Source organism: Alteromonas sp. MmMcT2-2, from assembly GCF_022348305.1.
In the GTDB taxonomy this organism is placed as follows: Bacteria; Pseudomonadota; Gammaproteobacteria; order Enterobacterales; family Alteromonadaceae; genus Alteromonas; species Alteromonas macleodii.
On record NZ_JAKRFA010000008.1, the window covers coordinates 1 to 115343 of the forward strand.

The window sequence follows — 115343 nt, forward strand, 5'->3', positions numbered from 1 at the left end:
AAGTACGAAGACGTCGATAGCTAATCGATTCGTGTACCACTAAAAAAAAAAACACCTGCTCATCACAGACTGACTATGTACTTCCGCCCTTCGCCATCCCTATCAGCTTTTGGCTGATAACGATGCCACCAAACACTGCTGATGGTCAGCTCGGTTTTACCCTCCACACCATTACTGGCTTTCACAGGCCGAACTTTACTCACTACTACGGCATCATCTGCCACCTCGCACCAACACCTACCTTGAGTCGCCTCTCGCATAGATGCTTCTGGCTCACAACCAGAAACGGTGTCAGGCTTCCCCAGTTACTGCACTAGCGCCCTGTTAGAAATGCCACCCTCAAGCACAAAACAGGACTGACTGAGTATCGGGCTTTGCGCTATTTTGCACGCTTACCCTCCTGTCTTGCCGAATCAGGTTCACTTGCGTTGTGTACCTCTAACTTCCTATGGCTTCCTTCGGACCCTGTCGTTGGCCAACAACGCCCTTGCCATTCGGATTATCTTCCCCTCAGTCAGGGTGATTCAGGTTTCTTTCAACCTGACGGGTTTGCCAGCTTCGCTGGGCAACGAAGGTCTTCTTATCGAGACCGGTTCGCATGAGTCTAATAAAGGCTTAGTTCACATAGCCTTCATTAGCTTTCACTGTAAGTGGGTGATAGCCCGGTTTCGCTTCTTCAAATGCGCGTTTAGCAAACGCCTTGCCTTCAGGTGTTTTTGATAGCTCACGATAAAGGGGCTTAACAAGCTTATTGCGCCCTATCGACACCAAGTAGCTATACAAACGATCATAGGCAGGCTGATAGTTATTCTCTACTGCGATCATCAACCAGCTATGAGCAATTTCGTTGTTTTTAGTCGAGGTGAGTGAAAACGCTGAATCTAGCTCAGCCAGCTTTGCGCTGCTTAGCGATTCGGGCATGTTGTTTAGAAAATATAGCCACTCGTGTACAGTCCACTGCGCGGTTTCAATATCCGCCGCTTTCACGTCGCCAGAAAGCCAAGCGCTTCGTGTGTCATCGATTTTAGTGAACGCATCAGATTCTGGCTGTGGCGCTCCCTCGGGAATGCCTGGTTCAAAAATCCACGTTTGGATGCGCTCCGCGTCTAGCTTATCTGGATACTGCTTTAACAAGGTATCATCTAGATAAGCAATAAACGTGTCGGTAGTAATGCTCTTAAAAGCAAAGTCTTTAAAGTACTGCATTAAGAAAGCATCAAAGTTTTCTCGGCCAATCTTTTGTTCAATTTCACGTAAAAACAGTGCGCCTTTTTCATAGGGAATATTTGAGAAAACATCGTCCGGATTGCGACCACGAAGGTCGATCGCCAGGATTTCATCATTCTCTTCTAGGGCTGCAACATCGTTCTCCAGGTCTTGATAACCTAGTACTGCTTCTTTTTTGAAACGATCATGACCGTAGATCATTTCCATAATTCGGTAGGTTAAATAGGTCGTAAAACCTTCGTTTAACCACAGATCGCGCCATGTAGCGTTTGTTACTGTGTTACCAGACCAGCTGTGTGCAAGTTCATGAGCAATCAGAGACACCAAGCTTTTATCACCGGCGATAACTGTAGGTGTAATAAACGACAAGCGAGGGTTTTCCATGCCGCCAAAAGGGAATGAGGGCGGTAGAATTAGCAGGTCGTAACGATCCCATTGGTAAGGTCCATAGGTTTCTTCCGTTACCTCTAACATTGCCTCGGTATCTTCGAATTCCTTCGCCGCACTTTCAAGTAGCGCAGGCTCAGCATACACACCAGTACGCTCACCCATAGCTTTAAACTCCAAATCACCTATGGCTAACGCAATAAGGTAAGAAGGAATAGGCTGCGGCATATTGAACTCATATTCGCCATCGCGCTCGGTGGTTGGGTCGTTAGACGCACTCATTACCGCTAATAACGATTCAGGTGTTTTTATGGTTGCGTCATAGGTTACGCGCACTTGTGGCGAGTCTTGAAGCGGAATAAAGCTTCGTGCGTGAACTGCTTGCGCCTGTGTAAACAGGAATGGGTGCTTCTTACCTGCCGTTTGCGCTGGCGTTAACCATTGTACGCCAGAGGCTTCGGGTGAAGTTGAATACGCTACCGTTACTGAGTTTGCCGCACTTGGTAGAGTAATCGTAAGAGGCGTGCCTAAATCAGGGTCAGTCTCTCCCATTTCAAAGGGAACACTTTCTCCCTCTACGCTAACACGCTCAATCTCTAACGCTCGCGTGTCCAATACTAGCGTATTGTTTTCAGGCTTCGTACGCTCAACATCGAGGGTCACTTCACCAACGAGCTGCTTCGACTCAAAGTTTGCGGTTAAATCTAAGCTTAGGTGCGTAACCCGAATTTCATTAGGGTTAGCAAATGAGTGGTAATCTACACCAGAAGCAATACCTGCATCGGTGTGCTTAGCCGCATCTGCACTAGACTCCGAAGTAGACGCAACGGCTTGCTCGTTTTCTGTATTTGGTGAACTTGAACTGGTGTTATCACTGCACGCGAGCAACACGGGCGCGCATACGAATGTAGCCAGTAATCCGTATTTTTTCATATAACTTCCTAAAGGATGATTGATACGATCTCAGTGTATCAATCTGTTATATGACTGGCGACTCTAATTCGAAGAGCTGCGTTGTAACTGCGCTATATTTCGAAAAGCAGTAAGGGTTGACGTGAATAAGTGCAGGATAGCTACGCCATCTGACGAAGGCGCAGCTATCCGACAAGGGCATTAACTATTTGCGTTAACCGCTGACTCGTTTGCCGTTTAATTAAGCAAGGCTAATATCTACTTCAATGTTACCGCGGGTCGCATTTGAGTATGGGCATACTTGATGCGCAGTTTCCACCAAGCCTTGCGCTTGTGCTTTGTCCATATCGCCCAAATCTACCGTCAGTTTTACTGCAATAGCAAAGCCTTGTTCAATAGGTCCAATTGCAACGTTGCCAGTTACACTAATGTCATCGGCCAGCTTAATTTTTTGCGATGCAGCCACATGCTTAAGTGCACCGATAAAGCACGCCGAATAGCCCGCTGCGAACATTTGTTCAGGGTTCGTCCCTTCTCCACCTGCACCGCCCAATTCTTTAGGTGTAGAGAGTTTAAGGTCTAGCTTACCATCACTTGATTTCGCTGTTCCTTCACGACCACCCGTTGCTGTTGCACTTCCGGTATAAACGACTTGTTGAAGTTTATGCATGTTACTCTCCTCATAGGTTTATTTAAACAACTACTTTGCATGCAAAATAAATTATCACCAAACCAACTTGCAGATCAAGTGTTTTGTATGCAAAATATTATTGTTAAGAAAAAGCCTTACCGATAAGGGTTAAGCATCATGTCAGAATTATTGAAGTTGGAAAATCAGCTTTGCCACCGTTTTTATACGCTGTCGAATGCATTCACTCGTGCTTACCGCCCCCTTCTTAAAGCGCTGGATATCACCTATCCTCAATATGTGACTTTAATGGCGCTATGGGAAAACGATGGCATTACTATTGCCGAGCTTCTGGAGAGAACGGCCATAGACGGTGGTGCTATGTCGCTGATTCTCAAAAAGCTACAAGACAAAGGCTTTTTAGTTGTCACTAAAGATAAAGCCGACAAACGCGTTAAGCGCGTTCAACTCACTGAAACGGGCAAGAAGGAGAAAGCCATAGCAGAAGACGTGCCTGTGCAAATGCTCTGCAAGCTTAATGGCATGACTGCAGATGAAAGCCGTACGTTAAAAGTCCTACTGGACAAATTAGGCGGCTGTTTTGAGAATGCAGATTTAAACTAGTCCGGATAGATAATCACCACTCAGCCCTACATTCCCAAGCATTGCTAGGAAACTTGCCAGCGCCTTGTGAGTGGGCAATTATCTATGCGTATTGGTATTTTAACCTCTTTTTGTAATCTGATTGTCATCAGATTATTGACGTTTTCTGTTATTATTTTCGCATTGAGCGAACAAGTGTGCGCTATAATTGTCCTAATGGGCGTAGTAGGGAAAATGCTGAGCTGCACGTTTCAATTGAAAGCGTTAGTCGCTGAAATGATCGCATGTCTTATCGAGAAAGTGCGACAAGAGGCTTTAAGGGCATTTACTACCCATTATTCTTAGAAAGAAAAAAAAACAGGAGCTGTGATGATCCAAGAACAGATTCAGACACAGGCTGTGCCGCAATCAAAAAGCATTCCTGCAAAAGCCTACTCTGTACTGGAAGAGTGGCTGAACAGTATTAGTCATGGGGTTGGCTTTATTGCTGCTATCGTGGGTTTAGTATTTATGTTGTATCGAGCGGAGGATACGCTCGCGTTAACCACTGCAGCTATTTATGGCTCTACACTCATTCTGGTGTTTTTAAGCTCAACCCTTTATCACGCTATTTCCCATCAAAAGGCAAAGGGATGGCTTAAGCTATTTGACCACAGCGCAATATACTTATTGATAGCAGGTACTTACACACCATTGTTACTGGTTTCGATTGGTGGCGTGTTGGGTATTACTATGACCGCGATTATCTGGAGCTTGGCAATTGGCGGCGTGGCGTTTAAGCTCGTCGCGCAGCACCGTTTCCCAAAGGTATCCGTGATGACTTATTTGCTGATGGGATGGATTGCACTGGGTCTTATCTACCCTCTTTATGTCGCCCTTCCCGGTGCTGGCCTATGGTTATTGGTAGCAGGCGGGCTGTGTTTCAGTGTAGGCGTGTGCTTTTACGTGGCAAAAAAGGTAAAGTACACCCATGCAATTTGGCACATGTTCGTGATTGGCGGATGTAGCTGCCACTACTTTTCAATTTATTTTTTTGTCGTTTAACAAAAGGCCCAAATTAAGCTGCTATGCCAAAACCATGTAAAAACTTATGCTAACAAACAAGCAAGACGCCGAGAAAAAGGAAAACAGCACTACGTTGACACCAGGTATTGCGTGGTTTTCACTACACGCAGGACAAATATGCTTGGGTAAAAAGCCCGTTGAAAGTGACTTTGAACGCCTTAAGTCACTGGGTGTTACCCATATTGCAACGGTTCAGACCAGTGAAGAACATGCACCAGTTATACGCGACAGTTCGCTCGCCGTGGGCTTGGAGTGGCTATGGGTTCCCTTTATGCATCCGTCATCGGCGTCGCCAACCGAAGATGTTCACCTTCATCAGTATCTTCACGAGCTCTCTCAAATGCTCAGTGAGGGAGCGAAGATATATTTACACTGCGACGGTTCACAGCACCGCTGTAGTTTATTGTTTTACGCCCTTTGCCACTATTGCCGCGTTCCATCCAATAGTGCATATAACGCTCTGCATAGCTTTGGCGCTAGTGCGGCAAATAACCTTAAGAGATCCGAGCTCACATGGGCAGCAGAATTAGGGCATATTGCACCTAAAATGTAGGCCAATAAAAAGCGCGCCTTCGTTATCAACGTTCATCAACGAAGGCGCGCGTGCTGTTTTAACAAAGCAAAGCGTTCATAAGTGCGCCGAGCTTATTTATTTAAAACTGATAAATATTAGCGTTGGTGAGAAGTTTATTCGCGTCTATTTTTTCTTGAACACAGCGCACTATATCAGCACGAGTAAATACATAAATTCGGTCTTTGCGCTCGCGGCTCTCGTCCATCTCAAAATCTTTCAGCACCATGCTGATATGTTCATTTTCCGGCAGACCGCGTAAGCCTGACCCAAATCTGCATAAGGTCTCGCTCATGCCCGACTCAAAACCGGCCAGAAACGTTTTGTAAGCTTGCTGCTGCTGCGCTTTACGCGCCTCCATTTGTTTAGTCTGCTCTTTTTCAATTGCTTTAAGCTCATCCTTCATGCTTTTTTCTTTCGCTTCTAATTGCTTAAGCTGCTCTCCAGACTGCTCTTTTTGCACGAGTAATTCTTTTTTTCGCGCCTCGTCAGCGTGACGCAATTCGAAGGTAATATCTCGCAGTTCACGCTCTACTTCTCTTGCTTCCCAGGCAAGTTCACGCTGCATGTTGCGCAAGTCGCGTAAGCGACTATTGTTGTCAGCAAACGCCTGAGAAAAACGATGGCTGGTTTCTTCTGCGTAAGCTTCCCACTCTCTGGCTGCTTCAAACACAATGTCATCTACATCACTAAACGAATTTGCAGACGGAACTGGTGGTGCAGGCGGTGCAGGTGGCACGGTGGCAACTAATCCTTCTACCAGCGTTTCTATCTCTCGTACCCAGTTACCGCTTTGGCCTCTTACTGAAAAAGTAAATACCGCCCCCTGCCCAGCAAGATAGCTGGTTTCAATTTGACTCACTCTCCAAGAATCAGTCGCGGCATTTTGTCGTAAGGACGTTTTGAGTACCCCAGACATTATTTCTAATTCATTTGATAGCGTGTCATATTTTTGCGCACTTTGTGCGTTCGCAAGACCACCAGCAGCAGAGCAAAGTAGTAAAGCAGTTAATAAACGTTTCATAATTTCACCTAATTACATTAATCATCTAGCGACGACTGTGGATTGTTTGTTTCATACGGCATGGTTAATGGCACTTCAGAACGGCTGTTAGATAAACTTACCGCGCTGTACCCTATTTCAATGTCATCAATTTCATCCTGTAGACGCGTAAATTGGCGTGCATAGAATCTTTGATCGTCAATACGCTGCTCGTTGATAAATTTAATAAGCTCGGCAAAGTCGTGTTTGCGTTCTTCTCTACTCGACGCTAACAAGTACTTAGTAAGCTCTGCACTGCTTTGTTGCTGCTGTGTAGATAGCGCCTGAGCGTATTCTTTGAATAGTGTTTGGTTTGCTTGTTGATAGAAATCACGTTGCTCACCTAAAGCTTTAGCAACTTCCTGCGTAACGCGCTGCTCAACCATTTCATCCACTCTGTTGGCGCTTTTGTTTGAAAACGTAAGCGCTATACCGTTATCGCTATACGACAGCTTTGCGCCTGTGAGTACGGCTAACAGCGCACACGCCGACATGGCCATGGCACACGCTGGCAAGCTAAACCAAGACGACAGCGAACGTGGTTCATCTTTCTTAAAAAAGGTCTGTTCTTTGTCCCACTGGGGAAGTGCCGGAGCAACGAAGCTTGAGCTTGCGCTGTTCAAACGGGCGCTATTTTCTACCGCCTGCGCGAACTCAGCATCTGAATCACACAACGCGTTAAACTGCTTTTCTTGCTCGCTATCAAGCGAGTTGTCCAGATAAGCTGAGAATAAGGCTTCTTTGTCATATAAGGTCATTATTCCAACTCCAACTTCAACTTTGCTAAGGCTGCGTAAAGTCGCGACTTAGCGGTATTTACTGAGATATCCATTTGCTGTGCAATTTCTTCGAACGTGAAGTGGCCGAAGAACTTCAATTCCACCACCGCCTTTTGGCACAAAGGTAGGGTCTGCATAGCCTGCGTTAATGCTCTACTCTCTCTGTCGCTATAAAGCTGCATTTCAGGGCATGGCGCACCGCAAAGTGGCGCCTGTATATCGTCAATGTCAGAATGCGGCTTTCGCTTGCGATACAGTTCAACGCAGCGACAGTGGGCAATGCGATAGAGCCAACTTTTAAAACTGCCCTCACCTTTAAAACAAGCAAGACTGCGAAACACAGAGATAAAAATCTCCTGCATTAAATCTGCTGCATCATGGCTATTCCCTGTCATTCGAATACCGTATTGATACATAGCGGTTTCGTAGCGAGATATAAGCGTAAACCACGCTTTTTTATTACCCCTTAATGCCTGTTCCACGAGTTTTTCATCTCGTTTATTAAACACGCCGTTCCCCGTTTTTACGCTCTGTTTTTTTACTTAACCATTAAGTCGATAAGCTTTGCAAAAAAGTTTGTTTAATTGATAAATAAATTGTCATTTAGGGAATAACGCCAATGAAACTGTGCTTTAAGCGAAGGCTGAAGAACTTCTTTGGGGTTGGTGCACAAGACAATACTTGATGTCAGCAATAAAAAAGCGGCTGAACCTATAGGCTTAACCGCTTTAGATAAATATGAAAGGTAGCGCGCTCAGCGCCAAGGTTATTTTAGTGTAGGAATAGGCAACAGTGGCGAGATAATTTCACCGATACGACGAAACAGCTGCATACGCGTAGTGCCTGAACGCCATACTAAGCCAATCTCGCGAAACCCCTGCTCTTCAGCGGGGAAGCTCTTAAGACCTGTGTGCTCAAGAATAGACTGGTTTATCGCAAGTTCAGGTAAAAAGGTGTAGCCCATTTTGCTATTCGCTAATTGCACCAAGGTATACAAGCTGCTAGCCGCTACGCTGCTAATTTGGTCGCTGTGCTGAAGATTGCACGCACTTACCGCATGCCCGGTCATACAGTGCTCTTGCTGTAGTAAGAAAATACTCTTTTTCGGCAAGGTTGAAATGTCGACAGGATTAGGTAGTTGCTCAGCCATATCTTTGTGCGCAATAAGATGGAACGGGTCATGCCCTAAGACCATCTGTTTACACCCTGGTGTTTCCATTGGCAACGCTAGAATAAGTAAGTCTAATCTGCCGTCGGTCAATTGCTGTAGCAACTTCTCTGTAGTGTCTTCCTGCATTTCCAAGTTGATCTCGGGTAAAAATGCAGAAAACGCCCCCATCATGCCTTCAAAAAGAAACGGCGCAATGGTTGGAATAACACCTAATTTTAAGGTGCCTCGCTGCCAATTGCCTGCGTTTTGCGCATACTCAACCAGCTCTCCCGCTTCCTGAAGTAGCACTTTACTGCGTTCAACGATATCTAGTCCCAACGATGTAAACACAAAGGTTTTATGTTCACGCTCAAGAAGTTGGCTTCCGAAGTGCTCTTCAAGGTTCTGAATGGCCGTACTCAATGTTGACTGACTTACGTTACAGCGCTGTGCAGCACGGTGAAAATGTTGCTCTTGATGTAGCGTCACCAAATAGTGCAGGTGCTTAAGATTAGGCCATTTCATGGGCATCTCACAATTATTTAAAAAGGGATTAAAAAATATTGGATTAATCTAACATAAAGATTAAATAGCGCCTAGGGTTGATACCCATGGTTAACGAGAGCGATCTTCTATTATTCGCAGCTGCACGTATTCAACACCCTAAAAAAGAGGTAGATAATTCTGTTTATTGTGCAATCTATAAGAAGCTTTTGAGAATTTGACATTTCCCGCTGGAAAGCCCCCATAAGTAGCGTTAGGATTAAATTAAAGCGTTATACGCAACATATTTTTACAGCGAAGTAAGACCCGCTCTTGTATCATTCAGTCAATAGAGCGATTAACTATTGAGGGCAGTATGAAAGGACATTATAAGAACATTTTATGTGTATTGAGCGACTCTCATCGTCAAGATGATACGGTAGCCCAAGCACTGCATATCGCCAAAGCGCATCAAGCCTCGCTTACCATTATGCTTTCGTTAGAATCTTTGCCGCCCAACGCCAGTATGGTCATGGAGTCTTTCTCTTATGTTGATTCTCAGCAAACCATGGAAACCCAAGCCCAGCATTGGTTAAAAGAACAAGCGGAAAGCTGGGGAAAACACTATCCTGTGTCTACTGCGGTAACGGTAGGTCAGCCGCTTATTGACGTTGTGCGTTATGTAAAAAAGAACAATATCGATCTAGTAATTAAACGGGCAGAAGAGAGCTTTCTAGATAAGCTATTCGGAAGCTTAGATATGCGTTTATTCCGCAAATGCCCTTGTCCGGTTTGGATCATTAACCACAAGCCTCGCAGTCAGTACAAAAACGTAGTTGCAGCACTGGATTTGAACTATCACTATCCACAGCATGAAGTGTCTATTAGGCGCGATCTTAATCGCGACATTTTGCGTCACGCAAGCCAAATAGCCTTGTTAGAGTTTGCACAGCTACACATTGTTCACGTTTTTGATGCGGTTCCTGAGAACATAGCAAGAGACGGTTTCATATCGGTTGATAACGATAGAATGGAAACCGATCTTGCAAAAATCCATGCCGAGCGTGAATCGGAACTAGACAAATTGCTTGAAGAACTAGGCAATGAATTGGATGACAATGTATTAGAGTATTTGAAACCTCAGAAGCACATTGTTCACGGTTACCCTCGAAGAGAAATTGCAGCCACAACCACATCCCTTGATACCGACATTATTGTTATGGGCACAGTGGCACGTTTAGGTGTGCCTGGCTACATCATGGGCGACACCGCAGAAGAAACTATCCATCAGCTTAAGTGTGCCGTTGTGGGTGTTAAACCCCGTGGCTTTGAAACGCCTATCTCCATTGATTAAAGAAAACATTCCACAAACAAAAAGGCCGTGCTTCACTTCAAGCACGGCCTTTTTTAATTCTTTTCGCTTAATACGAACGTTTGTAAGCGCTGTGTTTTACGCTACGCCAAACGACGCTTTAAGAATGTAGAAGAAAATAATCGAGAGGATTGCGCCTGCAGGCAACGTAACAATCCACGATACGACGATATTTCTCACAATGCCTAGGTTAAGCGCTGATACACCACGCGCCAGACCTACACCTAGTACCGCTCCTACAAGCGTTTGGGTAGTCGAAATAGGTAAACCCGTACCTGATGCGATAACTACCGTACACGCTGCAGCGAGTTCTGCTGCAAAACCGCGGCTTGGTGTTAAGTGTGTAATACCTTGACCAATGGTCTTGATAACGCGATGTCCAAATAGCGCAAGACCCGCAACAATACCTAAACCACCAAGAGGAAGGATCCAAGGTGCAAGCGTAGTGCTAGAGTTAATTTCGCCGCCACTACTTACTACGCTAACTACCGCAGCCAATGGTCCAATAGCGTTAGCTACATCATTTGAACCGTGGGCAAACGCCATACAACAGGCTGTTACTACCATTAGAAGTGCGAATACTTTCTCAACGTTAGCCGCCTGTAGGTCTGCATCTTCAGAACCGCTGAACTTCATACGGCCGATAAACCATTTACCCAAGAAGCCCAACGCTACGGCAATAGCAATCGCCAGCACATATCCGTTAACAGCGCTTAGCTCTAAACCAACGTGCTTAAGGCCTTTCTTGATAGTAACAAGCGACATCACAAAGCCCGCTAATGCCATATAGAACGGCACATAACGCTTAGCATTTGCAAACGGAGAGGCAGTTTGGAAGATGAGCTTGTGCGCGCTCATGAAAATAAGATAAGCAATGATGCCTGAAATAGCTGGGGTTACTACCCAACTACCAACAATACCACCCACTTTGTCCCATGCTACTGCGTCCATGCTGACGCCAGTGGCAGTAAAACCGATGATTGCACCGATAATTGAGTGAGTGGTAGATACAGGCCACCCCAACCATGACGCTACCGCAAGCCAGATTCCAGCTGCAAGTAGTGATGAGATCATGCCTAATACAAGGTATTCAGGTATGTCTATAAAATAGGTTGAGTCGATAATCCCTTTTCGAATGGTAGACGTTACTTCGCCACCTGCTAGGTAGGCGCCAGCAAACTCAAATATCATAGCAATGATAATGGCTTGTTTTATGGTTAAAGCTTTAGAACCTACTGACGTACCCATTGCGTTGGCAACGTCATTCGCTCCAATACCCCATGCCATGACGAAACCAACGCCGGCGGCAAGGATTATAAGAATTAGGCCATAACTTTCAAAAAATTCCACGGATAATCGCTCCCGATCTAAACGCGATTTAGGCTGGACGCTACTTGAGTAAGTAGCATGATCTCTTCACCACAAAGGCTAGAGAATGAAGTTAAAGACAAATTGTGTTTTATCATAAGGTTCGATTAAATTTTGCACGATCTGTTCTTGGCTGCGGCGCATGATAACGTAATCATGTTAGAAGCCATAGCGAAAATCACTGAAAAACGATAAAAGTATGCGGAATTATTTGAATGCGATGATAAAACCACCAAATATTTCAGTTTTATGACAAATAAATTTCACGAACTTTCATATTTGAATATTACTACGCAAAATAACACTGACCATTTGGACAGGTTTACGTCAAATCTTCCAGCTTTTGCTGCATATTTTCCAGCGGTGTATGTCTAACATCAGTACCGCGAGTGAGATAAACCACATATTCACACACGTTTTTACATCTATCACCAATTCGCTCTAACGAGCGCATTGCCCACAACACATCCAGCCAATCCTGCATGTCGTCAGTGCTTTTCTGCATTTCGGAGGTGGTATACGACAGCAGCCGTTTGTACTCACTGTCAATGCGGTTGTCTTGGTCATACACTTCTAACGCCGCAGCCTCATCCTGACGAGCAAAAGCGTCGAATGTGCCGCGCATCATGGCGGCCACGCGCTCGCCAATAAGTAACATGCTGCTCTTAATGGTATCTGAGCTCGGCAACTTATTGCGCGTTACTAGTTTGGCAATACGCTCGATTTCATCGCCCATTCGCTCTATATCGGTAATGGCTTTGGAAATGGTCATAATTAAACGCAGATCGCTGGCGGTAGGATGACGTTTTGCAATAATGCGCAAGCACTCTTCGTCAATTTGAATTTCCATGGAGTTAATTTTTAAGTCGTTCAACACCACTTTTTCAGCCAGAGCGGCATGATTGTGCTTTACCGCTTTTAACGTATCCACCAGCTGCTGTTCAACTTCGCCCCCCATGGTTAATACCGAGTTACGCAAGTTTTCCAACTCGATATTAAACGTACCCGAAATATGCGTGTTTAAGGCTACCTGTCGCATGGTGTTTTCTCCTCGCGGCGTAAGCATAACGAATAACGACAATCAATCGTGCCGCTACCTGTGGCAGAACTATCGTGACAAACCGCTACATCTTGCCAAATTGAAGCATTACGGCGCAAACCCATGTTAGAACACACACCTACTGCTACGTTATCCATATCGCCCCGTTATGTAGTCTTCGGTTTGCTTCTTCTCTGGCATAGTAAACAGCGTATCGCTGTCTGCATATTCTATCAGCCTGCCCTGATGGAAAAAGGCGGTGTAGTCGCTTACCCTAGCCGCTTGCTGCATGTTGTGCGTCACGATAATAATGGTGCATTGTTTCTTTAATGCATCCATCAGTTCTTCGATAAAAAGCGTGGTCAGAGGGTCAAGGGCCGAGGTGGGTTCATCAAGAAGTAGAATGTCAGGCTTCAACGCTAGTGCTCTTGCAATCACCAAACGCTGCTGCTGACCGCCAGATAAAACATGAGCGGATTCAAATAAACGATCTTTAACCTCGTCCCACAGCGCCGCCTGTTTCAGTGCGCTTTCCACCGCGTCGTCTAAGTGTCGACGAATTTTAACGCCTTGAAGCTTAAGCCCGTAGCACACGTTCTCATAAATGCTCATAGGAAAGGGGTTGGGTCGCTGAAAAACCATGCCCACGTTCGTTCTTAGGCGTGACACATTTACTTTGCGGCTATTGATGTTTTGCCCATCAATAATAATTTCACCATCGTATTTGCAACCGTCATACAAATCGTTAAGGCGATTGAAACAGCTAATGAGTGTAGATTTACCGCAACCACTTTGACCAATTAACGCTGTGATTTTGTTTTTTGGGATCCGCATACTGATGTCGTTTAACACATGCTTGTTGCCAAACCACAGGTTGAGGTTTTTAACCTCTACCGCAGTTTGTTCTTCATCAATGTCGTTAACGTTCAGCGTATTGTGTTCAAACAACTTCAACATGTTACAAAACCTGTATTATCCTTTGAGATAGCGTTTGCGCAGGCGCGCTCTAAGTACAACTGCCAGAATATTTAATACAAACACCACCACGAGTAAAAGCAAGCAAGCGGCAAACATCATGCTTGCGCTCTTTCCATCAGTTTGGCTGTGAAACGCTCCGTCATAAATAAGCACGCCCAAATGCATAAACTGCCTATCAAGGTGGAGATAAGGAAACTCTCCATCTATAGGCAAGGTTGGCGCAAACTTGACCGCCCCCACTAACATAAGTGGCGCTACTTCACCTGCCGCCCTCGCAATCGCCAAAATTACGCCAGTCATAATACCCGGAGACGCAATAGGCAATACGGTACGCACTATAGTCTCAATTTTGGTAGCTCCTAATGCGTAACTGCCCGCTTTCAACCCTTCCGGCACCCTGCGCAAGCCTTCTTCAGTCGCCACAATCACTACAGGTAAGGTCAAAATTGCCATGGTTAAGGCAGCCCAGAAAACGCCAGGGCTTCCCATTGTGGGTGCTGGCAGTGTGTCACTAAACAATAGCTCATCAATACTGCCGCCCAAGGTATAAACAAAGAAACCAAGGCCGAATACGCCGTAAACAATAGAAGGTACACCTGCCATGTTGCTTACACTGACACGAATAATAGTGGTAAGCGCCGTGTTAGGTGCATACTCGCTCAAGTAAATAGCGGCTAATACACCAAAGGGCGTTACGATGATGGTCATTAAAAATACCATGAGTACAGTACCAAACAACGCAGGGAAGACGCCACCTGAGGTATTCGCTTGTTTAGGGGAATCGGTGAGAAAAACACCGATTTCCGAAAACGCCACCTGCCACTTTTCCCATGTACTTAGACGACTGACAAAATCCACATCTTGAATACTAGATATGGGAATAACAAACGGCGTTTCGTCAGCAAAACTTACCAATAAGGTATACTCGGCTCGTGTTGCTTCTAACGCTTCCACACGCTTTTGGTATTCGTCAAACGATGCCACTAAACGCTCTCTTGCTGGCGCGTCGGCAACAACATTACGTTTATCAAATTGAGATAGCGCTTCGTGAATAGGTGCAAGGTGTTGCGTATTTAAATCTTCAATTTGAGCGCTTATTTGGGCCACTTCCTCTAGCACAATGTCAATGTTACCAAGAGGTTGAGGCGGTTTAGATGGCACGACGATGTATTCAGGAATTGCCAACACACGCCTGCCGTCTAACAGTTTTATTTCTGCGCTTTGGTTTGCAAGTAGAGAAGTCTCTATTTCCTCTCGAGATAACTGGACTTGAAAGCCATAAGGATGCTGAGCATCTGAGAACTTAAGTGTCACATCCTCATTTGTCGATTCATCAAATAGGTTCGCAAGCACCGAAAACCTTGTGCCGTCTTGATGCGTACCGGTAACCGTATAGATGGGCTCTGGCCAAAAATATGCCGTACCTCGAAAACTAATAAGTATAAGAATGCTAACTAGCGCAATAAGCAGCAGGCTGGTGAAAAAAGCCGTTAAGCTAATGACTAACGATTGACGCTGTACCGCACTTAACCCAAACGTTGTTCGATTAACCATAGTACGCCCTACTTCTTATACGCTGTCGCAATAGCTCTGCCATGGTGTTTACCAAGAAGGTAAACAGGAACAAAATACACGCGGTGAAAAATAGAATTTGATAGTGCGCCGATGATACATCTGCTTCTGGAAGTTCAATTGCCAAGTTAGCAGTAAGTGCTCGCAAACCTTCTATCAAGCCCCAGCTGGAGATTGGCGTATTCCCCGTCACCATAAGGACTATCATGGTTTCACCAAACGCGCGGCCGAAACCTAGCATAATCGCGGCAACAATACCCGGTAGTGCAACGTGAAGAACAACATGAAGTAAGGTCTGTAATCGTGTGGCGCCTAAAGCAAAAGAGGCGTGTTTTAAATCATTTGGAACGCCGTTTATGGCATCTTCAGCAAGGGAATAGATACTAGGTGATATGGCCACACCTAACGCTAACGCTACCACTATAGTCGTTTTCCCGATGGGACTATCGGACTCGGCCGCAAGCATTGTAAACCCGTCTCCCCCCATTATCGAGAAAATAAGCGAAGGCGCATACTCCACGCTAATAAAACCTAAAAGGAACACTCCGCTTATAGCAAATAGTAGCTCTGCTCCGTGTCTTAGCTTCTTTGGTAAGTATTCCGCAACAGGACGCTGCACCAGGGCAACGACAATAAGCACAAAAGGGATAACGATTAGGAAAAAGGCAAAGGAAAATAAAAACTGCTCAGCTTTTGGCGACAACCAAATAGCCGCGATGAAGCCGATGAGTACACTGGGAATCGCTTCGAGCAATTCGATAGCCGGCTTAATAACGTTGCGAAGGCGGCTTTTAGCAAAAAACGCGGTGTAAATTGCGGCACCGATAGCAACCGGAATAGCAATAAGCAGCGCTAAAAGAGAGGCTTTAATACTGCCTATTAATAGCGGTGTTAAGCTAAACTTTGCCTCTTGAAAATCAGAGGCACTGGTGGTTTGCCATACGGTTTCTTCCGTTTCATACCCTTCGTAGTGCTGCGGTTCAAACAGAGAGGCCCATGTAGTAACGCCGCTTAAGTGCCTGCCTTCCCATACTGATAAGGTGCTATCTGAATAGCCATAAAGCTTATTGCCGTACCAAATGATATTCTCAGCAGAACGCTCTATCTGTTGTGATGCCACTACATCGCCTGATACACGGTTTACCAACAACACTCTTGCTTTATCGGTCAGCACAGCCACCAAGTTCATACTGGCATGTTCTGCCACATCCTTAACGTTCTCTCCTGGTAGCGCTACTTGGTAGGTTTGTTCAAAGGTAAGGCCTTTATCGCTTTTGCTCAGCACCCAGCGAGTAAGTGCCTGTGTATTGCTGTTCATTAGGAAAAAGGTGCGGTCTTTAGCAAGTGGGAATACAATCTTCTCATCTAATGACGCTGTGATGTTTCCTGCTATTGGCAGTAGTGACGCCCCTTCATCCGTGAGCCTATTTAGGTAAAGCGCATCATCCACTTGGAGTAACACGCTCTGACTGCCGGGTAACAATACGAGTCTGTCTATATTATGAAACCGTTTATCCACAACCTGTGTAGGACGAAGCCGATTTACCCAACGGATAAACACTTTATTGTCTTGAACGATAGAAACCACTGCCCATTTTGAGGACAGTGCAATGCTCCAGTCACTGCGTATCTCCCACTCACCTTTGGGAAGCGCGAACGTAATGCTGTTCGACAACGCTGCTTGCGGTGTACTTGTGGCAATATCCTCTGCGCTACCGTCGGTCATATTGAACGATCTGACCGGTAAAACTCTCACTTGGGCGTTGGGAGAAACGTCTACGATATAGTTCTCTCCCATCACACTGTGGGAAGACAGCCTATGCTCGCAAGGACGGATATAATCGTGATTACTTACCAGAGCATCGCCTTTAAGCAACTTTAATCCCAATCGACAGTCAGACTTCCTAACCAGCATTGGCTGACTGTTAATGATGTCGCCTGCGCTGATAATTTTTTCATTATCTGACGTTTTCAAGCTCAACAGATGATTTAAGCTAGGGGTATATGCCAACGGCAGAGCTTGGCTGATTAGATGAGTAATAAGAATAACTAACGTCAACAAAACAAGGCCGCCGAAGCCGGTCACTACATAGCGTGACCACCTGTCGCTTCGCTGGCGTTTTTTGTTTGTGCTGTTGCTGTCGAAAGTCATGCGGCTGTTTAGTAATTCTTATTTTCGAAATTCTTCATTTTTAAGAAGAATAACTCTAAATTGCACTGGTGAGCAGTGTAAGTTTTGTTATGCTAATAGCAAGTGAAAGTTTAAAGCATTACCTTCGCGCAACCTACTCTGCGCCTATGGTATTACCCAACAGGAAGACGATCAAAGTTTTTCTCTACACGCCCAATAAGGAGCATCGTATGCAATCATTGGTTATAAGCATTATGGGTAAAGACAAGCCGGGTTTAGTAGACGCACTGGCTAAGTGTGTATACAAACATGAGGGCAACTGGCAAGGGTCGAGCTTTGCGCATATGGCAGGAATGTTCACCGGTTTTGTAGAAGTACATGTTGCCGATGAGAACAAACAGGGCTTAATCGATGCGCTAGACGCCATTAAAGATTTGTCGGTGCAATCTGTAGCGGTAGCGAGCAGTGAAAATAACAACACCACCAAATTGACGGTTGATGTAATGGGCAATGACAAAACCGGTATTGTCCAAGAGCTTACCTCTGTTTTAAACCAGTTCAATTTGAATATTCTCACCTTTGCTTCACACTGTGAAAGCGCGCCTAACTGGGGCAGCCTAATTTTCAAAGCAAAAGCAGAAATTGCGGTGCCAGAAGATTTTGACGACGGCGCATTGCAAGACTCACTGGAGTCGTTGGCTAACGATTTGGTGGTGGATATTACCGCGAAGCGATAAAAACAAGGGCGTATTTGTGGTGCCATACACTATCCGCGCATCACAATTACGAACTTATCATATTGAAAGTTAATGGAATAACCACAACGCAATGCGTGCGCACTTGCACCAGAATACGTGTTGTCACAGTAGTGTCACTGACTGATGGCAGTCTTTGACCATTTTTATGAACGTGAATTGAGACATTATGGATAACGACGTTTTATATTATCCCAAAGAATTAAGCTGGCTTGCGTTTAACGAACGCGTATTGCAAGAAGCCGCAGATAAAAACAATCCCGCCGTGGAGCGAATTCGTTTTCTTGGTATTTACTCAAATAACCTAGATGAGTTTTATCGCGTGCGCGCCGCTGACGTGAAACGACAAATTACCATTGCGCAAAATGACGGCAATGAAGAGGAAGCTGAACGCCAAACCGCTCTTATGGCGCTTATTCAGAAAAAGGTCGTCCAGCTTTCTGAAAAGTTCGACCAAATTCATAAGGATGTGGTTAAGTCCCTAGCTCGCTACAACATACATATTCTTCGAAAAGACGATTTAGACGATTATCAAAAGCAGTGGGTACGCAACTTCTTCGTTAACAAAGCACTGCGTCACATTGCACCTATTTTAATAGATAAGAAGACCGACCTACTTAGCCGTTTGAACGGTACGTCGGTGTATTTATATGTGGCGCTTAGAAGAAAGGACCGCAATCCTAAATTTGCGGTTATTCAGGTTCCTACCTCTGAAATGTCGCGCTTTATGCTGATCCCACCGCAAAAAAGCCGCAAGAAGAAGAGCATTATTATGCTCGATGACATGATTCAGCTGTGTATCGAAGACATTTTCCGCGGTTTCGTGAAGTTCGACGAAATTGAAGCATTCTCGTTTAAAATGACGCGTGATGCGGAATATTCTATCAACGAAGAAATTGACGAAAGCTTCGTTGAAAAGATGTCTGAAAGTATGAAGCAGCGCCTTATCGCTGAGCCTGTGCGTGTTATCTACGACACGAACATGCCAGAGGACATGAAATCTGACTTGCGCAAGCGACTTAAGATAACCAAGCTAGATACCATGCACGCTGCTGGGCACTATCGTAACTTTAAAGACTTTATTGGCTTCCCTAATGTGGGTCGAGAATATTTAGAGCATACGCCGCTGCCTGCTATCGACAGCAAGGCATTCTCTAAGTACAACACCGTTTTCGATGCCATTACTGCGCGAGACATACTACTGTACTACCCGTACCACCGCTTCCTACACTTCACCGAGTTTTTGCGTCAGGCGGCTTTCGACCCGAATGTTAAAACCATACGTATTAATATTTATCGTGTTGCCAGTAATTCACGCATTGTAAACTCGTTGATTGACGCAGTAGACAACGGCAAAAAAGTAACCGTTGTGGTAGAACTTCGCGCCCGTTTTGACGAAGAGGCAAATATCGAATGGTCTAAGCGCATGACTGATGCAGGTATACGCGTTGTACTTGGCGTGCCTACTCTTAAAATTCACTCTAAACTTTGTATTGTGACCCGTGAAGAACGGGGCAGTTTGGTGAACTATGCGCATTTCGGTACGGGTAACTTCAACGAGAAAACAGCAAAGATTTATACCGACTACAGCTTATTCACCCGTAATCAAGAACTCGCCGATGAAGGCGTGGCGGTATTCGATCTTATTCAATACCCTTACCGACGCTACAAGTTCCAGCATCTTCAAATATCGCCATTAAACGCCAGAACCAAAATTCAGTCGTTAATTCGTCAAGAAATTCAGCATTTGAACCAAGGTCAAAAGGCACAAATCACTTTCAAAATTAACAACCTTGTTGATAAAGAACTCATTGATGATTTGTACCGGGCTAGCCAGGCGGGGGTTAAGATCCGCGGTATAGTGCGCGGTATGTGCTCACTTAATCCAGGGATAAAAGGAATAAGCGAAAACATCGAAATTATTTCTATTGTTGATAGATTTCTCGAACACCCACGCGTGATGATTTTTGAAGGAGGCGGCGATAGAAAAGTGTATATCTCTTCTGCCGACTGGATGACCCGTAACATGGACAACCGCATTGAAGTAGGTTGTCCAGTGTATGATAAAGGTCTTCAGCAGCGCATTGTTGATATAATGGAGCTACAATTTAAAGATACCCTGAAGGCTCGAGTGATTGACAAGGATCAGAGCAACAAGTACGTTCGCAGGGGAAATCGTAAAAAACTTCGTTCTCAGATAGAAATTTATGACTATTTGAAGAAGCTAGAAGACACTTTGTAGGATAGAAAATTAGTACATGACCCAGCACGAATCAGTTTTTAATGACGTGGAAACCCGCGAAGTCAATAAAGTCGCAGCACTAGACATTGGCTCAAATAGTTTTCACTTAGTAGTAGCACGCATTGTTGCTGGGTCTGTGCAGATTCTGCATAGAGTTAAACAAAAAGTACGCTTGGCCGAAGGTCTCAACGACGACGATATCTTGTCTAATGAAGCGATGGAGCGTGGGCTTGCTATGCTAAAAGTAGTAGCAGAGAGCCTGAAAGGTTTTGAGCCCGACTCCGTGAGAATTGTCGCCACCCACACGTTGCGCAGGGCGCGTAACGCCCGCGATTTTATCAGCGCAGCAAAAGATATCCTTCCCTACCCTATCGAAGTCATTTCTGGTGTAGAAGAAGCGCGACTTATTTATTCAGGCGTTGCACATACTAACCACTCCGACGGCCAACAGCTGGTTATTGATATAGGCGGTGGCTCTACTGAGTTCGTTATTGGCGAAGGTTTTACGCCTTTACTTTGCCGCAGCCTTCAAATGGGCTGCGTAAGCTATACCAAACGGTTTTTCCCTGACGGTGAGCTAAAGCCAAAAGCCTTTGATCGCGCTATCACGGCTGCACAGCAAGAGCTTGAGTTAATAGACAATAAATATCGCAGACTGGGCTGGGTCCAGTGTATCGGTACGTCTGGTACCATTCGTTCGCTGTTTACACTTTGTCAGCAAGACAGACCCAATGGCCACGATATTCCGGTGACACTTAAAAGTTTGCGCAATTTAATGAAGCAATTCATAAGCGCAGGGCATATAGACAAATTAAGCTACCCAGATTTAAGTGAAGATCGTCGTGTGGTTATTGCTGGCGGCCTCGCTATTCTTATCGCCGTTTTCAAAGCGCTAGAGATTGAAGGCTTGGTGTACTCGCCTGCCGCTTTGCGTGAAGGCGTGCTTTATCAGATGGAAGATGAGCTTCATCACGCTGATATTCGCGGCAGAACCGCGAGTAGTTTGGCAACCCGCTATGATGTAGATACGTCCCAAGCCACTATGGTGCTTAATACAACCCTTTCACTTTTCAACGATGTTGAAAAAGCATGGAAACTTAAAGGGCGTGACTTTAAAAGCATGCTCGGCTGGGCAGCTTTACTTCACGAAGTCGGCATGCAAATTAACTCTCGAGGCATACAAAAACACAGCGCCTATATTCTTGGTAATGTGGACATGCCTGGGTTTACGCAGGAACAACAATTACTGCTTGCTACGCTCGTGCGATTCCATAGAAAGAAAATTCGAACCAATGAATTGCCCGCATTTAATCTTTTCGATGAGCAGTCGGTTAAGCATTTAATCGCGTTACTGCGTTTGGGTGTACTGCTTAATATTAAACGCCAAGAGGGTTTTGTACCTGACCTCGTTGTTAATGTAGAAAAGAACGAACTGACCATTACCTTCCCCGATGGCTGGTTAGATGAAAAACCTATTATCTCAGCTGACCTGCTACGAGAAAGCCACTACTGGAAAGCGCTTGATTTAAAACTCACAGTTGTTCCTGATATCGAGCAATTACATCCCGCGGTAGAATAGACAAACAGCGCCACTCACAATCGCGCTTTCGATTTTAAAAGCGAATGGCGAATATACTCGAATACTAAAAAAATGGGGCCTTGAACCGATTGAGTCGGCGCATTAGCCCCACTTAGTCTCAGCACACTAATTATTGAGCTTCAACTTGCGTACTTTGTGACTGCACGCTGTCGTATTTTTTAAACCACGCCAAGATATTTTCAACTTTACCAATCATTCTAGATGGCTTAGAAGCAATCCCGTGGGGCGATCCAGGTACTTTTACCAGCACGCTATCAACCTTTTGAATCTTTAACGCTTGATAGAACTGCTCGGTCTCAGACATTGGCGTGCGCTTGTCCTCCACTCCCGTGATCAGCATGGTGGGGGTCGTTACATTGCCTACTAGCGATAGCGGTGAGCGCTTCCAGTAGTGCTCTACATTATCCCAAGGCATACCCGGAAATTGGAAAGGGATTTGATATAGACCTGAATCGGCAGTCAGCACTTTCGATAACCAGTTGATAACGGGTTTAGCGACTACGGCTGCTTTAAATCGGTTAGTAAGGCCAATAGCATAGGCTGATGCAATGCCGCCTGCTGAACCACCAGTAATAAACAGTCGCTCTGGATCAGCGATGCCTTTTTCAATAAGTGCATCTACGCCCGACATATGGTCTGAGAAGTCATATTCCGAACTGTATTTCCCTTGAAGTAGCAATGCAAAGCGTTCTCCATAACCTGTACTACCTCTGTGATTATCATAAAACACCACGTAGCCCTCTGCAGCCATGCGCTGCAGCTCAGCCGTGAAGACAGGGCCATAAGCGAGATTAGGTCCGCCGTGAATTTCCAAGATAAGCGGATACGTTTTCGAGCTGTCATAGTTTGGCGGCAGAATGTACCACCCCTGGATTTCTTCGCCATCAATAGAAGACGGATAGACAATTTCTTTTACTTCGCCAAGTTGCTTATGACCTAGAACGTCTTCGTTTAGTGCAGTAAGCTGTCGCTCGTTTCGCGTAGTGACATATAAATCAGCGGGCCGATCGGTACGTCCTTTGGTATACGCCACTACATCATCAACAGCGTGATAAGTGCCAAACACATAAGGTCGTCCTAACGTAGTACCGCCCAGCCCCTTAGCTACGGCTTTTACGCTGCCCGATAGCGATACCACATCCACCTGCGCTAAACCGCGAACCGACTGCTGAAAATAAACGTGCTTATTATCTTTCCAGTGAAAGTTAGACACTGAATTATCAACGTCTTTTGTTAAGTTTTTGGCATCTGTACCGTCACTTTTCATCACGTACAAATAGCTATTTTTGTACATCACTTTTTCGTCATCGCGGCGTGCGTAAGCAATGTGCTTTCCGTCAGGCGATACGACAGGCGATGATTCAAGGCCTTTGTCGTTGGTAAGCTGTGCGATATTACCCATCATATCCACAGAAAAGATGTCCCCCTCAACAGGCTCATACTCCCAATTGTCACTGCGGTTGGCAGAGAAATAGATTTTGTCGCTATCAGGAGAGAAACTTAAGCGCCCATTGTGGTGATAGTTCCCTGAAGTAAGCTGTCGTGCTGTGCCTCCGTCAGCAGGAACAATAAAAATATGGGTGTAAGCAGGTTCAAGAATGCCTCGGCCGTCGGCTTGATAGCGCGCTTTGGTAATATATTGAAAGCTAGGAGACCACTTTGCACCGTCAGGCTTTTTAGGCATTTTAATGTCTAGCGGCTTTTCCTTGGCATCAACGCTCATAGTGAAAGCAATGTGCTTACCATCTGGCGACCAAGTGATGTTACTTGGGTTTGAGGTGACATTTGTTACGAGTGCCGTTTGCCCTGTATCCATCCAGCGCACATACAATTGCGGTTTACCTTCTTCATTAGAAAGGTAAGCCAATCGGCTACCGTCTGGTGACCAGCGAATAGAATAGTAACTCTTTTTCGACGACAGTAAGGGGCGGTGTGACTTTCCATCAACCGACGCTAGCCAGACGTTCGCTCGACTGCTATCCGACATAATGTCGTTTGAACGGCGCACATACGCAACATATTTACCGTTTGGCGACACCTGAACTTCGCTCACGTATTCCAAATTAAAAATATCTTCCGATTTAAAATAGCGTTCAGAGTCGGTAGTAAGAGATTCTCTCTCATTGCTTGCAAGCGCTGTGGATGGCATAGCTAGCGTGCCTACGCTAAATAGTGCAGCCCATATAGCAAACCGTTTTTTGACTGACGGGTACCTGTGATTTCTCGTAAAAGACATATCTCACCTTAATCTATTTGTTCTTATCCGTTCTTTTTTATGGGGTGATCACGTTGTAGTGATGCATTTATCGTCTCCATATTACTGAATATATTCAGCCAATAAAGATTAAACGTTGAGCGACATCGCTAGGCGATTAAGCGCAGTACACAGGGGCGCTGGCTTTAGCCGAATGGTTAGTTGCGTGATAGCGGTAAAGTGCTAACTTCTATATAAGGCTTAAAGGTAATGCCCATGAATAATCCACACGGCGAGTTTGAATGTAGCGTAAGCGGTCAGTTGCTGCTCTTCTCAGCGCGCGGACCGTGGAATGACGAAACCATGAGAAATGGCGTAGTTAAGATGTCTTCTGACATTTCAAAATTCGAAAAGGGCACTAAATGGGCACAAGTAAGCTGTCTTTACGGTGAAAGCCTGATGCCCCCTTCCACCTTTGATATTTTTGTAAAACAAACTCGGGTAAGAAAAACCCGCGGCCTGTCGTTTCTTGCCGTGGTGATATTAGATACCGACATTATGCTGACAACTAAGCATCAGATTTCTCAGTGCTACGACGCTGCCGAAGTTGCTTATGGCTTTTACGAAACGGTAGAAGATGCTTTGGAAGCGATGACGAATAATGGCTATGATTTTGATAGTGACGAAGCTGAGCGCTTTTTTGCCCGCTTTAACTTTACGCGTTAACATTTAACACCGCATGCGTTCTGCTTTTGTCACACGTTGAGTCTGAAATTCGCAGCCAGCTTTTGATAAAGGCGAAAAAAGGAGAGCGAGCGCTCTCCTTTTTATTTTAAGACTGCCATCCGCCTCCGAGTGCCTGATACAAATCGACCAGTGCGGCCATTTGCTGCTGACGAGTTTCTATAAACTCGCTACGCGCTTCCAGTGCTTCTCGTTGCGCAAGCAGCACCTCTAAATATTCACCATGAGCTGACGAAAAAAGCCTATTGGCAATATCAATCGACTGTTCGAGTGAAGCAATTTGATGACGCCGTGCTTCAGCACTTTTCTCCAAATTATCAAGCTTCGATAAACTGTTTGTTACTTCAGCTACCGCCGTTAAAACGGTCAGTTCATATTCGTAAGCCGCTTCAATTTGTTCGGCGCTGGCATTTTGATAAACCGCCTCAATCGCCCTGCGGTTTATTAATGGCGCAAAAACATCACCAGATAAAGAATATGCCAATGACTCAGGCACATTAAACAAGTAGCGACTATCAAACGCCGATAAACCTACCCCTGCTTTTAGCTCAAAAGAAGGGTAGAAGTTGGCTTTAGCCACATCGATATTTAACTCTGCTGCTTGGAGCGTGAGTGCAGCTTGTTTTATATCAGGGCGATTGTCTAATAGCGCAGAGGGTACACCCACCTGCGGGCTTTTTAGCTCGGCGCTGAGCAACACGTTACTGTCCCTTTGAATGGGCTGTGGAGTGCGTCCTAATAACAGATTGAGCGTGTTCTCTTTCTCTAGGATTTCCTGCTCAATCAAGTAACGCTCGCTCTCGTTTTTCTTCACTTCCGCGTTAAAGCGCGCAACAGGTAGCGATGACGCCCGCCCGTATTCTTTCAACGCATTAATAGTGTGAATAACATTACGCTGTAGCGAAATGGTTGAGTCAAGATTCTCTAGCTTGTTATCTAGCGCCAGCAGTTCATAGTAAGTACGCGCAACTTCAGATACTAACTGGGTAACGAAAAAGTTCTTACTTTCAACCGATGCCAAGTATTCAAGCGAGGCCACTTTAGACGCATCTCTCAGCTTATGCCAAACGTCAATTTCCCACGACGCATTAAGGCCTAGCTTTAAGTTTGCCAGCGGGTCGGGAAATTCTTTATCCTCCTTGATATTTAACTGTTCTTCTACTGCGCCTTCCCGGGTATATTCGCCTACCTTTTCGGTTTCAGCGGCTACCCCCGCAGAGAGTCGAGGCAAATATTCCCCTTCCCGTGCATACACTTCATTCGACGCCATATTAATGCGTTGAATTAATATAGACACCTCTTGGTTGTTCTTAACCGCCGTATCCACCAGCGCAGAAAGCGTAGGGTCGTTAAACCACTCACTCCATTGAATATTTGCTTGTGTACTCTGGTTAATCCCTTGACCAGCCTGAGTATCCACTTGCGAAACTTTCGCGTTAAACTGCTCTGGCAAATCTAGATTAGGGTTTCGCGTTTCAATGGTAGGGATGGCACATGCCTGTACTAACAACGCACTACTAAGCGCTAACCACAGCGGCTTATAAGTAAATCGCTTTTTATTTATCATCGCTTAGCACCTCATCGTTATAGTGGTAAGTTTCAGTAAGAGGGACATGATCTTCGTTTTTGATTAATGACTTACCTTCTTCAAGTTTGGCGAACAAGTAGTAAAGCCCAGGAATAACCAGCACACCAAAAACAGTGCCGAACAAAGTACCGCCTAAGGCAGAAGCACCAATAGTTCTATTTCCCACTGCGCCTGCCCCCGTTGCAATAACAAGCGGAATTAGCCCTGCTACAAACGAGAACGATGTCATTAGGATTGGACGGAAGCGCTGTTTGGCCGCTTCAACAGCTGCGTCAGCAATCGATAAGCCCTGCTGATTTTTTTGCACTGCGTATTCCACAATAAGCACGGCATTTTTGCCGAGTAACCCAACCAGCATAACTAAGCCAAGCTGCGCATAAACGTCGTTGGCCAGCCCCATTCCTTTTAGAAACAGGAATGAGCCGAGAATACCGGTAGGTAGTGAAAGAATAACCGCAAAAGGTAGAAGCAGACTCTCGTACTGTGATGCCAGCACGATATATACAAACAACAATACTACGGCAAAGATAACGATGGCTTCATTGCCTCGTTTAGCCTCGTCAAATGACAGGCCTTCCCAACCTATGTCATATCCTTTTGGCAGGGTTGCAGCCGCTACTTCCTCAACTGCTTTTATCGCTTGCGCCGAGGTATACCCTGCTGCAGGCTCTGCACGAATTGCTGCCGAGGTATAAAGGTTGTAGCGTGTAATTTCATTAGGGCCTTGGGTTTTAATCAGCTTCAAAAAGGCCGAGTAAGGCACCATTTCACCCTCTTCGTTTTTCACGTAGTAATCCAATAGGTCACTGGGATAACGACGATATTCCGGTGCACTTTGTGTGTACACTTTGAAGAAGTTATTAAAGCGCGTGAAGCCTTGCTCATAAGTACTACCAATAAGAATATTCAAATTCTCCATGGCCGCGCCAATAGATACCCCTTTCTGCATTGCAGCTTGGTTATCTATCTCAATTTTGTATTGAGGATAATCGGCTGCGTAAAACGTGAATAAACCTTTTAGCTCATCACGTTTACCGAGTTCTTCCATGAAGGCTTTGTTGATTTGATCGAACTCTTGATAGTCGGTAGTGTTGGTTTTATCGAGTAAACGAAATGATAACCCCGACGACGCGCCATAACCCGGCACAACAGGCGGTTCGAAATACTCAATCACTGCACCTAAGTGGTGTGTCTTGGCTTCCAGTTCTTCAATGATGTCACGTACCGACTGTTCGCGATTAGCCCAATCTTCAAGGTTAATCAAGCAGGTGCCTGCATTTGAACCTCGACCTTCCGTAAGGATTTCATAGCCAGCAAGCGAGGACACCGAGGAGACGCCTTCAACGTCCAGCGCCAAGCTTTGCAGCTCTCGCGCTACTGTATTCGTCGCTTCAAGGGTACTGCCTGGCGGTGTTTGAATAATGGCATAGATTTGCCCTTGGTCTTCACCGGGAATAAAGCCTGTAGGTAATGCCTGATTAACGCCAAAGGTACTTACCACAAAGCCCGCAAGCAGCACTAAAGTAACACTGCGGCGTGTAACGATAGCTTTGATAATGCCTGTATAACGACCGGTTAACTTATTGAAATAATGGTTAAACCCATCAATAAACTTGCTTAATGGCGTTGCTTTTCTTGTGTGTGAATGAGGGTTTTTAAGCAACATTGCACACAGCACTGGCGTTAATGAAAGCGCCACAATACACGAGATGATAATTGACGATGACATGGTAATAGAGAACTGGCGATAGAAGACACCTACCGGGCCCGTCATAAAAATAAGGGGCACAAAAACCGCCGTCATCACCAGTGTAATCGCGATAATAGCTCCCCCCATTTCGCCCAGTACTTGTTGGGTCGCCATATAAGGGGTTAGGCTGCTGCTCTCTTCCATTTTCGCGTGAACGGCCTCCACGATAACAATAGCGTTATCTACCACAATCCCTATCGCTAATACGAGAGCGAACAGAGTAATAAGATTTATGTTCACCCCTGTGGCCTGCATGCAGAAAAATGTTCCCACCAGTGAAACTGGCACAGCAAGAAGCGGGATAAGTGTGGAGCGCCAGTCACCCAGAAAGATGAACACCACCAAGGAAACCAAAATAAAGGCTTCAAACAAGGTATGCAGCACTTGTTCAATAGAGGCATCTAGAAACTTGGAAACATCGTAGTTGATTTCGTACTTCATGCCTTCTGGAAACGTTTTTTCTAGTTCAGCCATAGTGGCTTTCACCTGAGAAATAACCTCGTTGGCACTGCTTCCGTAGTTCTGCTTAAGTACTATGGCAGCGGAAGGATATCCGTCTTTGTTTGAATAAATATCGAAAAATTCACTACTTAACTCAACATCGGCAATATCACCTAATTTGAGCAAGCGACCGTCGGAATCGGCGCGAATAATGATATTTTTATATTCTTCAGGCTCGTCGTAACGTCCTTCGTAAATCAGCACGTATTCTTTGGACTGAGCAGTAATGCCTGAGCTTCTGCCAAGTCGTCCAGGGCGTCCAATCAAGCTTTGCTCGTCTATCGATTCCATGATCTCATCTACAGAAACATTGTAAGCACGCATGCGATCAGGCTTTAACCAAATTCGCATGGCGTACTGGCGACTTCCCAATATTTTTGCACTGGCAATACCGTTTACCCGCTGTATCTCTGGGATAAGGTTGATATTGGAATAGTTGTACAGAAACTTTTCATCAGCCGTTTCGTCCGTGCTATAAACGTTTATGTACATCAACATGCTAGGCTGAACCCGCTCTAGTACCACCCCTTCTAACTGCACGAGCTGGGGCAGCCGGTTCATGATCTGGTCAAGCCGCGTTTTCACATTAATGAGCGCCTGATTCGGATCTACATCTAAATCGAAGATAACTTGAATGGTGGCTTCACCCGCGCTGGTCGCATCAGACACGATGTACTTCATGCCCGGCACACCGTTGATTGAACGCTCAATGGTAACCAGCGATGACTTCACCAATACATCAGCGCTCGAACCGGGATATGCCAGAGAAATAAGCACTCGCGGCGGAGCAATATCTGGAAACTGTGACGTGGGTAGGCTAAACACCGACAACACGCCCAAAAATATAATCATCAGCGATAGCATGATGGCCATCACTGGACGTTTAATAAAAACTCCAAACATAGCGCCCCCTTATTCTGCGTGCAGTGACAGTTCAGCTAATGTGTCGCTGGCTGAAATAAGTTCAGGCTCTATCTCATCGCCGTTCGAAACTCTTCGCAGTCCTTCAATCAAAATAGTGTCGTCCGGCGCTAGTCCGTCTGAAACCAGATAGATGTTAGGGAGTTCTGCAGCGATGTTAATGTGGCGGGTTGCTAACTTGTTCTCGCTATCCAGCACATACACAAAGCTTTGATCGAGAATTTCGAATGTGGCTTTCTGAGGAATAACTAAAGCATCCGGATAGGCAATATCCACCATGACATTACCGGTTTGCCCATGTCTTAGCAGTTGGTCTGGGTTAGGGAAAGACGCACGCATTTCAATGGTACCGGTATGATTATCAAAATCAGCTTCAATGGCATCTATCACGCCTTGATGCGCGTAAATACTGCCATCGGCAAGCTTTAATCGCACTGACGTTTGATCATTTGATGCGCTGTTCTGCGCGTACTTTAAATACTCTGATTCAGGCACATTGAAATACACCCACATTGTGCTGATATCAGACAATGTGGTGAGCAGTTCGCCCTCATCAAGCAAACTTCCCGTTCGAGCTTCCAGTCGGTCCATTTTGCCTGTGAACGGCGCTTTGATATCTGTGAATGCTAAGTGAGTCTTTGCCAGTTCAACTTCAGCCTGAGCTTTTTGAAGCTGTGCTTCTATGACGGCAAGTTCGTTAGGAGAAACAATGTTTTGTTCAACAAGCGACTTTGTATTTTTGTACTCCATCTCTACCGCTTTAGCCTCGGCTTCAGCGCGGTGTAGTTCAGCTTCATATACGTTCGGCATTATTTTGAACATGGGCTGACCACGTTCTACCGTTTGCCCCTCATCAACAAAGGTCGATTGAAGATAGCCTTTTTCCATAGCTCTAACTTCAATATGTTGAATGGCACGTATCTGACTGACGTACTCTTTTACCAGCGTTGTGTCTTGTAAGATAGGATGAGTAACGTTGAATTGAAGTTTTTCGTGATGCGCAGCATGTTCTTCATGTCCACAGCCACCTAAAAGTGCGGAAACAATGCTTACTGCAAGAAGTGCTTTTTTGCTCATAATGTAAATTCGTAATAAAAAGGCTAATCGTGACATGCCTTATAAAAAGACAGCATGCCACTAGCGCGCTTTCAGCAAATAGGTTCACCGCTGATAATTAAGCACGCAAAAACATCCAGCAAAGCGCTGGCGCGTTGTTAGGAATATCGAATTAACGTGTTTTTTAGGTAGCCAATAACCGCTAAACCTAAAAAACTAAGCAATAGGCGGCGCTCGGGTTAACGGCGTTGCGTAGTTAAGGGATGTTTTGAAAAGCCCACGCGGACGTGGTTTTGCGGTATCCGTGAAGGAGTCCGTAATGTAATCCAGCACAACATTTTGTGGCGGGACGGGCTCTTCCGGCGCACTTTCCTCAGTATCAAATTCAAAGGAATATTCTGAGATAGAAGCATCAAAATGATGCTTGAACGTGATCGGCTTGTAATCCTGTTTAAGTCCAGATAAGCAAGTAAACAACAACGCAATTAATGCGTATATGGTGTACTGCTTCATGTACTGATGATTATTCACCGATGATTATTCCAGAAATTCAATTATATAAGGAAAATTGCGGCGTTATGCTACACAGGCGATTACGCTTTTACAAGAAACATTCTTACTAGTAAACGCAGGCAATAAGCGATTGCACGTTTTCAGAATTGACAAAAGCGGAATGGAATAAGAAGTGACAAAACCGCACAACGAAAAAGAGCGCCATTAGGCGCTCTTTACAATCAATTTAAAAGGAGAGAATTAAGCTTTAGACGCTTGGTAGATACCTTCAATTGCAGTATCAAGCGTTGCTTCAAACTCTTCTTGAGTTTGCTGTGCAGATACGCCTTCTGTCAGTGCGCGAGAGAAACTCGCGATAATACCTTGGTTTTCTGCCAGCTTCGCGTTTGCTTCCTCGCGGCTATAGCCACCAGATAGCGCCACTACTTTAAGTACACGAGGGTGATCAACAAGCTCTTTATAGAAGTTTGCCTCTGTCGGAAGCGTAAGCTTAAGCATGACTTCCTGACCTTCGTTTAGCAGATTAAGCTGGGTCAAAATCTCTAGCTTAAGTAATGCTTCTGCTTCCGCTTTTTGTGGACTGTGAATATCCACTTCTGGCTCAATGATTGGAACAAGGCCCGCGGCTAAAATTTGCTTACCCACTTCAAATTGCTGAGCAACAACGTCTTTAATACCTTGGTGATTCGCAAGCTTAACAACACTGCGCATTTTAGTGCCAAATACATCTTGCTCCACCGCTTTAGCTAGCAGTGCATCAAGACCTGGCATTGGCTTCATTACCTGCACGCCGTTGCTTTCTTCAGCTAATCCTTTATCTACCTTTAGGAACGGAATTACGCGCTTCTTCTGCCATAAGAAATGTGCAGAAGACATGCCTTCAATTTCTCTATCAAGGGTGTTTTCAAACAAGATTGCGCCAAGAACGCGCTCGCCGCTAAAAGGGGTGCTGGTGATAATGCGTGTACGCATTTCGTGAACAAGATTAAACATCTCTTCGTCTGAGCTATACTCTGACTCTTCGATGCCGTATAAGCGCAACGCTTTAGGGGTACTACCGCCGCTTTGATCTAACGCTGCAATAAAACCGGTTTGCGTCTTCAGTTTATCCAGCATTGCCTGCTGAGCTTGTGATGCCATTGCAACACTCCTTTTGTATATTACTGCCTTAATAGACAGGTGTAGGGTTTATTGTTATACCAATTCTATTAAAGATCTGTTTGTCTCAGACGCAGCATGCCAGCACCTTAAGTAAACACATCTGTAATAAAGTTGGTATTTATGCCTGCGTACTTCACTGTTTCGCAGGTGTAATCGTTTCCGATTAAAAGGTCACGCTCAAAAATGCTGTTACTGAGCGTGACACTTATGGGGTAACGTTTGTACTAGGCCTTAGCTATCTAGAGCTTTAAAACGCTGCGTTTTCATGCAACGCCCAGGCTTATTTATTTTTTTCTTCTAGTACTGCTACCGCTGGTAGTGTTTTGCCTTCCAAGAACTCTAGGAACGCGCCACCACCTGTTGAAATATAAGAGACCTTATCGGCAATCCCGTATTTATCAACTGCTGCTAGTGTATCACCACCACCTGCGATTGAGAATGCGTCGCTTGCCGCAATCGCTTCAGACAGCGCTTTTGTTCCAGCACTGAACTGTTCAAATTCAAATACGCCTACAGGGCCATTCCATACAATGGTTCCCGCGTTCTTGATAATGTCCTCTAACGCCTTTGAAGAGTCTGGACCAATATCAAAAATCATATCGTCGTCGGCAACGTCACTGACTACTTTTAGCGTCGCTTCGGTATTCTCATCAAACGCTTTGCCCACGACCACATCTGTAGGTACTGGAATATTACCGCCATTCGCCTGTGCTTCATTCATAAGCTGCGTGGCTTGCTCGGTAAGGTCCATCTCTACTAGTGACTTACCTACATTATGGCCTTGAGCAGCAATGAAAGTATTGGCAATACCGCCACCAACAATCAGCTGGTCAACTTTTTCAGCAAGTGTTTTGAGTACCGTTAACTTGGTAGATACTTTAGAGCCACCCACAATAGCAACCATTGGACGCTTAGGGTTGTCTAGCGCTTTGCCAAGTGCGTCTAATTCTGCAGCAAGTAATGGGCCAGCACAGGCTTTTGGTGCAAATTTAGCAACGCCATGAGTAGACGCTTGTGCGCGGTGAGCAGTACCGAACGCATCCATAACAAAGATATCGCAAAGTGCTGCGTACTGTTTTGCTAACGTTTCGTCGTCCTTCTTTTCGCCGTTATTAAAACGTACGTTTTCAAGGATAACTAATTCGCCGTCTGCAAGCTCCACGCCATCTAGGTAATCTTTTACAAGCTTAACCGGTACGTCTAGGGCGTCATTAAGATAATCAACAACAGGTTGAAGAGAGAATTCGTCTGCAGGCTCGCCTTCAGTAGGACGACCAAGGTGAGACATCACCATAACTGCCGCACCTGCGTCTAGGGCTGCTTTAATCGTAGGGATTGATGCTTTGATACGCGCATCAGAAGTTACTTTGCCGTCTTTTACCGGCACGTTTAAATCTTGTCTAATTAATACGCGCTGACCTCTTAGGGCCATATCGCTCATGCTTGGAATTGCCATCGTCTTTCCTATGTTAATTTAAATTCAGTAGAGCGTGTTTTGAAGGTAAGACACGCTCAAATTAACTGTGAAAGCTGCGCGGGCTGGTGCTACCAACCCTTGGCAGCATCAATGCTTTATTTTGCGTCGAACATCACTTTTGCGGTATCGAGCATACGGTTTGCAAAACCCCATTCGTTGTCACACCATACTAGTGTTTTAACCAGTTGTTTGTGACTGACTCTTGTTTGTGTGCCATCTACAATACACGAGTGAGGGTCGTGATTGAAATCTACCGACACCAAAGGCTCTTCGGTGTAGTCCAAAATACCCTGTAAACGCCCCGCTTTTGCATTGCGAAGGGCTTGGTTCACTTGCTCAATCGTTACCTTAGATTGAAGCGTTACACTTAAATCCATGGCAGTAACATTGATAGTTGGCACTCGAACCGCAATGGCTTCGAATTTTCCCGCAAACTTAGGCAGAATGCGCTCTATACCGGCAGCAAGTCGGGTATCAACGGGAATAATCGACTGACTTGCAGCACGGGTTCTGCGCAAATCTTCGTGATAGGCGTCGATAACTTGCTGGTCGTGCATAGACGCGTGAATGGTTGTGATCGTACCACTTTCAACACCGAACGCAGCGTCTAGCGCTTGGATAACAGGAACAATGCAGTTTGTGGTGCAAGAGCCATTGGAGACTAATTTTTGTTCACTGGTCAACGTGTCTTCATTGGTTCCGAAAATGACCGTATTGTCTAAATCTGGTGACCCGGGTGACGAGAAAAGCACTTTGCCAGCGCCTGCATCTAAATGTGCTTGCCCCGACGCTCTGTCATCAAACTTGCCCGTACACTCAAGCACAATATCAACGCTCAAGTCTTTCCAGGGTAGGTCTTTAATATCGCTTATCGCGAGCAGTGTAATATCGTCGCCTGCGACATTTAGCGTGTTATTTTTTAAGGCCACATCAAAACGGAACCGCCCGTGGGCGGTATCGTATTTAAGTAAATGTGCTATGCCTTCGGGTTTAGCAATGTCGTTAATGGCCACCACGTTAAATTCGTTGTTGCGCCCACTTTCATACAGCGCGCGCAACACGTTACGACCAATACGACCAAACCCATTTATGGCAATATTTACCATAGGCTTATCTATTACCTCTTATAGAGACAGTGCAGCCTCTACTACAGCGTCAGTGGTAATGTTGAAGTGCTTAAACAGGTCGCCAGCAGGTGCAGATTCACCAAAGGTGTCCATTCCCACGATAGCGCCATTAAAGCCAACGTACTTGTACCAGCTATCTTTAGACAGCGCTTCAACCGCTACGCGTTTAACAACGCTAGAAGGCAGTACGCTTTCACGGTAATCAGCAGACTGACGGTCGAATACGTCAGTTGATGGCATAGACACTACGCGAACGGCCTTACCTTGCTCGGTTAGTTTCGCTGCGGCTTCAACGGCTAGCTGAACCTCAGAACCGGTAGCAATAAGAATAAGCTCTGGCGTACCTTCGCAGTCTTTAAGTACGTAACCACCTTTCGCGATATCAGCCACTTGTTGAGCCGTTCTTTCTTGCTGCGCTAAGCCTTGACGCGTGAAGATCAGCGTTGTTGGGCCGTCAGTGCGCTCAATAGCAGACTTCCACGACACAGCAGACTCAACCTGATCACAAGGGCGCCAGTTATCAAGGTTAGGCGTTGCTCGTAGCGCAACCACCTGCTCCACCGGCTGGTGAGTTGGGCCGTCTTCACCTAGACCAATTGAATCGTGGGTGTAAACGAAAATTGCAGGCTGCTTCATTAGCGCTGCCATACGTACCGCGTTGCGTGCATATTCCATAAACATTAGGAAGGTTGCACCGTATGCCTTGAAGCCACCGTGAAGGGCAATACCATTCATCATGGCCGACATACCAAACTCACGTACACCGTAATAAATGTAGTTACCTGAGGCATCGTTTGCTTCAACGCCTTTGCTACCTTCCCAGATGGTAAGGTTAGAACCAGCAAGGTCGGCAGAGCCGCCTAAAAGCTCAGGAAGTAACGGACCAAACGCATTCAGTGCATTTTGCGACGCTTTACGTGACGCGATATTTTGTGGGTTAGCTTGAAGTTCAGCGATGATAGCGTCTGCTTTGTCGCTGAAATCTGCTGGCAACTCGCCATTTACACGGCGTTTGAATTCTGCTGCAAGCTCTGGGTAGGCGGCTTCGTATGCAGCGAAAGCGTCATTCCACGCGCTTTCCGCGTTTGAACCTTTCTCTTTAGCATCCCAACCAGCGTAAATATCGTCTGGAATTTCGAACGCGCCATGGCTCCAGCCAAGCTTCTCGCGAGTAGCGACAATTTCGTCCTCACCTAGTGGTGCACCGTGACAAGACTCGGTACCTTCTTTATTAGGCGAGCCGAAACCAATGGTGGTTTTACAACAAATAAGCGTAGGTTGCGCAGTATTCGCCTGTGCCTTTTCAATAGCGGCTTTTACTTGCTCTGCATCGTGCCCGTCAACGCCATCGATCACTTCCCAACCATAGCTCTTGAAGCGTGCTGGTGTATCGTCGGTGAACCAACCTTCCACTTCGCCATCAATTGAAATGCCGTTGTCATCCCAAAACGCGATAAGCTTACCAAGGCCTAGCGTACCGGCTAGTGAACAGGTCTCGTGTGAGATACCTTCCATTAAGCAGCCGTCGCCTAAGAATGCGTATGTGTGGTGGTCAACAATAGTGTGACCATCTTTGTTAAATTGTGCCGCTAGTACTTTTTCGGCAAGCGCCATGCCCACAGCATTACTGATACCTTGGCCTAGTGGGCCAGTGGTCGTTTCAACACCTGGCGCATAACCGTACTCTGGGTGACCTGGCGTTTTTGAATGCAATTGGCGGAAGTTCTTTAACTCTTCAATTGGCAGTTCGTAGCCTGAAAGGTGAAGAAGAGAGTACAACAGCATCGAGCCGTGACCATTTGAAAGCACAAAGCGATCGCGGTTAGCCCAAGATGGGTTTGCAGGGTTGTGTGATAAGAAATCACCCCATAGTACCTGTGCGATATCAGCCATCCCCATTGGGGCACCTGGGTGACCAGATTTAGCTTGTTGAACGGCATCCATGCTTAATGCACGGATTGCATTGGCGAGTTCACGACGAGAGGGCATGTTGTCTCCTGATTTATTTTGTATCTTTTGTTTCGTATCTTAGCGGGCTAGGCAAGCTAGACGAGCGTAGAGGTAAGGCGTTCGCTCTACTTCTTTATACGAATGAATGTGGCGTTATTCTTACCTATGCCACCTTTCAGTTCAATGGGTTTTCATTGCCAATAGCGAAAGTCATAGTAAAAAATGGTCTATACCTTAACCATCACGTATTCCCATTACAGCAAAAACAGTTATATCTGACGCCTAGTTTTACAAATACATCATTAACTTCGACAATTACGACCTGAATAACCCTATAAGTGATCGGGTTGTGTCAACTATTCGTAACGAAGAGACTTTTAGACGTCTAGAAGTAAAGACTGGTATTTATAACTTGTTTTAGTACAATATACGACTATTTTGATAATTTAACGCTTACGGAGCATTTATGGCCACGCATTTATTCACATCCGAGTCAGTGTCTGAAGGACATCCGGACAAAATTGCTGATCAGATCTCAGATGCGGTTCTTGACGCTATTTTAGAACAAGATCCTCGCGCTCGGGTGGCCTGCGAAACGTATGTAAAAACCGGTATGGTTTTAGTGGGTGGTGAAGTAACTACCTCTGCATGGGTAGATATTGAAGAGCTTACCCGAAAAACAGTTAAAGAAATTGGCTACACGCACTCAGATATGGGCTTCGACGCTGATTCATGTGCGGTATTAAATGCTATTGGCAAACAGTCACCTGACATCAATCAAGGTGTTGATCGCGCAAGCCTTGAAGAACAAGGTGCTGGTGACCAAGGTCTAATGTTTGGCTACGCTAGCGACGAAACTGACGTACTAATGCCTGCGCCAATCACGTACTCTCACCGCCTTGTTCAAAAACAAGCCGAAGTGCGTAAATCTGGTAAGCTAGACTGGTTACGCCCAGATGCTAAAAGCCAAATTACTTTCAAATATGAAAACGACAAGCCTGTAGGCATCGACGCGGTTGTGCTTTCAACTCAGCACTGCGATTCAGTAAGCACGGAAACTGTTCGCGAAGCGGTAATGGAAGAAATAATCAAGCCAGTGCTTCCAAGCGAGTGGATTGATGCAAATACACGCTTTCACATTAACCCAACGGGACGATTCGTTATCGGTGGTCCAATGGGCGACTGTGGCTTAACAGGTCGTAAAATCATTGTTGATACTTACGGTGGTATGGCCCGTCACGGTGGTGGCGCGTTCTCTGGTAAAGATCCATCAAAAGTAGACCGCAGTGCAGCATACGCGGGTCGTTACGTTGCTAAGAACATTGTTGCAGCAGGTCTTGCCAAGCGTTGCGAAATCCAAGTGTCTTATGCAATTGGTGTGGCAGAGCCAACGTCTATCAGCATCGATACCTTCGGTACAGGTGTGGTAGATGAGAAAACGTTAGTAGCACTGGTCCGTGAACACTTCGACCTACGCCCGTATGGACTTATTCAAATGCTAGACCTTGAGCGCCCTATTTACCGCCCAACGGCTGCTTACGGTCACTTTGGTCGTGACGAATTCCCTTGGGAAGCAACAGATAAAGCAGAAGCGTTAAAAGCATCGATTTAATTCGACAACCAAATAACGCTTTTAAATACGCCGCTCAGTTTTTATGACGCTTTGCAAAAAAGTGTTTGTATAAACTAGCGGCGTTTTTTATTTGGCTAGCAAAATCAACGAAACAAATAAAAAACAGTAAAGAATATTTTCATCATTTATTTTTTGCAGCTATGCTTAAATAACGAACACACTATCGCTTGTAGTTTCTGGTTGTTTACAAGCCATGATAACAACAACTTGGGCTCTTCCATGAATGTGGTTACTGGAATTCTTCTGGCACTTACTTTGGCTGCGTCTATGGCGGCTTCCCCCGTGCTCGCGGAAATAAATGCTCCCCACTACAGTCCTATCCAATTCAAAAGCAAAAAAATAGCGCGGTGGCAGCTAAATAGTATGTACCGCATTCAATCTACAACCGAAACTTATCTATACGACAACAGTTATACCTACCCAGCGGGCTCACAAGGTATGTTTAGCGCCAGCAGGCGGTTTAACACTTGGGTTCCGCAAAAGGTCTATGCAACGTACAAAACCAACAATACCGCCTTTCAGCATTACGCAGAGTGGCTTTATTTACCACATGATGTAGGTACTTTTACTCGGTTGGGCTGGCTGCTTGGCAAAAGCGAGGGTTTAAACATGGCGGTAGAGCTTGAACATAGGCAAGTTGGGGAAGAAGAGAATATGGCTCTCTCATTGGGCGTCAATTACTTGTTTTAGGTCACCGCTACATTGCACTCACAGTGCGCTTTTAGTATTACACCCCATCATAAAGACGAAACGTAGTTGCCGTTATGCCAATGATAAGGTTTTTGCGTAAGTCTGTTGAATTACCATCGCGTCGGAACTCGCTCTATGACGCTTAACATCAAGTTGGCTCGCAAGGCGGCTTTTCACCTCATGCCATTGATTCATTTGTGCTTCAGACAAAATATATTCCAATGCTCTACACGTGAAAGACATTTCTACCTGCGCTGCGGCGTAGAGCTTAATTAGCCACGGGTTATCAACGACCCAACCGTCACTGTAAACAACCGTATTGCCAAGGAAGTTATTTAACTCAACACAGACTTTTCGAGGCTCTTCTCCTCGAGTTTGCAGCATCTGCTGCGTTATGCCGTGCAGTGACTCCGCTTTTCGATCCCAGTGAACCCACGAGTCAAAGGGCCGAAGTAGCTTACACCACTTTGCACCATCATAGCGCACGATACCTATTTCAATAGGGTAACTCGCTGCGCCAAATCCACTTGCTTCAATGTCTATTATTGTTGGCAGGGTATTCTTTCGCACTCACGCTCCAAACCGCTGTTTATCCTTGCTTGCAACATACGCAAACCATTTTTATCAGGCGGTTTTACTGCTACCTCGTCACCAGAGGAACAACTAAACAACGTCGAACACTGTTTAGCAAATGTACAACCACTCTTCTCGAGATATAAGCTAATAGTAGAATCGTGCCACAATTAATGCGCACTCGTTTAGTACACCACCCCGTCGCCAGCGCTCAAAAATCTCGTAAAAGCTCTCAAAAAAGCATCAAACTTATACTAAAGGATAAGATGTTTACGCTAAAAGACTGAGCACATTGCTATACACTTTTAAGGTTAACATTTAGGTAGCCTATTCATGCGTGCACTTTCTATCTTTCTCTCGCTGGCTTGCGTCTTTTCAATTTTTACTGCAAGTAAAGCATTAAGTTCAACGGAGCCTCTGGTGATTGGTATTGATGCCGATCTTTCAGCGGTAGCTGTTGAAGGTGGCATCGCGATTACAAGAGGGGTCGAGCTTGCCGTCGACGAAATAAATGCCGCTGGTGGGATTCTAGGTCGTCAAATAAAAGTTATTGCGAAAGACCATCGCGGCAACCCAGCTCGAGGTGTATATAACATTGAGCAATTTTCCCAAACTCCCAATTTACTTGCGGTAGTAGGCGGCGTTCATACACCTGTAGTTCTCGCTGAAGTCGACCCAATACACGAAAAAAACATTTTGATGTTGGTTCCTTGGGCAGCGGGGACGCCTATTATCGACAACGGGCACTCACCGAATAACATATTTCGCGTGTCGGTACGCGACGCTGAAGCAGCGTCAGTCCTAATTAATCACGTCAAATATATGGGGCTATCAAATATCGCGTTGGTACTGGAAAGAACAGGATGGGGACGCTCAAACCTTGAATCATTAACTCAAGCTGCAAGTAATAATGATATTGATATAACAGCAACCCATTGGATAAATTGGCAGCAGAAAGACTTTTCTGAGGATATCGCGGCAATAAAAAGCGCGAAAGCGGAAGCGATTATTCTTGTCACTAACGTTCCTGAAGGTGTTGTGGTACTCGATGAGATGGCAAAACAAGGCATCGCCTCTCTCCCTGTTGTGTCGCATTGGGGAGTCGCGTCGGGTCAGTTCGCCTCTTTACTTGCAAAGCCCATCGCTAACTACAATGTGTCAGTACTTCAAACCTTCCACTTCAACCACCAGAAAAATACCAAAGCAAAAAGCTTGTTAGAAGCCTATTATAGTAAGTATGGCTTGGTGGATGCGACTGCGATAGGTGGTGTGACAGGTTTGGCTCATGCTTATGATTTAACTCATTTAATCGCGGCAGCTGCTGCGAAAGCTGGTAGTATAGAAGTAGACGCATTACGCGGTGCGCTAGAGTCTCTTCAAAATGTCCAAGGTGCAGTGAAGCACTACACAGCTCCATTTTCAGAGGACAGACACGATGCACTCTGGGCAAAGGATTATTTTATGACTACGTTTAACGAAAAAGGTCACTTGGTAACAACGGGCGTGCAATGATGCAGCAGCCCCCAAGGTTACGCTCTCTTCTGCTTTCAAGCATGCTTCCGCGACTGGTTTTACTCGTCGCGGTTTTGTCTATCATTCTGTTTGCTCTCTCTTTTCACTTCATTGTTAAACAAACCGACCAGCTTCAACAACAATCTGTTGATGGTTTAGAACAAGATATCAATTACATTGTTAGCGACACCACTAGACAGCTAGCAGACTTGGCAGCTAACGATATCATCATCAATTCTTTGGTTGATTTCGAGCAAAGGGATAATTACCTTCCCATGTTTTTCCGCTCGTTAAATTTAACTCAGGCGAAAAGTGTCGAGTTTGCACTATTTGATTTTGCCGGGAACCGGGTGATTGATAAAAACTGGAATGCTGTTATCCCCGAGTCGCTCAGTAGTGCATGGCGCCAGCAAACCCTTGGTTCATCGAATGCATACTCCTCGGTATCAAAGTACGGCGTATTAATAAGCGTTCCAGTGTTACTTAGAGGCGTAGCGGAAGGCGCACTTGTCATGTATGTGGATAGCTTGCAGTCTTTGCTCGCGCCCTATCCCAGACTGACTAACCAGCTTGTTACCGACTCTAGTGGGCATGTCCTGTTTAGCAGTGAGCCATCACTCATTGCTCCCAACTCAAGCTTTTCCGATTTTGATGACAGCGGCTACGCTATAAAAAAGGCTGATTGGCAAAATCTAACCTTATACAGCGTGAAACCCACCATCACCGCATACAGAGAAGCCGCATGGACTGGGATTGTATTGCTGGCAATGATTGTAGGCTTCGTATTTATCATTTTGCATATGGTGAGTATGACGGGAACGCTTGCCGAGCGAACACTTTCGACTTTGTACAATGACATTAAGAATCGACTAAACAGTGATGATAAGACCTCACTACGCCTTGATAGTGAAGTTGAGGCCCAAGAACTTGCGGATATTCGCGAAGCGTTTGACAAACTGATTTGGGATTTGACAGAGGTTTCACTGTCTAACGAACAGTTTTCTAACGTGTTGGAGTCAATGGGCGATATGCTTGTTGTGGTTGATCAAGACAAGAAAATTTTACTTTCTAATAAGCGCTTCGACGACTTTTGTCATGACCAGTACGGTGAAAAGAACGGTATTTTGAAGTTCATTATGCAAAAGCTTGCTTCTTCACAGAGCAATGAACTTACACACTTTTCGGTATCAACCGGCCAAGAGCGGTTTGTTCATTGGACTAAAACATCACTGGCCGATGCTAATGGTAATATTCGTGGTGATATCTATGTTGGTAGCGACGAAACTGAACAACGCTCTCTTGAAAGTCACGTTAAAGTGCTCACTCACGCTATGGATGAAGCAACCGTGTCGATCATCATTTCGGACATTAAGCGCGTCGGCCAACCAATAATATACGTAAACAGTGCCTTTGAAGAGCTTACAGGCTACAGTCGTGAAGAAATAATCGGTCATAATTGCAGGTCGATGCAGGGCGATGAAACCAGCAAGCAGACAGTTGACCAAATCCGCGAGGCTATTGCAGTGCGCGAGCCTATTGAAACGACGCTGCTCAACTATAAAAAAGACGGCAGCGCCTTTTATAATCGTTTGAATTTAACGCCGGTAAAAATAAATGGTGAAGTCACTCACTATATCGGGTTTCAACAGGACGTTACTCAACAACGACAAACCGAACAGTATCTTCAGGATGCGCGAGAAAAAGCGGAAGAGTCTGCCCGTCTTAAATCGAGTTTCCTCGCTAGTATGAGCCATGAAATACGCACGCCAATACACGGTATTTCTGGTGTTTTGCAGTTAATGGCTAGCTCTGAACTCACTGAGGAGCAAAAGCACTACCTGTCTCTTGCTAAGTTTAGTATCCAAGGCCTTTTACATATCGTAAATGATATTTTGGACTTCTCTAAAATTGAGGCAGGCCAACTGCAAATTGAAGAAAACCCATTCGACATTTTAGAGTCGCTTGAAAACCTTCAAAGTCAGTACGCGATTATGTGCCAAGAAAAAGGGTTAGCGCTACATTTTCACTTTGATTTACAAGGCTTTCACGTTGTACAAGGCGATGATGTTCGCTTTAGACAAATACTCTCGAACTTGTTAGGTAATGCCGTGAAGTTCACCGACAGTGGATGTATTGAAGTCACCACCAGCATTCAGCAAAATGCAGATAACAGCCTTAGGCTTTTATGTAGCGTAAAAGACACCGGCATTGGCATCGCACAAGACAAGCAAAGTACAATCTTTGATGTCTTTACCCAAGAAGACCTTTCTACAACTCGCAAATTCGGCGGAACAGGCCTTGGTCTTTCTATTAGCAAACAATTATGCGAACTCATGGGCGGCGATATAAAACTTGAGAGCGTTAAAGGTCACGGAAGCACGTTCTCTTTCACTATTATGCTTGAACAAGCCGACGAAGCCCTGCTTAAGCCAGTTCACCACTCCTCAGGAGTGAAACGGGAAAAAGGGAAAAAACGCAAAGTATTAATTGTCGAAGACAACGACATTAATCAGGTTATTGTTAAACAGCACCTAAATAACCACACTACATTGAGTGCCAAATCAGGCCTAGAGGCACTTGAAGCGTTGAACAAAATGAAAGTGACCTTTGATGTTGTCTTGATGGACTGTCAAATGCCAGAAATGGACGGCTTTGAAGCAACTAAACGCATAAGAAATGGTGAGGCCGGAGAACGCTATTTGAATGTGCCGATCATCGCACTAACCGCCAATGCCATGAAAGGTGACAAAGAGCGCTGCGTTAACGCCGGAATGGACGATTATCTAAGTAAACCTTTTGATGCTATTGACCTCATCGACAAAGTTGAGCATTGGGCAAGCATTGAAAGAAATAGTGAAGAAAGCGTCGTTCATTAATCTATTGAAGTGGAACATCTTGAGTGAACGCCTTAGCGAGACTAGCCCAACACATCAAAAAAGTTGTTTCGTTTATCTTATTGATTAACGTTTCGCTTTTTGGCGGTGGCGCGACTGCAGATGAAGTACTGCGATATAATCTTGGAACGTCAGGCAGCTCTATCCCGTACGAAAATGCTGTCGACGAAGATAGGGCCGGTATTTTAGTTGAAATCCTTCCCCTTATTATGAATAGAGCAGATATTAAGACAGAAAAAGTCATGCTCTCTACCAAACGTGCCATGCTAGCATTTAAAACAGGCGCTCTTGATTTCGACTTCTTCAGTCCAAGCTGGCTGTCTAAAGATGAGCCCGCGGGCGACTTCACTTTCTCAGATCCCATTATAGACATCACAGAATACTTTATTACTCTGCCTGAAAACCATAGCCGATACCAAACCGTCGCCTCTATCTACGGTGAAACCGTAGGGATGATCTCCGGCTATGTCTATTTTGATTCTGATAAGTTCGTTAGAATGGACTTTCAAGCCGAGAGTAACCTTATCTTAGCCCTTGGCATGAAACGGATAGATGTCATCATAATGGAGGAAGCAGCGGCGCGTTACTGGTCTTCAATGCACAACATAAAAATAGCGCTGGGCCCCATCCATACCGCAGGCAAAATGGCGTTGCGTATTCACAATCGACATAAAGATAAGCTCCCCGCCATTAACCGCGCCATTGCTGAATTAAAACAAACGGGTCAAATTGATAGAATACTTAACAAGTATTCTGACTTTTCATTATAAGCCACACGCGGTTTCAACATTACGCCGTTGCTTTTTTGCCATAGCGCTTTAAAGCAAAGGGAAATTTTATCGATTGGATTAAAAGGCAAAGACACACCAGCGTCATGCCAACCCACCCCACCGGCTTGAATACTTCGCCAATTAGAAAAATAGCAAAAAGTGTCGCAACCAGTGGCTCAATTAACGTAATAAGCGTAGCTTTACTCGCTTCGGTAGTGCGAAGACCATAGCCAAATAGCAAATAACCAAGAAACATCGGCACCACAGCCATATAGAGTGAAACGCTAATGTGGATAGTGTTAGCAAACAAGTTTTGACCGGTAAACCAGAGGGAAGGCAACAGAGCAACGGCAGCGCAACCGAAAAGTCCGGCAATGGCAGATTTTGAATTTGCGCCAGCGTCAATGTGTTGCTTCGCGGCCCATGAGTATCCAGCGTAAGTTAAACCTGCAATTAAACCCAATATAACGCCGAACACCTGATCATCTTTAGATGCTGACAACGCCATTGAGTCGTGTGCCTTCCCCATGGCTAACATGCCAATCCCAAACGCACCAAACACAAAACTAATAAACCATTTTAAAGACACGGGCTTTTTACTTAAAAAGTACTCTAAAAGCGCAGCGAATAGTGGTGCACTGGCGATAGAAACCACGGTGCCTATGGCAACGCCTGACAAACGCATTGAGCTGTAAAAGGCCAGCGGATAAATTGCAACACATGCACTGCCAAACAGAAAGGTCAGTGGTGTAGAAAAAAGAATAGGTGCATCCTTTACTAGTGATTTTCGGGCACTAACACAAAGCAATACACCGCCTATACCCATTGCAAAGGCACCGATTGCCAGAGGACTGATTTCTGGGGCGAACTGAGCGGCAGTGCCTGTTGTCCCCCACAGAAAACTTGCGATAACAATTGCTAAGACCCCTTTTACTACATCGCTTGTATTCACTGCTTTCTCCACTCTATTACTTACCTTCTTAGCTTTAACTGTTGAACAGTGCTTTCGTGTTGTACTTTCGACTTAACCCATCAGCTTTTACTGTGACGCTGATATAAACCGATTGCTGCCGCTTGCTTTTATCACCCAGTGATTTTTGCTCATAGGGTCAACACCTCTCTCATAAAGATGATACTTAGATTTTTGCTTTTGTAATTAGCTAGATAGACGCTTCTTTTGACCTTTTAGACGCACATTCCCCACATACTTACAATTAACACTAAATCAACAAGAAAAACATACAGCTTTAGATACAACAAAAAATGAAATATTTGTTTCGCAATTTATGGAAATAACCCAACTTTTTTGCCACATTACGCCCTTGCCTGATAACAAAATAGAAACAATAAACCTGGATGGACTTATGTTTAAAATAGAAAAATCGTCGTTTAGACGAAGCACACTTAGCGTTGCGGTAATGGGGCTGCTTAGCTCCGGTGCAATGGCGCAGGACACACAACAAAAGGATGACGATGACTTTGAGCAGATCATAGTAACTGCAACAAAGCGTGCAGAATCCATTGAAGACATTCCTTTTTCAATCAACGCACAAACGCAGCGAGACTTTGAACGCAGCGGTGCAGGAAACTTAGAAGACGTCGCAAGAAACGTGGCGAGCGTCTCAATTCAAAACTTAGGACCAGGCCAAAGCCAAGTATCTATGCGTGGCGTTTCAGCGGGTCAAATTGTACGAGACCAACCAGGCGTTAAGGAACAGGTCGGCGTATACCTCGATGAAAGCGTGATCTCGCTGTCTTTATTTACTCCAGATCTCGACCTTTTCGACCTTAACCGCATTGAAACCCTGCGTGGTCCGCAAGGTACGCTTTTTGGATCTGGCTCTATCGGCGGAACCCTTCGCTACATCACCAATCAGCCCGAGTTAGATACCTTTGAAGGTAAGTTTGAAGCTAATCTTAATAGTGTGACAGACGGTGGCGTGGGCGGTCACGTTAAGGGCATGGTAAACGTACCTATTTCCGACACCATTGCCATGCGCGCGGTGGTATACCGCACTGATTACGCAGGCTTTATAGATGCGTTAGGTGAAAACGGCGCGTTTAGCGAAGACGCTAATGACGGTGACAGAACCGGTGGACGCGTAGCGTTTATTATCGCACCTAACGATAAACTCACCATAACACCGCGACTAATCTACCAAGAACTCGAGATGAACGGGTTTAACAGAGAAGAAGTCTATAATGTGTTTGCAAACCCTTACACTACGACACGCCCTGCTATTCAATTGGGTGAGCGCGAACAGTACTTACTGCTTGAGGAAGGGTTTACTGACGAAACCTTGATAGCTGATGTAACTGCTGAATATCAAGCCGACGTTGCTGATTTTACCTTTGTTTATAGCTATACCGACCGCGATATTCTTGTAAGTCGTGATGCCAGCGCGCTTTCGGGCTCAGTAAGTATCGACTTAGGTTTTCCTGATGAAGCCGTACTATTACCGTCGAACTTATTAGACAGAACGGAAGTAGAGCAAGATACCTTTGAGCTTCGCGCCGCATCCAATGGCGATGGCGCGCTAGACTGGCTAGTTGGCGCTTTCTACTCTTCTACAGAGCGTGTTTACGACCAATCACTCCCTACCCCTGGGTACGACGCATTTACCGACGCCACCTTAGGTGAAGGCACGTCAGCAGCGGTTGCCAATGGTTTTGAAGCTGATTCTCCCTACAACGCCTATTTACCGTACGACTTGAAGCAGCTTGCTGTGTTTGGTGAAGTGAACTATCAAGTGAACGATGACTTTAAAATGACCGTGGGCTCTCGTTTTTACGATTATGAAGAAGAGCGTCAGTTTATCTCTGGGGGCTTATTTGCCAACGGCGACAACCAGACCGATTCTACAGAATCAGATGGCTTTACTTCTCGCGTTATCGGCCAGTATAGCGTAAGCGAAAACGTGAACTTAAATGCTCAGGTGTCTCAAGGATTTAGACTTGGCGGTGTAAATGACCCGCTAAATAGAAGCCTGTGTACCGACCAAGATGAAGCCATCTTTGGTTCGTTCCAAGACTATGACGATGAAAAGCTCACCAACTATGAGATCGGTATGAAATCATCAGGTCGTGGATGGTCAGCTAACATCTCGGCTTTCTATAACGATATTGAAGATCTTCAGGTTACATTGGATGCTGGTTCTTGCTCGTCACGTGTATCATTTAACGTGCCTGACGCCCACACCCAAGGTATTGAATTTGAGCTTACGCGTCAGTTTACTGACCAGCTCTTTTTCTCATTAACGGGTAGCATCATTGAAGCCGAGTTCGATTCAACCGTTGTTGATGGTGATGGTGCGGTACTAGGTGGCGTAGAAGACGGTAACCGCCTAGCTTCAGTACCTGAAGAGAGCTTTTCCATCGCATTTACCTACGATTTAGCGCAGCCTTTATTCTCTTCAAACAGCACCTATTTCCAAGGCTCTTACCAGTACGTGGGAGACCGTATAACCCAGCCTAGTGACCAAGTTGCAGGCGCAGGTATATTCACTTCAGGCCTTGCCTTTGGCGGTGCCACTGGCGCAGAAACAACGGAATTAGACTTGTTGTTAGACGACTACGGCACGCTTAATATGAGCTTCGGTCTTACCTACGATGACTATGAAATATTAATGTATGCAAACAACCTGTTCGATGAAAACGCGCAGCTGTCCTTTGATCGAGAACGTGGTGGACGAGCTCGACTTGGATTTACGGTGAACCAGCCACGTACAGTAGGCGCAACTTTCCGTTACTTCTTTCAGTAACGAGCGATAAATGTCTCTGCCTGAGGAAATAACCCTTCAGGTAGAGGCTTCACTTTCTTTTGGGAAAAGAGTGGAGTTGGCCGTAAGCCGGGTTCTGTCGTGGGCAACCATTCCTCTAGATCAGCAATCGCTCACTGATTCAAGCAACCTACCCGATCCCCATGCGGGCCACACGTTGAGGGATCCTATTTGGTCTTGCTCCGGGTGGAGTTTACCTTGCCACACTCTGTTACCAGAGGTGCGGTGCGCTCTTACCGCACCCTTTCACCCTTACCGGCATGTAAACATGCTTAGGCGGTCTTCTCTCTGCTGCACTTGTCGTCGGCTCACGCCGCCCAGACGTTATCTGGCACCCTGCCCTTTGGAGCCCGGACTTTCCTCCCCTTTCTTACGAAAGCGGCGATTGCCTGGCCAACTCCGCGGCGCATTCTACATGAAGTCCCCTACAATAGCACCCTATTCCTGCTCGCTGTAAAAGCAGTGCTCAACGGCGCTTTTATCGAGCAGTTTGGTGATAATGAAAATTTGATCGCCCATTTCTATTTTGGTACTTCCTTTAGGTATAAGGGTTTTTTCACCACGGGCAATCATCGCCACTACCGTATTATCGGGAAGGGCTAATTCGCTAATGGTTTTATGTAGTGCCGGTGATAACTTCGATACCTCTATTTCTATAAGCTCGCGCTTGCTCTTAGCGACTTTTACAATCTCCAGCGTGCTCGATTCCTTTACTTCATCGTCCAATACTAAGCCTAACTTACGCGCCGCATAGGGTAAGGTGGAACCTTGCAATAAGGCGGAAATAAGCACGATAAAGAACACCACATTAAAAATGAGCTCGGCATATGGCATGCCGAATATTAGCGGAAATATAGCGAGTATAATTGGCACCGAACCGCGTAAACCCACCCATGAGATAAGCAACGATGCTTTGAACGAAAATTTCGAAAGCAATAAAATAGGCATAACCACCAGCGGACGGGCAATAAAAATAAGCACAAACGCAATTAAAAGGCCCTCTTTCCAATTAACAAACAGCTCGGTGGGCGTTACCAACAAACCTAAGATAACAAACATGGCAATTTGCCCAAGCCAGGCCAGCCCATCCAGAAACACGAACGTATTACGCTGATAAGCAAAGCGGCTGTTACCCACGATAACACCCGTAATAAAGGTAGCGAGAAAGCCGCTGCCATTTAAGTTCGCAGCAAGGCCAAAAGACAATACACCAAACAACATCACAAATACCGGGTACAAACCGATGGCCATTAAGGTGACGCGTCTGAAAAGCCATACAGCAATACCGCCAATGGCAAGGCCCACTATCGCTCCTACTCCCATTTGACTGGCAAACAGCGAAAGTAAGTCAACTGGCTTAGTGGTGCTGTCTTGAATAAGCGTTATAAGGCCAATCGTGAGGAATATGGCCATTGGATCATTCGACGCACTTTCTAGCTCTAGTGTGGATTTTATTTTTGAAGGAATGCGTATACCAGCGTTGCGCAAAACAGAAAACACTGCTGCGGCGTCTGTCGACCCTACAATAGCACCAAGCAATAAGCCCTTATAAAGCGGTAAATCGAGAATAACCATAGCAGCGATACCGGTGACCACTGCCGTACCAATTACGCCAAAAGTGGCGAGTAACGCGGCGGGTTTCCACGCCTGCGCTATGGACTTTTTTGACGTTTGCAGACCACCATCAAATAGGATGAGAATAAGAGCAAATGTACCAATGGCATGCGCAGCATCAGCATTATCAAAGAAGATTCGGCCGATACCATCTTCTCCAGCCAACATACCTACACCAAGGAATAAAACTAAAACAGGTACGCCAAAGCGCGGGGACAATTTACTGGCCAGTACGCCCAAAATGGCAAGCACTGCACTGAGTAAAATAATGTGATCAACTGCAAACATTATACGTTCCTTATTGCCCTTGATGCTCTCACGCAAATTATTAGGGTATGCGTGAATGCATCAAGGGTTCCTGTTAATACTGCTACCTTACCGCGTTTTTGCACCAATGTATTGAGGTACAAAAGCCCGCTGAGGTATTGGGGTTAAGGAACTTGTGCCGCCTAAGGGATGTGCGACAACGAAGCCTTAATCTCTTCTGCAGTAGGCTTTAGCTGCGCTTTGCCTTGTTTCTCTCTTCTGCTGCCCAACAAATACAACAGCGTAGAGGTGATAAACAAGGTCGATGACGTGCCAATCACGACAGCAAAAACCATAGGGACTGCAAAACTTTCTACTGCATCACCGCCAAAAATAGCCATCGGTAACAACGCCAACAGCGTGGTAACGGAAGTGAACACTGTGCGGCTTAGCGTGCTGTTCACGGCCTCATTAATAGTATCTGCCAATGGCTTGTTTGGGTCTAAACGCAATAATTCACGGATGCGATCAAGCACCACCACCTTATCGTTTATAGAGTAACCAATGAGCGCCAACAGTGCTGCGACAGCCGTTAAGTTAAATTCGATGCCCGTAAGCGCGAAAAAGCCTATGGTTTTGGTTAAATCGAGTATCACGGTTAGCAGCGCTGCGCTCGCGAAATGCGCTTCAAAGCGTGCCCACAGATACACCAACATGCCACCACCTGCGATAAGCAATGCTAGAATGGATAGCTCGGCAAAGCCTCCGCTGACTTTGGGTCCAACCATATCAATTTTATCAAAACTTACCTCACTGTCGGCTTTCGAAATCGCACGTTTTAGGGCATCAGTCTGCTTTGCATTACTATTTTCAAGCTCGCCACTGCTATCTAGAACAGGTGCTCGCAATAAATAGTGATGTTCACTGCCATATTCTTGAATTGCTATTTGCTCAAAGCCATTGCTTTCAATCACATTCCTTAGCTCATCGGTAGTAAGGGTTGGTGCGGTCAGCTCAATCATAGTGCCACCAGTAAAGTCGACGCCATAATGCAAGCCTGGTTTGGCAAAAAAGCCGATTGAAAGTACGGTTAGCACAATCGAAACAGTTAGTGCGATTTTACGTTTCGCCAGAAAGTTAATACCGCTAAGCTTATCACTCAACCGCAGTAGCGGCGACGAGAAGCGCATGGGCGTGCGATCTCTCGTGTTTCTTTTTTTCAACTTAACCGCTCTTAGCATCAACATTTTAGTTAAGGCAACCGCAGTAAATACTGAAGATACAAGACCAAGGGCAATGGTGATGGCAAACCCTTTGATAGGCCCACTACCAAATATAAACAACAAGCTTACCGCTATGAGCGTAGTGAAGTTTGAATCTACTATTGTCGCGAAAGCTTTTTCAAAGCCCACTTCTATTGCACTGGCTGACGGACGGCCTTTTTTACTTTCCTCACGAATACGTTCATTAATCAAAATGTTCGCGTCTACCGCCATGCCCATGGTTAGGATCAAACCTGCAATGCCCGGTAACGTCAGTGTTGCGCCAAACAGGGTTAGTGCGCCAAACACCAACGCCATATTGATACAAAGAGCAAAACTTGCGATAGCGCCCCACCTGCCGTAAATCGCCACCATAAATGCCAATACCAGTAACGCACCTGCCACGCCGCTTTCCACTCCGGTTTGAATTGCATCGCTGCCTAAATCTGGCCCCACCGTACGCTCTTCAATAATGGTAAGTGGCACAGGTAGCGCACCAGTGCGAAGCATTAGTGCCGTATTGCCCGCCTCGGGCAATGTAAAGTTACCGGTTATTTCACCACGACCACCCGGAATCACGCTATTTATGACGGGGGCTGTAACCACTTTGTCGTCAAGGACGATAGCAAGCACACGGCCGATGTTGTCACGTGTCATAGTGGCAAACTGCTTGGCACCTGCGCTGTCTAATCGGAAAGTCACTACTGGCTGGCCATTTTCACTACTTAAGACACCTGCAGCATCAGTAATATGCTCACCTTCTAGCGCCACTTTTTGCTCTAAGCGATAGGTATTACCCGCCGCATCTTGCTTATTCATTACCTGCTCAGACTGGCTGTTCGCGGCCCAGTGAAAAGTCATTTGTGCGGTAGTGCCCAATAATTTTTTAACTTGAGTGGGGTCAGACATACCCGGCATCTGAACTAAAATGGCGTCTTTACCTTGTAGCGTAACGCTAGGCTCAGTAAGCCCTGTTTCGTTCAAACGCTTTCGAACTACTTCAACACTTCGGCTTAACGTGTCTTTAACCAGTTGTTCGGTATATAGCTCGTTAAGCGTAAGGGTAACGGTGCTTTGCTTTATCTCTACATCAAGTGCACTTGAACCATTTGGCTGAGCGGAAATTTGGTATGCGGTGTCTTTTACCTTTCTCGCATCATCTGCACTACGCAATGTAAAGACGACACTTCCAGAACGACTATCTTTATGAGTGAGTGAATGAGACGTTTTTGTATAGCGCACGTTTTGACTGCGCAATTCGCTAAGTAAGTCACTCGAAAAGCTGTTGAGTTGCTTTTCAAACAAGGCGTTGGTGTCTGCGGCTAATAGCAGATGCGAACCACCTTGCAAATCTAAGCCTAAAGATAGTGTGGAAGTGGTGTACCACGTAGGTAACTGCTGTTTAATTGATTGTGGCAATATGTTGGGCGCAGCGCTCAGTAAACCGAGCATAACGATGAGCACATACACAAAGCCACGAAATGAAAATCGTGCCATTTTAGAATCCTGAATAATTAAATTTTTAAAGCGCCTTAATATGTAGCTAAGCGAACGTGCTAGCGCATTAAGGCAAAAAGAGAATTAGCTCAGGAATAAAGGTGGGCCGCGAGAAGGTTGGCGGTAGTGTTTGCGAGCACGGGGTACAACATTTGCCATACCCAAACACAACACAATAGCCAGAGCAATAACCCCCAAGGTCAATTCAACAATTGCCTCAGGTCCATCGCCTTGATCGTCATTGTTTTCTAGTTTAGTGCCGGTAAACCGTAACGAATAGCTTTTGCCCGCGTAGTTAAATTGGGCAAGTGGTGACTGCTGACTTACTTCAACTTCATTATTAATTTGACCACTTTGGAAGCTTGCACTAAGGATGAGACACGAGAGTACCCATGCCATGAAAAGCGGCATGTAGGACGAAAACCCGTGGCGAAAGTTAAGTGCTCTCAAAGTAGTGAATTGTCTATATGTGAAGGAAAAGTCGCGCTTAAAACACGCGCTGTTTTATAGCGCATATATTGGGGTGAGTATACATTATTCAATATCGTGAGTAACGAGATTACCGTTGAAGCACATAATTTTTGGGTTTTACATTTCTGCCCATCGCTTCTTCTTGTAAGTTTACTCACTTGGATATAAGGTGATTTTTTGTGCTGTTTGTATATCAATAGGCAATGGAGCCATTGCTAGACATAACAGGAAATCGCGAGCCATTTGAAGCCATTTATAATGAACACAGTAAATGGAAGCCAGAACACAAAAGTAAGAAGGCAAAACAAAGCCCGCACTAAGCGGGCTTTGTTATATTCATTGCAAGCTTGTGTTGTCAGGTATTACACAACCGCGATCACATCTTCTTTTGCAAGGCGCGCTTTCGGTAGACCATGGTTCCAATCTTGCTCTGTATCTGGGTAGCCCATGGCAAGTGCCACTTCGCAAACGTGGCCGTCTAGCTCGCCTTTAAACTGCTCGCCAAGCAATTCGGCGTCAACACCTTCCATCGGCGTAGACGCTATGCCTAAACGCGCCAGCGTGTGAAGAACATTGCCTAATGCTAGATAAACTTGCGCTTTGGTCCAAGCCGCGTTGTTACCGTTTTCATCGGTGTTCGCTTCCGCAAATGCGTAAGCGCCCATGAAGTTTTCACGCATATCTTCGGGCAAATGACCAGACGCTACTTCTGCATCGACACGCTTTACAAATTTCTCTTTCGTAAATTTAGGATCATAGGCAAACAGAATGGTATGCGATGCTTCTTTAGCGTGATGCTTATTGAACTGATGCTTATTGGCAAAGCTATCGTGTAAACGCTGCTTGGCTTCATCACTTTCAACAACCACAAATTTCCATGGCTGAGAGTTGATTGAAGACGCAGATAGTCTCAACGCCTCAAGAATTGTCGCCAAATCATCAGCTGAAATGCGTTTACTCGCATCGTACTGTTTAACCGTGTAACGCTTATTTAAATCTTCAATAATTGGATGAGACACAACTAACTCCTCAATACGTCTGCTATTTGTTGTTCACGCATGAATGCTGCGAACAGAAAATTAAAGTACTCAATGAATATGGCGTGTATGGTATAGATTCAGCTTTTCAATGATAAGCCCCATAAAAAACGAATTAGTTTCAAATATTTTTTGACAATAAAAAACCCTCGTCTTAGCGAGGGTTTTTATATCAATCTAAATTAGCTGAAGCTTAGTTAGGCGTAATCGCGTTGTGGTAAACGTCTTGCACGTCATCACAGTCGTTAAGCATGTCCATGAATTTTTCAAACATCGGCATGTCTTCTTCGCTAATCTCAGTTTCGGTCTGAGGCATCCAGCTCATTTCTTCTGCAATAAAGCTAATGTCTGGGTAGGCTTCAGTTAATGCTGTTTTTACTTGATAGAATTCAGTGTGCGGCGCGTAAACTGTAACTTTACCGCCTTCAACTTCAACGTCAGTTACGTCTACGTCTGCTTCCATTAGCACTTCTAGGATGGCATCTTCGTCGTCACCTTCAAACTGGAATACTGCTTGGTGATCGAACATATGCGATACCGCACCCTGCGCACCAAGTTTCGCGTTGGTTTTAGTAAAGCAGTTACGTACTTCAGTGATGGTGCGGTTTGCATTGTCAGACAAGCAATCAACAATTACCATGCAGTTACCTGGGCCAAAACCTTCATAACGCATAGGCTGAAAATCTTCACCAGCACCACCAGCGGCTTTATCAATCGCTTTTTCAATAACATGGCTTGGTACTTGGTCTTTCTTCGCCTTTTCCATTAGGCGGCGAAGCGAAAGGTTAGTGTCTGGATCGGCACCACCATTTTTCGCACATACGTAAATTTCTTTACCGTATTTAGAATAAACTTTAGTTTTTTGGCCGGCAGTTTTTGCCATGGCGTTTTTACGAACTTCGAATGCTCTTCCCATCTTAAAATTCTCTTTCTCGCAATTTGAAATGCTGCGTTGGGTTTTATCGGGCTACCTGTTGCCTGACCGTTCATCAGGCGCATCGCTCTGCCTTACTTGGTAGCATTGCCGAACTCGACGTTTCAATAAGTGGTCGAACGCGACGGTGCTAAAAATTGCCAAGCGAAACACTGCCCAAAATAACGGTAGGCTAAGCGACACAAAAAATTTGGGCGAAATTCTACCTTAATTTTCGTGTAATACCAATGTGAACGCCCCTAGAAAGGGTGTAGGTTGGTAGCTTTCACATTTTTAATGAGGTCAAAATGTACTTTGACTCCATATTTATGCTTACGGCAAATGCTCGGTTGCCAGGTAGTCGTGTGACTGCATTTCCTTTAAGCGGCTAAGACAACGCCTGAATTCAAAGTTAAGTAGCCCCTCGGTATACAAGCTTTCCAACGCGACTTCTGCAGATATGATCAGCTTTACATTTCGCTCGTAAAATTCGTCCACCATCGCAATAAAGCGGCGTGCCACATCGTCATTATGCTGGCCCATTTCCCTAACATTGGCTAAAAGCACTGAGTGATAACAACGGCTTAACTCAATGTAGTCGCTCTGGCTGCGGGGCCCGCCACACAAGGCTTTAAAATCAATCATCAATACCCCGTCAGCGTTTCTAAGCGTCGGTATTTTTCGGTTGTTCACCTCAATATCTTCGCCTTTAGAGCCTTCTTCCGGAGCTAATTGAGAAAAGTAGCTATGCAAGTTTTCGGTGGCTTCGCCATCAAGTGGGTAGTGATAAATTTCGGCTTGCTCTAACGTTCTAAGACGATAATCAATACCGCTATCAACGTTTACCACGCGGGTATTCTGATTGAGTAGATCGATAGCAGGTAAGAACCGCGCACGCTGCAATCCGTTTTTATACAAATCGTCAGGGACTATGTTCGACGTCGCCACCAGCACAATACCGTGACCAAACAGCTCTTCCATTAACGTGCCTAAAATCATGGCGTCGGTTATATCAGACACGAAAAACTCGTCAAAGCATATTACCCGCGCTTCTTTTGCTAACTTAGCCGCTACCAGCTTTAGCGGGTCTTGTGCGTTTTTAAGCTGCTTTAGTTCATCGTGCACACGGTACATAAAGCGGTGAAAATGCACGCGCATTTTCTTTTCGAAAGGCAAACAGTCGTAGAATGTATCTACTAAATAGGTTTTGCCTCGCCCTACCCCACCGTAAAAGTAAATGCCCTGGATACCAGGCTTCGCATGGCCTTTCCCAAACGCTGCTTTTAACTTTACCCGCCACGTCGTTTTCCTTTCAGGTTGGGTAAGTTCATCAAACAAACGCTGAAGTTCTTTTACTGCATTTTCTTGCGCCGCGTCGTAATGAAAGTCAGACGACTGAAGATCTAGCTGATATTTTTCCCATGGCGTCATCGCCGAAACCACTCCGTACAAAAGTCAATAGCGGCGCTTGCTGCACCGACCTGCTTGAATTTCTCAATTATGACCTTAATTTTAATGGAAATCACGGTAGAATCTCACATTGAAATTCGACATACACCGAATAAATGTCACGATGTATGCGCTTTTCGGGTTCGACCTTGCTATATTCAGCGTATGGTCGAAAGCAGCTTTTAGATCGTAGAAGTAAAGGTCGGCTGCAAGATGTAGATTGATTCGGAGAATATAATGGAATTGTTAGTATCTCTTGCTTTGTTAGTAGTTGGGTTAATTATTGGCTTTTTCGCAGGTCGCTTTTTTCAACAAAAGCAGGGCGCAGGCAATACTGCACAGACTGAGAAGCAAGTTAAAGAGATCCTCGCACAGCAGGCGCAACACCACATTCATCAAACTCGTCAAAGCTTAGAGAGCATTGAAAGCCAGTGCGAAACCTTAAAGCAACAAATTGAAGAGTATGAATTGCTGCTTGAGCAAGGCAGCGATGATGACAGCAAAGTTCCTTTTTATGGGGAACAAGCAACGACGTATTTACGTAACAACCTAAAAGGGTCTGACAAATCGAGAGTTCAGCGTGTATCTGACACACAGCCAAGAGACTTCGCTAACTCGGGTTCTGGGCTGTTTGTCGGCGGATCTGATAAGAATACCGCAGAAAAACAGTAACATCGGGAACTTTATCACGACCTCGGACTCTTTTAGTGAAACCATGCTATGTCGCATATAACATGAAGGAGTGTAAGCGAACATGAAAATGTCTTTCCGCCATTGTCTATTGGCGTCTGCCGTTGTTGTAAGTTCATTGGGCTTTACTGCTAGCACACAGGCGGCGTTACCGTTCTTTTCTGATAAGAAAGATGAAGTTCCCTCTTTAGCCCCTATGCTAGAAGAAGCTACCCCAGCGGTAGTGAGCATTGCGGTAGAAGGAACACAAACCTCTACGCAGCGTGTACCCGAGATGTTTCGCTACTTCTTCGGCGCCCCGCAAGAGCAGGTTCAAGAACGCCCTTTCCGAGGTCTTGGTTCTGGTGTCATCATTGATGCCGATAAAGGTTATGTCGTTACCAACAACCACGTTGTTGATAATGCAGATGAAATCACTGTTAAGTTAACTGACGGTCGCGAGTTTAAGGCGAAAAAGCTAGGTTCAGATGAGCAAAGCGATATCGCGCTACTTAAAATTGAACCTGATGATTTAAAAGCGTTACCACTAGCCGATTCTGACGCGCTGCGCGTTGGTGATTTCGTAGTAGCCATTGGCAACCCATTCGGTCTATCACAAACCGTTACCTCAGGTATCGTTAGTGCTTTAGGTCGCTCAGGTTTAAACATTGGCGGTTATGAAGACTTCATTCAGACTGACGCGGCAATTAACCGAGGTAACTCAGGTGGCGCATTGGTCAACCTTCACGGTGAACTGGTTGGTATCAACACCGCTATTTTTGGTCCTAACGGCGGCAACGTCGGTATTGGGTTTGCTATTCCTGCCAATATGATGAAAAGCCTAATTGATCAAATTGCAGAATTTGGTGAAGTTCGCCGTGGCCTTCTAGGTATTTTAGGTAGCGATATTGACGCGGGCCTTGCCGAAGCCATGAATGCGGAAGTGAACATTGGTGCGTTCGTGAGCGAAGTGCAGCCAGACTCGGCTGCTGAAAAAGGTGGTCTGCAAGCCGGTGATATTATTACTGCCATTAATGGTCGTAAACTTCATAGCTTCCAAGAACTGCGCGCAAAAATTGCGAGTATGGGCGCGGGCGCTGAAGTTGAACTCACTGTTATGCGCAAAGGTAAGAAAATGAATGTAGACGTTGTATTAGATGACGCTACAGATACGACAGTGACGGCTGCTCAAATTCACCCAGCCCTAGAAGGTGCAACCCTGTCTAACGGCACGGACGATGCTGGTAATGCTGGTGTAGTGGTTTCTGATATCGAGCGTGGTGCGCCTGCGGCGCGAATTGGCCTTCAATCTGATGATGTGATAATTGGCGTTAACCGCGTACGTACGTCCACGGTTGCAGAGTTCAGAAATGCACTAGACGAGGCTAAAGGCGTTATCGCACTCAATGTAAAACGTGGAAACTCTACGCTTTATTTGGTAATCAGACAGTAGCAATGTAGCTCTTCAATTACATCCTCCGCTCAGACGCGTTGGTGTCCAAGCTGAGGGTTGGCATAAAAACGGTGCTTTATAAGCGCCGTTTTTGTTTTCAAATGATGACCGTTGAAAACAGTGTGCTCCTAGCTTCCTAACGGGGGTTCTTTACGGACTTCTCTAATAAGCCGCATTCTCGAACTACACCTATATCCGCGTGAATAAGGCTGTATGAACAGCATGAGAGGTTTTGAAGTACATGCTAGTGCAAATTGAGTTGCACAAAATTTGCGTTTCATTACGGTAGTTTATTAAATAAAGTGATATCCTTTGCCGTAAGATGATAATTTAAGAATGTTGCGCTTTAAGATTGTGAAGTAGTGCTGAGTTAACGGCACGTATTAATTAAGTGCGACAGATAACAAAAAGTGTGATTTGTGACTGGCCGCTCAATTTTTAACTTCTTACTAAAATCTGTATTTCTTGGCGTAGCTGTTGCTGCATTACTGTTAGTTTTCCTACCCGATCTTCGTCAAGGCAAAGGCCTTGCTCAAGGATTCTTTAACTCTCCCTCAGTAAGCGCTAGTCGCGAAAGCTATTTTACTGCCCTAAGCCGCTCTGCGCCTGCAGTAGTCAATATCTACAGCGTCAGTATTGAGAACGGCTCAGGCCTATTCAGAAATCAATCTCGTGGGCGCACCAATTTGGGTTCTGGCGTTATCATGACAGAAAATGGCTATTTGCTTACCTGTCACCACGTAGTTGCAGATGCAGATAGCATTTACGTAGCGGTTCAAGATGGACGTATTTTGGAAGCGCAAATTGTGGGCACCGACCCACTGACCGACCTTGCCGTGTTAAAAGTCACCGCTGATAACCTGCATATTATTCCTCAGGTATCGGAACCTGACACCCATGTGGGTGATGTGGTGATGGCGATTGGTAATCCTTTCGATCTGGGACAAACCATTACTCAAGGCATAGTAAGCAGAGCCGGACGAAACGGTCTATCTAATTATGTTGATTTCATTCAAACCGACGCAGTTTTGAACCAAGGTAACTCTGGTGGCGCGCTGGTAGATAGCAATGGTATTTTGCTGGGTATTACTAACGCCAACTTCCAGGTGCTAGATTCAAATAATCGCGCTCGCAATGTAGACGGCATTAACTTTGCCGTGCCTTACGAATTAGCTAAGCGAGTCATGGATGAAATTATCAGCAATGGACGTGTTGTTCGCGGGCAGCTTGGCTTTGTTGGCGGTGAAAACCGCAACCGACCAGGCATAGACGTTTCAGCAGTAGCTAAAGGCAGCCCTGCCGACATCGCGGGTATCCGCCCTGGCGACATCATAGTAGCCATAGACGGCGTACGTTTAGAGAGCGCATCAAAAACGTTAGATATGATTGCCGAAACCGAGCCCGGTACTGAACTTGAAATTGAGCTCAGCCGCGATGGGCGTTCAATTACTCTTACGGCAACGGTCGCAGAGCTTCGCGCTGGTCAATAAGTATTGTTGGAGCTGGCAGATTAGTTCGGCTGCCCAAGTTTAGAACGTGAAGATTTAATACCAGTCTGCATAGATATTAGACACAAAAAAAGCGCCAGATAGATATTCTATCTGGCGCTTTTTCGTAGAAGTGCGAAACCTTGAGTTATTCTTTCACTCTTTCAATGATGGCACCCAAGCCACCCAGCTTCTCTTCAATTGCTTCATAACCACGGTCTAAGTGATAAATGCGATTCACGTGAGTCTCACCTTCTGCGATGAGCCCAGCTATCACCAAGCTTGCCGACGCGCGCAGGTCAGTAGCCATTACTGGAGCTCCTTTAAGACTTGAGCTGCCTTTAGACACTGCTGAGTTCGCTTCTAACGCGATTTCTGCGCCCATACGTTGTAACTCTGGCACGTGCATGAAGCGGTTTTCAAAAATGGTTTCTGTAATTACGCCGGTGCCTTCGGCAACACAGTTCAAGGTAACAAACTGCGCCTGCATATCCGTAGGGAATGCTGGGTGTGGTGCGGTTTTAACTCGCACAGCCTGCGGTTTGCGCCCTTCCATGTCTAGCTCTATCCAGTCATCACCAGTGGTGATTTTAGCTCCGGCCTGCTCTAGCTTATCTAGCACCGCATCTAATGTATCTGGCGCCGCATGAGTACAGCGTATTTTCCCACCTGTCACAGCAGCTGCTACCAAGAAAGTGCCGGTTTCTATACGGTCAGGCAGTACTGCATAATCACAACCGGTTAAGGTTTCTACGCCTTCAATGGTAATTTTATCGCTTCCAGCACCGCTAATTTTCGCGCCCATCTGAATAAGACAATTCGCCAAATCAACAATTTCAGGTTCGCGTGCCGCGTTTTCAAGAATGGTTGTTCCGTCAGCCAGCGCCGCTGCCATCAGTAGGTTTTCAGTGGCACCCACGCTTACCATATCCATGAAAATACGCGCACCTTTCAGACGACCATCGACTTCGGCTCGAATATAGCCTTCGTCTACTTCAATCTTCGCGCCCATCTTTTCAAGGCCAGTTAAATGAAGATTTACCGGGCGCGCACCTATAGCACAGCCACCGGGCAAAGAGACATTCGCTTTTCCTTGCTTAGCTAACAGTGGGCCAAGTACCAAGATAGACGCACGCATAGTACGTACTAACTCATAGGACGCTGTAACGCTTTGTAGCGTACTCGCATCGATAACGATATCGTTAGGTGCGGGTAGTGCGACTTCAACACCTAATTCACGCAAAAGTGCCGTCGTAGTATTGATGTCACGAAGACGAGGAACGTTGGTGTAACGACAAGGAGAGTCGGTCAGCAAGCTTGTCATCAACAATGGCAAGGCCGCGTTTTTAGCGCCAGAGATGCGCACGGTACCGTTGAGCGCAGGGCCCTTTTTAATTACGAGTTTATCCACGTGCTACGCCTATTATTGAGGAATATTAAACTGGCGCTCACGCTCCCAGTCTTTTACTGAAAACGTCTTGATGGTAATTGCATGCATGCTGCCGTCTGCAATTTTATCAGCCAAAGGCGCATATACCGCTTGCTGGCGCTTCACACGGCTCATTTCATTAAAAGCATCGCTTACCGCAATAATATTAAAATGCGAACCTTCGCCCTTTACATGGACTTCGTGAAGGTCTAACGCATCTTTCAAGATTTTTTCAATTTCAGACAATTCCATAACTTACTTCTTAATTCGCTAACGGGTGTTTATTCTACGGGTAAAAAGCTATCTGCGTCGCTTATTTTAGCAAGCTTACGTAGCTTCTCTGGCATTTTATATAGGCTCATGCTAACACCATTTTGCTTTGCATCCCTAACGGCATTAATAAGCCAAGCCAAACCTGCACTGTCTGCGCGCTCAACGTCACTTAAATCAACAAGACATCTTTTATTGTTAATCAAGGTACTACGCTCATTTCCGTTCAAACTATCCCAGAAATTCTTCGACAGCGTTTCACGGTCAAGATGACCGTGAACCACTACATTGCCTTTGTCGTTTACCTCGAATAGGCTCACTCAGCCTCTCCTTCGATTTCGATTGGCTCGCCTTGCTTAAGCTCAACTGGCTTACCAATTTTGTCGCGCATTAGTGCGATAACTGCATCGATACCGTCTTGACGAAGGATTGATTCAAATTCGCTACGCTTGCTGTTTAGCATGCTGATGCCTTCAGCAACCATATCGTAGGCTTTCCACTCGTTCGTTTTACTATCTTTACGAACTTTAAAAGCAATTTTAATTTCAGGGCGGTTTGGGTCTTGAACCACTGCACGCACTGTTACTGATTTTTTATCATCAAAAGATGATTCAGGCTCAAAGATGACTTCTTGGTTGTCGTAGTAGCCCATTGCCACAGCGTAGGTTGTTACCAAATATTGACGAAATACGCTGATGTACTCGCCCATCTTCTCTTGAGGTACTGACTTAAAGTGTTTACCTAGTACCATAAAAGCAGCGAATTTGTAGTCGATATGAGGTACTAATTCTTCTTCCATAATAGTGCGTAGCATTTCAGGATCAGCTTTAATCGCTGCTTGGTTCGCTTTGATGCGCTCAAACGTGCGGTTTGCTACGTCTTGAACCAATTCATACGGGTTTTGTTCATTAACTTCTTGTGCATTCGCTATGCCCGCTACAGACATCATGAAGATGCCAAGTGCTACCATAAACTTTTTCAAAATTACTCTCCTAACTTAAAACTCTATTTAGCAGACCTGATGGCAATCCAATAAGTTTCATCACGCCGCTGGAATAATTTAACGACCTGGCAATATACGTCTGGCCGTAATACTGCGATTAGTCTTCGTCGCTTCCGCGATTAAATAAGAACTGACCAATGAGATCTTCAAGAACCAAAGCTGACTTAGTATCCTGAAGGTAATCGCCATTCTGTAAATTAGCGACACCGTCGAAAGAGAAGCCAGGTTGGAAGCCGACATACTGTTCGCCTAGCAAACCCGAGGTCAAAATAGACACAGAGCTGGTTTCTGGAAAGCCGTTGTATTCATTTAAAATTGACAGCTCAACCACTGGCGTAAAATCTTCTTGGTCTAGCGTAATCGATGACACACGGCCAACCGTTACCCCACCAACCTTTACTGCCGATCTCGGCTTTAAGCCGCCAATATTGTCGAATTTTGCGTATAACGTGTAGGTATCGCCTTCGGTGGCTACCGTTTGGTTTGCTACTTTCAGTGCCAATAACAACAACGCACCGATTGTAAGCATGACAAACACACCAACCATTACTTCCGTTTTATACTTACTCATTCCAATCCCCTACTCGATACCAAACATAAGGGCGGTTAGCACGAAGTCCAGCCCTAATACTGCTAATGATGAATAGACCACCGTTTCGGTAGTCGCTTTGCTGATCCCTTCCGATGTTGGAATAGAATCGTAACCTTTAAATATGGCAATCCACGTCACAACCAAGGCAAACACGAGGCTTTTTATTACGCCGTTTATGACATCCTGGTTCCAATCTACTGTCGATTGCATAATTGACCAGTAGCTGCCTGCATCAACGCCTAACCAATCAACACCCACTAAGTGGCCGCCTAAAATACCAATGGCACTGAAAATAATGGCAAGCATAGGCATCGCTAACATTCCCGCCCAAAAACGCGGTGCGACGATACGTCGTAGCGGGTCTACCGCCATCATCTCTAAACTACTCAGCTGCTCAGTAGCTTTCATTAAGCCTATTTCAGCTGTTAAGGCTGAGCCAGCTCGCCCAGCAAAAAGCAATGCGGTCACAACCGGACCAAGCTCTCTTAACAATGAAAGTGCGACCATGGGGCCTAAGCTACCTTCTGCGCCATAATCAACCAAAATGGTGTAGCCTTGTAGCGCCATTACCATGCCGATGAATAACCCCGACACCATAATAATGAGTAGCGACTGAACGCCCACTACATACAATTGCTTAATCACCAGCGGTACATTTTTAAGCCGAGGAACAGCGATTAACGCACCGAATAACATAAGAGCTGCTCGACCAACCGCAGTGACCTTCCCTATCGTTTTAGCGCCTATTGATTGGAAGAACTTCATTTATCTGCCCCCAAGAAGCTTGCTTTCAAATCAGGTGCAGGATAATGAAATGGTACCGGACCATCTGCTTTTCCTTTCAAGAACTGTTGGACTAATTCAGAGTCACTTTCTTTGATTTGCTGCGCCGTTCCTTCACCGATAACCCGCTTGTCAGCTAAGATATAAATATAATCGGCAATGGTCAGTACTTCAGTGACATCGTGAGTCACCACAATACTGGTTAGATTAAGTGCGTCGTTTAATTCACGAATAAGCTTAACCAGCACACCCATTGATATAGGATCTTGTCCGGCAAAGGGTTCGTCGTACATGATTAAATCTGGATCTAGTGCAATTGCCCTTGCCAAAGCAGCCCTGCGCGCCATACCACCAGACAATTCACTAGGCATTAACTGAGCTGCACCGCGCAATCCTACTGCCTGTAGCTTTAAAGCGACAATTGTCGCAATAACGTCTTCAGAAAGTTTTGTATGTTCGCGAAGTGGAAACGCCACGTTATCGAACACACTCATATCGGTAAAAAGCGCACCACTTTGAAAAAGCATGCTCATTCTACGACGTGTCTCATATAGCGTTTTTCTCGACATAGAAACAATCGAATCGCCGTCGAATCTAACGTCACCTTCATCTGGCGTTAACTGCCCGCCAATAAGGCGCAGCAGCGTGGTTTTACCTATACCACTTGGCCCCATTACCGCAGTAATTTTGCCTTTGGGTACCTTTAGCGATATCCCATCATAAATGATGCGATCAGCGCGCTTAAAGGTAAGGTTATCTACTTCAACTAAATGATCCATAGTTACTTAAATGTCGACCCCTGACGTTGGATTGAGAGCTTATAAAATAACGCGTTCAATCCACTTAGAAAATTTTAAAATTATAAGAGTAAGTGAGTATTCAATTTCTGTGCCTTCACTTGATCCACTCTTAAGGTTTACTGCACAGTTTACTTTATGAGCGCATAAAATCAAAAAAGTTTACTCTCCAGTGTACTTTTTTGAATTTCTATCGCCAGACACGGTATAGAACACCTTGTCTGGGCGGTGTAATTTAAGGGCATTGTACGCTTTTTCAAGCCCCTCGCCAAAGTCAAAAAGTTACAAGTTATGTTCGATTAAGACGAATATATACCAGTCCGTATAGATTATTACCCACGCAGCGAGAGTTAAAATGTTCGTAATCGCGGCGTGTTACCGCAGGTATAGTGGTTCTACATCAAGGTGACACAACAAAGAGTACGGACATTTTAAACTCGTGAGTGGGCAATTATCTATGCGGACTGGTATTCGGTATCTCACGCCCAAGTGCCCATCTAGTATCCTACAAGCCTCCCAAATCAATCCTAATACCATCCTATTTTGTTGTTTCTTAACTGAAACTGAATATGACGTCTTGTGTGTGTAAGTGCGACCTAATTTGCGTATTCAGCGGAAATTTACGTCAATTGACAGTATTTGGCGAAAATAAAACGCTGCGAGCATAGGCAAATGGCACTCTTTTTGCGACAATCTAGCGAAATACTTTCTATTACAGGTTGTTGTGCTTTTAAACATTGTCATTTTTCTTGTTGGGCTGATTGTACTGAGTTGGAGCGCTGACCGGTTTGTATATGGCGCCTCAGCATTAGCAAAAAACATCGGCATTTCTCCAATGATGATCGGACTAACGATTGTCGCTATGGGATCTTCGGCACCTGAAATTGTGGTTTCCGCCATAGCCTCCGCAAATGGCAATATGAACACCGCCGTGGGTAACGCGCTAGGTTCTAACATCACGAACATCGCGCTAGTTTTAGGTATAACCGCGCTAGTGAAACCATTGCTTGTTTCATCAACAACATTAAAGCGCGAGCTTCCAGCACTCCTTATCATCTCATTGATTGCTATTGGCTTTATGTTTGACGGTGAACTTAAGTCTTATGAAGGCATTATCCTACTAGGCCTGTTCATTTTCGTACTGGCAATGATGGCGTGGTTGTCGCTACAGGTAGATAAAGAAGACCCTCTGGTTGCGGAAACCGCAGATGAAATCCCCAAAGGCGTTTCAAATACGTCAGCCCTCATTTGGATTGGTGTAGGCCTTGTAATACTGCCATTAAGTGCTCACTTTTTGGTGAACTCAGCAGTAGAAATTGCCAGATACATGGGCATTTCGGATTTAGTTATCGGACTAACAATTATTGCATTTGGTACAAGTCTACCTGAACTAGCAGCAAGTGTTGCGGGTGTACTAAAAGGTGAAGACGATTTAGCACTGGGTAATATCATCGGGTCAAATATCTTCAACCTACTTGCCGTTCTTGGCATGCCCGGGTTAATCGCGCCAGGTATCCTGGACCCTGACGTTTACAACCGAGATATGTACGTAATGCTTGGTTTAACATTATTATTGTTCTTGTTCAGCTTCGATTTAATCGGCAAACGTACAATATCAAGAACAAATGGATTCATACTTCTGGCTTGCTTTATCGGCTATCAATTCTGGCTATTCGGATAATCATGAATACACAAACTCAGATGAACTATATCGACTCAGCGAAGCGCGTTATTGAAATTGAAACGCAAGCTATTGCTAATCTGGCAGAGCGCTTAAACAATGAATTTATCGCTGCCTGTAATATTCTCTTTGCCTGCAAGGGTAAAGTTGTCGTGAGTGGTATGGGAAAGTCTGGGCATATCGGAAATAAAATTGCCGCTACGCTTGCCAGTACAGGTACTCCTGCGTTTTTCATGCACCCTGGTGAAGCCAACCATGGCGACTTGGGCATGCTAAGCAAAGGCGATGTCTTACTCGCCATCTCTAATTCTGGCGAGACTAACGAACTCGTTAACTTATTGCCCGTAGTTAAACGCTTAGGCATACAGGTGGTCGCCATGACCAACAGTGCTTCCAGTTCATTAGGGCAACACGCAGATGTCGTGCTTGATATCAGCGTTGAAAAAGAAGCGTGTTCGCTAGGTCTTGCTCCTACGTCAAGCACAACCGCCACACTGGTTATGGGTGATGCGCTTGCGGTAGCACTGCTCGACCAAAAAGGTTTCACCTCAGATGACTTTGCGCTTTCGCACCCAGGCGGCAGTTTAGGCAGAAAACTTCTGCTTAAAGTTAGCGATATCATGCAAAGCGGCAGTGATATCCCCCTTGTCCATGCCAGTGCTTCTGTTGCTGACGCACTGCTGGAAATATCTAAAAAGGGGTTGGGTATGACAGGCGTGATAGCGGCAGACGGTACGCTGACAGGCGTCTTTACGGATGGCGACCTACGACGAATTCTCGATGCCCGCGTAGACGTACACAGTGCGACAGTAGAAGAAGTAATGACTAAAGGCGGCAAGACTACCACCGCAGGTCAGCTGGCTGTAGAAGCCCTGAATTTGATGGAAACCCATAAAATTAGTGCGTTAATGGTTACTGACGATAAGCGCAAACCTGTTGGGGCTTTTAACATGCATATGCTACTAAAAGCAGGAGTGCTTTAAATGACATCCACCTTGTACACGGAAATGAATGACTCGCTTTTCGCAAAACTAGCCAAGATAAAGTTGCTGGTATGCGACGTTGATGGTGTGTTCTCAGATGGCCGAATTTACTTAGGTAACGACGGTGAAGAACTTAAAGCATTCCATACCCGTGATGGATATGGTGTAAAAGCGCTAGTGAGCAATGGAGTGAATGTCGCGGTTATTACTGGACGTCGCTCTGCCATTGTTGAAAATAGAATGAAGGCACTGAATGTTGCACATATAATTCAAGGCGAAGAGAATAAAGCAGACGCGCTTAGCGACCTGATGAAACGCCTTGAGTTAAACACTGACGAAGTGGCTGCGGTAGGTGATGACATGCCAGATACGGGTATGTACAAGCACGTTGCGGTTAAAATTGCGGTTGCCGATGCCCATCCTTACGTAGCAAAACAAGCAAACTGGATTACGACCCTTCCCGGTGGGTTTGGCGCGGTCCGAGAAATATCGGATACCATTTTGCAGGCCAAAGGGGTAACAAATGAGATTTTTGGAGCTAGTGTATGAGCCTGTTTGGCTTTAATCGCTTAGGATTAAGTATATCGGCGCTATTTATTCTGGCGATGCTGATGTACATCCCTACGTGGATGGAAGAGCAGCCTGAAACGCAGGGGAATCGTGAAAACGATGCGCTAAAGCCCGCCTACAAAGCAAAAAATCTAACCACTACGCTGTACAATCAAGACGGTGAGTTAAATCACAAAGTATTTGCAGAGTCGATGGAGCATTACGACCAGCTTGGCTTTGTATTGTTTCAGCAACCTAAATACACCCTTTATACAGAAAACGCGTCATCACCATGGGTGGTAACCGCTGATGAAGGTACACTATACAATAACGAGCTAATCCAGCTGGAAAACCAAGTTAATATTGAGAACCAAACTGGCGATGACTTTGTCAGAAGTATATCGACCGAGTACATTCAAATTAATTTAGAAACCAAGCAAATGACATCTGACCAACCCGTTGAAATACTGGGCACCCAATATGTCATTTTAAGTAATGGGTTTAACGCGAATTTACGCACACAAGAATACGAGCTTTTAGATCATGTACAAACCACTTATTCCCCTAGCAACTAGTTTATTGCTTGCCATCGCTAGCGGTGCGGTACACGCCAGTGAAGATGATTTTTCGCAGCCCATAAAAATAGGCTCGAACACCCAGTTTATCGACGGTAAAAATAAAACTGCGTTGTACAAAGACGACGTACTCATAACTCAAGGCTCTTTGGTTATTGAAGCTGACGAAGTGGAAGTAATTGCCACTGACGGTGGTGGTCGTGAAATATTTATTGCTAGAGGAAAGCCGGCAAGCTATTCCCAGCAATTGGAAGACGGCACGCCCGTTTCGGCAAAAGCAAATGAAATACGCTATGAAGTGGTAAACCGAACGATTTCTCTTGCCGGAAACGCAGAGTTGAAACAAGACACCAGTAAAGTACAGGGTGACAACATCACGTTCGATATGATTACCGAGCAATTGCTAGCGACTGGCGGCGCAGGTAAGGATGGTGAGGGTCGAGTGACCACAGTATTCACACCTGAGACCATTCGCAAAACTTCGTCTAAGAAAGACAAAAAAGACAACGAGGGCAATGAATAGCAATGGCAACTTTGAGCGCTAAAAATCTTGCTAAGGCTTACAAGTCACGACAGGTTGTTCGAGATGTAAGTCTGTCTGTCTCAACGGGTCAAATTGTTGGTCTTCTTGGCCCAAATGGCGCTGGTAAGACCACCACATTCTACATGATTGTTGGTTTAGTGAATCTGGATAAAGGCAAGATTGAAATCGACAACAATGAGCTAACTCATCAGCCCATGCACGAGCGCGCACGCCGCGGAATTGGCTACCTACCGCAGGAAGCCTCTATTTTCAGAAAGCTCACAGTGCATGAAAATATCATGGCCATTTTGCAAACCCGTAAAGATTTAAATTCACAACAGCAAGAAGAAGAAGCAGATGCGCTACTTGATGAATTTAATATTAACCATATACGTAATAGTACGGGGATGAGTTTGTCAGGGGGCGAACGCCGTCGCGTTGAGATTGCCCGCGCTCTGGCAGCAAAACCGCAATTTATTTTGTTAGACGAACCATTTGCTGGTGTTGATCCAATATCAGTTAATGATATAAAGAAGATAATACAACATCTTCGCGATAGGGGTATTGGAATCCTTATCACGGACCATAACGTACGAGAGACATTGGATGTTTGTGAAAAGGCGTACATTGTGAGTCATGGCGAGCTTATTGCGCAAGGAACGGCGGAACAGGTTTTAAGTAATCAAAAAGTAAGGGATGTATACCTAGGCGAACAATTCAGGCTATAGTTAATGTAACCGAATTGTCATTTTTCAGTTTCGCTCTGGTATATTCAATTTAGAGCATTTAAATAAGACGTAGATGAAACCATCTTTACAGCTAAAATTTAGCCAACAACTTACCATGACACCACAGCTTCAGCAGGCCATTAAACTGCTGCAGCTTTCTACACTTGATCTTCAACAAGAGATCCAAGAAGCGCTCGATTCTAATCCGCTATTAGAAGTTGAAGAAGGTAACGACGAGCCGCAACTAGAAAAGAACAATATCGACAACGATGACAGCGGCTCTGAGGCCACTGCTTCTGCATCTAGTGACACACTAGAAGCCGGCGATGCACTTGAGAAAAACGATCTTCCCGATGAGCTGCCAATCGACAGCACATGGGACGAATACTACTCTGCTTCATCTTCGCCAGCTCCAGGTCCATCCAATGACGACGAGCAAATCTTCCAAGGTGAGACTACTGAAGATATTCAAGAGCACCTTCTTTGGCAAATGCGCCTTACCCATTTCTCGGATACCGATCGCGCAATCGCTACAGCAATCATCGACTCTATTGACGAGTCAGGTTATTTAACCGTTACCCTTGATGATATTTTAGAAGCGGTTAACGATGATGATATGGAAGAGCCGATTGAAATGGACGAAATAGAATGTGTGCTAAAGCGCATTCAGATGTTCGACCCTATTGGTTCTGGCTCACGCTCTCCACAAGAATGTTTGATGGTGCAATTGCGTCAATTTTCAGAAGACACACCGTGGCTTGCTGAAGCGAAGCAACTGATTGAAGAGTACTCTGACTTACTGAGCAGCAAAGACTATCGTACGCTTATGCGTAAAAGCCGATTGAAAGAAGATCAGCTACGCGAGGCAATGCGTTTACTGCAAACCTTGAATCCTCGCCCAGGTAGTGCTTTAGTTACTAAAGAGCCTGAGTACGTTATTCCTGATGTCTCAGTAACCAAGAAAAATGGCCGTTGGGTGGTTGAGCTGAACCCCGACAGTCTGCCTAAGTTAAGCGTAAATCAACAATACGCTGCAATGAGTCGCCGTGCCAAGAATAGTAGCGATTCACAGTTCATCCGCTCACACATGCAAGAGGCTAAGTGGTTCATAAAGAGCCTTGAATCTCGTAACGAAACCTTAATGAAGGTTGCAAACTGCATTGTGCAGCAGCAAATGGGCTTTTTTGAGCACGGCCCGGAAATGATGAAACCAATGGTGCTAAATGATGTCGCAGAAATGGTAGATATGCACGAATCCACTATTTCGCGAGTGACAACGCAAAAGTACATGCATACGCCACGTGGAATCTTCGAATTGAAGTATTTCTTCTCAAGCCATGTTGCAACAGAGTCTGGTGGTGAATGTTCATCTACAGCGATTCGTGCATTGATCAAGAAATTAGTGGCCGCAGAAAAGCCTAGCAAGCCGCTAAGTGATAGCAAGATTGCTTCATTGTTGGCCGAACAAGGCATTAAAGTTGCCCGGCGAACAATAGCAAAGTACCGGGAATCGTTGTCGATCCCGCCGTCGAACCAACGCAAAAGCCTTATTTAATCGGGCTTAATAATATAAGGAAGACGAAATATGCAAATCAACCTTACTGGTCATCATGTCGAAATCACCGACTCTTTGCGTAATTATGTCGATACGAAGTTCAGCAAACTTGAACGTCACTTTGATCACATTTCTAATGTGCATGTCATCCTGAACGTTGAAAAATTAAATCAAAAAGCCGAAGCGACCGTTCATTTAAGTGGCGCTGAAGTATTCGCATCCTCAGAAAATACCGACATGTATGCGGCGATTGACAGCATGGTTGATAAACTCGACCGGCAGGTAATCAAGCATAAGGAAAAACTGAAAAAACATTAGTAGTTAATTAAGCATGGATATACAAGCCATCGTAAGTCTGGACCGCACCGAGTGTGCGGTTCAGTGTAATAGTAAAAAGCGAATTCTTGAGATCATCGCTGATATCGCTGCCAAGCAAAACGAGAACATTGATCAGGCAACGGTACTCAACAGTTTGATGGCTCGAGAGCGTATGGGTAGTACAGGCATAGGCAATGGTATCGCCCTGCCCCACGGACGCCTGCCGGGCCTTGAGAAAGTGATTGCCATTGTTGTAACCAGCACGCCAGCAATCGACTTTGACGCCCTTGACGAGAAACCCGTAGACATCTTTTTTGCGCTACTCGTTCCCGAGGAACAGACCGAAGGACACCTTCAAACGCTGGCCACCGTGGCTGGTAAACTAAGCGACAAAGAAACGATTAAAGCAATACGTCGCGCAACGACAAGCGACGATATTCTATCTGCATTAAGTTAAACATTAAGCGCCTATTAACCGTTTAGTAGGCGCCTAATTCAACAACGCGTATGTGATAAAACCAGAATATTAGGGAGAAAGTAGGTGAAGCTGATAATAATCAGTGGTCGTTCGGGGTCTGGTAAGTCTGTCGCACTTCGCGCATTGGAAGATTTAGGTTATTACTGTGTTGATAATATCCCGGTAAACTTACTTCCCACCTTAACCCATACAGTTGTTGACGAGTACGATCAGGTTGCGGTAAGTATCGATGTGAGAAACTTACCTAAAAATCCTGACGATTTGGTAGAAATTCTAGACTACCTGCCTTCTTCGTGGTCGATGACCATTGTTTACATTGACGCGAGCGATGATGTACTAGTTAAGCGCTTCAGTGAAACCCGCCGCCTTCACCCTCTCGCCAAGCTTAATAAGTCGCTTTCAGAAGCCATTAAAGCCGAGTCTGCCCTACTTGCTCCTATTACAGAACGCGCAGATTTATATTTAGACACTGATAAGCTTACCATTCACCAACTGGCAGAGTTAATTCGAGAGCGTATCTTGGGTAAGAAAAGCTCACGCCTTGTGCTTGTGTTCGAGTCGTTTGGCTTTAAGCACGGTATTCCTAAAGATGCGGATTACGTTTTTGATGCCCGCTTTTTACCTAACCCCCACTGGGAGCCCGACCTTAAACATCTGACCGGATTAGATGCACCAGTAGAAGTATTTTTGGGGTCGCAGCCTGTAGTGACCAAGTTCATTTGGCAAATTCAGAATTTAATAACGACATGGCTGCCTCATTTAGAGCGCAATAACAGAAGTTATGTAACCGTAGCGATTGGCTGTACTGGTGGCCAACACCGTTCGGTTTATATCGCACAGACCCTGTCGAAAACCTTCAGTGAAATACACCCTGATGTACAAATTCGCCATAGAGAGCTGAATCAGTAATGACTATTCAAAAAACGCTAACTATCGTCAATAAGTTAGGGTTGCATGCAAGAGCGGCGACCCAACTGGTTAAACTGGCTAATCAATTCGACGCTAAAATCATCTTAAAAAAAGGCGATAAAGAAGCAGACGCAAGCAGTGTATTGGGATTAATGATGCTTGAAAGCCATCAAGGTGAACAGGTAGACGTGATTGTGGACGGCAGTGATGCTGTTGATGCACTTGCAGCTATTGAAGAGCTTATTGAGGGCAGATTTAACGAAGACGAATAGTCTTACTTGCCCAATCCATTGACCAATTAATCAACACTTAGCGCAGTTATCTTAAAATCCTGCGCAAAACCTACGCAATTATCATGACAGACTCATCATAATTGCGATATTCTACGCCCACTTAGGCTCTATGGCCTGCATTGTTCATCTTTTAGCTTGTAGGAATAACGCCTTATGGCAGAAGCGCTTGTTTCTAAATACGTACAAACTCAGTTACGCGCACTCAACGCTGCGTTGACCAACGGTCAATTCGTATCTGTACGTAAGCTTCTGCTTGAATTACCACCTTCAGACGTCGCCCACATTCTTGAATCTAGCCCTAGCAGAACCCGTGACGAATTATGGGAGCTCATTGATGGTGACTTTCACGGCGACATTTTAGAAGAACTGTCTGACGATGTTCGAAACGGTATCATTACAAAAATGCTTCCCGCTAATGTGGTTGACGCACTTGAAGAGATGGATACCGATGACTTAGCAGAGACGCTAAGCAGCCTTCCCGAGCCAGTATTGGCCGATATTCTAGATTCGATGGATGCACAAGATCGCGTGCGCGCAGAGCAAGCGCTGTCTTACGGTGAGGAAACCGCTGGTTTCATCATGAACACCGATACCATCACTTTACGTCCAGATGTGACCATTGACGTGGTTCTGCGCTATATCCGCTTAAAAGGTGAGCTACCTGAGAATACGGATACGTTTTACGTGGTAAACCGAACTGACAACCTTGTTGGTATTGTTCCGGTTACCCGTTTACTCACCGCAGATACCGACGATAAAGTGTCTGACGTTATGGACGAGGAATCTGAAGCGATTCCTGTGAATATGCCAGACGACGAAGTGGCAAGCCTGTTCGAGCGATACAATTGGCTTTCAGCACCTGTTGTAGATGAAAACCATCGCTTAGTGGGCCGAATTACCATTGATGACGTGGTTGATATTATTCGTGAGGACGCCGAGCACTCGATGATGAGTATGGCGGGTCTTGATGACGACGAAGATACCTTTGCACCCGTTATGCAAAGTACCAAACGGCGCTCGGTGTGGCTGGCAGTAAACTTAGTGACGGCGCTAATGGCTGCGATGGTGAGTGATCTATTTGAAGCAACGCTAAGCCAACTGGCTGTGTTAGCGATTTTAAATACCATTGTCCCTAGTATGGGCGGTGTAGCGGGTAATCAGACGCTAACACTAGTTATTCGAGGTATGGCACTAGGCCATGTTAACGCGAGTAACTCACGATGGCTTATCAGTAAAGAAATATCCATCGGCTTTTTAAACGGTGCCATTTGGGCGGTGCTTATTGCCTCTGTCATCGCGTTATGGAAACAAGATTACATGCTGGGCGTAATTATTGCCTTTGCCATGATGGTAAACATGATTGCGGCTGCTTTAGCGGGTGCGACCTTACCTATGATCATGAAGCGTCTTAAGATAGACCCTGCCCTAGCTGGCAGTGTTATCTTAACTACGATAACCGATGTAGTGGGTATTTTTGCTTTCTTAGGTACTGCGACGCTGTTTCTAATTTAAGTTAATTTTGAACTCTTATGCCTGATAGGGCATGGGTGAGCTCAACAACACTCATGCAATAAGCGCTTTCGCTATATATCCATTGACGTTCAACTTGTAACCCACACCCCAGACGGTTTCTACTAGCTGTCCACCATTTTCAATGCTGTTGATTTTATCAAGCTTAGTGCGTAACCGATTTATATGGGTATTCACCGTGTGCTCGTAGCCTTCGTGGTTATAGCCCCACACCTCACTGAGCAATTGATTGCGAGAAAAAACTTGGTTTGGATGACGACAAAAATAATCCAGTAGCGCAAACTCCCTAGCCGTTAATGTTAGCACTTGGCCATTTAGGGTTACGCTATGAAATCGCTGGTCGATTTTAAGGGGTCCTATTTCGATGCGCTCTTCACTACCTTGAGATGGTCTTAAATGTTCTTGGCTAGGCATACTTCTGCGCATATGGGAGCGAATACGGGCAATAAACATGCGTGCATCAAATGGCCCTGATAGATAATCATCTACGCCTACTTCATAGTAGTTTGCTTCATCTACCTCTTCGTCGGCCACATCGTCTGTCATCGCGTCACTTTCCACTGCCATCACCCAACTTTCTGGGTTCGTATCAACAAGGCCTTTTATACGATTAAGACAGATAATATTTCCATGCGACTCAACAATAACGAGCGAATAATGCTGCGCCTTAAGCAACGACTCTGCGGATTGAAAATTAGAGACTGCGTCGTAAAGAAAGCTATGCTTACTTAAGCATTGCGATATGTTCTGTTGAAACTTATTTCCACTGTAGATGATAAGGATCATATCTCGCTCCTAATTCGCCAATAAAAAACAAGACCAGTGCGTTCGTGGTTTTCTTTCACAGTGATTACAATTTTTTTATAAAAAATATAAATTCAGAATTTATAACAGCACTGTTATTTATTGAGACGGATCTGTGTGCGTTTTGTGAAAGTTCTGTGATGAATTGGACATTTTACTGCCCTAAATTTTTATGCGATTTAAGCCATAAATAAGGACAATAAAATGAAATTCACTAAACTTGCTAGCGCAACGCTTTTGTCGCTAGCAGCAGTATCAGTAAGCCAAGCTGTCACTTTAGACATTGAAATTACCAACCTGACTCAGGCGCAGAGTTTTACGCCGCGCTTAGTCATAGCTCACGATGACACCGTCGATGCCTTTGAAGTTGGGCAACCTGCGTCGTCAGCTTTAGCGTGGTTAGCTGAAGCTGGTGTTATTGACGACGAACAAAATGCTGATTCAAGCGGCGCAAACTTTGAAGCGTTACTCGGCCCTGTTGATACCGACAATGGTTCAAATACGTGGCACCGTTTTGGCTGACTTCTCGCACCGAAAGCTACGTTAAGCTATCCTTTCGATACTATGGACAAGCCATATCTTTCGCTACTTTCCATGCTAATACCTACTAACGACGCTTTTGTTGGTATGGACAGTATTGAAATTCCAACCGAGCCGGGCACCTACACGTATTACCTTAATGCATACGATGCCGGTACTGAGCTTAACGATGAACTAAATAGTGCCCGTACAGATGTTGTTGAAGCTGGGACCGGAAATGCGCTGGGTGGATATGGCGTACCGGGTGTTGCCGGTGGCGGCGCTCCCACTCGTATTGTTGATTTGGGTACAGGTGGCACGGGTGTGGGTGCACAAATCGTTAATGGCGAAATTGAAGATGGTGAAGATGGCCCAGTACACATCCACCGCAATGCGCTTGGTGATACTGATAGCGCCGCTGGTGCCAGTGATCTGGACTCTACCGTACACCGTTGGTTGAACCCAGTAGCACGTGTAGTTATTACTGTTCCTGCATCTTAAGGAGCCAATACGATGAATAATCCAATAATTAAACTCAGTACATTATTGATGCTTTCAGCACTTCTTGCTGCCTGCGGCGACGATGGTGATACAGGCCCTCAAGGACCAGCGGGTCCGCAGGGGGAAGCAGGTACTGACGGACAAGATGGTACGGATGGTCAAGACGGTTCGGACGGACAAGACGGTATTAACGGTAATTCAGCGGTTTATACCGTACAAATTACCAACTTAACCTACTCTCAGCCCTTTGCACCTGCCGCCGTCATATTGCATGAGTCAGGCTTCCATTCATTTAATGAAGGCGAGCCAGCCAGCATGGGCATTGAAATAATGGCTGAAGGCGGTGACCCGTCTATGGTCATTACTGAAGCCATGGACTCCACGGACTTTTTGGATGCGCAAAACTCTGGGGGCATATTGGGTCCTCGCTCAATGGGCGCAGAACTAACTCTTGTGGTTCCAGAACTCGATGCTGATGACCTGCGCCTTACGTTGACGACCATGCTGGTCAACACCAACGACGCATTCACCGGCTTAAACGCTGCGAATGTAAGCAACATGGCGGTTGGTGATAAAAAAACGTTCATGACAGTGACTTGGGATGCGGGTACAGAAGCAAACACAGAAACCGCGGCAACTATGCCAGGCCCTGCCGCTAGTGCAGCGGGTGGCGGCGGAGAAGCTGCGGGCTATGATGTGGTGAGGGATGATCTTGCCGATGCAGTAAGACTTCACCAAGGTGTAGTCACTAGTGCAAACGCTGACGACCCAAGCCGTGAGGGCCTGTCTACATCGGTACTAACCGAAGCCCATCGCTTTGATTTCCCAACGAGCCGCGTGGTGATAACCCGAACCCGTTAAATGGTCAAACGCAGTACCACGTGAAAGCGCCCTATTACGCAGGTAATGGGGTGTTTTTACTTTTGTGCGAAGGGGGAACCGGAGATAAAATTTAACGGGAATAAGAAAGATAAGCGCTGGCTTTGCTGAGTAGATAAACTTCACAAAACCAGGCTAATACGTCATTTGATAAGCTATTTAATAAGTTACTTAATAACTTTGAGGGTAGGCTTACCCTTTTTAGGTGGAACAGGTGCGTCTTTCACGTCGCTTGCATCAGCATCTTCCAGCGAAGTCGGGCCGCTAGGTTGAGAAACATCTTCAGATGTTTCTGGGCGCTCTTGCTGCGCACGAGCCACATCTTCTTCAGTGGCGAATACCGTACCTGCACCATTTTCTCTTGCGTAAATAGCCATTACCGCTTCACAAGGCATACTTAATCTTCTAGGTTGCCCAGAAAAGCGTGCTTGAAACGATAAGCCATCTAAATCAAGAGAAAAGTTAACACACGCACTAGGCGATACGTTTAAAACGATCTGACCGTCTTTAACGAATTCCTGCGGCACTTCAACCAACTCGTTGGTTGCATCTACCACAATGTACGGCGTTAAGTCGTTATCAACAATCCACTCATAAAAAGCCCTAAGCAAATAGGGCTGGTTTGACGTTATAGATGTCATAGCGGGTTGTGGATCTCACGCTCTTGGTCAGTCAAAGACGCTTTAAATGAGCTACGAGAGAAAATACGGTTCATGTAAGCGTTAATTTCTTTGCTGCCAGCACCGTTTAGTTCAATACCTAGTGCAGGTAAACGCCATAATAGCGGAGCAAGGTAGCAATCAACTAAGCTGAACTCTTCGCTCATAAAGTAAGGCATTTCACCAAATACAGGCGCAAGAGATAGCAAAGCTTCACGCAGCTCATTACGTGCTGCTTCTACATCACCTTCGCCACGGAAAATACGGGCAGCAAGCGAGTACCAGTCTTGCTCGATGCGGTGCATCATAAGGCGGCTCTGACCACGTGATACTGGGTAAACCGGCATAAGTGGTGGATGAGGGAAACGCTCATCAAGGTATTCCATGATGATGTGCGACTTGTAAAGTACAAGCTCGCGATCAACTAGAGTTGGAACAGTACCGTAAGGGTTAAGCTCCAACAGATCTTCAGACAAGTTGCTAGGATCTGTGTAGCTGATTTCAACACCCACACCTTTTTCTGCCAACACAATACGCACCTGGTGGCTATAAATATCAATTGTGTCAGAGAACAACGTCATAATAGAACGTTTATTCGCGGCTACGGCCATTCAATTTCCTCCGTCGAGAAACAAGTTTACGCTTACAAACGGTAAGCTTATTACGTTAACTCGTGCTACCTGAAGACCCTATTTATTAGGATTTTCAGATAGCACGAGTAAATACCAAAAAAGGGGGCGAGAAGCCCCCTTTTCATATTATACATAAATCTGTGCGATTAGTGCACTTCTCGCCAGTATTCTTTCTTCAGTAAGTAAACAAATACAAACAATACTGCGATAAAGATAAGTACCCACTTACCGATTTTGTGAGATTCAAGTTTAGAAGGCTCACCTGTGTACTCTAGGAAGTTCACGATATCGGCAACAGCTTGGTCGTACTCGTCAGGAGACATTGCGCCAGTACCATCTGACTTAATGCCTACATAACGCTTAACCATTTCGCCATCAACCATTTGCTCTTCATAAGTACGTGTTGGCGTACCTTGAAGTGGTTGAAGTACGTGTGGCATACCTACTTCAGGGAATACTGTGTTGTTCACACCAAATGGGCGGCTTTCGTCAACATAGAAAGAGCGCAGGTAAGTGTAAATCCAGTCTTCGCCACGAACACGAGCCACTAGCGTTAGGTCTGGTGGAGCAGCACCGAACCAGCCAGCAGCGGCTTCTTCTGGCATTGCACGAGTAATGTAGTCAGACACTTTTTCACCCGTGAACTGCAGGTATTCTTGACCTAGTTCGTCAGGAATACCCAAGTCTTGGAATGAACGCTGATAGCGCTGATACTTCATTGAGTGACAGCCTAAGCAGTAGTTCATGAACAATTGTGCACCGCGTTGTAAAGACGCCTTATCGGTTAAATCGATAGGCGCTTTATCTAGGTGTACGTTCCCGCCTGCCGCAAGCGCTACGCCAGGTAGGAAGAAGGCTAAAAAGCACATCATTTTTTTCATTTAGAAATCCTCTCTGGCACAGGTTTAGTGTTTTCGTTTTTGCTGTACAAGAACAGTGCTACGAAGAAACCGAAGTACATTACCGTTGCAACTTGCGACGCAATGATTTTCCAGTTTTCTTGCGGTGTACCACCTAGGTAACCTAGGAAGATAAACACAATTGCAAACACGATAAGGTTTACTTTGTGTAGGCCACAACGATAGCGCCATGACTTAACACGACCACGGTCTAACCAAGGCAGAGCAAATAGCGCAGCAATTGCACCGAACATTGCTAATACACCGAATAGCTTATCAGGTACCGCTTTTAGTACCGCGTAGAACGGTGTGAAGTACCAAACAGGGAAGATATGCTCTGGTGTTTTAAGTGGGTTAGCAATTTCAAAGTTAGGGTGCTCTAGGAATTTACCGCCCATTTCAGGGGCAAAGAACAGCACGTAAGTGAACAATGCTAAGAATACACAGAACGCCACAAGGTCTTTAAGTACGATGTGTGGGAAGAACGGCAATACGTCATCAGCAATGTCGTACTTGCTTGTGTAGTATTCATGAATTTCATACTTCGTCTTTTCAGACTCAGGTAGTGAACCTTTCTTGTGCTTGATAGCGATACCATCAGGGTTGTTAGAACCCACTTCGTGAAGTGCAATAATGTGAAGGAACACAAGAATAACGATAACCAACGGCAACGCAATAACGTGTAATGCGAAGAAGCGGTTTAGTGTTGCGCCAGAGATAACGTAGTCACCTTGTAGCCAGATAACAAGGTCAGGACCAACAACAGGAATAGCACCAAATAGTGATACGATTACCTGCGCACCCCAGTAAGACATTTGTCCCCAAGGTAGAACGTAACCCATGAAAGCTTCTGCCATAAGCGCTAGGTAAATAAACATACCAAACACCCATAGAAGCTCACGAGGCTTCTGGTAAGAGCCGTAAATCATGCCACGGAACATGTGTAGATATACCACAATAAAGAACGCTGATGCGCCAGTACTGTGCATGTAACGAATGATCCAACCGTAGTCGATCTCACGCATGATGTATTCAACAGAAGCAAATGCGCCTTCTGAAGATGGAACGAAGTTCATGGTCAACCAAATACCAGTAACAATCTGGTTTACCAAAACAATAGTTGCTAGAAAACCGAACACATACCAGAAGTTCATGTTCTTTGGAGCAGGATATTGAAGAGCGTGCATATTCGCAACGCGCATCATTGGGATGCGTTCTTCAATCCAACCTAGGAAAGCATTCATATTACACGGCCTCCGCTTCTGAACCGATGATGATGTTATTGTCATCAACGAATTGATATGGCGGTACAACCAGGTTCAACGGTGCAGGAACGTTTTGGAATACACGTCCAGCCATGTCGAATTTCGAACCGTGGCACGGGCAGAAGAATCCATCTGGAACGCCTTCAACCACTTCTTCAAATGCACCGTCTTTAAGATGCTGTGGAGAACAACCCAGGTGAGTACAGATACCAACAAGGATAAGGTACTCTTCCTTCATTGAACGGAAACGGTTTTGAGCAAACGCAGGCTGCTGCTCAGCTTCAGAGTTAGGATCTTTCAGCTTATCTTCGTGCGCGCCTAGTTCTTCAAGAATTTCAGGCGTACGACGTACAATCCACACAGGCTTGCTTCGCCACATCACACGTACTAACTGTCCAGGCTCAATCCCGCTGATATCTACTTCAACGTCAGCACCGGCGGCTTTCGCTTTGGCGCTTGGATTCCAGGACGCAATAAAAGGCACAGCAGCACCAACGACACCTACACCACCAACTACCGACGTGGCAACGGTCAAGAACCGACGACGAGTGTTGTTTTCTGGCTGGTTTTCATTGTGTGCAGACTCTGTTGCATCTACAGATACATTGCTCATCCACATTTCTCCAGGTTTGGATAATTATGATGTGTAACCCAAGCTTATACTGGTTTTATCACGCTTGCGTCATGCATCATATGGCTTGTCATGACAGCGACGTAACAGTAAAAATTTACTGGTTTACGAGGTCACGAAAGTTTTCAAAATTTTCGACCGCAAATGATAAAAGAAAAGCCCTTATAAACACAAGGTTTTACTGATATTTAAGCGATAATTTAATTCAAAAGGTGTGTTTAGGTTTAGTGAGGGAAAGGCCTAAAATCAAGGTTTTGAAGAATATTTGGTTAGATAACACCAGCAAATTAAACCTTTGTTATGAATTGTAGAGGCTTGAAGACTTTACTGAATGTGGGACGCAGGCAACTTGTAATAGAAAAAAAGCAATAAAAAACCCGGCATAAGCCGGGTTTTTGAAAATACAAAAAACGTAAAAATTAACGCTTTGAGAATTGTGGACGCTTACGCGCTTTGTGTAGACCAACTTTCTTACGTTCAACGCGACGTGCGTCACGAGTAACGAAGCCAGCTTTACGAAGTGCTGGACGTAGTGCTTCATCATACTCCATAAGAGCACGAGTAAGACCGTGACGGATTGCACCCGCTTGACCGTTAGAACCACCACCTTTAACAGTGATGTATACGTCAAACTTTTCAGTCATTTCAACAAGTTCAAGTGGCTGACGAACAACCATGCACTCTGTTTCACGACCAAAGTACTCGTCAAGAGCGCGTTGGTTTACTTTAATGCTACCTGTGCCTGGACGTAGGAACACACGAGCAGTAGAACTTTTGCGGCGGCCTGTGCCGTAGTATTGAGTATCTGCCATGTTAATAGCTCCTTAAATGTCCAAAACTTGTGGTTGCTGTGCGGTGTGCTTGTGCTCTGCACCTGCGTAAACTTTCATTTTACGGAACATTGCGCGACCTAGAGGGCCTTTTGGCAACATGCCTTTAACTGCTTTTTCAATAACCATTTCTGGCTTGTGAGCAATTAGTTTTTCAAAGTTTGTCTCTTTAAGACCACCTGGGTAACCAGAGTGCGCATAGTACATTTTGTCTTGCGCTTTACGGCCTGTTACCGCAACTTTTTCAGCATTGATTACTACGATGTAATCACCAGTGTCCACGTGAGGTGTGTACTCTGGCTTGTGCTTACCACGAAGGCGTAGTGCGATTTCAGAAGCCAAACGGCCTAGAGTTTTGTCTGTGGCGTCTACCACATACCAGTCACGTTGTACCGTTTCTGGCTTAGCAACAAAAGTTTTCATTTTCAAATTCACCCGAATAATATCGTCGTTACTGATTTCTGAACACCAGAAATCACCTTAAAATCAACACAATGACCCCTTCGAGCCGGCTGATTCTTCCACCTTCCCAAAGGTGGGCGTAACTGGGCAGGGCGCGAATTATACAGGAATTGAAGGAAATGCGAACCCCTAAGAACAAAAAATATGGATAAAATTCCATCATCTGCCGATGACATAGAAACCGATTTGAGGTAACGTCAAAACGTTATATTTGGAACCGTTATAAAAACAAAATGAAAATGTCTCGCTTCGTAGCTTCAATGATGATGCTACACACGCTACTTATGGCCAGTGTTAATGCTGAGGAGTTAGTATATACACGTGCGTTTGCCGATGATGATTATGGAAGTTATCACGTAGCTGTACTCAGTGCAGTTATCGCAGCAACACCGGAATACGGTGATGTTGCTTTAACCCCTCACCCCCATCCTATGAGTCAGAGTCGTCAGCTTGTTACTTTGCTAAAAGGCGATGCGGATGTAATGTGGAGTGTCACCAACAGTAACCGAGAGCAGCGTCTTCTGCCCATTAAGTTACCACTGCTGAAAGGTTATTCAGGTTATCGCGTATTGGTGATTAACCCTTCTGAGCAGTCCAGTTTTGCCCAACAAACCGGCGAAGCATTAAAGCAATCAACCATGGTTCAAGGCGCAGACTGGCCAGATTTAAGTGTACTTAAAGCAAATGGCTATAACGTAAGTGGTGAAGATTGGAGCCTTTGGTTCCATTCTATGTACTCGATGGTAGATAGGGGGCTAGTTGACGCTTTCCCCAGAAATATCATTGAAGTACACCGCGATTTAGAACGCCACAAAGATAAGCATGTCTCTTTAGAGCAGTTCCACCTATTAAAATACCCCAACTATGAGTACTTTTTTGTTAGCCCAGATAACCCTGCCCTCGCGAATAGATTGAGATTAGGTCTTGTCAGGATTCTAGATGATGGAGAACTCGAACGTATCTTCGATAGCTTCGAAGGGCACAGAAAAGCAGAAATGCTTGCCGATGCTGAAAGTAGAAAAATTCACGAGCTCGGCAACCCAACAATACCTTACAAACTAGATTATGCGCGGTGGGACAAATACAAAGATTTAGCAATACGCGCGCTCGAAAAAGAGATGTCAGAGTAAAACACTAAGCACTTAAGGTTTTCTTAAGGTCTCTCGTTTAGTGTTTTGATTTGTTTTTTTATCAATGAGTTTTTTATGCGTGTACTGCTTGTAGAGGACGATAGGCCGTTGTCTGACGCCCTCGCCCTTTCACTAAAGAATGCCAACTTCACGGTAGACTGTGTTTATTCAGGCGCAGATGCTCTTGCAACACTTAGAGCGGGCCAAAGTGACATTGTCATTCTTGACTTGGGTTTACCCGACACTGATGGCCTCGACGTACTAAAATCTATTCGAAAGAAAAACGCAACGCTTCCTGTGTTGATATTAACTGCACGGGATAAAACACTAGACAAAATCTCTGGCTTAGATGCAGGCGCCGACGACTACTTACCTAAACCATTTGAAATAGAAGAACTGTTAGCTAGGATTAGAGTACTTGAGCGTCGTCTGAGCACAGCATCTCACACCATTGTTAGTGTTAAGAATGTCAGCCTTGATACTGCCCATCATACGCTTACTATCGACAATCAAAACGTTCACTTACCTCGACGTGAACTCATGCTACTAAAAGCGCTTATTGAAAACGCAGGGCGCATACTGAGTAAAGATCAGCTGGAAAATAAACTTTATGAGTGGGGAGAGGAAGTGTCAAGCAACACAATAGAAGTACACGTGAGTAATTTGCGTAAGAAAATGCCTCCTGAGTTTATTAAGACTATTCGAGGCGTCGGTTATTGCATTTCAAAATCGGGGGAGTGAATTGTCTTCAATTCGCCGCTTTCTAATTCTTACACTGATCAGCGCGCTTGTTTTAGTGATATTTAGTGCAGCACTTAAAGGCTACCGCGCAACGCTGGGTATATCGAATACCTTGTTAGATAACGAGTTAGTTGAGCTATCCCGCGCAATCTCATATGTAGATAGCGGCACCCGCACACAGCAACAGACACTTTTCTTCCAAGTATGGAGACAAGGTAAGCTGGCCAGCTCATCTACTGATGCGTTAAGCACGCCATTAACCAGCTTCTCCGAGGGCTTTTCTGAAGTAAACGCACTGGGTACACGCTGGCGGGTACATACCCGGTTTAACCCGAATAATGATAGCTGGTATATGGTGGCTCAACCCGTAAGTAGTCGCTTTACTTTAACTGACTCGCTAACTGTAGCCGCCATCACCCCTTTTATAATTAGTGTGCCTATTCTTGCACTCATTCTCTTTTTTGGCATTACTTGGGGACTATCGCCGTTAAAACACCTATCAAAACTCCTTGCCAGCCGACAGGGTAATGATTTTTCTACCATTGCGTTGTCCCGAGAGCCCAGTGAACTTAGCCCTGTTGTTACTACATTAAACACTATGTTCACGCGACTAAATTCAGCGTTCGAACGAGAGCAGCAATTCGCATCAAACGCAGCGCATGAGCTGAGAACTCCGCTCAGCGTGATGAAAATAAACATTCACAATATAGCGAACGAGTTAGGTGAAAAAGGCCACGTGTTAGCTCCCCTTAAAGCAGACACTGACAGAATGATACACGCGGTAAATCAATTCCTTTTGCTTACTCGCACCAGCCCAGAAACGTTTGCAGAACAGCGAGAACCTGTAAATGTGCACGTGGTCGCGCAAGAGGTAATTAGTGACCTATACGGCGCTATTGAAAATAAAAGCCAAGAAATAGCACTGGAAGGAGAAGAAGCTTGGTTGCTAAGTTCTCAATTTGTCCTTTACACCTTGCTTCAGAACTTAGTGAGCAATGCGAGTAAATTCTCTCCTAGCGGTGCACAAATAATAATTAGGATTGAACGACGGAAAGACGAGCTTATTTTAAGCGTCTGCGATTCTGGGCCAGGCATCCCTGCTGACCAGCGCGCTGTCGTGCTGAACCGGTTCAAAAGAGCATCTAACAGCTCGCCTCATTCGGGAAGCGGCTTGGGGCTAGCCATTGTAGAACAAATCGTTGTATTAAACGGAGCTGAGCTCTCTTTAGATGAAAGTTCGCTCGGGGGATTAGAAGTTAGGGTGGCATTTTCCAATGACTACATACTCTAAGATTTCTTTATTCTGCTTTTCAGCCCTTTGTGCTTTTTATACGCCCCTTGCGTTCGCTTTACCTGAAGTGGTGGTGGAAATTAAAGAGCACTTATTCTTTCCTCAGGAAGTGATTGTGCCTGCAGGGCAAAAAGTAAAGCTAACCTTTGTCAATTTCGATGATACTCCCGAAGAAATAGATAGCTTCTCTTTGAACAGAGAAAAAGTGATATTTGCGAAAAGCCGAGGGACCATCTTTATTGGCCCATTAAAAGCCGGTGAGTATCCTTTTTTTGGCGAGTTTCATCCTAATAGCGCAGTAGGAAAGGTAGTAGTTAAAAGCAAAGAGGACACGCTGGATGCTAATTAATACTGTCGTTCTCTTCTTGCGTGACACCTTGCCCATATTCCTGCTCATTAGTGTATTACTGGCGCTGCCGCGTGTGTCTACGCTTGCCGTTGCGTGGCGGGTGTTGCTGCTGGTATTGCTCGCTGTATTTACCTACCCCCAGCTAGGACTGGTATCGCGGCTATCAGAAGGTGCCGGATTTGAGTATCTCAAATCAATACTGTTTTTTATTGCGTGGTTGGGTATGTGCCTTGTTGTACTTTTGCCGTCACGTATCTCAAATAAGTTCAGTCTAGGCCTCACCCTGCTAGTAATAGGTATTGGCTTACCCAATTCGCTACACTTTTTAGTTTATTTTGTTTCCGAGTTATCACGTAATAGTGATAGTACGTTATTGCTCTTGGGCACTATCATTGGTCTGGGTATAAGTATTAGCATCGCTATTCTACTTAATATTTTGCTCACCCATTTTGTTAGCAAGCGAGGAACATACTTTTTTGCAACCACATTTTTGGCAGCTCAAACCGCTAATATCGCATTACTATTGGAACAAACTGACACCTTCCCATCGCCAAGGCAGCTATGGGATAGCAGCACAATAATTAGTGACAATAGCGAATATGGTCATCTTCTGAATTCTCTCGTTGGCTATGAGGCTACGCCCTCGATGAGCTATTTATTGGTGTTTTTCTTCGCACTTATCGTGCCTAATTTGATTGCTTTCTTTTCTTCAAAAAAGAGATTCTCTGATGAAATTCAGGAGGTCGCACAGTGAGACGTTTTCTCCTTACCGCTATCGCATTATGCGCCGTGTTTTCAAGTAACGGTTATGCAGATAATTTTACCGTAGATAAGGTTTATCACCCTTATGTATTACCCTTTGAACGTGAGTTTGAGTGGCGACTTACCTCAAGACAAAATGACGATGGCAATGTTTTAATGCAACGCTTCTCATTCGGCCATGCACTTTCAGAGTTTATGATCCTAGAGACATACCTTGTCGGTGCGCGGGATGAAAATCAAGATTTTGGCTTAGAAAGCTACGAAGTAGAGTTACGCTGGATGATGACTGAACAAGGGCGATACTGGGCTGACTGGGCAACGCTGTTTGAGCTGGAAAAGCAGCACAATACCGATGACTGGGCAGTTAAAGCGGGGATATTAACAGAAAAAGAGTTTGGTCAATTCAGTTTAACAACTAACATTAGCTTGGTGTACGAGTGGGGTCAAACTGTTGAGAATGAATGGGAAAGCGAATTTAAAGCCAAGTTTAGGTATCGCTGGATCCCTGAAGTACAACCTGGATTGGAAGTGTATGTAGCAGAGGATTTTATCGGGGTTGGTCCAGCATTCATGGGTATAAAACGCTTTGACCGACAGCAGCAGTTAAAATGGGAACTGGGCTTTATTGCCGGACTAAATGGTGACAGTAAAGATCACACACTTCGCATGTCGTTGGAATACGAATTTTAATGCAAGTTTGCACTTTAGCGCCTAACTTAAGCTTTCCTTAAGGTTCAACATTTAAAGTGCACGTCATTCGATGATTTACCAAATATTCTTATGCACCAGTTTGACGTCAGTGTTGTTTTACCTGCTAAAAATGAAGCCAAAAACCTTTCTGCTTTGTTACGAGAAATTGCAGAGGTGGTTCCAAATACAACAACAGAAATTATTGTTGTTAATGACGGTAGCAGCGACGACTCCCTATCCTTGCTGCATAACCTTTCAAGTACCTTGCCGGTAAGTTGTCGTGTCATCGTCCACCCTATAAGCTGCGGTCAAAGCACTTCGGTTTTTCACGGCGTTTTACAGGCAAAAGGCAAGTGGATCATCACCCTTGATGCTGATGGGCAAAACGATCCTGCTGATATACCGCGACTGATTCGCGCAGCTAAAGAGACTAATGCAGCGCACTTCTGCGTTATAGGACATCGTAAAAAGCGAAAAGATACCCCGTGGAAGCGATTTCAGTCTAAAGTTGCCAATCGTGTTCGCCAGTGGATCCTACAAGACGACACACCAGACACGGGCTGTGGCTTGAAACTCCTCCCAAGAAGTACCTTTTTACTTTTGCCCTACTTCGACCATATGCACCGATATATTCCCGCTTTAACTAAAAGGCTTGGGGGAGAAGTGGTATGTGTATCGGTTAATCATCGCGCGCGCTTAGAAGGTAAATCAAATTACACAGCGTGGAATCGTGGCTGGGCAGGGATCATCGATATGCTTGGCGTCAGATGGCTAATGTACAGAAATAAGCTTAATCACATTGCCAGCGGAATTGGTCATGAAGACTAATCTTCGCCGCCTCAAGAGCTTCATACAGTTTTTCATCGGGGCAGCAAGCATCGCGCTTATCTGCTATGTGTCGCTTGAAGTCACTGGTGAAGTATGGAAGCACGGTGATGATACAGATTGGTTGAATGCCTATATTTCAAATTTAAATTGGCAATCGCTGTGCATGATACTGAGTGGTTGTGTTGTACTTTTAACCATGGGCTTTCCCCGTCAGGCTGTCAGTTTTTTTTGCGGAGTGGGCTTTGGCGCATTGCAGGGAGGGTTAATTGCTTTGTTGCTAACGGTATTGTCTGCATGTATCGCCTATGCATTAGCAAATGGCCCTCTGCGCTCACTTGCCGTCCGTCTTTTAGGTACAAAATTAAAGCCTGTTGAAAACAAACTGGCCAAGCGAAGTTTTCGCAATGTGCTAATTATTCGTTTATTCCCTGTTGGCTCTAACTTAATCACAAACGCCGTCGCAGGTGTGCTAAGCGTTCCGTTTGTCCCGTTTATTGTTGCAAGTGCAATCGGTTTTGCGCCTCAAACTTTTTTGTTTACCTTGCTTGGAAGCGGTTCTCGATTTGTCAGCTCCCTCGAACAGCCTTTACAATTTGGTGGCTTAATCATTAGCTTTCTTCTACTTCTATCCCTATCAGGCATTTCTCGTAGGAGTGAGCCGTCGTGAGGCTTATGCTTAATTCAAATAGCCATGCATCTACCCTGTTCTTTTTTGCCTGTGCTCTGATATTTGTTGGTCTGGGTTTCAGAGATGCTTGGCCCCCCGATGAGCCTCGATTCGCATTGGTCGCAAAAGAGATGGTGAACAGCGGACAGTGGCTTGTGCCCATGCGCGGTGGCGAAATTTATCCAGACAAGCCCCCTGTGTTTATGTGGTGTATTGCCTTCTTTTACCTTATAACGGGTAGCCTGAAGGTGGCTATGCTCCTGCCTAACGCTATCGCAAGCCTTGTCACTTTGGGGTTAACCTACAAGCTATCGCTAAGACTTGCCAATGAAAAAGCAGCAATGTTGAGTATGCTCGTACTCCTACTGAGCCCTCAGTTTCTTATTCAAGCCAAATTTGCTCAAATAGATGCCCTTGTCGCCTGCTTTATCTGGATTGGCGTCTACGGACTCATTCAGCACTTTTATGTACATGTTAATTGGCGGTGGTACTTTGCAGCATGGTTCTTTATGGGGCTTGGGATCATAACCAAAGGCGTTGGCTTTTTACCTGTTCTTTTATTTATCCCCATTGCATTTTTCGCATTTACCAGCGGCTCACATCGCGGCAAGTGGTCATTGCGCATGTTGTTTGGCCCCTTAATCATGCTATCAGTTGTGGCGATGTGGCTTGCACCTCTGCTTTATCTTGGTTTGATAAAACAAGAGCCTCAAATACAACAATACTTGTCGAACATTTTGTTTAAACAAACGGCTGAGCGATATGCCAAGGCCTGGCACCACATAGAGCCCTGGTATTACTATATTGTTGAAGTTATTCCTGTATTTTGGATAACTCCAATTGCCATACTTGTATCAAAAGCTAAGTCGTTAAAAAATGTACTTACTCACAACCCCGCTTACTCATCGCTGTTGATATGGGTAATATTGGTTGTCATTTTCTTTAGTATCAGCCCAGGTAAACGTGGTGTTTATGTTCTACCGGCACTGCCTGCGTTGAGTATGGTTGCAGGTCTGGTACTTGCGAATTCAACTGTATCAAGAGGGTTGGTGCTTTTTGCGCGCGCAGTTACCTCGTTAATCTCTGCCGTTTTATTGATTGCTGGCTTAGCACTGCTATTTCACGAGCCCACCGCTGTTAAGCTGATGACGCGCTTTGACAGCGACAGCGAAACCCTTGTTCGTTTAAGCATAGTATTACTTGTACTCGGTTTCGCTAGCCTTTGTACTCATATTGTCTACTATGTTTACAATAAAAAGCGCAACGCAGGGGATGGAGAATTACTCGCCCGCCAATTACTGGCATGGCTTTTCATTTTCACTGTAATTCCTTCCACATTCGGTGCATGGCTGCTAAATGACTACCGAACTCCCCGTACAGTCCTTCAAAATGCAGAAAGCCAAATAAGTAATATGTTGACGAAGGATTCAACTGCCTTCGAGGTAGGGATAGTCAGCTTTAAAGAACAGTATTTGCTTTATTCACCCTTTGAAATGGCTCATTTTGGTTACCATACCCCTAAAGAAGTAGAAAACGGTACAGCGTGGGCTTGGTTGACCGATACTTCCGAGCCTTTCCGCGAGCAGACAAAGATTTCAGACCAGCGGCTTAGACCGCTAACACGTCAACGCTTTTTGTTAGTTCCAAGTGACTACAAATTTCAATGTGTAGACTTATCACAAGCCACTTCACTGGGTGTAGCTCACCGTGACGAATGGTTATTGCTTCCTGACACTGCTGCGAACGCTACCTGTGATTTACCGGCTAACGGCCCAGTTTTTAATAGCTATGACGGCTCAAGCGATTAATTAGCTTGGGCGTTCTTAACATTTTGGGCTGACATTTATAAAAGTTTTTCCCACTTAAGGTTCTCTTAAGGTCTCGCGTAAATACTCATAACATCGCAAAACCAATGAGCATGTTTATGAGTCACGTTTTAGCTTCTGTTCCAACCCAGGTTGCTAGTCAGCAATCTGCGATTGTCTCAAAGGAAAAGCCCGCTATAACCTTTATCGCGGCAAAACATGGACATAATGCCCGCCGCCGTATTGAAGCGTTTATAGCGAGTGGTTTTAAAGCTCGCTACAACGCACGAGTGACTTCCTTTATGCCTATGCTGTTTGCTCTTGACGCTAAGGGAGTTAAAGCCGCCGCAGGCGCAAGATTTGCCGCATATGATGGTCAGTATAATTCTCTTTTTATAGAGCAATACCTTAACACTTCGGTAGAAACTGCCCTCACCTTACAAGGGATAACCGTAAACAGAGCGCATATTGCTGAAGTTGGTAACCTTTTTAGCAGTGCATCGCGCTATACCCTCCCCTTGTTATTTGCCCTGTTCTTCGTTTTAAAACGATGTGGTAGCAAATATCTGGTTTTCAGTGCGACCTCACAGCTCACCTCTTTACTCATGGGCGCGGGTATTCAACTCCTCCCCCTTGTTAAAGCCGATGCGTCAAAACTTAAAGGGAATAGCGATGATTGGGGCACCTATTATGACACCGCTCCTCAGGTTACTGCCCTGTCGCTAAATCACGTAACCCAACACATAATTGGCTGCCCTGAACTTAATGCTCATTTCCAACGTGCAATTGAGCTTATTTCCGCAAATGTGGATGCGTTAACGCAAAATATCTGCACAAAAAAGGAAACAGCGTATGTTGCTTAATCAGTATATAAACGGGCACGACGATAACGTTGCGCTGAAATGCAAAGACGGTTCAATGACTTACCGCGCCCTTTTGAGCGCCGTCGAGAACCTCGCAAGCTGGATAACAAACCACAATGCCGAGAGGGTGGGCATTGCCTTTGACAATAGCTTTGCATGGGTGATTGCTGATTTAGCCTGCCAACAGGCTAACGTTTGCTGTGTCCCCGTTCCGCTATTTTTTAGCGCTTCCCAACAAGAACATGTATTAAATGAGAGCCAGTGTCACTTTTTATTAACCAATTGCGGTGGTGAACTAAGTGAATGGAGTGAGTCACCGACTGTTATTGATAGCGAATACGACATTGTCGCTCATCCACTCAAACATGACTCTCGTGTATACACACCTGTAGGTACTAACAAAATAACCTTTACTTCTGGCTCTACGGGCTCACCGAAAGGCGTGTGCCTGTCTACTGAATCGCAATGGAAAGTTGCCCATTCTATTGAGCGCGCTGTTCAACCAGAAATAGTGAACCACCTATGTTTACTGCCATTGTCTACCCTACTTGAAAATATTGCAGGTGTTTACGCCCCTCTGCACCACGGCGGCACGGTTTATTTAGCCACGGCATCTGAGCGCGGATTTCAAGGAAGCAAACTCGTCAATCCAAACGCACTGCTGTCACTGATAGACCGCGTTCAACCAACGTCTGTGATTTTGGTGCCCGACTTGCTAATGGTGCTAGTAGAGGCATGTAATCAGGGCTGGACACCACCTTCATCACTAATGTTCATTGCTGTTGGCGGTGCACATGTAGCGCCCACTTTGCTGGCGCAAGCTCAAGCGAAGGGACTACCAGTATTTGAAGGTTATGGCTTATCTGAGGCGGTATCAGTATCAACATTGAACACGCCCAATTGCAATACGATGGGCAGTGCCGGAAAAACGCTTGGTCATAATCAACTGCACATCGAAGAGGGTGAAATTGTAGTTACAGGCAACCACTTTCTGGGCTATCTGAATCAACCTTCCTCATTTTATCCGAACCAGGTCAGAACCGGCGATTTAGGCTTTTTTTCTGACAACACACTTACGCTGAATGGGCGTATAAAAAACATAATGGTGAACAGCTTTGGCAGAAATGTATCGCCAGAGTGGATTGAATCTTTACTGCTGGGAACAGGACTGTTTAGGCAGGCTTTGGTGTATTGCGAAGCTAAACCCTACTGTGTCGCGCTCCTCGTACCCGCTTCCAATACTATTTCTAATACACAGATTCAAAGCACCGTGGCGCTTATCAATAAGCAGTTACCTGACTATGCGCAAGTTGTTAATTTCGCCACCATCGATCTTTGTACGCCAGAAAACCAACTGCTTACCCCAACGGGAAAACTGAAGCGTGACGCAATAATTGCCCGCTACGCGACTGATTTAGACATGCTCTACCAGAGCCAAGACCAACACCAGTACAGCGTTCAAGGCACAACAGCGTTTTCTTCTCAATTTGTTATCAAGGAATAATTTATGAATTTCTATCAGCAACTTCAAAGCAACACCGAACATGCCAGACAGTCATTCTTACAGGCGCCGATTATACAACGCTGCTTTAACGGTGATTTTAACCTAAACGACTATATTGCCTTTCTTCAACAGGCTTATCATCACGTTAAGTTTACTGTACCCCTGCTTATGGCTACAGGTGCCAAACTCAACGAAGATAAGGAATGGCTAAGAGAAGCAATTGGTGAATACATTGAAGAAGAAATGGGTCACCAAGAGTGGATCCTTAACGACCTTGCAGCCTGTGGCGTTGATAAAGAACAGGCGAGGATAAGTCAGCCTGCACCCGCCACCGAATTAATGGTTGCCTATGCTTTTGATGCAATAGCACGCAAAAGCCCACTGTATTTTTTTGGCATGGTATTCGTTTTAGAGGGCACAAGTATTGCGCTTGCCGACGCGGCTGCAAAACAAATCAAAGACAAGTTATCTCTGCCTAAATCAGCGTTTAAATACCTTACCTCCCACGGTGCGCTAGACCAAGAGCACATTGTTTTCTTTGAAGGGCTTATGAACAAAATTACTGACCCCAAAGAGCAGCAAATGATCATTCACAGCGCGAACATGTTTTATCGCTTATACGGAGATATCTTTCGCGAATTAACACCTGAACACGGCTTGGAACAGGTTGCTTGAATTCAAGGGTTTACCTCTGGTGCTTATCCCCCGAGGTAAATTAATAACACGTTAAGGTAAATACAATGAATATTCAGTGGCGTAATCAAGTGGTACTTCTTACAGGTGCAACTGGCGGTATTGGTCAAGCAATAGCCAAGGCGCTTGATGAAAAAGGCGCGCACACTATCCTAACTGGCAGAAGTAAGGCAAAGCTCGAACAGCTGCAACAAAATTTAACCCTTCATCATACTGCTATTGTGGCTGACATTACGTCAGATGAAGGCAGAGATAGAGTAGTAAGTGCCTGCCAACGACGTCCTTTAAGTATTCTGGTTAACAATGCTGGCATTACCTATATGGGCGAGTTTGAGGGCACCCCAATCGAGTCAATTGTGTCGACAAATATGCTGGCTCCGATGCTACTAACCCAACGCCTACTGCCGTTACTCGAACGTAGACCGTCTGCGCATGTCGTGAATGTAGGCTCAGCTTTTGGAAGCATAGGTTTTGCTGCGCACGGAACCTACTGCGCAACTAAATTCGCTTTGAAAGGCTGGACGGAAGCGATGCACAGAGAATTCAGCGATAGCAAAATTAAATTTCACTATCTAGCGCCACGCGCAACGCGTACCGACATAAATGACGAACGCGCTAATGCGCTAAATGAGGCATTGGGCAACCAGACAGACGAGCCTGATGCAGTAGCGCAAGCATTCATTAAACAGTTAGAAAACAATTTGCCAAGGGTCGCGCTAGGACGTACTGAACGCTTTTTTGCCAAGCTTAACGCGCTAGTTCCCAGTGTTGTTGACAATGCGTTGGCAAAGAAACTTCCAACAATTAAACGCTATGCCTTTCAAAAAACGCAATCACAAGACAAACCTACCAGCGCTCAAAACGATACCCGCCTGGGTAACAAACTGGTTTAACACGAGGACATTATTATGAAGAAATTAACCATGCTTAGCACCACGGTAATTCTGGGACTCGGTCTGGCATTAAGTCACACTGCTATGGCTCAAGCTGACGAAGTCACAGAAAGTACAGCGCCGACATCAGCCTTAAGCGAAACAGCAACCAGCCCTTTAAAGACACTTCAGCATCAGTGGGCACATATTAACTATGAACTTGATGATGCAGAAAAGGAAAAAGCATTCGTCGCCCTTATTAATACCGCCAAATCTTTCGTAAAGGCAGAACCCAATAACCCTGAGCTATTGATTTGGCAAGGCATAATTCAATCCAGTACAGCCGGTGCCAAGGGGGGACTTGGTGCTCTGGACTACGCAAAGGATGCTCGTAAGAGTTTCGAACAGGCAATGCGATTAGATGAAAATGCACTCTCGGGCTCAGCGATGACCAGTCTAGGCGTGCTGTACCATAAGCTTCCGGGTTGGCCTATTAGCTTTGGTAACGACAAAAAAGCTGAGAAATTGCTGAAGCATGCACTTGAAATAAACCCTGACGGGATAGACCCCAACTATTTCTACGCCGAGTACTTGTTCGATAATGGAAAATACGAGCAAGCGCTCAAGTTTGCCAAGAAAGCGCTCGACGCCCCAGCGCGCGCTGATCGTCCTATTGCAGATTCAGGTCGCAAAAGAGAGATCGCTTTATTGGAAGCGAAAATAGCGAGAAAAAGTTAGTCACCCTAAAGGTATACAGGGAAAGGCAATGCTCTTATTGCCTTTCCATTTTCAACAAGTATTAGATTTTCACTGCAAATACCGTTAGATTAGCCGCCGATTCAACGATAATTCATGAAATTACTAACAATTTCGTCGAGTTATCTCGTTTATTCCTAACTACCTCTATCTTATAAAGGCGACTTTTCATGCAGAAAAAGAATTTCTTCTCTCCTTTTCTATTCATCCTTATTACTACGTTGTCGATATCTACGGTTCATGCAAGCAACCCTGATTTACTACCGTTACAACACGCGTGGGCAAAAGCGAACTATGAGCTTGAAGGTGAAGCCCAATTAGAGGCATTTTCTACATTGATAGCGCAGGCGAAAGTGTTAGTCGAGCAATCAGAAAATAGCGCTAAAGCACTGACCTGGCTAGCTATCTCTCAATCAAGTACAGCAAGTGCGAAAGGCGGTTTAGGTGCCCTGGACTTTGCTGAAAGTGCGAAGGAAAATTTAGAACGTGCCATTGAAAAAGAGGAAGCGGTATTAGAGGGGACGGCACTCACTGTATTAGCGGCACTTTATCATAAAGTACCAGGCTGGCCAGTTAGCTTTGGAAGCGATAAGAAGGCAAAACAATTATTTAAGCGTGCATTAGAAATTAACCCAGAAGGTATGGACCAAAACTTCTTTTATGCTGAGTTTCTTTTCGACGATGGTGAATACGAAGAAGCCCAAGGGTTTTTAATCCGTGCTCAAAACGCGCCTGAAAAAGCCAACCGCCCTCTAGCCGATAAAAAACGCAGAGAAGAGATTGCTATACTTCAGGCAAAATTGGATAAAAAAGCATAGTATCATTTGCTTTATGCGGGGCTATCGCGTGTCGCTTATGAGTTCGAAATAAGCAACATCCCCGCTTTTTGCGTGTAGAAAGGTGAATTTAACGCCTTTCTACATAAACAGCACATACATAGGTGGCACTTATCCTCATGTATAAATTGTAAACAGTTCTCATTCGGTATCTGCACTCCTATTATGAGAGAAAAAAGGAGTGGCCCAATGCCTAAAATCCCACGTTCCTCAGACAACGACTATACTCAAGAGATGAGCCGAACACGCCGCGAGTTTATTGCGCGCGAAACCGGCACTCAGCTAAATCACTTAGGACACTATTCTATCCCGCCTGAAACATTGTCGGGAAACATAGAAAACTTCGCCGGTGTTGCACAAGTGCCTATTGGCTTCGCAGGGCCAATGCTAGTGAATGGAGAGCACGCCAAAGGTGAGTTCTACGTTCCAATGGCAACAACAGAGGGCACCTTGACCGCCAGCTACAGTAGAGGCATGCGCTTAACAAGAGAGGCTGGAGGCATAACTACCACAGTCATTGACGATGCCATGCAGCGAGCGCCTATGTTCGCGTTTTCTAACGCAAGAGAAGCCCTCGAATTTGGCAAATGGGTCGAGCAAAACTTTGAAGCCATCAAACGCGCCAGTGATAACACCACCAGCGTGGGCAAACTAAGGGATATCGAGCAGTACGCTGCGTCTAAGCTTCGCTGGCTAAGATTCAATTTCACCTGCGGCGATGCGGCAGGTCAGAACATGGTAAGTAAAGCCACTAAGGCGGGTTGTGAGTGGATACAAGCGAACTACCCACGTCCTATTGAGCACTTTGTACTAGCCGCTAACCTTGATACCGATAAAAAGCACTCTCACTTAAACTCTCTGCATACCCGCGGAAAGCGCGTTGTAGCAGAAATAACCCTGCCAAAACAACTTATGACGGAGATTATGCATTGCCCGCCAGAAGCATTATTCAAACAGCGCCAGTATTCAAATATGGGCGCACTAATGGCAGGTAGTGTTAATAACGGTGCCCACTTCGCTAACGGCATCACCGCTATGTTTATCGCTTGCGGGCAAGATGTCGCTAATGTGGCGGAGTCGTCGGCGGGGTTTACCTACGCTGAAATTACGCCAAATGGAGACTACTACTTCTCTGTGACTATTCCTTCGTTAATCGTTGCTACATACGGTGGAGGAACCGGTTTAGCTACACAAAACGAGTGTTTAAACGTACTTGGCTGCACAGAAAGGGGCAGTGTAAATAAGTTTGCGGAAATTGTCGCTGCGACCGTATTGTGTGGCGATCTGTCGCTGGGTTCTGCAGTCGTCGCAGACGAATGGGTAAGCAGTCACGAGCGACTGGGTAGAAACCGTTAAAGGTTTTTAAATCTGTCACCTAACGCTTAGCAATGCAGTTCGAATAAACTGTGCGCTACTGCCGAAGGTAACTAAATTCTGTATAGAGAAATTATACAGCAGGTATGCTGGGGCGCGTAACAACAAAGTACGCGCCTATTCCCATAAATAGACCTATGCCAATGTAAGCTGGAATAGGCATTGATGCGAACAGGCAAACCAGAATAAAGCTCACCAACATACTGCAACACGCTATGCATTTCACTTTTTTCGAAATTGCACCATGTTTTCGCCACGCAACAAGACTGGGGCCATATTTAGGGTGTTGAAGTAACCAGTTTTCAAGGCGCGGTGAAGATTGAGTAAAACAAAAAAGCGCACCTATCAAAAAAACAGTTGTTGGCATTACCGGCAAGAATGCGCCAATAATACCTAGAAGGGTAAAAAACAACCCGAGTGATAAATACAGTACTTTTTTCATGAAATACCAACGCCCAATGCTAGCCGATTCCTTGGTAGGTGCTGTGACCACACACCCGCTGAACACTTTTCCGAAGTGCTAAATTTATACAGTCATTTTAGATAGTATGGATCTATGTAGCCTTGTCGTAAATCAAACCTACCTTTTAACCCAACGCCAAAATAACTAGGTTTCCACCTTCATTGGTCTAAATTTGTAGTACTAACATGTGCCCGGTCAAAAGTGATGAGCAAATCCGAGACCTCACTATCTGGCTGATTTTCAAACTTAATAGTGAAGTTGTAGCAGGATAAACTACTTCCTATCGGACGACTGTTTAACCTGCTGCCACAGCGCTTCCATTTCATCAAGCGTCAATGTGTCGAGCTTCTCGCCCTGCTCTGCCGCCAAGCGCTCTACACCTTTAAACCGGTTAGCAAACTTGTTACTGGCGTTTCTAAGTGCGGTATCAGCATCTACCTTGCAATGTCTTGCCAAATTAACCATGGCAAAAAGTGCATCACCAATTTCTTCTTCAATAGCTTGTTGGTTGTCGGGCACGCCACTTTTTAAAGGAGCAACACCCGCATTCAGTGCCCCCTGTGCTCGCTGCTTGAAGTCTAGCTCTTGCTGAATCTCTTCCACCTCTTCGCGCACTTTATCTATGACTGGAGCGGCATTAGGCCAATCAAAGCCTACCTTTGCACAGGCTTTCTGCAGCTTTTGCGCATACATAAGTGCCGGCATACCTTTGGGGACGCTATCTAAAATACTGGGCTCCATTGCTTCGTCGTCTTGCTTCAAACGCTGCTTTTTAAGCTGCTTTTCTTGGGCTTTGATAGCATCCCACTGCGCGTTTAAAGCACTGTCGTTCAATTGGGTACGTTTTAGCGTGAGGTTTTTATTTGTATCCCCTGCTCCCTCAGATGCGAGCGGGTTAGCAAAAACATGAGGGTGACGACGCACGAGCTTATCACTAATGCTTTGCGCCACATCGTCAAAAGTAAATGCGCTAGATTCACTGGCTATCTGTGCGTAGAACACCACTTGAAACAGCAAATCACCCAACTCATCTTTAATGTCATGCATATCACCAGTGGCAATAGCATCAGCCACTTCGTAGGCTTCTTCTATGGTGTAGCGAGTTAGGCTTTCCATGGTTTGTTTTACATCCCACGGGCATCCAGATTGCGGGTCGCGCAGCTGCGCCATAATGTCAAGCAGCCGCTGCGTTTCACTAAGCTTAGCTTTGTTTGCGTTTTGCATCAGTCACGCCTTTAAGCTGTCGCAATCGGGTTAACACTTTTGATACGGTGTCGAGATCGTGCACCTCTATCGAAATGGTGATAAGCGCCGTCTGTCTGTTTTTATCACTTAGGCTATTAACCCCCAAAAGCGGCACGTTTTCATTCGCCAGCACCGTGGTGATATCGCGCAACAGGCCGGTTCTATCGTGACAGAATATATCTATGCCTGTCTCAAAGCCCACTTTAAGCTCTTGTGACCAATTCACTTCTATTTGACGCTCAGGATGTTGTGACAATAAGTGCTGCAGCTGGTCGCAGCTTTCTTTATGAACGCTTACACCACGGCCTTGTGTGATATAGCCTAAAATTGCTTCGCCTGGTACTGGCTTACAGCAATTCGCCAGCTGGCTCATTAAGTGGCCCACGCCCTGCACCACCACTGCATCTTTTTTGCCCGTCCCGGCAGCAGTTTTGCGCGTTTTAACCTTAGGACTAATTTCGGGTTCTGGGGCTGGAGGCTCCTGCAAGTGATGAATAAAGTTAATCACCTGCATAACGCGCACATCACCGGCACCTACCGCAGTGTACAAGTCATCGAGGGTTTGTAAGTTAAACTTCTCAAATGCCTCATTGGGTACTTTGGCAGGTAAGTGGGCACGCTGAAGTTCGCGTTCTAGCAGCTCTTTACCGGCAGCCAGGTTTTTGTCCCTGTCCTGCTTTTTAAAGAAGGAATGGATAGTGGCACGCGCCCGTGATGAATGCACATAGCCAAGGCCCGGGTGCATCCAGTCGCGACTTGGGTTTGGCTCTTTTCCGGTGAGTACTTCTATCTGATCGCCACTTTGCAGTAAATAAGTGAAAGGCACTATTCGCCCATTCACTTTTGCGCCAATGCAGCGATGTCCCACATTGCTGTGAATATAGTAAGCAAAATCAAGTGGTGTAGCGCCTTGGGGAAGGTCAATAACATCGCCTTTGGGTGTGAACACGTACACCCTATCATCAAACACCTGACTGCGAAGTTCTTCAACCAAATCGCCAGATTCGGCCACTTCCTCTTGCCACGCTAGTATGCGGCGAAGCCAGTTTATGCGCTCGTCATAGCCAGACTGCTTGCCCGTACTGCCCTCTTTATATTTCCAGTGAGCAGCCACACCCAGCTCTGCATCCTGATGCATTTTCTGCGTGCGAATTTGAATCTCAACCGACTTCCCTTCAGGCCCCACGATAACCGTGTGAATAGACTGGTAACCGTTAGGTTTAGGGGTTGCGATATAGTCGTCGAACTCGTTAGGTAAGTGCTTATAGCTGGCGTGAACCGTACCAAGCGCGGCGTAACAGTCTTGAAGTCGCTCGGCAATAATACGCACCGCACGAATATCAAAAAGCTGCTCAAACGTAAGGCGCTTTTTCTGCATTTTTTTCCAAATGCTGAATATGTGCTTAGGACGGCCGTAAACCTCTGCGCGAATTTCTTCGCTATCAAGCAAGCCCTGCAAGTCGCCTACTATGGTTTCTATGTACTCGGCGCGCTCTCTGCGCTTGCCGTCAAGCTGATGAGCTATTTGTTTGTAGGTGATGGGATGTAGATAGCGAAACGCAAGGTCTTCAAGCTCCCACTTTAACTGACCAATGCCCAAACGGTTTGCCAGTGGCGCATAGATGCTAGCGCATTCGCGGGCCACCATAACGCGGGTTTCTTCGTCGGCTTTTTTAACCTGTTGCAATGCACAAATGCGTTCTGCCATTTTGATCACAACGGCACGCACGTCTTCTACCATCGCCAGCAGCATACGACGAATACTGTCTATGTGCTGTTCGTCCGACTTTTCTGCAAAGCCAGAGCCTTTTACTTTACGCGCATGTAGCGACTTAATGGCATCCATTCGGCGCACGCCAACGATCAGGTCGCGTATTTCCCCGCCGAATTCTTCATAAATATCGTCTTCACTCAAGGCGTGCTGTTCGCAATATGGAAAAACCAAGGCTGCCTGAAGCGTTGCGTCATCCATATTGAGCTGACACAAAATCTCAACCATTTCCTGACCAACCAACAGTCGCTCGGGAATAGATGACACTGCACTTAGTTTTTCTTTTGTTTCTGCACTTAACTCAAGGCTATCTAACCACGCTTCAAAGGGTGGTCGGTCGGCTTGGTGGACCTTTCTTGTCGATACCATATCCTTTACTCGTTACTGCTGCTTTCGCGTAAACAAGGCCATCATTTCCATGTGATGGGTGAAGGGGAACATTTCTGCTACGCCCGCTTTTTCCATTTCATAACCTCCGTCTATCAACACCTTCGCGTCTCTAGAAAACGTACTTGGGTTGCAAGAAACATACACTATCGTTTTTGGTAGTGCTTTTACAAGCGCATGACAAACGGTCAACGCCCCTTCTCTTGAGGGGTCTAGTAGTACCTTATCAAAGCCCAGCTGTAATGAAGCCTCGACGTTGGTCTTATCAGCCAAATCTAAATGCAGCCACTCTACATTTTCAATGCCCTGTTGCTGTGCATTGTCTTTGGCGCGGCGCACCATCTCTGCCACACCTTCTACCGCCTGAACCTTTGCACCTAACTTAGCAATAGGTAAAGTAAAATTGCCCAGCCCGCTAAACCAATCAGCGATACGTTCGCTGGGCTTTGGGTTTAGCCAACCTATTGCCTGATTAACCATTTTTTCGTTAACCACTTTATTAATTTGAATAAAGTCGTTAGCACTAGGTGAAATTGAGCAGCCATTTACCGTGTTCATCACCATATCAGTACCACGGCCCACACTGCGAATGTGCCCCTGCTTATTTTCAAGCTTTAATTCAATACCGTAGACACCAACTGATGAACTCGTGTTCACCAATTCGCTCACTGCATCAATAAGCTCAGCTTCAAGGGCTTTGGTGTGTTTAATAACAAGATGCGAGGTGTTGTCGCCTGCAATAAGGCTGATATGTCCAATATGACGCGCTGACTCGAACCCTGTAAGCGCTTCTCGTAAAGGGCCAATAAGTTTAGATAGCGGGTCGACCAGTATTGGGCAGGTTTCTACATTGATAACGTTACTGCTATTTGCTTCACGAAAGCCTAACTTAATTTGATTGGGGTTGCGGGCATCTATAGCCAGTCTTGCTTTCCTGCGATATTGAGGGCGCGGCCCTGCTAAAGGTGCTTGCCAAACATTTGGCTTCATTGCAAGGTGACGTTCCATCATCACTTTAAGAGCACGGTCACGTTGCTCAAGGGCAGCGTCAGGCTTTATGTGCTGTAGCTGACACCCACCACATGCATCAAACACAGGGCAAAAAGGCGCTTGTCTTTCATCACTTGGCGAATGAATGTTTGTCGCCCTGGCGTTAATGACTTTCTTTTTGCTAGATAGCACCTCTATGTCGCAGGTTTCTCCTACAAGGGCACCTTCAACAAATACCATCGGATTGCCGCGCACTACGCCATTGCCCATCCAGTCCAAATCTTCAATGGTGACCGTGTTAGGCTTTTGACTTTCACTGGTATCCGCTGCTTTTTTCCTTTTCCCAAATCGAAGTCCTGCGACCTGCGCGTTGGCTCTGGCATTCCCTTTTTTTGAAGCGCCACGCTCAGTAAGCGACGTTTTGCCTTTTTGCTTGCTACGAGATTGTTTAAAAAGGTTTGCCAAGTGTGACTCCGGTTACTTGCTTTACGTCGTTTGATGTTAGTAGAGGTTTTTGCGCGCGCTCACCAAATAGAAGTCGCCTGCGTGGGTTAGGGGCAGTTGCTCTATTCAGACTCTAGTATAACGGTGGCGACAGCATAATGCTGCTCATCTGAAATACTGACCACGCTTCGCGTGATACCTCGGTTTTTGCACATTGCAGCAAACTCGCCAGAAAAATGAAGCTCTGGCGCACCTAAATCGTTATTGCGCACTTCTATATGCTGCCAGCTGATCCCGTTTCCAATCCCTGTACCAAGGGCCTTCACTGCCGCTTCCTTGGCGGCAAAACGTTTGGCTAAGAAGCGGACTGGCGTACCGTGTTCGCTGAACTGCTGCCACTCGGCAGGCGTAAGCACTCGCTTGGCTAAGCGTTCATTAGCGCCATCGCCTTTACCAAGTCGCGCTATCTCTACAATGTCAGTACCTAGCCCTACAATCGCCACGTTATCTACACCCTTTTGAATCTAAGGTTAAATGCCCGCTCGTGCTTCTAGCATAAGTTTACGCATATCAGCTACAGCCGTATGAAGGCCATCAAACGCGGCGCGAGCAATGATAGCGTGGCCAATATTAAGTTCGATTAACTGAGGGATAGCCGCAATAGGCTTAACATTGTGATAGTGCAAGCCATGACCGGCGTTCACTTTAAGCCCTAAGCTATCGGCATACTCGATACCTTCAACTAAACGGGCTAGCTCTTTATGCTGCTCTTCTTCGCTGGTGGCTTCTGCATATTGGCCTGTATGAATTTCGATGTAAGGAGCGTTACATGCTGCTGCCGCGTCAATTTGCGCTTTGTCGGCATCAATGAACAACGACACCAAAATGTTCGCATTAGCGAGTCGCTCGCACGCCGCTTTGATGTTTTCAAAATTCCCTGCCACATCAAGACCACCTTCGGTAGTCAGCTCTTCGCGCTTTTCCGGTACTAAGCAACAAAAAACAGGCTTCACTTCTTCGGCAATGGCCAGCATTTCATCGGTTACCGCCATTTCCAAATTAAGTCGGGTATTAATGGTTTGCGCTAAAATGCGTACATCGCGGTCTTTAATGTGACGGCGGTCTTCACGTAAATGAACAGTAATGCCGTCTGCACCTGCACGCTCGGCAATATCCGCTGCGTGCACTGGATCTGGGTAATGCGTACCGCGCGCATTGCGCAGCGTTGCAATATGGTCGATGTTAACGCCTAATAAAATCGTGCTCATTTCACCACCTAACCTTTAAGAGCGATAGAAGAGGCCTGCTCTTCCTGTTTAATACGTTGCTTTAAGGGTAAAAATACCCTTTTAAGGAAAGTCGCAATTGTAGCAAATTTTTTTGTAGAACGTGCTTATTAAGCGTTTGAGTTAAGAGAAAATAATTTAATGCTATTACCGCGGTTTGGGCATAAAAAGCTCGCGGCTTTTAAGTGGCTTTTCACCAATTAGCGGCTTCAGCAAGTCCCGGCAAAGCACCTTAGCCACTTTTTTACTAAGCGGCGTAAATTCCCCCTGTGATAAACTAAGCAGCGCTTGTCCAGGAAAGCCTCGCATACCGCGGGGACCAGCCATATCGTCAGGCAGTCGCACGAACCCTGCGTCTATCTGAAAATGATAACTACCGGTTTCTTCTATGGGCAATTCGTACTCGACGTCGGTGGTGAAGTCGGGCAACAACCCCATTTCGTCAAGCAGTGCAAATTCGAATTGACGTAAGGTCACTTCTATGTCGCTATTATCACGAAGGGACAGCAGCGCATTTTCATAAGCATTGTGAACGCCATCGCTGGCAAGCCCTGCCGGCATAACGCGATTAGTTAGCTCGTTAACGTACATGGCGCAAAATAACGCCGTGCCCACAAGGTTGATGGAAGGCGAAACGCTTTCAACGTGACGTAAGTTTTTTAACTCTGACTTTCCGCTTAACTGTAAACGAAGATGCTGAAAAGGTTGAAGCAGGCTTTTTTTGTCAGATTTACTATTCTTCACCCCTTTCGCTACCGCACTAACACGCCCTTCTTCTAGGGTAAAAAAGTCAACAATATAGCTGGTCTCCCTGTAAGGGCGTCTATGCAGTACATAGGCATTTAACCATTCATTATTCATTGTTGCTCACTGTGTGTTAATTGTTGTCGAAGTTGTGCCTGTGGCAACGTTAATATCAGCTGCGCTTAATTCGTACCACTTTCATGGTTTCAAACTCAATGCCAGCCAGATCTTCAACGTGGCGATAGTAGGTTACGTTCACTCGCGCGCCTTTTAAGCTTTGGTATTGCTGTTTACGCCGATAGATAAAAGGGACATCAATACCTTCTAGCATAATGGTGTGGCGAATCCAGTCGCTGTCTTTCTCTTCTCGCTGAACGTGGGAAATCACTTTTGCATTGTCGGTTTGATTCAGCTGACTATGCTTATCCACCAGCTTTTGTCTTTCGCTTTTCACCTTTGCCCCTTCTTTCCACAACTTTACGCTTATTGCTCGTTAGGCTTACTGGCCATCCGTCTGCGTGTGAACTCGCTCCTGCTAACGCGCTTCTATTTGCTCTACAATAAGTTGCACGGTTTCCTGACCGCGAAATACGTTGATATCGAGCCGATAGGCAATATGCACGCGTTTGACCATGGCATTCGGCCATGATTTTAAATCAACGTTAAACGCAATAGCATCGACCTCGTTAGCACCGTCACTTTTTAACACCATTTTTAGGTGCTTTTGGCCAACTAAGCGCTGGTCAAGTAGTGCAAATTCACCATCGAATAGCGGTGATTCAAAGCCCTGACCAAACGGACCTGCTTGACGTAATAAATGCGCAAAGGGTAAACACAGCTCTTCCGACGACAAGTCACCGTCGGAAAATAAGGCATGATTACCATCAAGCTTTGCCATATGCGCACGCGCAATATTAACAAAAGCACGCTCGAAGTCTTGAAGCTTAGCTACGGGCAAGCTTAATCCAGCGGCCATGGCGTGCCCGCCAAATTTTTCGATAACGCCAGGGTAGCGCGTATTAACTTCATCAAGTACATCGCGAATGTGCACGCCAGGAATTGAGCGTGCAGAACCTTTAATGATCTCGTCGTCTTGATGGGCAAAAGCGATAACAGGCTTAAGGTACTTCTCTTTCAAACGCCCTGCTACAATACCAATAACCCCTTGGTGAAAGTCTTCGCGATAAACCACCAGTGCGCTTGGCATATCGCCTTCATTCAGCGCCATTTGCTCTAGTACGGTTTCCGCTTGTGCTTTCATGCCGGTCTCAATCTCACGGCGTTCTTTATTAAGCGCATCGAGTTCCGCAGCGATCATTCGCGCTTGAATGGTTTCATCTTCTAATAAGCACGCAATGCCTTGGGACATATCGTCTAATCGACCCGCGGCATTAAGCCTTGGCCCAACCACAAAGCCTAAGTCAGTTGAGGTTAAGTGAGCGCAATCGCGATTCGCTACTTCGACCAATGCTTTAATGCCAGGTCGACACTTACCTGCCCGAATCCGCTGAAGGCCTTGATGAACTAAAATTCGGTTGTTTTTATCAAGCACTACTACATCGGCCACGGTGCCAACCGCAACAATATCAAGTAGCGACGCTAGATTTGGTGGCGCTACTCCCGCTTTTTCAAAATGCCCTTGCTGCTGTAACTCGGCTTTAAGTGCTAGCATGATGTAAAAGGCAACGCCAACCCCAGCCAAATTTTTAGAAGGGAATTCACAGCCAGGTTGGTTAGGATTTACTATCGCATCAGCAGGAGGTAGAACATCGCCTGGCAAATGGTGATCGGTAACAACAACCTGCATTCCCAACGACTTTGCATGGGTTACACCGTCAATACAGGAAATGCCATTGTCCACTGTGACAATAACCTCTGCCCCCTGTTTGGCAGCTTCATCCACAATAGGCACGCTAAGTCCGTAACCGAAGTCAAAGCGGTTAGGTACAAGAAAATCAACGTTGTGATAGCCCATGGCTCGAAGCGCCAATATGCATACCGATGTACTGGTTGCTCCGTCGGCATCAAAATCGCCCACAATAATAATACGTTTATTTTGTACAACAGCATCAGCGAGAATTTGCGCGGCCTGCGGCATGCCCTTCAAGACATTGAAATGGGTTAGTCCTTTTAGACCATTCTCCAAGTCATCTAAATTCGCAATATTACGACCGCGATAAATTCTATCGATAACAGGATGTAAGTCGGAACTAAGCGAGGCGCCGGTAACCTCACGGCGAACAATAGGCAAAATCATGAAATACCACTAACCAAAACTGTAAATGCAGTTGTCGATGCCAGTTCAAATAGGCTTTAATTAAAAAGACTGGAGTCGGGACACTTGATAATTAGTGCAGATTCCAAGTAAACGCCCGTGTGAGCTGCAAAGCAAAACTGTACGAAAAAACGCTAGAAAATATGAGGACGAATCATACCGCAGAAAACAAAAAAACGCACAAAGCGTGCGTTTTTATCATATTTAAGGTTAAGGACTGAATGGCTATTCAGCTTCCTCCAATGCTTTAGCAAGCAACGCAGCTGGCTGATAACCAGGAATCAATGAACCGTCTGGCAGTACGATATTTGGCGTGCCATTCACGCCTAATTTTTGACCCAACATGTACTGCTCTGCCACTTTATTTTTACAGCTTGCGCTAGCTACGTCGTTACCCGCTTTAGCTTTAGTTAACGCTTTTTGCGGGTCTTTCGCACACCACACCGACACCATATCGTTGTAGTTTTCACTGTTTAACCCAGAACGTGGAAACGCAAGGTAGTGTACGGTGATGCCCGCATCGTTGAGTTCATCAATCTCGTTGTGAAATTTACGGCAATAGCCACACGTAATATCAGTAAATACGCTTATTTCATGCTTTTCATTTTTGGCCTTAAACGTAATAGACGATGATTCCATCTCTTTAACGCCTTCTTTGCGCAGCCCAGAAAGTGCCAGCTCTGTTTCGTTACGCATCTCTTCATCAATGTTAAAAACACGAGCCTGAAGCAGATACTGCCCGTTTTCACTTACGTAAAATAAACCGCGGTTTGTTGATACCTGAACCAGCCCTGATACTGGAGAGTCAGCAATAGTTTCTACATCTAACCCTAGCATTGAGGTTAATTTATCACGGATAGCCGCTTCATCAGCCGCTTGCGCACTAAGCCCTAATAGAGAACCTGCCGCAACTACACTGGCTAACAATACTTTCTTTACTGCTTTCACTAAATACTCTCCATTTTGCCATTTAAGTTCGCTTGTACTTACTGGCTTAACATGCAACTGCTTGAATCGGTATCTTTCCATTTAAAGCAATTGCTAAAAATTTTTACATTCATAACGTTCAGACCGTAAAACTTAGCAAAAAATTGCACGTTAAACGCTAATTTTCTTTTAACCTCAGTACATTTAACGTCAACATTTAAACTCAGTCACGTTAGAGCACTAACGGAAAATGTATTTTCTAAACGTTTTGCATGGCTCGTATCCTACCATAGACCTTTTTATTTTATATACGTCGTCACTGAGCCTCGTCGTATACAGCCCCCAATTTATAGCATTCTTTATTTGTATATTTAGCCAATTTAGCCACGTGGGTGATGACTGTGGATTAAAGTTTGAAGTCGCTCTGTCGCTACATGGGTGTATATTTGAGTCGTTGACAAATCGCTGTGCCCCAATAGCATTTGTACAACGCGTAAATCAGCACCGTGATTCAAAAGGTGTGTCGCAAAGGCATGGCGCAACGTGTGAGGAGAAAGGTGCTGCTCAATTCCCGCTTTCACCGCATAGTATTTAATGCGATGCCAAAATGTTTGACGCGTCATTTTCTGTCCACGCTTGCTCAGAAATACCACATCAGAAGCTTTACTGGCGAGTATCGGTCTTGCTGTTTTAATATAGGTCAGCAGCCATTCTATTGCATCTTCACCAAGGGGCACTAAGCGCTCTTTATTCCCTTTACCCACAACCCTAACTACGCCTTGCTGAAGGCTTATTTGATCCATTGTTAACCCAATAAGCTCACTTACACGAAGGCCGGTCGCGTAAAGCACTTCAAGCATGCTCTTGTCCCGACATTCAATAGGGTCGTCGGTAAGGGGGGCATTTAGCAAATCTTCAACTTGTTGTTCACTGAGTGAAGAAGGCAAAGCTTTGGGTGTTTTGGGGTTTGATAGCGCGGACACCGGGCTGTCTACACGTACTTGCTTACTAATTAGGAATACGAAAAACGCCCGGATAGCGCTAAGCGCACGTTGGGTGCTGCGTGTGGACAGCCCCTTGTCGTGACGGTAGGCTAAATAATCCTGAAGCTGCTCAGTGGTCAGCACAGCGATATCTTTTACGCCTTGATTGTTGCTGAAGATAGCAAGCTTAGTAAGGTCGGTGCGATAGCTCTGCTGAGTATGATCAGACAGTCCTTTCTCAAGCCAAAGCATCTCGATGAAACCATCGATATGCGCCTGACTCGCTGCCGGCACATAAGTTAACTCACGTTGAGTTTTTGCCATCTAAAAGCCACGCTTTTGCTTAATCAGCTCGTAGGCTGATTGAATATCTTGCGCTTTCTTTTTCGCAATTTCCATTGCCTGTTCAGGTAGCCCTTTAGACACCAGCTTATCGGGGTGATGCTCAGACATGCGCTTCCTGTAGGCACGCTTTATTGTCTTTTCATCGTCGGATGCCGCCACACCTAATATGTGATAGGCATCATCTAAACTTTGCTGTTCTGAATAGGCTGATTGGCTGTGCTGACGTTGACCTGAATGAGTGCGTTGTCCCGAGCCAGAGTTAGACCGCTGCCTAAAGCGTATTTCAGCTTCATACATTGAAATTAGATAATCTAAATCACGACGCCTAAAGCCTAGTGGCTTCGCTACTTTTTCAAGTACGTTGTATTCTTCCTGTGAAAGCTGACCGTCGGCGAAAGCGGCTTGAATAAGAATCTCTAAGAATACTTGAAGAATATCCCGTCTACCGTGGCTGGCGTCGTAAAAACCTTTCAACGTATCGACTAAAGGAAAGTCTCGCGCTTTGCCTTCTCTAAATGCATCCTGAGCTTCACGACGGGCATCCCCAGTTAAACGCATCTCGTCCATTAATGCTGTGGCGATTTGAATTTCTCTGTCCGTTACTTTGCCGTCAGACTTAGCAAGATGGCCTAACGCACTAAACAAACTATGAAAGAAAATAGCTTGCTGCTTCAGATTGTCCTGATCGGTAAAAAAGCGCCCAAAGCCACCTAGCTGATTGAAGTCTTGGCGATAGGCTTTATCAAAAAAGTGCCCGACTAACAGCCCTAAGATCGCCCCAGGTATTTTAAGAAACATAAAGCCGAACAAGGCGCCGAGGATTTTTCCCCAAATTGACATCGCGTCATACTCCGTTGGTGCACTGTTTAGAAAGTTGATGTTACTGTAGTGAAATCACGCCGTGCAGAGCGCGTTATACCAATCATCATATCAAATACATAAGTTAATTAACTAGGGCTTGTGCAGCTTGAAATCAAGCTTACTGCCACTAATTGCCTCCGTCTTTGATGTGTTGTGCATATAAAAGTGCATTTTTTTGTCTGAATGGTTGGTAATTACGACAGAAGTGCTTAGAATTGAGCGCTTATATGAATAGTAATAGCGAGTGAAAGCTACATTAACTCTTTACCAAGAAGTAATGTGCATTATCACTGTTTTTTTAAACGTTATGTCGAACTAACCGAGACGGACGTCGTCTTACTTGGGTTTAAAAGCAACATACAACAAAACAGGCCGCCCATTAACGCATGAAAAACACCTGCGCCATGCTTGTTTCCGCGACTCTTTTGCCTACAGTCGCGTTTGCACAGGAAACGACAGCTTCAAATTCTAAACCAACGTCAAATGCAGCCCCTCTTGCATTCTGCTCAGTCGAACCTGTTACTTTCAGTAGCCAGGCATTAATGCCCAAAGGCCACGTTAAAGTTGAAGCTAACCGTACTGAAATTATCCAAGATACCGTAGCGCTGTTTTCTGGTAATGTTGATATCACGTCAGATACTGCGGTAATTAGTGCATCTCAAGCACAAATTAACGGAAGTGGCAGAGACCTTATTGCGAAAGGCGACGTAACGTATCAAGACTCGCAGTTAAAAGTAGAAAGTGATGCTGTGACCCTTCGCTCTGAAGAAGAGCGCTTAGAAATGCAAAATACCCGCTATCAGCTGACGGGTTTTGTGGGTCAAGGAGCCGCAAAAGATATTGTATTAGATACAGACACGGGAATTGTGCTCAAAGAAGTTAGCTTCACTACGTGTCCTGAAGGCGATGAAGACTGGCTAATACGCGCCAGTGAAATTAGTTTGGAAAAAGGGACCGTATGGGGCCAAGCCAAACACACACGCTTCTACATTGCCGATGTTCCAGTGTTTTATTTACCGTATTTTGCGTTCCCTGTTAGCAACGAGCGCCAAACGGGCTTATTGTTTCCAGAGTTAACTAGTTCAAGCAGAACGGGCGTCGACTATACGCAGCCTTTTTACTGGAATATTGCCCCCAACTATGACATGACCATCTCACCGCGATTGATGACCCTTCGCGGTCTTCAGCTGAATACTGAGTTCCGTTATCTAACGGAGCGTAGCCAAGGCAAAGCGTACGTGGAGTACTTGCCGAGCGACTCAGATATTAGTGGGAACCCTGACCGATATTTTTATCGCTTGGAGCATCAAGGGCTTATAGCTGACAACTGGTTACTAAACGTTGATTTCAACGGATTAAGTGACGACAACTATTTAGTTGACCTTGGTTCAGATTATTATAGTCGCGCTGACACCCACCTATATCGTAGCGTTGGATTAAGTTACTACTCGCAAAATCTATCCGTAAATATGCAGATAAAAGATTTTGAAGTACTGGGTAATACTGCAGATAGCTATCGCGCCGTACCTGAGATCAAAATCAACTACAACAAAGCGTTAGGTGAATATCTAGAGTTCAACCTAGACTCAGAAGTCGCACACTTTGACAATACTCTCGATACCGCTCCAACGGCTACTCGTTTTCACGTTGCACCTACTTTAGCGGTGCCGCTCCGCGCAGCATGGGGTGAACTTGTCGCAGAAACCACGCTTTTTCAAACGGTTTATCAACAAGACAATGTTGAAGGAACTGACTTAAAAGAAGATGTTGAACGCACATTAGGACAAGCTCGCCTTTATGGCGCGTTATATTTTGAAAGGGATAAATCGTGGTTCAGCGACGATATGTCGATGACTTTAGAGCCAAAGATTCAATATCTTTATACATCGTATGAAGACCAAACTGCGATTGGATTCTATGACTCAACGCCGCTGTTAACCGACGTTGAAGGATTGTTTAGAGGTCAGGAATTTACTGGCCTTGATAGAATAAGCGATAACAACCAAATCACCCTTGGCGCGACCACACGCATGTTGGATAAAAACAATCGGGAACAATTTGTTCTTAGTGTGGGTCAGATATTCTACCTTGAAGATAACAAAGTCATTGCGGCAACCAAGAATCAAGATCGTTCAGCGCTCGCCGCTGAAGTGGATTGGCGCTTTAATAAAAACTGGTTCTTCCATTCTGATGTGCAAGTGACCACTGACACAGACAAAGTTGACTTAAGCAGCGTGGGTATTGAATACCGCAAAGATGATTCGCGCTTTATTCAATTAAGTCATCGCTATGTTCGCGATCTCAGTGGTGAAACCATAGATCAAATTGGTATTTCGGCAAGCTGGCCTATTTCTGAAAATTGGCAGTGGGTTGGCCGTACTTACCGAGATCTTGAACGCAATAGAAGTGTAGAAACCTATGCAGGTATCCAGTATGAATCATGCTGTTGGGCGGTGCGATTAGTTGCGCAGCGCAGTCTGAACAACCGTTACAATGCTAGCGGCGAACAGACAACAGACGATTTTGATTCTGGAATATCGCTACAATTTATTTTCAAAGGCATCGGGTCATCTGGTACCCAAAGAAGCATGCTTCAAGACGGTATGTTTGGCTATCGTCAGCCTTATAGTTTAAATTAACCCGCAGTTGAGCGCTTACAGCGCTTAAATGCAATCAACCAATAATAAAAGAGTGTGTATGAAGTTCATTATCCGTGCATTGATGTTAGGTGCCCTACTCTCGTTTAACAGTGTTGCGCAAGAGGTCATGCTTGACCGCGTGGCCGTAATTGTTGACCAAGGTGTTGTGCTTGAAAGCGAAATTGATGCCCTTGTACAAGACGTTAAACGCAACGCAGAAGCTAATAATCAACAGCTACCGTCAGATCGTGCGCTTCGTACACAGGCCATTGAGCGTTTAATCACTAAGAGCCTTCAGCTTCAAATGGCAGAGCGTATGGGTATTCGCATTAGCGATCCACAGTTAGAGCAAACCATTAGCAACATTGCAGCGAATCAAAATGCAACGATTGAAGAACTTCGTGCCCAATTAGCGGCAGAAGGTATTGCATACGATGATTACCGCGAAGACATTCGCGAAGAAGTTATCATGGGTGAAGTTCGCCGTGCTAACGTACGTCGCCGTGTTTATATTACACCTCAAGAAATTGAAACCTTGATTGACCTGATGGAACAGCAAGGCGCTACTCAAGCTGAATATCGCTTAGGTCACATTCTTATTGGTTTCCCGCCAGAGCCTACAGATGAAGATATTCAATCGGCACGTGAGCGTGCAGACAAAGTCATTTCACTATTAGAGTCAGGCTCTGATTTTGCTAAAATCGCCATTGCGTCATCATCAGGTAACGAAGCGCTCGAAGGCGGTGACATGGGCTGGCTTAACATTAACGCCATGCCGACGCTTTTTGCTGAAGCTATTCAAAACAAAGACAAAGATGCTCTTGTTGGACCTATTCGAAGCGGTGCAGGCTTTCATATCCTAAAAGTATTAGATACGCGCGGTATTGAGAAAGTCACGGTGGAAGAAGTA

At 45.4% G+C, this 115343-nt stretch carries 103 protein-coding genes, 1 other RNA gene and 1 pseudogene (1 of these 105 running past the window's edge); 49 read left to right on the top strand and 56 right to left on the bottom strand.

Features of this window, described 5'->3' with window-relative positions:
- Positions 1–615: 615 nt before the first annotated feature.
- Complete coding sequence (locus tag MHM99_RS06645; RefSeq protein ID WP_239218679.1) at positions 616–2547, bottom strand: M1 family metallopeptidase; 1932 nt, start codon at positions 2545–2547, stop codon at positions 616–618.
- 220 nt (positions 2548–2767) lie between these two features.
- Complete coding sequence (locus tag MHM99_RS06650) at positions 2768–3196, bottom strand: organic hydroperoxide resistance protein (RefSeq protein ID WP_014948414.1); 429 nt, start codon at positions 3194–3196, stop codon at positions 2768–2770.
- 138 nt (positions 3197–3334) lie between these two features.
- On the opposite strand from MHM99_RS06650, the gene MHM99_RS06655 reads away from it, so the two are divergent.
- From MHM99_RS06655 to MHM99_RS06665, 3 genes are all read left to right on the top strand, one after another.
- Entirely contained in the window at positions 3335–3778 is a 444-nt protein-coding gene (locus tag MHM99_RS06655) for a MarR family transcriptional regulator (RefSeq protein ID WP_049586214.1), read from the top strand.
- A gap of 348 nt (positions 3779–4126) precedes the next feature.
- A complete protein-coding gene (locus MHM99_RS06660) occupies positions 4127–4801 on the top strand; it encodes a hemolysin III family protein (protein ID WP_080986383.1) in 675 nt (224 codons plus the stop codon).
- 46 nt (positions 4802–4847) lie between these two features.
- Positions 4848–5375, top strand: coding sequence for a hypothetical protein (locus MHM99_RS06665; RefSeq protein WP_049586212.1), 528 nt, complete (start codon positions 4848–4850; stop codon positions 5373–5375).
- Positions 5376–5475: 100 nt separating this feature from the next.
- Here the strand turns inward: MHM99_RS06665 and MHM99_RS06670 are convergent, their stop codons facing one another.
- The 4 genes from MHM99_RS06670 to MHM99_RS06685 all read right to left on the bottom strand — a co-directional run bounded on the left by MHM99_RS06670 (position 5476) and on the right by MHM99_RS06685 (position 8889).
- Positions 5476–6417, bottom strand: a complete 942-nt coding sequence (locus tag MHM99_RS06670; RefSeq protein ID WP_014975764.1) for a hypothetical protein — start codon at positions 6415–6417, stop codon at positions 5476–5478.
- Positions 6418–6434: 17 nt separating this feature from the next.
- Entirely contained in the window at positions 6435–7193 is a 759-nt protein-coding gene (locus MHM99_RS06675) for a hypothetical protein (protein WP_049586208.1), read from the bottom strand.
- Entirely contained in the window at positions 7193–7723 is a 531-nt protein-coding gene (locus MHM99_RS06680) for an RNA polymerase sigma factor (RefSeq protein WP_049586206.1), read from the bottom strand. Before MHM99_RS06680 ends, MHM99_RS06675 begins: the two co-directional genes overlap by 1 nt.
- A 257-nt stretch (positions 7724–7980) precedes the next feature.
- On the bottom strand, positions 7981–8889 hold the full coding sequence (locus tag MHM99_RS06685; protein ID WP_014948406.1) for a hydrogen peroxide-inducible genes activator: 909 nt from the start codon (positions 8887–8889) through the stop codon (positions 7981–7983).
- A 334-nt stretch (positions 8890–9223) separates the two neighbouring features.
- On the opposite strand from MHM99_RS06685, the gene MHM99_RS06690 reads away from it, so the two are divergent.
- On the top strand, positions 9224–10201 hold the full coding sequence (locus tag MHM99_RS06690; RefSeq protein WP_014975760.1) for a universal stress protein: 978 nt from the start codon (positions 9224–9226) through the stop codon (positions 10199–10201).
- A gap of 96 nt (positions 10202–10297) precedes the next feature.
- On the opposite strand, the gene MHM99_RS06695 is transcribed toward MHM99_RS06690, so the two are convergent.
- The 5 genes from MHM99_RS06695 to MHM99_RS06715 all read right to left on the bottom strand — a co-directional run bounded on the left by MHM99_RS06695 (position 10298) and on the right by MHM99_RS06715 (position 17328).
- Positions 10298–11569 (bottom strand): inorganic phosphate transporter, encoded by a 1272-nt coding sequence (locus MHM99_RS06695; RefSeq protein ID WP_039224609.1) that lies wholly within the window; start codon positions 11567–11569, stop codon positions 10298–10300.
- A 340-nt stretch (positions 11570–11909) separates the two neighbouring features.
- Positions 11910–12626, bottom strand: coding sequence for a phosphate signaling complex protein PhoU (gene phoU / locus MHM99_RS06700; protein ID WP_014948403.1), 717 nt, complete (start codon positions 12624–12626; stop codon positions 11910–11912).
- 150 nt (positions 12627–12776) lie between these two features.
- Complete coding sequence (gene pstB, locus MHM99_RS06705; RefSeq protein WP_049586205.1) at positions 12777–13583, bottom strand: phosphate ABC transporter ATP-binding protein PstB; 807 nt, start codon at positions 13581–13583, stop codon at positions 12777–12779.
- A gap of 15 nt (positions 13584–13598) precedes the next feature.
- Complete coding sequence (gene pstA, locus MHM99_RS06710; RefSeq protein ID WP_049586204.1) at positions 13599–15158, bottom strand: phosphate ABC transporter permease PstA; 1560 nt, start codon at positions 15156–15158, stop codon at positions 13599–13601.
- Complete coding sequence (locus MHM99_RS06715; protein ID WP_049586203.1) at positions 15151–17328, bottom strand: ABC transporter permease subunit; 2178 nt, start codon at positions 17326–17328, stop codon at positions 15151–15153. The genes pstA and MHM99_RS06715 overlap by 8 nt, the downstream gene beginning before the upstream one ends.
- Before the next feature lie 209 nt (positions 17329–17537).
- On the opposite strand from MHM99_RS06715, the gene MHM99_RS06720 reads away from it, so the two are divergent.
- The 3 genes from MHM99_RS06720 (at position 17538) to ppx (ending at position 21883) form a co-directional block, all read left to right on the top strand.
- On the top strand, positions 17538–18044 hold the full coding sequence (locus tag MHM99_RS06720; protein WP_014975755.1) for an ACT domain-containing protein: 507 nt from the start codon (positions 17538–17540) through the stop codon (positions 18042–18044).
- Between the two features lie 187 nt (positions 18045–18231).
- Positions 18232–20304 (top strand): polyphosphate kinase 1, encoded by a 2073-nt coding sequence (ppk1, locus tag MHM99_RS06725; protein WP_014948398.1) that lies wholly within the window; start codon positions 18232–18234, stop codon positions 20302–20304.
- 16 nt (positions 20305–20320) lie between these two features.
- Entirely contained in the window at positions 20321–21883 is a 1563-nt protein-coding gene (ppx, locus tag MHM99_RS06730) for an exopolyphosphatase (protein ID WP_049586202.1), read from the top strand.
- A gap of 130 nt (positions 21884–22013) precedes the next feature.
- Here ppx and MHM99_RS06735 read toward each other — a convergent pair whose 3' ends face one another.
- Entirely contained in the window at positions 22014–24140 is a 2127-nt protein-coding gene (locus MHM99_RS06735; RefSeq protein ID WP_049586201.1) for a S9 family peptidase, read from the bottom strand.
- Between the two features lie 234 nt (positions 24141–24374).
- Between MHM99_RS06735 and MHM99_RS06740 the strand changes: the two genes are divergently transcribed.
- Positions 24375–24824 carry a hypothetical protein gene (locus MHM99_RS06740; RefSeq protein WP_049586200.1) on the top strand — a complete coding sequence of 150 codons (450 nt, stop codon included), beginning with the start codon at positions 24375–24377 and terminating at the stop codon, positions 24822–24824.
- Between the two features lie 106 nt (positions 24825–24930).
- Here MHM99_RS06740 and MHM99_RS06745 read toward each other — a convergent pair whose 3' ends face one another.
- The 8 genes from MHM99_RS06745 to tkt form a co-directional block, all read right to left on the bottom strand.
- Positions 24931–26409, bottom strand: coding sequence for an efflux transporter outer membrane subunit (locus MHM99_RS06745; protein ID WP_049586197.1), 1479 nt, complete (start codon positions 26407–26409; stop codon positions 24931–24933).
- A complete protein-coding gene (locus MHM99_RS06750) occupies positions 26399–29584 on the bottom strand; it encodes an efflux RND transporter permease subunit (RefSeq protein ID WP_049586195.1) in 3186 nt (1061 codons plus the stop codon). Before MHM99_RS06750 ends, MHM99_RS06745 begins: the two co-directional genes overlap by 11 nt.
- Positions 29585–29593: 9 nt before the next feature.
- Positions 29594–30679: an efflux RND transporter periplasmic adaptor subunit gene (locus MHM99_RS06755; RefSeq protein WP_049586225.1), complete on the bottom strand. Its 1086-nt coding sequence runs from the start codon at positions 30677–30679 to the stop codon at positions 29594–29596.
- 195 nt (positions 30680–30874) lie between these two features.
- Positions 30875–31189, bottom strand: a complete 315-nt coding sequence (locus tag MHM99_RS06760) for a hypothetical protein (RefSeq protein WP_230633693.1) — start codon at positions 31187–31189, stop codon at positions 30875–30877.
- Positions 31190–31411: 222 nt separating this feature from the next.
- Positions 31412–32311, bottom strand: coding sequence for a fructose bisphosphate aldolase (locus tag MHM99_RS06765; RefSeq protein WP_049586194.1), 900 nt, complete (start codon positions 32309–32311; stop codon positions 31412–31414).
- A 301-nt stretch (positions 32312–32612) separates the two neighbouring features.
- The gene (locus tag MHM99_RS06770) at positions 32613–33788 is read right to left on the bottom strand and encodes a phosphoglycerate kinase (RefSeq protein ID WP_049586192.1); all 1176 of its coding nucleotides are present in this window, start codon (positions 33786–33788) and stop codon (positions 32613–32615) included.
- 116 nt (positions 33789–33904) lie between these two features.
- Positions 33905–34915: an erythrose-4-phosphate dehydrogenase gene (gene epd, locus MHM99_RS06775; RefSeq protein ID WP_049586190.1), complete on the bottom strand. Its 1011-nt coding sequence runs from the start codon at positions 34913–34915 to the stop codon at positions 33905–33907.
- Positions 34916–34933: 18 nt separating this feature from the next.
- On the bottom strand, positions 34934–36925 hold the full coding sequence (gene tkt / locus MHM99_RS06780; RefSeq protein WP_049586189.1) for a transketolase: 1992 nt from the start codon (positions 36923–36925) through the stop codon (positions 34934–34936).
- Positions 36926–37352: 427 nt separating this feature from the next.
- On the opposite strand from tkt, the gene metK reads away from it, so the two are divergent.
- Together metK and MHM99_RS06790 are read left to right on the top strand one after the other, a co-directional pair.
- Complete coding sequence (gene metK, locus MHM99_RS06785) at positions 37353–38498, top strand: methionine adenosyltransferase (protein WP_049586187.1); 1146 nt, start codon at positions 37353–37355, stop codon at positions 38496–38498.
- A gap of 240 nt (positions 38499–38738) precedes the next feature.
- Positions 38739–39209 (top strand): hypothetical protein, encoded by a 471-nt coding sequence (locus tag MHM99_RS06790; RefSeq protein WP_014948381.1) that lies wholly within the window; start codon positions 38739–38741, stop codon positions 39207–39209.
- A gap of 72 nt (positions 39210–39281) precedes the next feature.
- Here MHM99_RS06790 and MHM99_RS06795 read toward each other — a convergent pair whose 3' ends face one another.
- Positions 39282–39779 carry an exonuclease domain-containing protein gene (locus MHM99_RS06795; protein WP_014948380.1) on the bottom strand — a complete coding sequence of 166 codons (498 nt, stop codon included), beginning with the start codon at positions 39777–39779 and terminating at the stop codon, positions 39282–39284.
- 336 nt (positions 39780–40115) lie between these two features.
- Here MHM99_RS06795 and MHM99_RS06800 point away from each other — a divergent pair, with 336 nt between their 5' ends.
- From MHM99_RS06800 to MHM99_RS06810, 3 genes are read left to right on the top strand one after another with little or no spacing between them, the layout of a single operon-like run.
- Entirely contained in the window at positions 40116–41294 is a 1179-nt protein-coding gene (locus MHM99_RS06800; protein ID WP_049586185.1) for an ABC transporter substrate-binding protein, read from the top strand.
- Positions 41291–44170 (top strand): ATP-binding protein, encoded by a 2880-nt coding sequence (locus MHM99_RS06805; protein WP_197047967.1) that lies wholly within the window; start codon positions 41291–41293, stop codon positions 44168–44170. Before MHM99_RS06800 ends, MHM99_RS06805 begins: the two co-directional genes overlap by 4 nt.
- A 23-nt stretch (positions 44171–44193) precedes the next feature.
- A complete protein-coding gene (locus MHM99_RS06810) occupies positions 44194–44958 on the top strand; it encodes a transporter substrate-binding domain-containing protein (RefSeq protein WP_049586183.1) in 765 nt (254 codons plus the stop codon).
- Between the two features lie 19 nt (positions 44959–44977).
- Here MHM99_RS06810 and MHM99_RS06815 read toward each other — a convergent pair whose 3' ends face one another.
- The gene (locus MHM99_RS06815; protein ID WP_239218681.1) at positions 44978–45922 is read right to left on the bottom strand and encodes an EamA family transporter; all 945 of its coding nucleotides are present in this window, start codon (positions 45920–45922) and stop codon (positions 44978–44980) included.
- Positions 45923–46322: 400 nt separating this feature from the next.
- Between MHM99_RS06815 and MHM99_RS06820 the strand changes: the two genes are divergently transcribed.
- A complete protein-coding gene (locus MHM99_RS06820; protein ID WP_239218683.1) occupies positions 46323–48719 on the top strand; it encodes a TonB-dependent receptor in 2397 nt (798 codons plus the stop codon).
- Between the two features lie 68 nt (positions 48720–48787).
- Here the strand turns inward: MHM99_RS06820 and rnpB are convergent.
- The 7 genes from rnpB to zapE all read right to left on the bottom strand — a co-directional run bounded on the left by rnpB (position 48788) and on the right by zapE (position 57208).
- Positions 48788–49138: RNase P RNA component class A (gene rnpB, locus MHM99_RS06825), an RNA gene on the bottom strand.
- A gap of 37 nt (positions 49139–49175) precedes the next feature.
- Entirely contained in the window at positions 49176–50639 is a 1464-nt protein-coding gene (locus MHM99_RS06830) for a potassium/proton antiporter (protein WP_239218685.1), read from the bottom strand.
- Positions 50640–50800: 161 nt separating this feature from the next.
- On the bottom strand, positions 50801–53356 hold the full coding sequence (secD, locus tag MHM99_RS06835; RefSeq protein WP_239218687.1) for a protein translocase subunit SecD: 2556 nt from the start codon (positions 53354–53356) through the stop codon (positions 50801–50803).
- Between the two features lie 84 nt (positions 53357–53440).
- Positions 53441–53755: a hypothetical protein gene (locus MHM99_RS06840; RefSeq protein ID WP_239218689.1), complete on the bottom strand. Its 315-nt coding sequence runs from the start codon at positions 53753–53755 to the stop codon at positions 53441–53443.
- Between the two features lie 434 nt (positions 53756–54189).
- Positions 54190–54846: a nitroreductase family protein gene (locus MHM99_RS06845; RefSeq protein WP_239218691.1), complete on the bottom strand. Its 657-nt coding sequence runs from the start codon at positions 54844–54846 to the stop codon at positions 54190–54192.
- 211 nt (positions 54847–55057) lie between these two features.
- Complete coding sequence (locus MHM99_RS06850; protein WP_239218693.1) at positions 55058–55780, bottom strand: YebC/PmpR family DNA-binding transcriptional regulator; 723 nt, start codon at positions 55778–55780, stop codon at positions 55058–55060.
- Between the two features lie 330 nt (positions 55781–56110).
- The gene (gene zapE, locus MHM99_RS06855; RefSeq protein WP_239218695.1) at positions 56111–57208 is read right to left on the bottom strand and encodes a cell division protein ZapE; all 1098 of its coding nucleotides are present in this window, start codon (positions 57206–57208) and stop codon (positions 56111–56113) included.
- A 255-nt stretch (positions 57209–57463) separates the two neighbouring features.
- Here zapE and MHM99_RS06860 point away from each other — a divergent pair, with 255 nt between their 5' ends.
- The 3 genes from MHM99_RS06860 (at position 57464) to MHM99_RS06870 (ending at position 60838) form a co-directional block, all read left to right on the top strand.
- Complete coding sequence (locus MHM99_RS06860; protein ID WP_014948358.1) at positions 57464–57898, top strand: DUF1043 family protein; 435 nt, start codon at positions 57464–57466, stop codon at positions 57896–57898.
- An 88-nt stretch (positions 57899–57986) separates the two neighbouring features.
- A complete protein-coding gene (locus MHM99_RS06865) occupies positions 57987–59348 on the top strand; it encodes a DegQ family serine endoprotease (protein WP_014948357.1) in 1362 nt (453 codons plus the stop codon).
- A 419-nt stretch (positions 59349–59767) separates the two neighbouring features.
- Complete coding sequence (locus MHM99_RS06870) at positions 59768–60838, top strand: trypsin-like peptidase domain-containing protein (protein ID WP_014948356.1); 1071 nt, start codon at positions 59768–59770, stop codon at positions 60836–60838.
- A 145-nt stretch (positions 60839–60983) separates the two neighbouring features.
- Here MHM99_RS06870 and murA read toward each other — a convergent pair whose 3' ends face one another.
- From murA to mlaF, 7 genes are all read right to left on the bottom strand, one after another.
- Entirely contained in the window at positions 60984–62246 is a 1263-nt protein-coding gene (gene murA, locus MHM99_RS06875; protein WP_239218697.1) for a UDP-N-acetylglucosamine 1-carboxyvinyltransferase, read from the bottom strand.
- 12 nt (positions 62247–62258) lie between these two features.
- Positions 62259–62516, bottom strand: coding sequence for a BolA family protein (locus MHM99_RS06880; protein WP_012517351.1), 258 nt, complete (start codon positions 62514–62516; stop codon positions 62259–62261).
- Positions 62517–62545: 29 nt separating this feature from the next.
- Complete coding sequence (locus MHM99_RS06885; RefSeq protein ID WP_014978399.1) at positions 62546–62854, bottom strand: STAS domain-containing protein; 309 nt, start codon at positions 62852–62854, stop codon at positions 62546–62548.
- The gene (locus MHM99_RS06890; protein WP_014948352.1) at positions 62851–63516 is read right to left on the bottom strand and encodes an ABC transporter substrate-binding protein; all 666 of its coding nucleotides are present in this window, start codon (positions 63514–63516) and stop codon (positions 62851–62853) included. Before MHM99_RS06890 ends, MHM99_RS06885 begins: the two co-directional genes overlap by 4 nt.
- A gap of 118 nt (positions 63517–63634) precedes the next feature.
- The gene (gene mlaD, locus MHM99_RS06895; RefSeq protein WP_014948351.1) at positions 63635–64108 is read right to left on the bottom strand and encodes an outer membrane lipid asymmetry maintenance protein MlaD; all 474 of its coding nucleotides are present in this window, start codon (positions 64106–64108) and stop codon (positions 63635–63637) included.
- 9 nt (positions 64109–64117) lie between these two features.
- On the bottom strand, positions 64118–64894 hold the full coding sequence (gene mlaE / locus MHM99_RS06900) for a lipid asymmetry maintenance ABC transporter permease subunit MlaE (RefSeq protein WP_014948350.1): 777 nt from the start codon (positions 64892–64894) through the stop codon (positions 64118–64120).
- Positions 64891–65691 (bottom strand): phospholipid ABC transporter ATP-binding protein MlaF, encoded by an 801-nt coding sequence (mlaF, locus tag MHM99_RS06905; protein WP_014948349.1) that lies wholly within the window; start codon positions 65689–65691, stop codon positions 64891–64893. The genes mlaE and mlaF overlap by 4 nt, the downstream gene beginning before the upstream one ends.
- A gap of 742 nt (positions 65692–66433) precedes the next feature.
- Here mlaF and MHM99_RS06910 point away from each other — a divergent pair.
- The 12 genes from MHM99_RS06910 (at position 66434) to mgtE (ending at position 75813) form a co-directional block, all read left to right on the top strand.
- The gene (locus tag MHM99_RS06910; protein WP_014948348.1) at positions 66434–67390 is read left to right on the top strand and encodes a calcium/sodium antiporter; all 957 of its coding nucleotides are present in this window, start codon (positions 66434–66436) and stop codon (positions 67388–67390) included.
- A gap of 2 nt (positions 67391–67392) precedes the next feature.
- Complete coding sequence (locus MHM99_RS06915; RefSeq protein ID WP_061094262.1) at positions 67393–68373, top strand: KpsF/GutQ family sugar-phosphate isomerase; 981 nt, start codon at positions 67393–67395, stop codon at positions 68371–68373.
- Positions 68374–68922: a 3-deoxy-manno-octulosonate-8-phosphatase KdsC gene (gene kdsC / locus MHM99_RS06920; protein ID WP_239218699.1), complete on the top strand. Its 549-nt coding sequence runs from the start codon at positions 68374–68376 to the stop codon at positions 68920–68922.
- On the top strand, positions 68919–69497 hold the full coding sequence (gene lptC / locus MHM99_RS06925; protein WP_014948345.1) for an LPS export ABC transporter periplasmic protein LptC: 579 nt from the start codon (positions 68919–68921) through the stop codon (positions 69495–69497). The genes kdsC and lptC overlap by 4 nt, the downstream gene beginning before the upstream one ends.
- Complete coding sequence (gene lptA, locus MHM99_RS06930; RefSeq protein WP_014948344.1) at positions 69466–70020, top strand: lipopolysaccharide transport periplasmic protein LptA; 555 nt, start codon at positions 69466–69468, stop codon at positions 70018–70020. Before lptC ends, lptA begins: the two co-directional genes overlap by 32 nt.
- A 2-nt stretch (positions 70021–70022) precedes the next feature.
- On the top strand, positions 70023–70748 hold the full coding sequence (lptB, locus tag MHM99_RS06935) for an LPS export ABC transporter ATP-binding protein (RefSeq protein ID WP_168462917.1): 726 nt from the start codon (positions 70023–70025) through the stop codon (positions 70746–70748).
- 73 nt (positions 70749–70821) lie between these two features.
- Positions 70822–72303 (top strand): RNA polymerase factor sigma-54, encoded by a 1482-nt coding sequence (locus tag MHM99_RS06940; protein WP_014948342.1) that lies wholly within the window; start codon positions 70822–70824, stop codon positions 72301–72303.
- 30 nt (positions 72304–72333) lie between these two features.
- Complete coding sequence (hpf, locus tag MHM99_RS06945; RefSeq protein WP_012517338.1) at positions 72334–72621, top strand: ribosome hibernation promoting factor; 288 nt, start codon at positions 72334–72336, stop codon at positions 72619–72621.
- A 13-nt stretch (positions 72622–72634) separates the two neighbouring features.
- Positions 72635–73078 carry a PTS IIA-like nitrogen regulatory protein PtsN gene (ptsN, locus tag MHM99_RS06950; protein WP_014975727.1) on the top strand — a complete coding sequence of 148 codons (444 nt, stop codon included), beginning with the start codon at positions 72635–72637 and terminating at the stop codon, positions 73076–73078.
- An 84-nt stretch (positions 73079–73162) separates the two neighbouring features.
- A complete protein-coding gene (rapZ, locus tag MHM99_RS06955) occupies positions 73163–74008 on the top strand; it encodes an RNase adapter RapZ (protein WP_239218701.1) in 846 nt (281 codons plus the stop codon).
- The gene (locus MHM99_RS06960) at positions 74008–74280 is read left to right on the top strand and encodes an HPr family phosphocarrier protein (RefSeq protein ID WP_014948339.1); all 273 of its coding nucleotides are present in this window, start codon (positions 74008–74010) and stop codon (positions 74278–74280) included. The genes rapZ and MHM99_RS06960 overlap by 1 nt, the downstream gene beginning before the upstream one ends.
- A gap of 174 nt (positions 74281–74454) precedes the next feature.
- Positions 74455–75813, top strand: coding sequence for a magnesium transporter (mgtE, locus tag MHM99_RS06965; protein WP_014948338.1), 1359 nt, complete (start codon positions 74455–74457; stop codon positions 75811–75813).
- Between the two features lie 51 nt (positions 75814–75864).
- On the opposite strand, the gene MHM99_RS06970 is transcribed toward mgtE, so the two are convergent.
- Positions 75865–76617: a response regulator transcription factor gene (locus tag MHM99_RS06970; protein WP_039235909.1), complete on the bottom strand. Its 753-nt coding sequence runs from the start codon at positions 76615–76617 to the stop codon at positions 75865–75867.
- A gap of 222 nt (positions 76618–76839) precedes the next feature.
- Between MHM99_RS06970 and MHM99_RS06975 the strand changes: the two are divergent.
- Both MHM99_RS06975 and MHM99_RS06980 read left to right on the top strand, forming a co-directional pair.
- A pseudogene (locus tag MHM99_RS06975) lies at positions 76840–77655 on the top strand (spondin domain-containing protein).
- Positions 77656–77667: 12 nt separating this feature from the next.
- A complete protein-coding gene (locus tag MHM99_RS06980) occupies positions 77668–78516 on the top strand; it encodes a spondin domain-containing protein (RefSeq protein WP_168533647.1) in 849 nt (282 codons plus the stop codon).
- A 185-nt stretch (positions 78517–78701) separates the two neighbouring features.
- Here the strand turns inward: MHM99_RS06980 and MHM99_RS06985 are convergent, their stop codons facing one another.
- From MHM99_RS06985 to rplM, 7 genes are all read right to left on the bottom strand, one after another.
- Positions 78702–79175, bottom strand: a complete 474-nt coding sequence (locus MHM99_RS06985; RefSeq protein ID WP_239218703.1) for a ClpXP protease specificity-enhancing factor — start codon at positions 79173–79175, stop codon at positions 78702–78704.
- Complete coding sequence (sspA, locus tag MHM99_RS06990) at positions 79172–79804, bottom strand: stringent starvation protein SspA (RefSeq protein WP_012517332.1); 633 nt, start codon at positions 79802–79804, stop codon at positions 79172–79174. Before sspA ends, MHM99_RS06985 begins: the two co-directional genes overlap by 4 nt.
- 167 nt (positions 79805–79971) lie before the next feature.
- Positions 79972–80706, bottom strand: coding sequence for a cytochrome c1 (locus MHM99_RS06995; RefSeq protein WP_014948333.1), 735 nt, complete (start codon positions 80704–80706; stop codon positions 79972–79974).
- Positions 80703–81968, bottom strand: coding sequence for a cytochrome bc complex cytochrome b subunit (locus MHM99_RS07000; protein ID WP_014948332.1), 1266 nt, complete (start codon positions 81966–81968; stop codon positions 80703–80705). The genes MHM99_RS06995 and MHM99_RS07000 overlap by 4 nt, the downstream gene beginning before the upstream one ends.
- Position 81969: 1 nt before the next feature.
- A complete protein-coding gene (petA, locus tag MHM99_RS07005; RefSeq protein ID WP_014948331.1) occupies positions 81970–82602 on the bottom strand; it encodes a ubiquinol-cytochrome c reductase iron-sulfur subunit in 633 nt (210 codons plus the stop codon).
- 437 nt (positions 82603–83039) lie between these two features.
- Entirely contained in the window at positions 83040–83432 is a 393-nt protein-coding gene (gene rpsI, locus MHM99_RS07010; RefSeq protein WP_014948330.1) for a 30S ribosomal protein S9, read from the bottom strand.
- 12 nt (positions 83433–83444) lie between these two features.
- Positions 83445–83873 (bottom strand): 50S ribosomal protein L13, encoded by a 429-nt coding sequence (gene rplM / locus MHM99_RS07015; protein WP_014948329.1) that lies wholly within the window; start codon positions 83871–83873, stop codon positions 83445–83447.
- Between the two features lie 272 nt (positions 83874–84145).
- Between rplM and MHM99_RS07020 the strand changes: the two genes are divergently transcribed.
- From MHM99_RS07020 to MHM99_RS07095, 16 genes are all read left to right on the top strand, one after another.
- Complete coding sequence (locus MHM99_RS07020) at positions 84146–85042, top strand: hypothetical protein (RefSeq protein WP_342339910.1); 897 nt, start codon at positions 84146–84148, stop codon at positions 85040–85042.
- Positions 85043–85117: 75 nt separating this feature from the next.
- The gene (locus MHM99_RS07025; protein ID WP_239218707.1) at positions 85118–85783 is read left to right on the top strand and encodes a response regulator transcription factor; all 666 of its coding nucleotides are present in this window, start codon (positions 85118–85120) and stop codon (positions 85781–85783) included.
- 1 nt (position 85784) lies between these two features.
- Entirely contained in the window at positions 85785–87074 is a 1290-nt protein-coding gene (locus MHM99_RS07030) for an ATP-binding protein (protein WP_239218709.1), read from the top strand.
- Positions 87058–87423, top strand: coding sequence for a cupredoxin domain-containing protein (locus tag MHM99_RS07035; protein WP_014975719.1), 366 nt, complete (start codon positions 87058–87060; stop codon positions 87421–87423). Before MHM99_RS07030 ends, MHM99_RS07035 begins: the two co-directional genes overlap by 17 nt.
- Positions 87413–88177, top strand: coding sequence for an FTR1 family iron permease (locus MHM99_RS07040; RefSeq protein WP_239218711.1), 765 nt, complete (start codon positions 87413–87415; stop codon positions 88175–88177). The genes MHM99_RS07035 and MHM99_RS07040 overlap by 11 nt, the downstream gene beginning before the upstream one ends.
- On the top strand, positions 88174–88875 hold the full coding sequence (locus MHM99_RS07045) for a hypothetical protein (RefSeq protein ID WP_061094253.1): 702 nt from the start codon (positions 88174–88176) through the stop codon (positions 88873–88875). Before MHM99_RS07040 ends, MHM99_RS07045 begins: the two co-directional genes overlap by 4 nt.
- A 90-nt stretch (positions 88876–88965) precedes the next feature.
- Positions 88966–89703: a glycosyltransferase family 2 protein gene (locus tag MHM99_RS07050; protein WP_239218713.1), complete on the top strand. Its 738-nt coding sequence runs from the start codon at positions 88966–88968 to the stop codon at positions 89701–89703.
- Entirely contained in the window at positions 89693–90370 is a 678-nt protein-coding gene (locus MHM99_RS07055) for a VTT domain-containing protein (protein ID WP_015066266.1), read from the top strand. Before MHM99_RS07050 ends, MHM99_RS07055 begins: the two co-directional genes overlap by 11 nt.
- Before the next feature lie 5 nt (positions 90371–90375).
- Complete coding sequence (locus MHM99_RS07060; RefSeq protein ID WP_239218714.1) at positions 90376–92178, top strand: glycosyltransferase family 39 protein; 1803 nt, start codon at positions 90376–90378, stop codon at positions 92176–92178.
- A 116-nt stretch (positions 92179–92294) separates the two neighbouring features.
- Positions 92295–93038 carry a thermostable hemolysin gene (locus MHM99_RS07065; RefSeq protein ID WP_015066264.1) on the top strand — a complete coding sequence of 248 codons (744 nt, stop codon included), beginning with the start codon at positions 92295–92297 and terminating at the stop codon, positions 93036–93038.
- Entirely contained in the window at positions 93028–94542 is a 1515-nt protein-coding gene (locus MHM99_RS07070; protein ID WP_239218724.1) for an AMP-binding protein, read from the top strand. The genes MHM99_RS07065 and MHM99_RS07070 overlap by 11 nt, the downstream gene beginning before the upstream one ends.
- A gap of 3 nt (positions 94543–94545) precedes the next feature.
- Entirely contained in the window at positions 94546–95217 is a 672-nt protein-coding gene (locus tag MHM99_RS07075) for an iron-containing redox enzyme family protein (protein ID WP_014975712.1), read from the top strand.
- Between the two features lie 65 nt (positions 95218–95282).
- Positions 95283–96128 carry an SDR family oxidoreductase gene (locus MHM99_RS07080; protein ID WP_239218726.1) on the top strand — a complete coding sequence of 282 codons (846 nt, stop codon included), beginning with the start codon at positions 95283–95285 and terminating at the stop codon, positions 96126–96128.
- A 15-nt stretch (positions 96129–96143) separates the two neighbouring features.
- Complete coding sequence (locus tag MHM99_RS07085; RefSeq protein ID WP_239218728.1) at positions 96144–96845, top strand: tetratricopeptide repeat protein; 702 nt, start codon at positions 96144–96146, stop codon at positions 96843–96845.
- Positions 96846–97033: 188 nt separating this feature from the next.
- Positions 97034–97681 (top strand): hypothetical protein, encoded by a 648-nt coding sequence (locus MHM99_RS07090; RefSeq protein WP_187447190.1) that lies wholly within the window; start codon positions 97034–97036, stop codon positions 97679–97681.
- 207 nt (positions 97682–97888) lie between these two features.
- A complete protein-coding gene (locus tag MHM99_RS07095; RefSeq protein WP_187447191.1) occupies positions 97889–99055 on the top strand; it encodes a hydroxymethylglutaryl-CoA reductase in 1167 nt (388 codons plus the stop codon).
- A 91-nt stretch (positions 99056–99146) separates the two neighbouring features.
- On the opposite strand, the gene MHM99_RS07100 is transcribed toward MHM99_RS07095, so the two are convergent.
- From MHM99_RS07100 to djlA, 12 genes are all read right to left on the bottom strand, one after another.
- Positions 99147–99515, bottom strand: a complete 369-nt coding sequence (locus tag MHM99_RS07100) for a YbaN family protein (RefSeq protein ID WP_039235872.1) — start codon at positions 99513–99515, stop codon at positions 99147–99149.
- Between the two features lie 294 nt (positions 99516–99809).
- Entirely contained in the window at positions 99810–100760 is a 951-nt protein-coding gene (gene mazG, locus MHM99_RS07105) for a nucleoside triphosphate pyrophosphohydrolase (protein ID WP_187447192.1), read from the bottom strand.
- Positions 100738–102921: a GTP diphosphokinase gene (gene relA, locus MHM99_RS07110; protein ID WP_110288478.1), complete on the bottom strand. Its 2184-nt coding sequence runs from the start codon at positions 102919–102921 to the stop codon at positions 100738–100740. Before relA ends, mazG begins: the two co-directional genes overlap by 23 nt.
- 12 nt (positions 102922–102933) lie before the next feature.
- On the bottom strand, positions 102934–104394 hold the full coding sequence (rlmD, locus tag MHM99_RS07115) for a 23S rRNA (uracil(1939)-C(5))-methyltransferase RlmD (protein WP_239218730.1): 1461 nt from the start codon (positions 104392–104394) through the stop codon (positions 102934–102936).
- A 101-nt stretch (positions 104395–104495) separates the two neighbouring features.
- On the bottom strand, positions 104496–104876 hold the full coding sequence (acpS, locus tag MHM99_RS07120; protein WP_187447194.1) for a holo-ACP synthase: 381 nt from the start codon (positions 104874–104876) through the stop codon (positions 104496–104498).
- Positions 104877–104903: 27 nt separating this feature from the next.
- Positions 104904–105641: a pyridoxine 5'-phosphate synthase gene (pdxJ, locus tag MHM99_RS07125; RefSeq protein WP_014975702.1), complete on the bottom strand. Its 738-nt coding sequence runs from the start codon at positions 105639–105641 to the stop codon at positions 104904–104906.
- A 165-nt stretch (positions 105642–105806) separates the two neighbouring features.
- Complete coding sequence (recO, locus tag MHM99_RS07130; protein ID WP_061094242.1) at positions 105807–106520, bottom strand: DNA repair protein RecO; 714 nt, start codon at positions 106518–106520, stop codon at positions 105807–105809.
- Positions 106521–106575: 55 nt separating this feature from the next.
- On the bottom strand, positions 106576–106857 hold the full coding sequence (locus tag MHM99_RS07135) for a hypothetical protein (protein ID WP_014978360.1): 282 nt from the start codon (positions 106855–106857) through the stop codon (positions 106576–106578).
- Between the two features lie 81 nt (positions 106858–106938).
- Positions 106939–108660: a single-stranded-DNA-specific exonuclease RecJ gene (recJ, locus tag MHM99_RS07140; protein ID WP_081099331.1), complete on the bottom strand. Its 1722-nt coding sequence runs from the start codon at positions 108658–108660 to the stop codon at positions 106939–106941.
- 243 nt (positions 108661–108903) lie between these two features.
- Positions 108904–109707 carry a bifunctional protein-disulfide isomerase/oxidoreductase DsbC gene (dsbC, locus tag MHM99_RS07145; protein ID WP_069943767.1) on the bottom strand — a complete coding sequence of 268 codons (804 nt, stop codon included), beginning with the start codon at positions 109705–109707 and terminating at the stop codon, positions 108904–108906.
- A gap of 278 nt (positions 109708–109985) precedes the next feature.
- Positions 109986–110912 carry a site-specific tyrosine recombinase XerD gene (gene xerD / locus MHM99_RS07150; RefSeq protein WP_014975697.1) on the bottom strand — a complete coding sequence of 309 codons (927 nt, stop codon included), beginning with the start codon at positions 110910–110912 and terminating at the stop codon, positions 109986–109988.
- Positions 110913–111773: a co-chaperone DjlA gene (djlA, locus tag MHM99_RS07155; protein WP_014948312.1), complete on the bottom strand. Its 861-nt coding sequence runs from the start codon at positions 111771–111773 to the stop codon at positions 110913–110915.
- 407 nt (positions 111774–112180) lie between these two features.
- Here djlA and lptD point away from each other — a divergent pair, with 407 nt between their 5' ends.
- Positions 112181–114433, top strand: a complete 2253-nt coding sequence (gene lptD / locus MHM99_RS07160) for an LPS assembly protein LptD (protein ID WP_239218732.1) — start codon at positions 112181–112183, stop codon at positions 114431–114433.
- A 28-nt stretch (positions 114434–114461) separates the two neighbouring features.
- Positions 114462–115343: the 5' portion of a peptidylprolyl isomerase SurA gene (gene surA, locus MHM99_RS07165; protein WP_258312597.1), read on the top strand. Its footprint extends 432 nt past the window's final position; the window shows 882 of its 1314 coding nt (coding positions 1–882); the start codon lies at positions 114462–114464; its stop codon lies off the right edge, out of view.

Bases quoted from the DNA above. Each gene is read 5' to 3' on its own strand.
- ppx (WP_049586202.1), top strand. From the start codon at position 20,321: ATGACCCAGCACGAATCAGTTTTTAATGACGTGGAAACCCGCGAAGTC.
- MHM99_RS06655 (WP_049586214.1), top strand. From the start codon at position 3,335: ATGTCAGAATTATTGAAGTTGGAAAATCAGCTTTGCCACCGTTTTTAT.
- MHM99_RS06740 (WP_049586200.1), top strand. From the start codon at position 24,375: ATGAATAATCCACACGGCGAGTTTGAATGTAGCGTAAGCGGTCAGTTG.
- MHM99_RS07055 (WP_015066266.1), top strand. From the start codon at position 89,693: ATGAAGACTAATCTTCGCCGCCTCAAGAGCTTCATACAGTTTTTCATC.
- rpsI (WP_014948330.1), bottom strand. From the start codon at position 83,432: ATGGCAGATACTCAATACTACGGCACAGGCCGCCGCAAAAGTTCTACT.
- MHM99_RS06755 (WP_049586225.1), bottom strand. From the start codon at position 30,679: ATGAGCAAAAAAGCACTTCTTGCAGTAAGCATTGTTTCCGCACTTTTA.
- MHM99_RS06865 (WP_014948357.1), top strand. From the start codon at position 57,987: ATGTCTTTCCGCCATTGTCTATTGGCGTCTGCCGTTGTTGTAAGTTCA.
- MHM99_RS06915 (WP_061094262.1), top strand. From the start codon at position 67,393: ATGAATACACAAACTCAGATGAACTATATCGACTCAGCGAAGCGCGTT.
- MHM99_RS07000 (WP_014948332.1), bottom strand. From the start codon at position 81,968: ATGAATGCTTTCCTAGGTTGGATTGAAGAACGCATCCCAATGATGCGC.
- MHM99_RS07065 (WP_015066264.1), top strand. From the start codon at position 92,295: ATGAGTCACGTTTTAGCTTCTGTTCCAACCCAGGTTGCTAGTCAGCAA.
- MHM99_RS06880 (WP_012517351.1), bottom strand. From the start codon at position 62,516: ATGGAATTGTCTGAAATTGAAAAAATCTTGAAAGATGCGTTAGACCTT.
- MHM99_RS07035 (WP_014975719.1), top strand. From the start codon at position 87,058: ATGACTACATACTCTAAGATTTCTTTATTCTGCTTTTCAGCCCTTTGT.
- mgtE (WP_014948338.1), top strand. From the start codon at position 74,455: ATGGCAGAAGCGCTTGTTTCTAAATACGTACAAACTCAGTTACGCGCA.
- MHM99_RS06665 (WP_049586212.1), top strand. From the start codon at position 4,848: ATGCTAACAAACAAGCAAGACGCCGAGAAAAAGGAAAACAGCACTACG.
- ptsN (WP_014975727.1), top strand. From the start codon at position 72,635: ATGGATATACAAGCCATCGTAAGTCTGGACCGCACCGAGTGTGCGGTT.
- MHM99_RS07060 (WP_239218714.1), top strand. From the start codon at position 90,376: ATGCTTAATTCAAATAGCCATGCATCTACCCTGTTCTTTTTTGCCTGT.
- MHM99_RS06840 (WP_239218689.1), bottom strand. From the start codon at position 53,755: ATGGCATGGGTACTCTCGTGTCTCATCCTTAGTGCAAGCTTCCAAAGT.
- MHM99_RS06820 (WP_239218683.1), top strand. From the start codon at position 46,323: ATGTTTAAAATAGAAAAATCGTCGTTTAGACGAAGCACACTTAGCGTT.
- MHM99_RS07075 (WP_014975712.1), top strand. From the start codon at position 94,546: ATGAATTTCTATCAGCAACTTCAAAGCAACACCGAACATGCCAGACAG.
- secD (WP_239218687.1), bottom strand. From the start codon at position 53,356: ATGGCACGATTTTCATTTCGTGGCTTTGTGTATGTGCTCATCGTTATG.
- MHM99_RS06940 (WP_014948342.1), top strand. From the start codon at position 70,822: ATGAAACCATCTTTACAGCTAAAATTTAGCCAACAACTTACCATGACA.
- mlaE (WP_014948350.1), bottom strand. From the start codon at position 64,894: ATGAAGTTCTTCCAATCAATAGGCGCTAAAACGATAGGGAAGGTCACT.
- petA (WP_014948331.1), bottom strand. From the start codon at position 82,602: ATGAGCAATGTATCTGTAGATGCAACAGAGTCTGCACACAATGAAAAC.
- metK (WP_049586187.1), top strand. From the start codon at position 37,353: ATGGCCACGCATTTATTCACATCCGAGTCAGTGTCTGAAGGACATCCG.
- relA (WP_110288478.1), bottom strand. From the start codon at position 102,921: ATGGTATCGACAAGAAAGGTCCACCAAGCCGACCGACCACCCTTTGAA.
- recJ (WP_081099331.1), bottom strand. From the start codon at position 108,660: ATGATTTTGCCTATTGTTCGCCGTGAGGTTACCGGCGCCTCGCTTAGT.
- MHM99_RS06735 (WP_049586201.1), bottom strand. From the start codon at position 24,140: ATGTCTTTTACGAGAAATCACAGGTACCCGTCAGTCAAAAAACGGTTT.
- MHM99_RS06850 (WP_239218693.1), bottom strand. From the start codon at position 55,780: ATGGGAAGAGCATTCGAAGTTCGTAAAAACGCCATGGCAAAAACTGCC.
- MHM99_RS06720 (WP_014975755.1), top strand. From the start codon at position 17,538: ATGCAATCATTGGTTATAAGCATTATGGGTAAAGACAAGCCGGGTTTA.
- MHM99_RS06790 (WP_014948381.1), top strand. From the start codon at position 38,739: ATGAATGTGGTTACTGGAATTCTTCTGGCACTTACTTTGGCTGCGTCT.
- MHM99_RS06980 (WP_168533647.1), top strand. From the start codon at position 77,668: ATGAATAATCCAATAATTAAACTCAGTACATTATTGATGCTTTCAGCA.
- ppk1 (WP_014948398.1), top strand. From the start codon at position 18,232: ATGGATAACGACGTTTTATATTATCCCAAAGAATTAAGCTGGCTTGCG.
- MHM99_RS07090 (WP_187447190.1), top strand. From the start codon at position 97,034: ATGCAGAAAAAGAATTTCTTCTCTCCTTTTCTATTCATCCTTATTACT.
- MHM99_RS06690 (WP_014975760.1), top strand. From the start codon at position 9,224: ATGAAAGGACATTATAAGAACATTTTATGTGTATTGAGCGACTCTCAT.
- kdsC (WP_239218699.1), top strand. From the start codon at position 68,374: ATGACATCCACCTTGTACACGGAAATGAATGACTCGCTTTTCGCAAAA.
- MHM99_RS06770 (WP_049586192.1), bottom strand. From the start codon at position 33,788: ATGGCAATTCCAAGCATGAGCGATATGGCCCTAAGAGGTCAGCGCGTA.
- MHM99_RS06985 (WP_239218703.1), bottom strand. From the start codon at position 79,175: ATGACATCTATAACGTCAAACCAGCCCTATTTGCTTAGGGCTTTTTAT.
- MHM99_RS06830 (WP_239218685.1), bottom strand. From the start codon at position 50,639: ATGTTTGCAGTTGATCACATTATTTTACTCAGTGCAGTGCTTGCCATT.
- MHM99_RS06650 (WP_014948414.1), bottom strand. From the start codon at position 3,196: ATGCATAAACTTCAACAAGTCGTTTATACCGGAAGTGCAACAGCAACG.
- hpf (WP_012517338.1), top strand. From the start codon at position 72,334: ATGCAAATCAACCTTACTGGTCATCATGTCGAAATCACCGACTCTTTG.
- MHM99_RS06660 (WP_080986383.1), top strand. From the start codon at position 4,127: ATGATCCAAGAACAGATTCAGACACAGGCTGTGCCGCAATCAAAAAGC.
- mazG (WP_187447192.1), bottom strand. From the start codon at position 100,760: ATGCAAAACGCAAACAAAGCTAAGCTTAGTGAAACGCAGCGGCTGCTT.
- dsbC (WP_069943767.1), bottom strand. From the start codon at position 109,707: ATGGAAAGATACCGATTCAAGCAGTTGCATGTTAAGCCAGTAAGTACA.
- MHM99_RS07080 (WP_239218726.1), top strand. From the start codon at position 95,283: ATGAATATTCAGTGGCGTAATCAAGTGGTACTTCTTACAGGTGCAACT.
- MHM99_RS07040 (WP_239218711.1), top strand. From the start codon at position 87,413: ATGCTAATTAATACTGTCGTTCTCTTCTTGCGTGACACCTTGCCCATA.
- MHM99_RS06860 (WP_014948358.1), top strand. From the start codon at position 57,464: ATGGAATTGTTAGTATCTCTTGCTTTGTTAGTAGTTGGGTTAATTATT.
- zapE (WP_239218695.1), bottom strand. From the start codon at position 57,208: ATGACGCCATGGGAAAAATATCAGCTAGATCTTCAGTCGTCTGACTTT.
- pdxJ (WP_014975702.1), bottom strand. From the start codon at position 105,641: ATGAGCACGATTTTATTAGGCGTTAACATCGACCATATTGCAACGCTG.
- MHM99_RS07070 (WP_239218724.1), top strand. From the start codon at position 93,028: ATGTTGCTTAATCAGTATATAAACGGGCACGACGATAACGTTGCGCTG.
- mlaD (WP_014948351.1), bottom strand. From the start codon at position 64,108: ATGAGTAAGTATAAAACGGAAGTAATGGTTGGTGTGTTTGTCATGCTT.
- MHM99_RS06750 (WP_049586195.1), bottom strand. From the start codon at position 29,584: ATGTTTGGAGTTTTTATTAAACGTCCAGTGATGGCCATCATGCTATCG.
- MHM99_RS07050 (WP_239218713.1), top strand. From the start codon at position 88,966: ATGCACCAGTTTGACGTCAGTGTTGTTTTACCTGCTAAAAATGAAGCC.
- rplM (WP_014948329.1), bottom strand. From the start codon at position 83,873: ATGAAAACTTTTGTTGCTAAGCCAGAAACGGTACAACGTGACTGGTAT.
- tkt (WP_049586189.1), bottom strand. From the start codon at position 36,925: ATGCCCTCTCGTCGTGAACTCGCCAATGCAATCCGTGCATTAAGCATG.
- MHM99_RS06745 (WP_049586197.1), bottom strand. From the start codon at position 26,409: ATGATAAATAAAAAGCGATTTACTTATAAGCCGCTGTGGTTAGCGCTT.
- djlA (WP_014948312.1), bottom strand. From the start codon at position 111,773: ATGTCAATTTGGGGAAAAATCCTCGGCGCCTTGTTCGGCTTTATGTTT.
- MHM99_RS06970 (WP_039235909.1), bottom strand. From the start codon at position 76,617: ATGATCCTTATCATCTACAGTGGAAATAAGTTTCAACAGAACATATCG.
- MHM99_RS07100 (WP_039235872.1), bottom strand. From the start codon at position 99,515: ATGAAAAAAGTACTGTATTTATCACTCGGGTTGTTTTTTACCCTTCTA.
- lptA (WP_014948344.1), top strand. From the start codon at position 69,466: ATGTACAAACCACTTATTCCCCTAGCAACTAGTTTATTGCTTGCCATC.
- MHM99_RS06765 (WP_049586194.1), bottom strand. From the start codon at position 32,311: ATGGCATCACAAGCTCAGCAGGCAATGCTGGATAAACTGAAGACGCAA.
- recO (WP_061094242.1), bottom strand. From the start codon at position 106,520: ATGAATAATGAATGGTTAAATGCCTATGTACTGCATAGACGCCCTTAC.
- MHM99_RS07020 (WP_342339910.1), top strand. From the start codon at position 84,146: ATGAAAATGTCTCGCTTCGTAGCTTCAATGATGATGCTACACACGCTA.
- phoU (WP_014948403.1), bottom strand. From the start codon at position 12,626: ATGCGACAGGTAGCCTTAAACACGCATATTTCGGGTACGTTTAATATC.
- lptC (WP_014948345.1), top strand. From the start codon at position 68,919: ATGAGCCTGTTTGGCTTTAATCGCTTAGGATTAAGTATATCGGCGCTA.
- MHM99_RS06685 (WP_014948406.1), bottom strand. From the start codon at position 8,889: ATGAAATGGCCTAATCTTAAGCACCTGCACTATTTGGTGACGCTACAT.
- sspA (WP_012517332.1), bottom strand. From the start codon at position 79,804: ATGGCCGTAGCCGCGAATAAACGTTCTATTATGACGTTGTTCTCTGAC.
- MHM99_RS06715 (WP_049586203.1), bottom strand. From the start codon at position 17,328: ATGACTTTCGACAGCAACAGCACAAACAAAAAACGCCAGCGAAGCGAC.
- MHM99_RS06800 (WP_049586185.1), top strand. From the start codon at position 40,116: ATGCGTGCACTTTCTATCTTTCTCTCGCTGGCTTGCGTCTTTTCAATT.
- MHM99_RS07095 (WP_187447191.1), top strand. From the start codon at position 97,889: ATGCCTAAAATCCCACGTTCCTCAGACAACGACTATACTCAAGAGATG.
- lptB (WP_168462917.1), top strand. From the start codon at position 70,023: ATGGCAACTTTGAGCGCTAAAAATCTTGCTAAGGCTTACAAGTCACGA.
- xerD (WP_014975697.1), bottom strand. From the start codon at position 110,912: ATGGCAAAAACTCAACGTGAGTTAACTTATGTGCCGGCAGCGAGTCAG.
- MHM99_RS07085 (WP_239218728.1), top strand. From the start codon at position 96,144: ATGAAGAAATTAACCATGCTTAGCACCACGGTAATTCTGGGACTCGGT.
- lptD (WP_239218732.1), top strand. From the start codon at position 112,181: ATGAAAAACACCTGCGCCATGCTTGTTTCCGCGACTCTTTTGCCTACA.
- MHM99_RS06960 (WP_014948339.1), top strand. From the start codon at position 74,008: ATGACTATTCAAAAAACGCTAACTATCGTCAATAAGTTAGGGTTGCAT.
- MHM99_RS06995 (WP_014948333.1), bottom strand. From the start codon at position 80,706: ATGAAAAAAATGATGTGCTTTTTAGCCTTCTTCCTACCTGGCGTAGCG.
- MHM99_RS07025 (WP_239218707.1), top strand. From the start codon at position 85,118: ATGCGTGTACTGCTTGTAGAGGACGATAGGCCGTTGTCTGACGCCCTC.
- MHM99_RS06805 (WP_197047967.1), top strand. From the start codon at position 41,291: ATGATGCAGCAGCCCCCAAGGTTACGCTCTCTTCTGCTTTCAAGCATG.
- MHM99_RS06670 (WP_014975764.1), bottom strand. From the start codon at position 6,417: ATGAAACGTTTATTAACTGCTTTACTACTTTGCTCTGCTGCTGGTGGT.
- pstA (WP_049586204.1), bottom strand. From the start codon at position 15,158: ATGGTTAATCGAACAACGTTTGGGTTAAGTGCGGTACAGCGTCAATCG.
- epd (WP_049586190.1), bottom strand. From the start codon at position 34,915: ATGGTAAATATTGCCATAAATGGGTTTGGTCGTATTGGTCGTAACGTG.
- MHM99_RS06645 (WP_239218679.1), bottom strand. From the start codon at position 2,547: ATGAAAAAATACGGATTACTGGCTACATTCGTATGCGCGCCCGTGTTG.
- mlaF (WP_014948349.1), bottom strand. From the start codon at position 65,691: ATGGATCATTTAGTTGAAGTAGATAACCTTACCTTTAAGCGCGCTGAT.
- pstB (WP_049586205.1), bottom strand. From the start codon at position 13,583: ATGTTGAAGTTGTTTGAACACAATACGCTGAACGTTAACGACATTGAT.
- MHM99_RS06675 (WP_049586208.1), bottom strand. From the start codon at position 7,193: ATGACCTTATATGACAAAGAAGCCTTATTCTCAGCTTATCTGGACAAC.